We start from the raw sequence: 108,520 nt of genomic DNA, 5'->3' as shown, positions 1-108,520 counted from the left end.
GGCATCAAGCATGTCATAAAAGGTGGCTTTATGAATGCCTGTGTAGCGTTTAAAACCAGCGTCACTTTGTTTGAGTAGCTTATCTATGTTTGGCATGGTTCCTAGACAACGATGAATGTTCTTCTTATTTTAATTCCCTCTGCTACTTTTGCAAGAGGTCTAATGAATACTAGTTTTCTTAGAGTCATTAATAAAAAACCCCGCATCATGACGATACGGGGGTTTTTTGTCTTACGTATAAAGTTTTTAATATAAAGCTTCTAATTTTAAAAGCTTGTATACTCAAGACTAGGTCAACTGAGCAACGTTAATCTTGTCTGCTTCTTCAGTATAGTCTTCCATACGGTCGAAGTTCATGTATTGATAGACTTCATCACCCATGCTATTTAGCATGCCAGCATACTGCTGATACTCATCGTTAGTCGGCAATTTACCAAGTACCGCTGCGACTGCTGCAAGCTCTGCAGAAGCTAGGTATACGTTAGCGCCTTGACCTAGACGGTTCGGGAAGTTACGAGTTGAGGTCGATACCGCAGTAGATTTCGGTGCGATACGTGCTTGGTTACCCATACATAGTGAACAACCTGGCATTTCAGTACGAGCGCCGGCTTGTGCATAAATGTTGTAGTAACCTTCTTCCATCAACTGACGTGCATCCATCTTAGTAGGTGGTGCAATCCATAGACGAGTCTTCAAGCTACCTGCTGGTACGTCTTGTAGCAATTTACCAGCGGCACGGAAATGACCGATGTTGGTCATACACGAACCAATGAATACTTCATCAATCGTATCACCAGCCACGTCTGCTAGCGTTTTTGCATCATCTGGATCGTTCGGGCAGCAAAGGATCGGCTCTTTGATTTCGCTCATATCGATAGTGATGTCGATCGCGTATTCAGCATCGTCGTCAGCACGCATGAGGCTTGGGTTAGCCAACCACTCTTGCATTTGCTCAACACGGCGGCTGATCGTACGTGCATCGCCATAGCCTTCTGAGATCATCCACTTAAGCAGCGTGATGTTTGAGTTTAGGTACTCAGTCACTGACGCTTCAGACAAAGTGATGGTACAACCAGCAGCACTACGCTCAGCTGAGGCATCAGACAATTCAAACGCTTGCTCAGCGGTCAAATCTTCTAGGCCTTCGATTTCAAGAATACGGCCGTTAAACTCGTTGATTTTACCTTTCTTATCAACCGTCAAGTAACCCTCTTTGATTGCTTGGTAAGGGATAGCATGTACTAGGTCACGTAGAGTGATACCAGCTTGACGCTCACCAACAAAACGAACACGGACAGATTCAGGCATATCAAGTGGCATTACACCAGTTGCCGCTGCGAAAGCAACTAGACCAGAACCCGCTGGGAACGAGATACCCATCGGGAAACGAGTATGCGAGTCACCACCAGTACCAACGGTATCTGGAAGTAGCATACGGTTCAACCATGAGTGAATGATACCATCACCTGGACGTAAGCTTACGCCGCCACGGTTCATGATAAAGTCAGGTAGTGTGTGCTGAGTCTCAACGTCAACTGGCTTTGGATAAGCGGCAGTATGACAGAATGACTGCATCACTAGGTCTGCTTGGAAGCCCAAACATGCTAAGTCTTTTAGCTCATCACGCGTCATCGGGCCAGTGGTATCCTGAGAGCCAACCGTAGTCATCTTAGGCTCACAGTACATACCTGGACGTACGCCTGTCAGGCCACACGCTTTACCAACCATTTTCTGGGCAAGCGTAAAGCCTTTACCAGTATCAGCTGGCTCTTCTGGCTTAGCAAAGATGTCTGAATGACCAAGACCCATATATTCACGAGCACGGTTAGTCAAACCACGACCAACGATTAATGGAATACGGCCGCCAGCACGAACTTCATCAAGCAATGTTGGTGAGTTTAGTGAGAACGTTGATAGTACTTCATCAGAGTCATGCTTAGTGATTTTGCCTTCGTACGGATAGATGTCAAATACATCACCCATGTTTAGGTTATCGACTGCAACTTTTTCGATTGGCAATGCGCCAGAATCTTCCATCGTGTTGAAGAAAATAGGAGCGATATTGTTACCAAGTACTAAACCGCCGCCACGTTTGTTTGGCACGTTAGGGATATCTTCACCCATCAACCACAATACTGAGTTGGTTGCAGACTTACGGCTAGAACCAGTACCAACAACATCACCAACATAGGCTAGCGGATGGCCTTTTTCTTTCAGTGCTTCGATTTGTTTCATTGGGCCAACAACGCCCTCTTCGTCAGCATTGATGCCGTCGCGAGAGTTTTTGTGCATGGCTAGTGAATGCAATGGAATATCAGGACGGCTCCATGCGTCTTGCGCAGGTGACAAGTCATCCGTATTGGTTTCGCCAGTTACTTTGAACGTCGTGTAAGTGGTTTTCTTTGGTACTTCAGCACGGTTCAAGAACCATTCTGCGTCAGCCCAAGACTGAATCACTTCTTTCGCAATAGTATTGCCAGCTTCTGCTTTTTCAGTCACGTCATTGAACGCGTCAAATACTAGCAAAGTTTTCTTTAGTGCTTCAGCAGCGTCTTGTGCAACTTCGCTATCATCTAGTGCAGCAACTAGTGGCTGAACGTTGTAGCCACCTTGCATAGTACCTAGAATTTCAACGGCTTTTTGCTTGCTGATAAGTGGTGATGATGTTTCACCCTTTAAGATAGCAGCCAAAAATGCCGCTTTAACGTATGCTGCTTGGTCAACACCAGCAGGGATACGGTTTTCTAATAGGTTCATCAAGAACGCATCTTCGCCTGCAGGCGGGTTCTTTAACAGTTCAACCAACTCTACTACTTGTTTTTCATTTAGTGGTAGGGGTACAGTTCCTAGCTCAGCACGTTCTTCGACATGTTTACGATAAGCTTCTAACACAATAGTCGTCCTCGTCAGTTGGGGTGTAGCACATTACGTGGGTAGTCAGCATGACTGCCTGCGTCTATATACTATATGAAATAATTATCCGTGCAATCATAGCTTAAAACGCTCTAAATGTTAATGGCTCAGCTCTGAAAAGGCGCATAGTAAGGCCATATTGAACATTTATTATAAAAATAGTGCCATCAATAATATGATTGTAGCGCTCATTATAACTGGCATTTGCCTGATTACGCTTATCAATCAGCGCTTGCTTTATGACTGAGCAGACACCATATGACTGATATACAATTTTGTAAGAAACAACTTCGATAAAATCTCGCTTAAAAAAATGTAGCAATATCGATATATTAGCAGCCGATTTATTAACAGTCGATTTGGTAAAAACATTAAGGACGACGATATGACTGATAGCAATACGGACAACAATCCTAACTATGACAATGGTCTCAAGGTACGCACTGAGGTCATGGGTGAGCAGCATGTCAAACGCTCGCTTGATGCTGCCACAGGATTTACCCAACCGCTGCAAGACTGGATTATTGAACACGCTTGGGGCAGCACTTGGCAAGATGACTCAGTATTACCACGCAAGTATCGCTCATTAATCACTATTGCCTTTTTAATTGCCCAAAAAAGCCCAAACGAGTTGAAAGGTCATATACGCGGTGCCATTAACAACGGGGCCAGTGTCGCTGAGATTAGAGAAGTGCTCATGCATAGCTTGCCGTACTGCGGTGCACCTGCCACGCAAGAAGCGTTTCGCGCCGCTATAGATATACTGAATGAGTTGGAGATCGATATAGATATTTAAAACTATGGTCGTCCGAGCAATCATAGTAATCTTAACAATATTGTTTAAAAATTGACGACCAAATTTCTGCTATAATATCTGCACTCATAAAACATTCTGATAATTCCATAAACCCTTATAATATAAAGGGTTAAGAGATAACTCCATTATGACAACTGCCGTACAAACACATGTACCTGCTGCTAAGGCCAAACCAAAAAAAGCCATCCAAGGCGAAAAGCTGCGTGGCTATGACAAAGTTGCCCGTATCCCAATTAAAGTGATCCCGACTGTCGAGGCAAAGAAAAAGCCTGATTGGATTCGGGTAAAAATGTCCTCGCCTGCTGAAGTCGCTCGTATCAAAGCAACCTTACGTGAGCAAAAGCTTTATACCGTTTGTGAAGAAGCGGCCTGCCCTAACCTGCCACAGTGCTTCGCTGATGGTACAGCCACCTTTATGATTATGGGTGATATCTGTACGCGTCGCTGCCCATTCTGTGATGTCGGTCATGGTCGCCCTAATGAGCTAGACAAAGATGAGCCGCGTCATACCGCTGAGACGATTCAAGGTTTACAGCTTAAATATGCCGTAATCACCTCTGTCGATCGCGATGACCTAAAAGACGGCGGTGCGGGACATTTTGTGGAAGTGCTAAACGAGTCAAGAGCACTTAGCCCAAACTGCTTGATTGAAATCCTAGTACCAGATTTCCGTGGCCGTATGGATATTGCATTGGATTTATTGACAGAGACTGCACCAGATGTGTTTAACCACAATATCGAAACGGTGCCACGTCTATACAAAGCTTTCCGTCCGGGTTCTGATTATCAGCATTCGCTAGATTTGCTTAAGATTTATAAAGAGCGTCGTCCTGATATCGCCACCAAGTGCGGCTTTATGGTTGGTCTTGGTGAGACAGAAGAAGAGATCTATGCGCTACTTGATGATCTAAAAGCGCATGACGTGGATATGATCACGATTGGTCAGTATCTACAGCCTAGTAAAAACCACGCCCCTGTTGATCGTTATGTCCATCCAGATGAGTTCCAACGCTATATGGACTACGGCAAAAAAATCGGCTTCTTTAGCATTTGGGCAGGCCCAATGGTACGCTCAAGCTACTTTGCAGATCGTCAGTACTACGGCGAAGACTGCCCAGCACCTATCCGTAGCAAAAAAGCGCTAGAAGCTGAAGGCAAACTTGGCTGCTAATTTAGCAATCAAGTGAGATGAAAGTAATTGTGAACAGCAGTCGCTAAAACATTTCTTAAGAATATTAAAAAGGGTGAATAACAAATTTGTTATTCACCCTTTTTTTGAGCTTTGTTAGATTTAAGAATGATTAAACCTAACGCTTTACACGGTTAAAGTTGGCGTCGGCTTTCCAGCTGTTTTTATATTGAATGCAGCAATACCAAGGACGATCACACCACCTGCGATACCAGTCGTAATCTCAGGATAAATCAGCAATAAAGCACCAATAGCTAAGATGATACGAGTCACCGTATTCATACCACCTCTGAAGTACCCTTCAAGTGCTGAGCTCAGCGCAATAACACCAGTTACCGAAGTCACTACTACTGTAATGATATCTACAATAGGTGGCAGCGGGAAATCTTTTGCCGTGACTGCCAGCCCCGTTGGATCTATCATCAGCATCGTTGGGTTATAGATAAACATAAACGGCACGATGAATCCCGCGAGAGCAAGCTTGAGGGACAAGAACCCTGTTTTCATCGGATCACCACCGGATATACCTGCACCCGCAAAGGCTGCGAGACATACAGGCGGTGTAATATTGGCAAAGATACCAAAATAGAAAACAAACATGTGCGCTGACAAGATTGGAATATCAAAACCGGCCAATGCTGGTGCAGCCATCGTCGCCGTAATGATATAGGCAGGAATAGAGGGTAGTCCCATGCCCAAAACCATTGATGCCAACATCGTTAAGATAAGCGTGAAGAATAATGATCCTGCGCCTAGCGTAACGATAGAGGATGTCATTACCGTACCAAAACTGGTCAGACTCACAACCCCAATGATAATACCAACGACCGCACAAGCCGCCATAACCGCTAATGACTGGCGCGCACCATCTTCTAATGCACCCAAAATATCAGAAAAACTCATGCGCGTTTCGGCACGTAGCATACTGATCACAACGGTAAAGCCAATGGTATAAGCTGCTGCATATCCCACAGGTACGTTTCTGATTAATAAGAAAATCAAGAAGACAATCGGCAATAGCATGTGACCGCGGGCTTTTAGTACTTCTTTTACCGCTGGTAAATTTTCTTTAGCAATACCTTTTAGATCGCGACGTCCAGCGCGGAAATGCACCTGGGCAATGACGCCTAAATAGTACAAGATCGCTGGCAATAATGCTGCTAAGGCAATCGTGCTATACGGCAAGCCTGTTGTCTCAGCCATAATAAAGGCACTGGCACCCATAATCGGAGGCAAGATCTGTCCACCAACCGAAGCACTGGCCTCAACTGCACCCGCGAAATCTTTGTGATAGCCGACTTTTTTCATCAACGGAATGGTAAAGGCACCTGTACTAACCACATTGGATAAAGCTGAGCCGTTGATACTGCCCATAAAGCCACTAGAAATAACCGCTACTTTTGCAGGCCCGCCCTTCTTATGACCAGCGATAGCCAATGCCAAATCATTAAATAACTGCCCCATTCCCGAGCGTGCTAAGAATGCACCGAACAGAATGAATAAGAAAATGAACGTTACCGACGCACCAATCGCAACAGAGTATAGACCCTCTGTTTTTAAGAACAATTGACCAAAGATATCACCCATATCATAGGGGCGAGTCAAAAGCCTATCAGGCATAAAGTCTAGATGACTGACAAATGGATAGGCCAAAAATATGCCTGCCAAGATTGGCAAAATCCACCCAGTGATACGGCGGCTGCCTTCTAACACGCAGACTACCGTAATCAAAGAAAATATCACATCGACTTGGTTGGCCATACCGCCACGCGAGGTGACAATATCTTGATACTCATAGATGAGATAGCCCATACCGGATAGAGACAGCGCAAACCAAATCCAGTCATACCATGCCACTCGCTTGCGACTGCTTTTTTTGCTAGCTGGAAAAATCAGGAATATCAATGCAAAACCAACACCTACATGCACAGAGCGCTGTAAAAGTGCTGGCATTGGATTAAAAGTGATATATAAATGAAACAGTGAATAGAGTATACAAATGCCAGCGATAAAATATTTCACTGGTCCTTGGGTGATATGACGCGTGATTGACTCTCGGTCATATTTTTCCAATACCGCTTTGTTGATCGCATCTGCCTCAGCATTTTTATCAACATCAGCGTCTGGCATGGTAGTTACGCTACCGTGATCCGTCACTTGGGAGTTCATGACACAAGTCCTTTTTAAATCTATCAATTAAATCATACGTCTTAGGCATGATCACCACTTCAGAATAGTCCGGCACCATCTGGTGAATCAAAACACGATGACCACCATAATCCATTTCACCTTTGGTCAGTCTAGATACGACCCAATTAAGGCGAGGCAGTTTTTCGTTAATTTGATAACCCAGATAGCCAGGCTTTTGTATAGGAGCGAGCATTTCGGTGGAGGGTGTCCCCGCACCGAACGCTTCAAAATAGGTCGTGGTCAATAACAGCTCCGCACCTTCTGTACTGCTGCCGTCTATGCGTTGATACTGCTCTTCCCACCACTGTTTTTCTACAGAATGTATCCAACGTAGCTGGAAGTCAGGCTCAGTAAAGTAACAAACCTTATCATCAGCACCGTCTACGCCTGCGACTCGCACTTCAACGACAGACTGAAGCGTAGAGCCTAACCATAGCGTAAAAAAAACCAGCGCTGCAATGAATGCCGCGCCAGTTGATAACCATAATGAATTACTTAGCTGCTTGTTCGTCATAGTACTTTTTAGCTCCAGGATGGATTGGGGCTACCATGCCATCACGAGCGGTTTCTAGACTGATATCATTGGCCGCTTGGTGAGCTGTTTTTAGACCATCTAAATTATCAAACAATGCTTTGGTCAGTTTATAACCATCCGCTTCAGATAGATCAGAGCTAACCAATAATGCATTCATGATTGCAGCAGTTGGTACGGCTGTTTCGTTGCCATAAGTGCCAGCAGGAATCTCAAAGGTTTTGAAGTAAGGCTTGGTCGCGATGATTTCTTTTAGCTTGTCTTGGTTGATAGTGACAATCTGTAAATCTAAGCCTTGCTCTAACTCCATCAAAGATGAGTTTGGTAGGCCACTACTAAAGAATGCCGCTTCGATCTTACCTGCTTTCATACCATCAGCAGCTTCAGCAAAGCCTAGATAATCAACGGTGACATCATCATAGGTGATACCAAACCCTTCAAGTAAAGTACGAGCATTGACTTCTGTACCAGAACCTTGATCGCCTACAGCAATACGCTTGCCTCGTAAATCTTCAATGTTTTTGATGCCAGATTTTTTTGAGGTTACGATTTGCACCACATTAGGGTACAAAACAGCAATCTGTTGAATGTTAGTGATTGGCTGCTCAAAATTGTTTTTACCTTCGACAGCATCCGTCACCACGTCACTTAGTGCCAAGACCATGTCGACCTTGCCTTGGGTCAATAGATTGACGTTTTCGACTGATGCACCAGTGGTTTGCGTTTTTGAGTTTACGCCAAAAGTTTTGACATAGACTTCAGACAATGAAGTACCAATGATATTGTAAGGGCCAGACGCACCGCCAGTAGCGATGGTCAAAAACTTAGTATCAAGCTTATCTGCTGCAGTATCTGTTGCCGCGCTATCTGCAGATGCAGTATCGCTGCCCTCTGAGCTTGGAGATGAGCATGCAGTCAAACCTAACGCAGCACTCAACATAGCTGACAAAAGTAATGGGGATTTTAAAGAATTAAGCATTGAATTCATCCTTGAAGTGGTCGATTTTGTACGTTTAACAATATCCGTATTTATACATAAATACGTTACAGACGAGTAATAATATAGTAATTCTGTCAATAAATAAACCTTAGCTTACTTTCTCTTTTTCTTTCAATACCTTATATTTAAAGCTATCAGAGAAAATATAGGGCATTCATTAATTAAGCTAACATATACTTATGTTTTGCTACGCGAAACAAAGTTCCATTTAATAAATATTAAAACAAAAATTGTCGCTATTGTAAACCTTTATCGATATCTAGCAAATATCGCCATATCGCATTATTTCTTAGGAATTTTTAGATATAGCAAATTAATGAGAATTCTCTATTTATAACTATCTCGATTTATAACTATAAGGGCAAAAGTTCTGCTATATTTTATCTGAGCTATTTTATGGTTCAGGATATTACATGGCACTAGTCTGTGTCTCTCTTTTATTAATCTACTCGGATAGTCCTTATGACAATACCTCACACGGAAGTACTGGCAACGTTATCTGCTGATATTGCTATCATCGGTGGTAGCGGTCTCTACCAAATGTCATCACTGACCAACAAACGCAGTGTGACAATACAGACGCCTTATGGCAGTCCATCTGATGATATTGTCTTAGGTGAGCTTGAGGGGGTGACAGTCGCATTTCTAACACGGCATGGTCAGGGCCACAGGCTAACCCCGTCCGAAGTGCCCTATCGTGCCAATATCTATGCGCTAAAAACGCTTGGGGTACGTTATATCGTCTCTGTATCAGCAGTTGGCTCTCTACGAGAATCGCTTAAGCCACTAGATATGGTCGTGCCTGATCAAATGATCGATATGACCAAGCAGCGAGTGAGTACTTTCTTTGGTGAGGGTGCCGTCGCTCATGTATCGATGGCAGACCCGCTTTGTCCTGCCCTAGCAGAACTCTTGACGCGCGCTTATGACCAAGCAGATATTGCAGAAGGTACCAGTCATTTTAAAGCAACTTATGTCTGCATCGAAGGCCCTCAATTCTCAACTCGGGCAGAGTCAGAATGGTATCGTCAGATGCAGGCAGATATTATCGGTATGACCAATATGCCAGAAGCCAAATTGGCTCGTGAAGCCAGTATTGCTTATGCCACGTTAGCTCTGGTGACAGACTTCGACTGCTGGCATCCGACGGAAGAAGCCGTCAGTGCCGATTATGCTATACAGAACCTAATGAAAAATGCGGACAATGCTCAAGAAGTAATTAAAGAAGCCGTCGCTTTGATTGCTGCCGAACTACCTGAGTCAATCGCTCACAATGCCCTTGCACAAGCATTAGTCACACCTATAGATGCGATGGACGAACATACCAAGATCAGACTGGCCGCCTTGCTAACGTAATCTTGATACTTATTTTCCATCTTAAACTGACTACTGCTAATCGGTCTAATTTTAATCGTGCTGTTTCCCATTGAATCAAAAAAGGCCATTATCTGAAATAATGGCCTTTCTTATAATTTAGCATGTATATCTGAAATTTATGCTAAATACATTACTTTAATGTTAGCAACAACCACCTGCACCAGATGCCAGCATCATAGGTTGATTAAATGGTAGTAGCTCACCGCATCCTGCAAAAATACCGTAATGGCGACTGTCATCGCCGATAAACTCAAAGTGGGGTGCAAAGCGAGACTCTTTCAGCATGCGAAACGTATTGCCACATACTGGGAATACCCGACCAGCTTCGATAGCATGATGTTTATCTAAATCAAACCGATGCGGTGACTGCTCGATGGTTCCTTTATATATCACCGCTTGTCCGTGATCTTCGCAAGCATCCTCAAGCGAGTCGATTTTAAATAAGCGATAAGTCGCAGAGAAAAACTGAATATCACCAATTTTAGCTGATAAAGCAGGATCTGTAATCTCAAGTGGACGATCTTCAACCAAACGTATGTCTAAGAAACCTGCATCTCGTGACAAACGGTTAAAATCCTTCCAATACAACGCGCCGCTCAAGCACTCTCCATATAAGACTGGGTCGTCAATTAAGTGTTGCGGGATACGGCGATCGGCATAGACATCAGAAAAATAAAACTCTCCACCAGGTTTCAGCAAACGCTGCACACTGGCCATAACCGCAGCTTTATCTGGTGATAAATTGATAACGCAGTTTGAGACGATAATATCGAAGCTATTAGCCTCAAGGTCTAGTTCATCTAGTTTCTCGATATAGCCGTGCAAAAATGTCACATTATCATAGCCAAACTTATCGACATGATAGGCTTGATGCTGTTTGGCAACGGCTAGCTGCTCATCGGTCATATCAACACCAACTACGTGGCCGCTCTCGCCAACTAATTGTGCTAGTGCATAGACATCTCGGCCTGAACCACTGCCCAAGTCTAAAATTCGGCAGCCTTCGAGCAGTGCTGGGCATACCAGACCGCAGCCATAATAGCGATTCAATACTTCATCGTGAATATTTGCGAGTAATGGCTTGAGCCACTCAGGCATATTGCTGATATCACAACAAGCCGAAGTCTTTAAATCATCGGTATTCTGTAACTCTTTGCCATAGTAATTTTGCACAACGTCATGCATAACAATATCCTTATTGAATGTGCCATCCAGTTAAAAATCTTAGTAAATCATCTTAAAATATACAACTACGTTAGTGAGTTTATTAACCTAGTTGTCAATTGTCCGTTATCAGCTATCAGCCGTTATCGACCTAAATATTGACGTGAGAATCTAGCCAGCTTGATGGCAAATGCTTTAGATCTGTAGGCTCATCGATATCGTGCAAAGGGTCAAATAGTGCCAGTGTCCAACCTAATGCCACCATGCGCTGCTTGGTGACAGCGGCTACACTAACCGTACTCCAAACAATGTCCGAAAACAGGCTGTCATCAACTTGTCTAAACCCTAACAGCACATAACCACCATCAGTCGCTGGAATCATAACCGCATCGTGCTGGTTTAGCTGCTGTACCGCTTTCTGAATACGTTCTGTCGTAAGACTAGGGCAATCCGTACCAATTAACACAACCTTATCAAAACGTTGCAATGCTTGCTGACTGGCTATCAACATACGCAAACCCAAATCTCCGTCGGCCTGCGTAGACCAACGCAGTGGGTTGGGCAAATTAAGCGCCTGCCAGCATGGATCTGTTGGTGCTGGACTCACACATAACTCAACGGGAAAACCAGTATCAATAGCCTGAGTAATACTGTGCAATAATAGTTGCCTTGCCATACGTGCAGCGCCATCTATACCCAGTGCTGGCTGCAAGCGGGTTTTTGCCTTATTGCGCGCTGGATATTTTGCAAACAGAATGATACAGGTATCTTGCTGTTTTGCAGATGAATCAGCTGTCATTATAACGGTCTCTCAATTAGTCAAATGCACCAGTATGAACTCTTTCTTATCTTGTCTACCATGTTGATAAATCAAACAACTTCACTAATTATAATAACGTTGCTTTAAGACGCTAGGCGATACGCCGCGCCAATAATCAAAGCGCAACTGCCACATTAGAAAAATTGTCCGCCATGTACCATGCTGCTGCCAACGCCGCGCTGAGGTCGTGACTTTGCTTTTTAAACAAGCTGGTCGAGCAAGCTTCTTTAGCCGCTTACACAACTCGATATCTTCCATCAGTGGTTGATCAGGATAGCCACCAATCTGCTCAAACACAGACTTTTTGATAAATATTGCTTGATCGCCAGTGGCTATACTGACTAGACGTGAGCGCTGGTTTATCATTAACCCGACAATTTTCAACAATGAATTATGACTGTCTAAGCGCACATCAAAACGTCCCCAATCGTACTGAGCTATTGCCTGCTGAATGTTATCTATCGCGCAAGCTGGCAGCTCGGTATCAGCGTGTAAAAATAGTAGTACATCACCTGTTGCTAACATAGCGCCCGCATTCATTTGCTGAGCACGTCCTACCCTAGATTCGATAACATGCCAATCAATGATTGATTGAGCAATCTCTGTACTTTTGAGCACATTGTTGGCGATAGTAACCGAGCCATCTACTGAACCACCATCGACCAATATCACTTGCTGCGGTGCCGGATCGAGACGGACAATATGAGCCATAAGCTCAGGCAAGTTATCCGCTTCATTTAATAAAGGAACAATAATTGATAGGTTCAATGGGTATACCGTCACATGAATCAGCGAGTAACATTAAAAGCTGGCTTATTTTTTATTCAAATTCCAGTTGTAATCGGTATAGCTTATTTTTATCTTGCCTTGTTTGAGATCCGCTGTCTGAGCTTTACTCAATCCTAATGACGAGCTGTAACGACCTAGAAACCCTGCCAAATCTTTTGTGCCACGCCAATTGGTTACAAAGTCTTCTTTATACCATTTAAAAATTGGTGACACTCTTAGCGTATCGCCTTTGAGACTATTGCGGCTACTGTCTGCTAAAAACTTAGACGTTGCCTGCTCTAATTGACTGTCTAAACGCTTGCCGGTAAAGGCATCATCTTGCAATGCAGGGCAACCAATACTGGCACAATTGACCGCAAAATGAATTCTCGGATCGTTGTAACGTTTAGAACCACGAATCAAGTTGTGCTCGATATCATCAAGTGAGCGCGTCTTACCGAGTAGCGAAACAAACTCTTGCTTCCATGGTGACCCAAACAGTCCGCCAATATCTTTGATAGATTTGACGTTTGGATATTTCGTCAATACCAAATCAACCGTACCAGCGTTATAAACGTTGATTAAAAATGCCAACTGCTCGTTTTTACTCCAACGATTGAACTCTGATTGAGACACTTTGCTCGTCGCTTCCAGATAGCTTGTCAGCTTACTTTGATCTGCTTTCATGCCAGCATAATTGACCACTGAAGCTTTGCCACCGTTGGTCATGGTCACATGCTTATTTAATAAGCTATCCCAGCTCTGATGGTTGAAGTCAGCATGAGCAGCCACACTTGCTAATAAAATAGTCGTGGCAATCACTGGTTGGGCGAAAAACATCTTCGCTGAAAAGTTAGATACTGACATAAGGCTTACTCCGTTTACACTGATTGTTTTTTATCTAAATTTTTATGTATGCTAAAAGCACCTATGTTTAAAGTACTTAGGCTTAAAGCATCTATGTTTAAAGTGCTTATATTGAAAGTGCTTACATTAGAATAGCTAAGGCGTGTCTACTAGCACTGGCTCTACTGGCTCTTCTTCTAACGCGCCGCCACAACTACTGCCCTGTCCTGCTGTACAGCCATAGCAGTGGTCAGCAATGGCAATGTCATCACCAGACGGGTTTTGCGTTAACAAATCACTTAGGTGTCGCCGTGACTTGTTTGGGACAGGTATCTCTAACTGCTGATTGAAATCACAGTCAAACAGCTCACCCAACCAGTTGACACTAATGGTCGAACGGCACATAACCTCGGCTAAATTGGCAGCCATATAATTAGCTTTGAGCAAATCCATATACGGATGGAACTGGTCTTTTGCCAATAGCACAGCACCAAAACGCTGAATCGGCATATTTGTTAGGGCAAACAGATGATTAAATTCGATATCAAAGTGCGCTTTTAACTCACGCTTATAATCTGCTTCAAGCTGTTGTTGATTGGGCGGTAGCGTCGCGCCTTGCGGATTGAAAACCAAGTTTAATGTCAAATCTGAATCAGGCTTGCCGTACCCCAAGCTGTTGAGCTTCTGCAATCCTAATATACTGTCGTCAAACGCGCCTTTACCGCGCTGCTTATCTACATTTTCTAGGGAATAGCAAGGCAAAGAAGCCACCACTTCCACTTGATTGTCTGCTAAAAACTGCGCCATATCCTCATAACCCTCTTCCATCAGAATGGTCAGATTACAGCGGTCTATTACTTTGACACCTAATGCCCGAGCGGCATTGACCAAATACTTAAAATCCTCATGCATTTCAGGCGCACCGCCCGTCAAATCAAGCGTATCGATGTTTTGTGCTTGTAATACCTTCGGTATCAGCTCAACCAACTCACGTGACATCATTTCAGTACGATAAGGGCTTGCAGCCACATGACAGTGCACGCAGGACATATTACATAAGTAGCCCATATTGACTTGCAGTATCGTCAATTGACGTCGTTTTATCGCTGGAAAATCAGTATGCTCAAGTAACTCGATAGTTGATTTCATGGTGGTCTAAAATCCTGTTAGCAGTACAACTAAAAAAGGATAGCAACGTGACATTAAAGATTAGAAAACACAGATAGCGCATTGCTTTTACTGTTTATTTATAAGATTTACAACGTAAAACCTGATTGCTCACTTTACGGTTTATCTAATCAATCATACCTGATTATCAATAAGCATTGACAACTAATCATATGGATTTTATGGTTTATTCTAAATGAGCATTAACCTTCGTTAGTTCTTATCAGCTTCGTCAATTCTTATTAACTTCGATAAAACGCTTATCGATATACTTCTTGAGATGCCATACCCAGCGGCCTTGTAGGTTTACATTACCCCAACTACCAATGGCGTATTTATCACCGCAAGACAGCAGATATAGCGTGCGCGACTTTGGCTGATAGCTCTTCATTACGTTGTTACCCAGATAGGCCAATAAGTTATCAGCTTCGACAGCACCGCCATGTACGGAGTGAACCCCTGAGTGCGCCACGTATTTATCGATTCGTGTCGCCACATCACCAACCGCAAACACATTAGGATGAGAGACGCTCTGTTGCTTATCGTTTACCGCGACAAACCCATCACCTTCTATATCCAAATCCGTAGAAGCTGTCCATGCCGACCCTATGACGCCAGTCGCAGCGATGACAGCATTTATGGGCAATGATTTATGCGTAGTCAATAATTTACCATCACGATAATCGGTCGCTCGTTCTCGAATTATCGTAATGTCATGACGATGTAACTGCTTAATAACCCGCTGTCGAAAGCCCGAATTAAACCCTGACAAAAGGTTCTCACCACATACTAATGTCACTTGATGATTACGATTGATATTCCTTAGCGCGACTTTGGCTGCCATCACCAATTCTATTGCCGCAGCACCTGCCCCGATAATAGCCAATTGATACTTTTCAGACTGCTGAGCGGCCTTTATAATCTGCTGCCATTGTGTGATGAATGTTGATAACGGTCGTATGGCAATCACGTCAGTATCATTATTGGTAGCGCCAGTATTGTTATCGTTACTGTCGCTTCTGTGCTCGTTGTAGCTATTGTGGTCAGGTTGCCAACGCATGTCTGTATCTGCGCCCGTATTTAGAGACAAGACATCATAGTCAAAATCCGTTTGTTCATCGCCAGTCGTAACCACCTTGTTTGACGCTGCGTTTACTTTTACAAGCGACTGCTGAATGAATCTCACACCTGCTCGCACACAAAGCGATTTGATATCGATACTGATATCATGCAATTGATAATGCCCTGCCATCCAACCTGGTAACATGCCAGAATAGATGGTTTGCGGTTGCTCACTAATTAAGTGAATGTCCGCCTCTATAGTATCGGTGTCCTTTAAACGCGCTGCGCTAAGTCGGCGCAACATACCAATATGGGCATGACCTGCGCCTGCCAATAGTAGTGTCTTTTTCGGTAAAAATTTTGTCATAGATGATTTTATCAAAGCGGTTGGCGGTTAGTTGCTGTTAGTATTTGATCGAATGTTGATTAATATAAATGACTTTAAAAACTCATTTAAAAGTATCATATAAATAAGACCAGTCTGTTGCGGGCAAACAGTAAGAGCGTAAATGACTTATGTGACTCATGTGACTTATACATATTCAACCATAGTCACTGCATCAACCGTTATTAGTAGAATGATATTTTGTATAACTGAATTAAAATCATAAAATAAGGTGAAATTATTTATCATCGCCCAGTACAATAGGACAGTATAAGAGCCGCAGGATAAATTGCGCTACTTGACTCATTATTTGAGAAATATCGTCAAAACCGTTAATGAAAATTATAAGTAATCAAGGAACATTACATGAGTACCAATATCGATACCAGTAACGATCACATTTTGTCTTCTGACAATATTCACTACTTGCACCATGACTTTTTTGAACCAAGTAGCAAAGACGTCGAGATTAGCGCAACTTTACTGATTGTGCATGGCATGGCAGAGCACAGCGGTCGCTATAGCGATTTTGCACAGTTTTTGGCAGACAATGGTATCGCTGTGGCGACTTACGATCATTTGGGTCATGGACAGACTATCAAGACTGAGGCCGATCTTGGGTTTTTCGGTGAAGAGCATCCAGTACAGTCACTTTTAAAAGACGTGATTGTCATGGCCGATAGCTTAAAAGACCGTCATCCAGACGTTCCGCATTTTGTGATGGGTCACTCGATGGGCTCATTTATCGTGCGCAACGTACTTAAGCATCATGCGCATAATTTCACAGGCGCCATCCTAATGGGTTCCGCAGACACTAACCCACTGGCTAAGGTTTTATTACCTATCAACAAGCTACTGGCCAGAGTCGCCCCAAGACAACCGAATACAGTTTTTGCCAAGGTGATGAATAAAGTCCTGAACAGCCAACTATCTGATCGCAATTCGTCCTCACAGTTTGCGTGGCTCAGTGAAAATACTGCAAACATTGAAGCCTATGAAGCCGATCCTAAGACTGGTTTTGACTTTACCAATAATGGCTTTATGACATTGTTTACGCTCATGGATACTGGATTAAATAAAAATTGGGCTACCACTATCGCCAAAAACTTCCCGATGCTGTTTATTAGCGGTGAAGATGATCCGATTGGTGAAATGGGTCGCGGTATACGTAGGGTTGTCACACGTTTGGACAAGCGTCATTTCAGTCATGTCGATATTCAGCTGTATCCTAATATGCGCCATGAAGTGCTGCACGAAAAGGATAAGCAGACCGTTTATCAAGATATTTTAGAGTGGATAGAGACCAACACGACAGACGATTAAATCATGATAAATGAGTTGTTTTGAGAGGATACCTGAAAACAACTCATTCAATATTGTCACAATAAGACCCTCAACGTGTTTGCTAAAAGTGGTCAAATTAGCGACAATACGGCAAGCAAGTTTTTGGACCAAGCCATACCTTGAATTTTCTTTAGGCTGGGTCATATAAGTCTTTAACCATAACATTAAGATCACCCTCCCTTTCATTCATTTTAGGAACCTTTATGTCATTACAACAAACCATCGAGCAAGCATTTGAAAACCGCAACGAATACAGCCCAGCTAATATGCCACAAGACGTGCGCGATGCTATCAATCAAGTACTTGAGCAACTAGATAACGGCAGCCTGCGCGTAGCAGAAAAGAAAGATGGCGAATGGGTTGTCAATCAGTGGGCCAAAAAAGCCGTACTATTGTCTTTCCGTCTAAACGACAACTACGTCCAAGCCGCTGGCGAACACGTACAGTTCTATGACAAAGTACCGACTAAATTTGCTAACTGGACTGAAGCACAGTTTAAAGAAGCAGGCGTACGCGTTGTACCACCAGCTGTTGCTCGTAGAGGTTCATTCATCGCAGCAGGCGCAGTATTGATGCCGTCATACGTCAACATCGGTGCCTATGTCGATCAAGGCGCAATGGTTGATACATGGGCGACTGTTGGTTCATGTGCTCAAATCGGTAAAAACGTGCATTTATCAGGCGGCGTTGGCATCGGCGGTGTATTAGAGCCATTGCAAGCAAACCCTACTATCATTGAAGACAACTGCTTCATCGGTGCGCGCTCTGAAATCGTTGAAGGCGTTATCGTTGAAGAAGGCGCTGTCATCTCTATGGGTGTCTACATCGGTCAATCGACGCGCATCTATGATCGCGAGACTGGCGAGATTCATCGTGGCCGTGTACCAGCAGGTTCTGTTGTTGTACCAGGTAGCTTACCGTCAGAAGATGGCACTCACAGCTTGTACGCTGCTATCATTGTGAAAAAAGTTGACGCGCAAACTCGTGCAAAAACATCAGTAAACGAGCTATTACGCCTAGCCTAAATACTTAGTACGTACCATTATTTGGTACATAATATTGTTTTATATGAAGATGCTGGAGGATGACTCCAGCATCTTTTTTGCAGCTTAATATAACGCGTTACGTTATAATCCTCTTTTAGTTTGTCTTTATACAAACACAAAATCATTCGTACCATCCCCTGCCTTTTTATTACGATTGATAAGCGCTTCATCGTCTTATCGACCTTTAACTGTATTTGAAATATTATGAGTGAATCATCATTACGCACCGCCGCTATCCCTGTCACTGACCCTGAAGCAGGATTACGTCTGACTGAGATTTTTTATTCCTTACAAGGTGAGGCAATCACTTCAGGCTTGCCGACGATATTTGTACGTCTAACAGGCTGTCCGCTGCGATGCGTCTATTGTGATACTGAATATGCTTTTACTGGCGGCGAACGTCAATCATTAGAAACCATCATAGAAACCATCAAAGGTTATCCGTGCAAGCGCATCTGTCTGACTGGTGGTGAACCATTAGCACAGCCAAATGCCATTGAGTTGATGAAACGTTTGCTGAGCGATGGGTATGAGATATCCCTTGAGACCGCAGGCGCACTCACGGTAGAAAACGTGCCAGCAGCAGTCAGTAAGGTGATGGATCTCAAAACGCCAAGCTCAGGCGAAGTCGATAAAAATCTATGGTCAAACCTCGACTATCTCACTCAGCACGATCAAATCAAGTTTGTCATTATGAATCGTACAGATTACGACTGGGCAAAAGCTAAATTGACCGAGTATAAACTAAACGAACTGGTCGGCACGGTGTGGTTCTCTCCAATGTTTAACGTCGCAGATGATGTCGATGAACAGCTTAGCCCTGAAGTACCTGTATTGGCGCGCGAGCTAGCAGAGTGGATGTTGGCTGATGCCTTGCCAGTTCGCTTTCAGCTGCAATTGCATAAGATCATCTGGGCAGATGCCAAAGGCAAGTAACTATCAGCAAGTAACAAACAAAAAGTGTGAACACGTTGAGTGCCATGGATAAGGTAGCGGTATGATCAAACTCATTTTACTGGGCTTGCTAGCAGGTGCATTTTTTAGCTCGACATTTATCTTAAATGAGCTTATGAGTAGCGCAGGTGGACATTGGTTTTGGTCAGCGAGTCTACGCTATGTCTTTATGCTGTTGATTATTACTGCCATTATTGCGATGCAACATGGCTTTGGTCGTATTAAAGCGCTAATAATGATTTTTCTACAGCATTGGAGCTTTTGGTGCATTACTGGCAGTATTGGGTTTGGACTGTTTTACACCGGTATTTGCTATGCCGCAGATCATGTTGCGGGATGGGTAGTAGCGGCTACCTTTATGTTTACCGTCGTCACCAGTCTGCTTGTGCTATTGGCATTTGGTCAACGTTTTGACAAAAAATTCATCGTATATGCTGTCATTGTCTTTATCGGTGTGGCGCTCGTCAATATCAGTGAAGGTCTGCATGCTGCTTCTATAACTGACACCGTCCCCATGTCTGACATGCTGCTCTACGGTGCGCTACCTGCTCTTATCGCCGCTTTTAGTTACCCAATTGGTAACCAGCTGGTTTGGCAGGCTTCTCACAATGCCCGCAAGCGCAATACTGAACTACAGAAGGCCGCAGAGTTGAACGCTCAACGAGCTAGCATCAGTATTGGTATTGATATCAGTGAGCAGAGTGAACCGCTCATATCCGAAGCTTATGATTTGCCAGCTACGACATATGATGCTACCGACCTCGATAGCGTACTTCAAAGTAACAACACTGCGGCAACCTCATCCCTACAAAATCTAATTGCTCGTATTCCTTCTATCGAAACCACGCTACTGCAAAATGCTTTTAACAAGGTGTGGCTAATGACTCTCGGGTGTTTGCCATTTTGGCTGTTTTTGGGCATTATAGTGCGCCCTGACCAGCCCCACCCCTCACAAATAATCAATACGTTGCTCGTTGCTCTATTGGCAGGCGTGGCAGCGACCACTATATTTTTGTATGCGCGCGAGCAAGCTGTTACTTCAAGCGAGGTTGCAGGCGTCGACTCAACCCAAGCCAGTGAGGTTATCTTTGCTTTGATTGGGGGTATAGTGTTATTAGATAACGCCATCCCTTCGGCGATGGGACTGGTCGGTATAGGGCTGATTATTGTAGGGCTGATATTATTTGCAAAAGACGGCTAAATGGCACTATAACACTACATCCATTTCGTCACAGTCATGCATTGAATAACCGCCTAAAAAACACCTATCACTTTGATGATCTCGATTTGGCAATATAACCATGGGTAATGCTTTGATTTTTCCTGATATTCTATTATATTTATTGGACATGGTTGGCATTGTTGCCTGCGCGATTGCAGGGACTTTGCTTGCGCAGCATAAAGGCTTCGATATCGCTGGGTGTATTCTGGTAGCGATGGTCAATGCCATCGGCGGTGGTACTTTACGTGATATGGCTCTCGACCGTCATCCTCTATTTTGGATGACTGATCTTAATTACGTGATCGTTATCACGGTAACCTCTCTTATTTTACAAATCTTCTTTCATCTTTATCATAAGATTGATAATGCGTTAAAGCTCTTTGATGCCATTGGTTTGGCCGCTTTTAGTGTCATTGGTTTTAAGGTGGCCTTAACCCTAGATATGTCTCCCCTCATTGCTATTATGATGGGCGTCTGGACTGCCATCATTGGTGGTTTGCTACGTGATATCATTTGTAATGAGATTCCGCTGGTACTACAGCGTGAGATTTATATTACTGCCAGTATCGCAGGGTCTGTGACCTATTTATGCTTACAGTATTTTGGGGTGGGCACCAGTCTCAACGAATTTATTATGCTGTTTGTCATCTTCGCGGTACGTATGCTCGCGCTCAGATTCGACTGGCATCTGCCTTCTATTCGGCTCGTAAACTGATTAATTGAGCAAGACTCTGCTGAGATAGCCTTTGTTTGACTGACAATAATTGAAAATAGTGAGAACTGCCCATGTTGGCTATCGTATTGGACCCTACCGTACTGATCACTACTTTTGACCCGCGCTCTTTGATATATTTCTTCGATATGATTGGCATCATCGCCTGTAGCGTCTCCGGAACGATACTTGCCAAGCACAAAAACTTTGACGTCTTCGGCTGTCTGCTCGTGTCTATTGTCACTGCTATCGGTGGCGGTACGGTACGTGATGTCATTCTGGATCGCCATCCGTTATTTTGGATGGTAGATATGAGCTATCTGACCCTCATTACGATTTCATCGCTAGCGATGCAGATATTTTTTCATCCAAACTCCAGACGAGTGGATAAATTCCTCAAACTATCTGACACCATTGGCTTGTCAGCATTTACGCTGATCGGTATCAAAGTCGCTGATAGTATGGGTGCCAATGTACCTGTAGCGCTATTGTTAGGTGTGATTACCATCGTAGTTGGTGGCATCATTCGCGATATGATTTGCAATGAGATTCCATTGGTACTACAGCAAGAGATTTATATTACGGCAGCGTTGACGGGTGGGGTGCTGTACTTTGCTCTAAAGAACTTAGGCGTGACAGATTGGGTAGCTGACATCTCTACGATGAGTACGATTTTTACTTTGCGTATGCTGGCTATTCGTTACGATTGGCAGTTTCCCACACTAGAGTGGAAATACTGATACTAGGGCGTGTCTTCATTTCAAAAATACCAACGCACCCATATTTGAGCGCGTCTAGTATTATCGGTTTGACATTGTCGCTTTAACCTTGCTCTACCACAGCCAAATCTTTAACCATCAGCTGTAAGCTTTGTTTGCCATTCCATTCATTGATGTCTAGCTGAAACAACAAATGGACTTGCTTAGCACGGTAATCCCACGCGTCATTATCGAAGTTAAAGCAAATGGCCTCTATCGGATATTGAACGTCTGGATAGCGCAGCGATAACTTAAGATGTTTGTCTTTTAAAATCTTAAAGCTCAATACCTCAAACACACCATCAAATGTCGGCGGTGCAAATCCATGACCCCAGATACTGGCATCGGCTAAATGCTCGGCAAACCATAAGCTAAAGTCACTCGCTTGCAAAGGTCCATCGGTGAATTTTTGCTCTGCAAATACCTCATCATCCATCTGAGCCATCACTTCATTAAAAGCTGTGACAAAGGCCTCAAAGTTGCGGCGCTTGAGGGTCAGGCCTGCTGCCATCGCGTGTCCGCCGAAATGACTGATTAAGTCTGGATGACGCTCAGCAACTTGTTCAATCGCATCACGAATATGTACGCCAGCGATAGATCTGGCCGAGCCTTTAATGGCACTATCTTCATCTATTTGTTCAGTGTCTGCTGGTGCAAAAACGATACTGGGTAAATAATGGCTTTCTTTTAAGCGACCAGCGACAATGCCAATGACTCCTTGATGCCAGTCGTCTTGGTATAGAATAATACTACGCGCGCCAGTATTGCTAGCCTTAGCAGTAGAGACAGCTTGAGTAATTGTGTCATCGTTACTAGTATTATCATTATCCTTGATATCGCCACTCACACTCTCGTCGCTATCATCTTTATTAGCCAATGCTTGTACGATACTATCAGCTTGCGCACGCATCTCGCCCTCTACATGACGACGCGTACGGTTCAGCTGTTCAAGCTCTTGTGCCAAACGTTGTGCGGTGCTCCAGTCTTCAGTTAATAAGCACTCGATACCGATGCGCATATTGTCCATGCGCCCAGCTGCATTGATACGTGGGCCTAATACAAAACCAAAATCCTGCGCATGAAGCTGCTTGGGATCACGGCCCGCTTGCTCAAGCAATGCCAATATCCCCATACAGCAGCGGCCTTGACGAATAGCTGATAATCCATGATGTACCAAGATACGGTTGTTTTTATCCAGTACCCCAACGTCTGCAATCGTCCCAAGTGCGACCAAATCTAAATATTGGCTCACCTGTACCGTAGACTTGCCAGCTTCGCGGCGTAGCTTTGCTAATCGTCCGAGCACATAAAACGCGACTCCAACTCCGACCAATGCCTTACTAGCAAAGTCACAACCTAGCTGATTGGGATTGACTACCGCTTCGGCAGGTGGCGTCTCTTTGGTCGTGAGATGATGGTCAGTGATAATCACTGTGATGCCATCAGCTTGGGCACGCGCTACACCCTCATGACTTGAGATACCATTATCAACCGTCACTATCACGTCTGGCTGAAAAGTCTCAATACCTAACTCGACAATCTCTGGCGTCAGGCCATAACCGTACTTAAAACGATCTGGTACTAGGAAATCAACGACCGCACCCATCTTTGTGAGCGCGCGCATCATTAAGGCTGTACTGGTGGCACCATCACAGTCAAAGTCACCAACGATCAGGATGCGCTGACGCTCATCAATGGCTACATCTAATAATCGCACGGCTTCTGTGACACCGTGCAGGGCCTCAGCAGGCAATAGACCTGATAGGCTAGTCTCCAGCTCATCAGGCGCAGTGATACCTCGCCCTGCATACAGACGGGCAAGCGTGAATGATTGAGCGGCAAATAGTTGCAGCGCGGTGGGCAACTCGTCGATGCGAGTGCTGGTATAACGGGGGGTTAAATTTAGCATGAGCGTATTCTACTGGCTTTAGTAGAAGCTCACAATGACAATTTATACTACCTCTGTATATCATTGGGCATTGTGCAACCTGATGAATAATGTCCATACATTAGTGATAATTGATACCGCCATTTTTATAGCTCATATGAATCCTCTTCGTTTAATCACTTACAAAAAAGGTGCATAGTATGAGTAATTTCATTCATTTTGCTACAAAGCAATGATTGTAAGCCACGCATAAATCCATAAAATAGTAAGCAACTGAAGAATTTGTTGTTTATTGAACTTTTTATCATTTATATTTTAATTATTTATAAGGACACTTTATGAAAACCACGCCACTTGCTGAAAAACTTCCAAATACGATCGACCCTAACCTAGACCTTGAGAAGGTTAAAAAAGAATGTCAGGGAATGGTAAAAAGACGCGCTAGAGTTTCTGCTGGTGTAGCGGTTGTGCCAGTACCATTTTTTGATGTGGCAGTTGACGCGGGGATGTTGACGCAGTTGATTCCAGAGATTAGTGAGCGTTTTGGTCTCATTGAAGACCGTCAATCAGCCATTAACTTGGAATCTCGCGAAGTGCATTGGAGCGCAGTAAAAGATCGTACTGTAGATTTCGCTGGACTCATGGCAACACGCGGTATCGTTAAGAAAACCATTCAAGGTTTCGGTGGTCGTATCGCTGCCAAACAAGTGACTAAGTTTATCCCACTTGGCGGTCAATTGGTTGCTGCGACTATGGGCTATACGATTTTTAAGAAAATCGCTAATGACCATATCAACGAATGCTATAAATTGGCGAAAGATATTCAGCAAAAAGAACACGGCAAAAACGTATAAATAAGCCGAATAGCTTAGTCTATATCAAGCCAGTTAAGTGATTACTTAGCTGGCTTTTTTGTGGTTAATACATATAGGTTATAGAGTTCTAAAATAAAATGCGCCTGTGGTTAATGATGTCATTGCTAGGTTTTACTGATAAAATACAGCTTTATTTATGACAGACACCTTAAAGGACTAACTTATGAAAAAAATCTTGGCTTCAACGATGATGCTAGCGACTTTTGCCTTGGCGGGATGTACCTCAACAGGTACTACAAACAACGGTACAGGTACAGCAATCGGTACCGCAAACGAGATCGGCATGAATGTTTTTAGAGCTGCGATCGACAACCAATGCCGTAGCCAAATTGAAAAACAAAACGCATGGCGTGTTGCAAGCGTCGCCATGACAGAAGCACAGCAAGAATCTGTTAAAACCAATGTTTGTGGCTGTGTGAGTGAGCAAGCGCCACAGCAAGTGACGATTGTTGAGCTGGGCAATGCCGCGATTGACTCTCAGTACCGTACTCAGTTAGTCGCACAAGTCGTCGCCAAATCTCTACAGAGCTGCTATACAAGCTTTGTTCAATAGAACAATTAAGTTATTTATTAGAATAAAAAATAATAAAGAGGGTGCGTTATACATAATGCACCCTTTTTATTGCTAATAGATTAGTTCAATTAATTAGCCTAAAATTTATTTGTGTCAGATGCTTGAGACGTTATAGATGCGGTAAAAGGTAATGATTGGCTACGACGGAAATACTTCGAGGTGCTATCAATAATTTTATCTACTTCCTTAATTAAATCATTAATCACATCATCATAAATACCATGATATAGCTCTTTTTCAAATGCTGTAAATGGGTGTTTGCGCGACGCTGAACCCACCTCAGTGACACCGTCTTTACTATAAAAAATATCTACGCGACCATCACTATTCAACACACAATTTAATAGTCCACCTTCAATTTCCATCTCTACGCGTTCTGGCATAAAAATATAGTCATCTACATTGATAAGCTTTTTTTCTACTTCTCGTTTAAAAAATGATTTGATATCGAACATAGGTACATCCCTAACTTTATAATTATAAATACGTGAGCATGCCGAGCACTGTGACTGTTACCCAGTATTCATCTGCGTGATTAACGGGTCATGCTTTACTCAGTTATCCTATAAGATAGCGTTAGATTATTTAAGGTGCGATATGTAAAACTGCGTTTGATGTTGGTAAAAATGTGCGATTGATTCTGGCTTCAATACAGTTCCAACAACCGAAATAAACACAACAAAAAAAAGAAGCGACCAATAAGCAACTTTCTTTTTATACTATTGAACTACATCAACTAATTTAGCTAGACCCAGCCCTTTTCACGAAATGATTTGAGTACTTTTACAAATACTGCCATCTCATCAGGTCTGCCAAGTGTTAAGCGATTAAAGCCACTGATTGGCGCAAACTCACGCCCGACAGCTATACCATGCTCACGCATTCTGTCGATATAGGTTTGCACGTCACCTTTTATCTCATGAAATATAAAGCTTGCCTGCGATGACAAATAGCGTAAACCAAGTTCATCTAATGTTTGCTCAACCAGCTGACGCGATTGATTGGCCGTACGTAAGCTCAATGCTAGAAACGCTTCATCATCGAGAGTCGCTAACGCAGCTACCGCACCTGCCAAGTTGGTATTATCAATCGAGATGAATGTTTCTAATCTAGCTATCATTTGCGGGCTAGCAACTGCATAGCCAACACGCATGCCAGCGAGTGCACATAGTTTTGAGAAAGTACGCACCACAACGATATTTTCTGAGTACTCCTCTCGTATCCATGCAACACCACTCTCAAAACTTGGATCAGTCACATACTCTGAATAAGCTTCATCTAATAAAAAGTAATGGTTACTTGGTGCATGCCCTACCCATTCTTTGAGCTTTACTGTGTCAGTAATAGTCGACGTTGGGTTGTTTGGATTGCACAGATAAAACAAGCTAATACCGTCAAAGTCATCAGCCACTTTTTGCATACTTTGCAAGTCAAAAGCGTAATTTTCAGTGGTCAGCGGCACTTTTACCACAGGCACATCAATGGATGTCGCATATAACTCAGCATAGGCAAAGGTTGGATGCGGCACGATAACTTGGAATTTTTTGCCTGCTACTAATGCTTGATTTTGTAGCATTTGGACGACAGTACGAATATTTTCACTAGAGCCACTGCCCAGTGAAATTTGACTCTCTGTCACATCGTTTGTCTCAGCGACTTTGGTAATCAGAGCCGCACGTTGGTCATCGGGATAACGAAAGCCGATGTCTAGAGAGTCGATAACCGCTTGTTTGGCAGCATCTGACATGCCGAGTGAGTTTTCGTTAGAGTTTAATTCTATTAAGTTATTGGTAAGCACAGTGAATAATACGCCTAGATTATGTCCATTCCAAAAATTTAGTCTGTGTTGACGATGTAATCTATGAGAACAACAAGTTTAGCCCAAATAGAACATTACACGTGCTCGGCTTGTTAGCATGTGACTTAAATTTTTGAAATATTATATGGATGGTGAGGTTTATGCGGATATGGTAAGTGGCAATGCGCAGTATTACAAGTATTCTGCACGTTCCGATATTGAATAAACCACAAAAAAGTGAGGTACTCAAAAAGCACCTCACCTTCACTATTGTTTAGCCTCTTTTTAGTCCTAATATTTAACCCAAGTTATCAGATTAAATGTGCTTTTAACTCAAGCACTTTATCACGCGTTTTTGCTGCTTCTTCAAACTTCAAATCACGCGACATTTGCTGCATTTGCTTCTCTAATCGTTTGATTTCTTTGGCAAGCAGATCAGGACTACGCAAGATATTGATATCGACATCAGGCAAGTTACTCTTAACTGGGATAGCTTGATTGTCGTTGGCATCCAAGCTTTCACCGGTATCAATCTTGTCCGTGATACTACGACGAGCACCTTTTGGCGTAATGTTATGCTCAAGGTTAAAGGCAATCTGCTTATCACGGCGACGATCCGTCTCATCTATCGCCTTCTGCATACTTGGCGTAATGCGATCAGCATAGAGAATGGCTTTACCATTCAAGTGACGCGCGGCACGACCAATGGTCTGAATAAGCGAACGCTCTGAACGCAAAAATCCTTCTTTATCGGCATCAAATATCGCTACCAATGATACCTCTGGCATATCCAAGCCTTCACGTAATAAGTTGATACCGACCAGCACATCATGCACGCCAGTACGGAGCTCATGGATAATCTGCATACGCTCAACAGTATCGATGTCCGAATGTAGATAGGCGACCTTTACATCGTACTCTTTAAGGTAACTGGTCAGATCTTCCGACATACGCTTAGTCAATGTGGTAATCAGTACACGCTCGTCCTTTTCACGGCGTTTGGTAATCTCTGATAACACATCATCGACTTGCGTCAAGACTGGACGTATCTCAATCTCAGGATCAATCAGACCAGTCGGACGAACGACCTGCTCAACGACTTGCTCGCTGTGTTCAAGCTCATACAATGCTGGCGTGGCACTGACATAGATGGTTTTGGGCTTGATACGTTCCCACTCTTCAAACTTCATCGGGCGGTTATTCATCGCACTTGGCAATCTAAAACCATAATTGACCAAGTTTTCTTTGCGTGATCTATCGCCTTTATACATTGCGCCAATCTGCGAAACCGTCACATGCGACTCATCAAGGAATAATAATGCGTCTTCTGGAATATAATCAAACAACGTCGGCGGCGCTTCTCCTGATGGACGGCCAGAGAGATGCTGTGAGTAGTTTTCGATACCGTTACAGTAACCAAGCTGCTGGATCATCTCCAAGTCATACTGAGTACGCTCTTTGAGACGTTGTGCTTCAATCAGTTTGTTGTTGTCACGGAAGTACTCTAAACGCGGCTCTAACTCAGCACGAATAGTATGGCTAGCAGCTTCTAACTTATTGCGCGGCGTCACATAGTGCGACTTTGGATAAATGGTAATACGTGGCACGCTGCGCACCGTCTTACCCGTTAAAGGATCAAACCACGTAATCTTCTCAACCTCGTTATCGAATAAATGCACACGTACGGCTAGCTGCTCAGACTCAGCAGGATAGATATCTAACAGCTCTCCACGCAAGCGATACGTACCACGGCTAAAATCTAGCTCGTTACGCGTGTATTGCATCTCAACCAAACGCTTGATGGTTGCCGTACGATCGATGTTATCGCCCACAACGACATGCAATAGCATTTTTAGATAACTTTCTGGATCACCCAAACCATAGATACAAGATACCGAAGCGACGATAATCGCATCGCGACGCTCTAACAAGGCACGCGTGGCTGACAGGCGCATCTGATCAATATGATCGTTAATAGCGCTGTCTTTTTCGATAAAGGTATCACTAGCTGCGACATAAGCTTCTGGCTGATAGTAATCATAATAGCTGACAAAGTATTCGACCGCATTATTGGGGAAAAACGATTTAAACTCGCCATATAGCTGAGCCGCTAACGTTTTATTGTGCGCCATAATAATGGTCGGACGCTGAGTTTCAGCGATGACCTTTGCCATGGTATAGGTCTTACCAGAACCAGTCACACCTAGTAGCAACTGCTCGTCCATGTCCGAATTGATGCCGTTGACTAGCTTTTTGATGGCTTGCGGCTGGTCGCCTGCTGGCTCAAAGTCAGTAACCATCTCAAAGGCACGACTTGATATTTGCGTCCCTGACGCATTAACACCACTAATTTCAGCTTCGCCTTGGAGCTGAGTGGCCAATTGATTTAACTGACGCGATGAGCGTGGTTCAGGCATTCGCATAATGGCTTTCTTCTTCTTAAGGTTTATAACAATATGGGGTCTGATCAGCGGTTTTTAAAGGAAAATAAGAAGTCTTATCCTATAGTCGAAACGCTCTCTCGCTGCCCAAAAAGTGAGTATATAAATGTACGGTTTATCAAGAGTTAGTGTTTAATATTAGCGGATAAAACTTACATCGTTATAAAAAACGCACACAGTATTCGATAAATTTACAAAGCTTTTCACGGTTAACAAACTCGTTACACGACCACCTAACAAAGCCTAACACTCAAGGGTTCCAACACTGAATTAAGCTGCTATTATCGTTCTTGAATTAACAAGTTGATGACTTTTAAGTACTAATGATCAGTACTAGTGAATAGATAGCTTTATAGCAATTCTTATTATTAGTTTTAATTTGATTGTCATCGAATAGAAGACCAATAAAAATACATTGAACTTTCATTCAATATAATAATTTTAAATAAATGACGGAGTAAAATATGAGAGAACGTTACGCAAGTGGTATTTCAGACGAAACTGCGAAAAAAATGATTGATTTATTAAACGCTAACCTAGCAAACGTTATCGATTTAACATTAGATGGCAAACAGTGCCATTGGAATCTACAAGGTACTGGCTTCATCGGTGTGCATCAGTTATTGGATGAAACATCAGAGCGTATCCTTGAAGTATCAGATACCATCGCAGAGCGTATTGTAATCCTAGGTGGTCAACCAAACGGTTTGGCAAGTCGCGTAGTAAAAGAGTCTATCCTAGATGACTACCCAACCGACATCACTGAAGTAGATCAGCATGTACGTGAGTTAACTAGCCGCTACAAGAAAGTCGCAGAGACATTGCGTGAAGCGATTGCTACCGCTGGCGACGCAGGTGATGAAGATACTGCTGACCTATTTACAGAGGCAAGTCGTATCATCGATAAAGATGCATGGTTCATCGGCGCAAACGCACCAAAGAAATAGTACTGTTTAAGCTGAAAGTTTCTTAAATATTAGAACTATAAAAAAAGCCGTCATAATTGACGGCTTTTTTGTGTCTTGAGTTTTGGTAGTTTAAAAAGAATATTTAAAAGCATTCAATAGGATTTCTCTACCACATACTTAATCTACTAAGCTTTTAAATTAAATACTCTCTAAACTTAGTAGCTCAGCGTTAGGTTCTGACAGCGTCAAGATAGCCTCTTGAAATACCGGATTACCTCTAAATAGGTTTTCAATCTCTTCAAATTTCTGAGCGATATGCTCTTCTTTTTGATTCCCTGCTATATCTACTGCTGCCACCATAAATATCTTTTTTGGTCCAACCCACTCTAGATGCAGGTAGGACACACTGTCGATATCTGGATGATTCAGCAGCTCGCTTAAAACGTATTCGTGCATCCGGTCAGTGACTCTATGCCCGACTAAGAAATCTCGGTTACGACTGATCAAGAATATCGCGACGACGCCCAATAGTAGACCGACAATGATAGACCCTAACGCATCCCAATATGGTTCGCCCGTATAAGCGTGCATACCCATAGCAGCAGCGGCAATCACCAAACCGATGACTGCTGCTAAATCTTCAAAGAATACGCCGCGCAACGTTGGGTTGGACGTATCTACGACATAGCCAAGTGCACTGATATCGAGCGCTTCACCATGCTTTTTACTTTGTCTGTATGCCTGAATCAATGAGATCCCTTCGAGCACAAACGCTACTGCCAATACGATAAAGCCAATCGTATAGTTAGCCTCAGACTCAGTAGCGTTCCATTCCTTAATACCGGTATAGATAGAGACAATCGAACCTGCCGTAAATACACCGAAAGCCGCAATCATCGACCAAACGTAAGACTCTTTGCCATAGCCTAACGGATGGCTTTTATCAGCAGGTTTGATAGATTTTTTTTCTGCGACGATGAGCAAAGTACCATTACCAGCATCTGCCCATGAGTGAGCTGCCTCTGCAATCATGGAGGCTGAGCCTGTCATAAAGGCGGCAACGGTTTTTGCGATTGCAATAACTAGATTGGCCCCGACTGCAATTAACACAGTGATCAGTGAGCCTGAATGCTCATCATTGGTTTCAGGGCTTTGATTAAGGGTATGTTTTAATTCAGGGTCATTTGGAATTTTAGGATTGCCCGCCCCACGCGCGCGAGGTGTTTGCGCCTTAGGAGAGGCTGGTAAATGACGCTGGGGATTAGCAATAGATGGCTTTAGACTCATGCTAGACTCACTGAAATAACGTATTGATAGTAGAATTTTTGCCGTAGATAAATGGCTTGAAACATACATCAGCTTAAAATAAGCGCTCTACAATCTCAGTGTCTTTTTAGTGAGTCGTTGTATGAATTATTAATTCAATAAAACTGGATAACTTTATACAATTTTAGATAGCTTTGAATAACTTTAGATAGCTTTGAATAACTTGGGCTACTTTTCCACCTCGGCATTTTCTTCGTTCTCGCCAAACTGCTTGTTAATCTCCTCGAAGTCGCAACTAGGACGATGTGAGCTTTCCATACGCAGCTTCTTTCGTTCTTTTGCTGCATCGGCTCGACATTGCTGCATCTTGTTTTTGATATCGAGTGGCGGTGCAGATGTCGGTTTACCGTTGTCATCGATAGCCACCATCGTAAAGTAACAGCTGTTGGTATGACGGACGGTACGACCACGCACATCTTCTGCTTCGACGCGGATACCTACTTCCATTGAGGTATTACCAACATAATTGACACTGGCTGCAAAAGTAACCAACTCGCCCACATATATCGGCTCACGGAACATCACTTGATCGACAGACAGTGTCACCACATAATTACCACTATAGCGACTGGCACAAGCATAAGCGACCTGATCAAGCATCTTGAGCAAATCCCCACCATGCACATTGCCAATGAAATTCGCCATATCAGGCGTCATCAGTACTGACATGTATAGCTCATGGTTTAATGGGGCTTTTTTGGCAGTGGAGCTGGTATTGTATTGCGGCATAATATTCCTTAATGGTTTGACACTTATTTATTATGTCTACCATTTATACAGCAGGTCGCCGTATAGCACAAACAGACCTCTGTCATTAGACAGTCTAAATTGTGTAAATCAGGGCTATTTAAACAGCATTAGGGCGTGTCTTCAATTCAATCGATAGTCATCTAAATGGGTTAAAAATGGCTAAATCTTGCCAAATGGCGTCAAATAGCTGACTAATATCTCGATATTATCTGCGCTATTTTCCTTGTTTGACTGCGATTTATCTCATTTTTATCACCATTTTTAAAATGAGGACACGCCCTAGATAAGCCAAAATAATAAGCTTTAGGCCAACCAATGAAAGCGATACGCAAGCCATGCCACTATCGCACTCACTGAACCGGTCAAAATACCACCCCATACAAAGTCAACCAACGCTGTATCTAGCGTAAAGCCTTTATACAGTGCCAAATTGGTAAAGTCATATGTCCCGTAAGCCATCAAGCCAATCAGCCCGCCGAGTAAGAAGATATGACCAACGGATGCGCCAGCTTTGATTTGCGGATACAGAACCAAAATACAAAGTGCCAATATATAAAACATATAAAACACGCCAGCGGCCATCATGTTTGGCTCATCAGCCAATAGATGCCCTATACGCGACTCATAAAAGGCGCCTTTCATGGTCGTCAGCCATACAGCATCGACACCCAAAAAGATAACCACAGCAGCGAGATAAATAAAAACGTAACCCATGATGTCATCCCTTATAAAATGAATAAAAACGTATAAAAGTTATAATGTCAGTCGTGGTTGAATAAAGTCTAAAAATGCCAGAATACGCGAAGATACAGCACTGTTTTTATAATATACTGCCTGTATGGCTTCACGGTTGTTTGGTCTGACTATCGCCTCAGGCAATACTTCAACCAATCGTCCAGATTCCAAATCTTCACCAATCATAAAATGTGACAATAAAGCGATACCCTGGTGATTTAAACATAGCTGACGTAAGGTCTCGCCGCTACTGCCAGTCATATGAAAATTCAGTTTAACTGGTGTTTTTAGTGGCCAGCTATTTAGTTTTGATGCATCATTAAAGCCAATCAATTTGTGAGTGCTTAAATCATCAACATTCAAATCATTAATATGAGCTACTTCATTATGCTGATATAAATATTCAGGACTGACTACTAGCCGCAGTTGACTTTTACCCAATAGACGCGCATGCAAGTTTGAGTCTTTTAAATCGCCAATTCTGATAGCCAGATCCGTCTTGTGCTCAAGCAAGTCGATGATATTGTCATGCGAGGTCAAATCAAGCGTAATATGCGGATACTGCTGCACAAACTCACCAACCAAAGGCGTCAGCTGATGCAATACAAACGGACTCGCAGCGTCAATTCGTAGATGCCCACTCGGCGCTTGTTTTAACAGCTTAATTGCCTCTTCACCGGTATATAACGTATTTAAACTCTCACGCGCATATCTAATAAAGACATGCCCTTCCTCCGTCAGCTCTAAGCGCCGTGTCGTTCTATTCAATAGCGTGCATTGCAGCGTATCTTCGAGTCTGGACACCGCACGAGATACTTTAGCGACTTGCTGATTCAGCAAGTTGGCAGCGCCAGTAAAGCTGCCCGTGTCTACTACCGTCAAAAATATCTCTATATCTTCTGTTTTAGCATGTCCCATCATCATGATGACCTTTACAAAATTGACAAAGGTATTTTGTCATTTGTACTGTTTTTTGCAAACTATAAATCGGTCAAACTACGCGCATTATTTAATTATTAGGATGTCGTTATGCCACTCGCTTTATGGGCGCTTACTCTAAGCGCATTTGCAATTGGGACAACCGAATTTGTCATTGTTGGATTGGTACCAACTATTGCCGCAGATCTAGGCGTGAGCTTGCCTTCAGCAGGTTTGCTCGTAAGCCTATATGCCGTTGGTGTCGCTATCGGTGCCCCTATCCTTACTGCACTCACTGGTCGCTGGAATCGTAAAATAGTACTGATGAGCCTAATGGGTCTGTTTGTCATCGGCAACTTGCTGGCTTGGCAAGCACCCAGTTATGAAACCTTAATACTTGCCCGTATCTTGACTGGTCTGGCACATGGTGTGTTTTTCTCTATTGGTTCCATGATTGCTACTAGCCTTGTCAGTAAAGAAAAAGAAGCCAGTGCAATTGCCATTATGTTTACCGGACTCACTGTGGCGCTCGTCACTGGCGTCCCCCTTGGTACATGGATTGGACAGCATTTCGGTTGGCGCGCTACGTTTTTGGTCGTCTCAGCACTGGGCTTAATCGCTTTAATTGGTAGCGCGATATTAGTACCAAAAAACCTAAAAAAATCTATCCCTGCAACCTTCAAAGAGCAATTACAAGTCATTGTAAAACCGCAATTACTACTGGTCTATCTAATGACTATTCTCGGCTATGGCGGTACGTTTACGGCATTTACCTACCTAGCACCTATCTTAGAACAGCAAACCAAATTTGCACCTTCAGCCATTGGTCTTATCATGCTCGTATATGGTGTATCCGTTGCGATCGGCAATATCTGGGGCGGAAAACTTGCAGATAAACGCGGCCCTATTAGTGCGCTTAGCATTATATTTAGCGCCTTAAGTGTCATTCTTTTACTGTTCACCTTTACTATGCAATCCAAGATTGCTGCTGTACTCACTATTTTAGTATGGGGTGCTTTCACCTTTGGTAATGTACCAGGCCTACAAATCTACGTAGTCAAACAAGCTGAAAAATATACGCCAAATGCCGTCGATGTTGCCTCTGGATTGAATATTGCTGCATTTAATATCGGTATTGCACTAGGCTCCATCATCGGTGGTAGCGTGGTTGAAAATATGTCATTGCAAGACACGGCTTGGATCGGTGCTGTTATCTCTTTAATGGCATTAGCGGTTACACGCTATTCCGGTCTGCGTGATAAGCGTGCCCTGCAAGCATCGTAGAGCTTTTCAATATACAACCTTTCGATGTAGAGCTTTTCAATACATAGGTCTCAAACTGTTTATGCAGTATGAGACCCTATGAATGTTATGAACAAACCATATCTGTACCACCTAATTTATACTGGTACTGTGTCTGACGTATCTTCTTCACTAAAGGCTGTCTCATTGTTCAAAACCGTTTTATGATTTAAGACGGCAGATGGCAGATCAGAAAAATGCAGCGTATCGATATTATTAGGCTTTACCGCAGTGAGTTGCACCACACCGATCGTGCGCTCCAAGAATCCCCCTTCGCAGTAACAGAAGTAAAACTCCCATAGGCGGATAAAGGCATCGTCATAGCCAAGCGCTTGAATCTCTGCACGCTGCGCCATAAACGCAGCACGCCAATCACGCAGCGTGTACGCATAATCAAAGCCATAATCATGCAATTGTTTGACGACCATATCGGTTTGTTCAGTGAATTGGGTCGTCAGCTCTTGGTTTGAAAGCAGGCAACCACCTGGGAAAATATGCGTTTGGATAAAATCGACCGAATCGATATAATCTTGATAATTTTGATCATTAAAAGTGATGGCCTGCAATACCATAAGACCTGTCGGCTTGAGCAAGCTATTACACTTAGCAAAGAAAGTCGGTAAGTACTCATGGCCCACCGCTTCAATCATCTCGATACTGACTAGCTTGTCATATTGACCTGTCAGCTCGCGGTAATCTTGTTTGAGCAGTGTGATTTTGTCAGACAGCCCTGCTGCCTCGACTCGTCGCTTCGCTTCATCATACTGAGCATCAGAGATAGTCGTGGTGGTCACATGGCAGCCGTAATGCTTGGCTGCAAAGATAGCAAAGCCACCCCACCCTGTACCGATTTCGATCACATTATCATCAGCACTAAGCTGTAAACGTTGACATATAAGCGACAGTTTATGCTGCTGAGCATCGCTAAGCGTCACGTCAGGTGTAGGATAAACTGCTGATGAGTACATCATCGTATCGTCCAAAAACCGTTCATACATGTCATTGCCCAAATCATAATGCGCTAGGATATTGGATTTGGAGCCAGATTTGTCATTGCTACGTAGCTGATGCTTCGCTTTTTCAAATGCTTTACTAATACCAGCAAAACGATTCTCTAGTTTATTGAGCACTGCTAAGTTACGAGCCGCCAAACGAATCAAACCTGTTAGATCATCCGTATCCCACTCACCATCGATATAACTGTCTGCTAGCGCGATAGAGCCACCAAGTAATAGCTGACGATAGACAGCAGGATCATGAATCTGTAGCGTCACATGTAGCGAATGGCGACCAACTGCCGAGCTACTAGCGTCATTAGTAGCTACTTTGCCAAAGCTACTTGTCTTAGGTTCCTGCTCGTCAAATGTTTCAATCAGGGTGAGGCTACCAAACTGAACGTGCTGTAACGCACGAAAGATAAGCTTTCTCGCTAAGTTATTCACACTATTGCTGACTGGCTGTAGTACAGCGCTTTCATTAACCACTTTGCTCACACGAGCAGTTAACTTTTCTAGTTTTGTGACTGGTGCTCGATCGGTCGGTCGTGCTGGCATCGTGTATTTATCCTTGTTTAAATGCTTTATTTTTAGTGGTTCATTTTCAGTAGTACATTGACGAGATTTTTGGATTGTTGATATTTAAAAATTGCTGTAACTATAAGATATCTTTTGCGCTCGATACTGCTAGCTGCTTTCCTTCTGTCTACTTTTCTGATGGCCGCTTTTCTGTTGACTGTCGGCCAACTTTTCATCGTAGTTGATATATGGCACTTTTTTTATCGCATAGAGCTTAAACGCATGCCAATAAATACGGGTTAAGGACGTTATATTCATCAGAGGATTTTTTCGCAAGCTATGACGAACAGCCTCTTCTGTCATCGGTACGCCTGATATCTTTATACCAGTTTTTAGCACTTCACCGCGCTCATCACTGATATTGATAGCAATACGAACTTGTAATCCAGCGTTAGGTTGATCGTCTGTCTTTGTACGTTTTACCGTTACCTGCCAGCGGTACAGCTGATCGATAGGGTTAAAAGGTGATACGTGAAAATCCTTGTCATGACAGAACTCAGTATCCTCTCCTTCTAACAAAAACCCGTAGTAATGACGCTTGTCCCAAGGCGTATTAGACACTTCAGCCAGCAGATGAGTTGGCGTTTGCTGCGCATCAAACCCCAAGTAAAAATTGACTGGGCTAAAATAAATGCCAGCATTACGGCAGACGAGCAATCCCAACATATCGCCTTCAGGTGCGCTTCCAGCATATCTCTCGAATGCTCGGCTTAGACGTTTTTCTAGTGCTTGAATAGATTGTCCGTTACTATCATGTTTTTCATCGTTACTTAGGCTATTAGCACTCTGTAGGTCAGTATGCTGTAGATAGTCATCCGGACAGAATCGTTGTAGCGCCTTTTTCTTTGCTGAAAATAGAGGCAGACCTTTCGCTAGTAGCTTTTTCGGTAATACTTTACGTAATGGTAATTTTTCTAAAAACTTACTCTCGTCAAATGACGCCGTGCTAATTTCAGGAAGTTCTTGCCCTGTCGCCAATGCGCTAATATTAACGCCCCAATAGCGATAAGGGTAAACGAATTTATTCACACTAGGTAGCAGCCGACTGTGCCATGTCGTGCCCTCAAGCAATTGATGCGGTAAAGCAGTGGTATCATAAGAAGACTCATGACTTGGCATAGCATTGGTATCTTGAGCGGACATGGTCATAAATAGTCTCTTGTGTAACGGCGTACTTTTTATATGGCAAATCTTTCAAAACACTTAGAATACATAACAGAATTAATCGTCATATTATTTGGTTTTACGGCGACCGAATAAGCCACGTTTCTTATATTGGCTCGTATCAGTAGTTTCATTCTGCAAACGATCAGCATACTCAACCAGCTCCTGGTTGGTTGTCGCTATGGTGATTTCGCGCTTATTCAACCTACGTAACTTGGTATCCGCTTTTATAGGCAAATCTTTATAACGAAACGGCGTGTGCGCGCTATCAGCGTCAGGTAAATGAGCTGGGTCAACCTCATCTTTTATATCAATATCAAGACCAAGCGCCCGACAGACGCGTAATCCACTGCGTACACCATCTTCATGAAAGCCATTAAACCAATAAGCCCCGCAGAAATGTGTGTGCGAACCGTTACCCGAGATACTCGACCATTTAGTCTGCGCCTCAATCATCGCAAGATCGAACACTGGATGACTGTAATCGATGCTCTTAATTATCTGCTTATCATCGACGCTTTTGTTGTCTACAGCTGGATTTAATGTGACCAAATAATTGTGTTTTTTGGTCAAGCGTTGCAGGATATTCATGTGATAAGTCAGCACTGGCTTTGCAGGTATCTGTGCGTTTCGAGCCGCTTGCTCATCCTTAGCATTACCTGAAGTTGTTTCATCTATTAAGTAATTCCAGCTTGCCCATGCCAGTGGTTTCTTAGGTAAAACACTGGTATCGGTGTGCAGTACAGCCGTGTTTTTGGTAAAGCGGAAATGACCTAATACTTCAGATTCATCGGTGCTGGCATCCTTTAATATCTTTAGCGCAGTATCTGCATGACAAGCAAAAACAACTTCATCGAATACAAGATTTTCGCTACGGTTGTTAGCATTACCTTTATCCTGCACTGTCAAAGCACTCTTCACCGTCAAAATCACTTGCTCACCATCACGAACTACAGACTGTACTGGACTATTGACCCGTATCTTGCCACCCGCTTTGATAAAGCGTGGAATCAGTTTATTGACGTACTGCTTTGAGCCGCCTTTTATCGTAAACCACTGCGGACGATTGACCACATCAAGCAACCCGTGGTTGTCAAAGAACTGTGCAAAAAACACCAAAGGAAATGCTTGCACTTCATCTAGGCTGGTTGACCAAATAGCCGATACCATTGGCAATAGATAGTTATCGGTAAACAGCTGACCGTATTTCTTTTGTGCCAAGTACCCACCGAGCGTTTGCTCTGCAAAGCTACTAACGTCTTGTCCTTGAGAGCGCGCACTATCGTAATCTTGGCGTAGCTGTTTGATATGCTTATTAAACTGCAAGATATCTTTGATAAATTGCCAGAATTTTGGATTAAGTACGTTCTTGCGCTGTGATAATAAAGTATTAAGCGTATGACCATTATATTCAAAATGACGTGCAGTATTTTTGACAGAAAAGCTCATATCCGTTGCCTGAAACGGCACCTGCAACTCATGAAGCAAACGAAAAAAGTTCGGGTATGTGCGCTCATTGAAAACAATGAACCCTGTATCTATCGCACTACTCTCTACATTGCTACTCTTTGCTTTTTTACCGTCTTGTAGTGTCACGTCAATCGTATTTACATGTCCGCCGATATAATCATTGGCTTCAAATACCGTTACATCATGTTGCGTACCTAGATAATGGGCACATGTCAGTCCTGATATACCTGAGCCGATGATAGCAATACGTTTTTGGGTAGTCTGATGGTCAGATTTTGTTGCAGTATTAGTAGCAATCTTTTGGTTATTTGCACGCTTGAAACGAGTAAACGGCATAAAAGCATTCCCTTCTGTATTTTTCTGTCAGTATGATGGCTGAAAGTTCTACTGATAGTAGATTATTTTTTATTAAGTTTTTCACTAACTTGCTGCCAGACCAAATCAGGCAACGTACCTAATGCTTTTAAAGGCATGGTTAGTTTTTTTGGAAATTCAATCACCTCATGCCCACTTTCGATACCGTCGCGTATGGCTTGACTGGCCTGCGCTGGCGTCTGAATAAACGGCATCGGAAAGTCATTCTGTTTGGTCATCGGTGTTTCGACAAAACCAGGTACGACTAAGCTGACTGACACATCATGCGGAGCAAGGCTAATCTGTAGTGTCTTCATTAGATAATGGATAGCAGCTTTTGAGCTACCATAGGCTTCAGCGCGCGCAAAAGGCACATAAGCAGATGCTGAACCGATACCGACCAAGCGACCTTTTGAAGCGATTAGCTTTGGCAGCACTCCTTCGATCGCATGAGACAACGTTCCCATATTGACCGACATGACTTTCATAAAGACACTGCTATCAAAGTTCGGCATATCTAAGTACTCGCACATGCCAGCACCGCAAATCGCTAGATCGACATTGTCGATTTTTTCAAAAGCTTCGATGACCTTTTCTCGATCCATGAGGTCTAAATCAATCGTTTCTGCGCCTAACGCTTTAAGCTCGGCCAACGCTTCGTCGTCACGGCCAACTGCATATACATGATGATCTGCTAGCAGATAGTCTTTTGCCAACTGCTTACCAATGCCTGACGTCGCCCCAGTAATGAGAATATGTAATTTTTCAGTAGAATCTGTCATCGTAAATATCCTTTTTGAGTATTCTTATCTTTTTAAGTATTTTCATAATATGGAATTAGTGCATTTGAACTGATTGCTTAATAAAAAATCAAACCTTTGATAACAGCTATCTATTATCGTTATTCTTGGCAGATATCATTGGTCGCATTTCATTAAGCTATAAGCCATTTTATTTAACAAATCTAAATAATTGTAGTGGTCAGCTATAGGTTTATTGTTGTGTCTTCGCAATCATATGGGCTTAAGTTTAATATAAGCGTGTTGTTTACTACCTTCACAAGGATACTGCTATCACAAACGACGACACAAGGTTCTGTTACTAGCGTCATAAGACAGCTCAATATCAGCATGCTACAATGCAAAAACTAGCAATCGCGTCGTTTGCCGAAGCATCATCTATAATCGAATGAGCGCCGTATCACGGTAAGATGACGCTATCTTTTCTTAAACTATCTGACATCTTGTCCTGATAGCAATGAAAACGTTATATAATTAATATCAGATTTTCACCAACCCCACCCTCATATAAAAAAGGATCTCTCATGAGCGAGTTGCAACTGTCTGACCGCGTCAACAACATCCAACCATCACCTACGCTAGCGATTACCAATAAAGCCAAAGAGCTAAAAGCAGCTGGTAAAGATATTATCGGCTTGGGCGCTGGTGAACCTGATTTTGACACCCCTGAACACATCAAAAAAGCAGCAATCGATGCAATCAATGATGGCTTTACTAAATATACAGCTGTCGATGGTACGCCAGAGCTAAAAACAGCCATCATCGAGAAATTCAAGCGTGACAACGACATCAGCTATGAGCCAAACGAAATCCTAGTATCGGTCGGTGGTAAGCAGTCATTCTTTAACCTTGCTCAGGCATTTATCAATCCTGGCGACGAAGTCATCATCCCAGCACCATACTGGGTCAGCTATCCTGACATGGTTATCATTGCAGAAGGCGTGCCAGTCATCGTAAAATGCCCCGCTGAACAAGACTTCAAAATCACCGCTGAGCAGCTAGAAGACGCTATCACTGAAAAAACCAAACTGTTGGTATTGAACAGCCCATCGAATCCAACGGGTATGATTTATACGTTAGATGAGCTAAAGGCCATCGCTGAAGTATTGAAAAAGCATCCACAAGTTTATGTAGCTTCAGACGATATGTACGAGCACATTCGCTGGACAGGCGATAAGTTCTACAATATCTTAAACGCGGCACCTGAGCTAAAAGATCGCGCAATCATCTTGAACGGCGTGTCTAAAGCGTATGCGATGACAGGCTGGCGTATCGGCTATGCGGGTGGCCCTGCTAAGCTAATCGGCGCTATGAAAAAGGTACAGTCACAGTCTACTTCATGCCCAACATCAATCAGTCAAGTGGCTGCCGAAGTTGCTATCAGTGGTGATCAGAGCGTACTAGAGCCGATGGTAGCCGCCTTTGAGAAACGCTGTGACCTAGTCGTAGATGGTCTAAATGCCATTAAAGGTATTACTTGCTTGCGCCCTGATGGCGCATTCTATGTATACCCAAATATCGTACCGCTAATCAAAGCGGCTGGCCTGTCATCATGTACTGAATTCTCAGCATGGTTATTGGACAAAGTAGGCGTAGCAGTTGTACCTGGCGATGCATTCGGTCTTGGCGGCTATATGCGTATCTCGTACGCTACTGATGAGGCGACGTTAAAAGACGCCCTATCGCGTATCGAAAAAGCAGTGGCTGACTTAGACGTTGCTGAATAAATCGTAAAGAGCAATCAGTCTTACCGCTGTTCATAAAAAAGACGCCCTATACATTCTATAGGGCGTCTTTTTTTACGCGAGTCTTGGGCATAACTAGGAAAAACACGCTATCTCATCATTAAACTGACAATTTTTACTAATTATGCAAAAAAAGGCTTGACGTATTTTTTAACTTTGCTAGAATACGCCCCACTTAGCAAGAACTCGTTAGAGACTTCTAAGGCTCGTTGTAAGCGATTAAACACTTACAGCCTATTCTCCAATAGCTCAGTTGGTAGAGCAACGGACTGTTAATCCGTGTGTCCCTGGTTCGAGCCCAGGTTGGAGAGCCACATTTTAGTAGTAAATTTCTTGAGTCAACTTTGATTCAATTATGGCATTTGCCAAAACCCTCATCAATTTGATGAGGGTTTTTTTATGCGTATCATTTAGGGTCTGTTGAACATTCAAATGTGGTACTGGCAGCGACTATTTTTTAGACAATACGCAGTGAAATTTTTGACGCCTAGTCGTTCTAGGTTAGACAATTTCGCCATGTATTGGCAAAAAATAGCCCTGCCCTCCACTCGAGCACAGCTCTCGTCTTGCAAACGGGCAAAGCAGTGCTTTACTCGATCCGTTCTCAAGGCTGATGCTAAAATCACCTCAAACGTTGTTGCAAGCCTAGTTAAGGTCTCGACACTATCGTCGGTTTACGCCTAGTTTGATTCGATTTTCGCGATCAGCAGTCCTAATATTTGAATGTTCAACAGACCCTAATATTGGTTATCTATTTTGTCGCTTTGATAAGCGCTAATCACTACTTTATCTCATACTTGATTATGACCACGATATTTAAAAATGAATATCATGGTCACGATAGGATATTACTATAGTAAATTGTCTATTGGCTAACTTAGCTTGGCAACAGTGGCAACCAGAATACCAATGCCAACAATGTCACTAACAACACAGGCGGCGTGATCAGTAGACCAATCTTTATGTACTGCCCCCAGCTGATTTTGTAGTCCTTCTCTACCAATACATGTAACCATAGTAAAGTAGCCAGACTACCAATCGGCGTAAACTTAGGTCCCAAATCATTACCGATGACATTAGCATAAATCATTAGCTCTCGTGTCGCTGCAGGTACTTGTGCTTGATCGATCGCAAGCGCGCCGACTAGGGTTGCTGGCATATTATTCATAACAGAAGCGACTATAGCGGACAAGAACCCAGTTCCAACGGTAGCAATGACTGCGCCTTGTTGTCCCAACCAGTTAAGTACCTGCACACCATAGGCAGTAAGTCCTGCATGACCCAGACCACATACCACCAAATACATGCCGATTGAAAATAGTACGATTTGCCAAGGTGCTTTACGTACTACATCGCTCACAGAGACCACCGCACCACGCCCCCCTTGCCATATACGACCAGCGATTGCCATTAGTGCAACAGCAGCGATGCCCGTGACCAGTGAAATAGGTAGCCCCAACGGCTCTGTTGCAAAGTAGGCGACCAGTAGCAAGCCTAATAGTGGAAAAGCAGCTCGGAATACCAATGGATCGGTAATAGCAGACTCTGGTGCGCTGAGTTCGCTAGTCGAGTAAGTTTTTGGAATATGACGTGCGTAGACAACCCACAATACCAGTAGCGTAGCTAATACAGACACGATATTGACCGGTACCATCACCGCCGCATAACGACCAAAGCCTATGTCAAAATAATTGGCACTGACAATGTTGACTAAATTTGAGGTGACCAATGGTAGGCTTGCCGTATCAGCAATAAAGCCCGTCGCTATAATAAATGCCAGAGCTGATGGTGGCGAAAATTTCAGACGCAGCAAGATAGCGATGACGATCGGGGTCAGTAGTAGCGCAGCACCATCATTGGCAAAAAATGCAGAAATAAAGGCGCCGAGCACGACAATCATCGGAAACAATAAGCGCCCTTGCCCATTGCCAAGGCGTGCCACATGTAATGCAGCCCAGCCAAAAAACCCTGCCCTATCTAAGATAAGCGAGATGATAATCAGCGCCACAAAAGTAAAGGTCGCATCCCAGACAATATCCCAGACAATACCCACATCTGATAACTGCACGACGCCAAGCGCTAACGCGACTAACGCACCACCCATGGCGCTCCAACCGATGCCCAATCCTTTAGGTTGCCAGATAACTAAGACTAAAGTGACCACAAAAATAGCAAATGCAAGCATTGTACAACCTTACTTAAGCTGATTTTATTCAGCCGATTTAATATAGGGAATTAGATCGATTAGGGGGTTAGATCGATTTTTGATTGACGCGGCTCGATAGTTCTTCAGCACTCTCGACGCGTTCTGAATAGCGATCAGTGAGATAATCTGAACGTCCACGTGTGAGCCAAGTAAACTTCACTAGCTCCTCACAGACATCGACAAGACGCAGATATAACGGAGACATATCCATGCGATTGTCGTCGTTAAACTCCAAAAATGCTTTGGGTATCGAAGATTGATTGGGGATAGTAATCATCCGCATCCAGCGCCCGAGAATACGCATTTGATTAACTGTATTAAAGCTCTGACTACCGCCGCTGACTTGCATCAGTGCTAGGGTTTTACCTTGAGTTGGACGCACGCCACCTAGTGACAGCGGTATCCAGTCGATTTGCGCTTTCATGATACTGGTAATACTGCCGTGACGCTCTGGACTCACCCACAGCATGCCTTCTGACCACTGCGCCAGCTCCCGCAATTCTTGTACTTTGGGATGGTCTGAGTCTACATCGTCAGGCAACGGCAAGCCGGATGGATCAAACATTTTTACTTCACAATCATACCAACGTAGCAATCGGCTAGACTCTTCAGCGGCCAATCTAGAAAACGAGCGCGCACGGACAGAACCGTATAGCACTAGTATTTTTGGCGGATGACGTGAGTCATTTGGCGCAACCAAAGAATCAATATCGATAGGCTGAAGATTATCTATATCAATATTGGGCAAATCGTCTAAGCTAAATTCTGGCGAAACAGTAGGATCAACGGCTAATGTTTGGTCAACCTCAGTGTTTGTCATGAGTAACAACCTCGCCGTCTTCTTTTGTGAAACTACTTACTGGATTGGCTAGCAATTCAAACACGCGCTCTGACGGGCGGCATAGAGCAGCGCCTTTATCAGTCACTACGATAGGACGGTTGATTAAAATAGGATGCGCAATCATAGCATCGATAATTTGATCGTCAGACAACTCAGGATTATGCAGACCAAGCTTATCATTGATAGCTTCTTTGCTTCTTAATAGCTCTCTAGGCGAAATCTGCATTTGTGCCAATAGCTCAACTAAGCGGTCGCGCGTTGGTGTATTTTTCAGATATTCCACCACTTCTGGCTCTTCACCTGACGCTTTAATAATGGCAAGCGTGTTACGAGATGTACCGCATTTAGGATTATGAAAAATTAATGGCTTCATAGTTTTTACACCTATTTTATGTATTTATTGAATTGATAATTGGTTTAATCATTACTTTGCTCAGCAGACTCATTTACTCTGCAGCCACTCAAACTATCCATGAGTGACGCACATAATTCTGGATGTCCCGCACAGCAATCTTGCAACAGAAACTGGATGACGTTATCCATATGTGATAGCGAAGCACGATAGATAATCTGTCGGCTATGACGCTGTGAGACCACCCACCCTGCTCGTGCCAACACCGATAAGTGGGTTGACATTGTGTTATGAGGAACAGAGAGCTGACGGGCTATTTCGCCCGCAGGTAGGCCTTCAGGCTCATGGCTGACTAGCAGCTTAAAAGCCTTTAAACGAGTATCTTGAGAGAGCGCAGCAAAGCTTGCGATAGCATTAGTTATTTCCATATGTCCAATAATACAGACATATTAAAATAATTCAATGTTTTACAGATATTTTTAATCCAAGAATCTAAAAAAGATATATCTGTGTAATTAACCTATATATATCAACAAGTAAAAGCAATTAACTAAATAGTGGAAATAATGATCACTTCACCTTTTCAACCTAAAATTCTCTACGTTTGGCCTTATGTAAATAACAAGTTTAATATATGTTATTGTATATTGATGATACTTAGAAGTTCATGCTAGATTGAATGCAAGTTTATGCAAGAGTAAAACTAGATTTGGCTGGTAGCTCTCGCTCTGTACTGCCAATAAACCTGATTAAAATAACTATTATGATTAAAACAACAATAAGGAAATGACCATGCTACTAGAGAAAATTAAGACACCTGGACTTTCGCACTTATCTTACTTGGTAGGCTCTGGTGGTCAAGCAGCGGTAATTGACCCACGTCGTGACTGCGCGATATATGTAGAAAAAGCGCGTGCAGCAGGACTTGAGATTACTCATATTTTTGAGACACATCGTAATGAGGATTTGGTTTCTGGAGCACCTGTCTTGGCCGCAATGACAGGAGCAACAGTTTTGCATGGACCCAATCCAGAACAACCTGTTGTCTACGCTGAGACCGCACGTAATGGTGATTGCTTTTCAATTGGCCAATTAGAAATCCGTGTCCTAGAAACGCCTGGTCATACCGATGATCATCTGGCTTATGCGCTGTTTGACACGGCGTACCCAGACAAGGCGGTTGGAGTCTTCACTGGGGATGCGCTTTTTGTAGGTGATGTCGGTCGTACTGACTTCTATCCTGAGCGTCGTAGAGAAGTTGCAGGTCTACTTTATGACTCATTACAAGACATTTTAGCGCTTGGGGATCAGGCGATTATTTATCCAGCTCATGGTGCTGGCTCCGTCTGTGGTTCAGGTATGGCGGAGCGAGAGTTTTCTACCGTCGGTCACGAAAGAATGAACAATCCACGCTTACAGATTACCGATCGTGAGGCATTTATTGACTTCAAGACTAGCGAAAACCATTATCAGCCGCCCTACTTCAGATTGATGGAGCATCTCAATATGGAAGGTGGTGAAGCGCCTCCAGTCGTTATGCGTCCGCGTAACCTTTCACTTAAACAGCTAAAGGATTGCAATGCTGATCATCTCATAGATATTCGTGAACCAATGGCATATGCGTCAGGACACCTGCCCGGTTCTATGAGCTTACCTGTCAATATGCTACCTGCGTTTGCTGGATGGTTCATTGAGGAAGGACAAAGCTTGGCACTCATTGCCTCTGATGAAGAGCAACTGGCGACTGCGATGGAGCATCTGGTACGTATTGCTTTTGATAATGTTATAGGTGGCTATGTGGGTGTCGTCCCTGCCGCTGCTAAAGGGGAGCAGATGCAGCAAACCCCTATGATCGATACAACCGAGGTAGAAAATCGCCTTAATAATGCTCAGAACTGGACATTGCTTGATGTACGCGATATTGATGAGAGGAATACCAATGCGATTGAAGGCTCACAGCATATCTATGTCGGTCATTTAAACGAGCGTTGGCGTGAGCTTGATCCAAGTCGGCACTATACATTGATGTGTGCCAGTGGTGCTCGAGCAACAATAGCAGCAGGATGGCTCGCTAGTCGAGGTTTTGAGCACATTGATATCTATCTAGGGTCAATGGGCGCATGGCAAGCAACGCATGAGTAACCCTTTATCCATAGCTAAAATCTACAACGCGTCATAGATTCTGGATAATGCGTTTTAAGCAAAGGCATTTTAAAGTGCTGTAACTAAAATAAATATGACGACCTACTTTTACTCAGTATAAGACTGATATAAAAGAAGGGTCGTCGTTTTAGCTGACTTTTAAGCGATATGACTTAAGTAAATATCAGTCATAGTACTAGACTCTAATTCTAGATTCCGACTCTTACTGTATTTCCTCACCTGACTTATCACTCATAAAACATAGATGCATGAAAAACAGACACAAAAAAACCTCAAACAATCTAATGTTTGAGGCGAAACTTGCTTAAACTCGAGAGTTTAAATTCGTTTTAAATATGGCGCAGCGGACGGGACTCGAACCCGCGACCCCCGGCGTGACAGGCCGGTATTCTAACCAACTGAACTACCGCTGCTTAGGTCTCTTAGCTTGTTTAGCCACTTGCTAAGAAGTGGTGGGTGATGACGGATTCGAACCGCCGACATTCTGCGTGTAAGGCAGACGCTCTACCAACTGAGCTAATCACCCTTCGAACAATTGCTAGGCAATTTATTCAACATCAACTGAGCTCTTAAGTTTGTCACTAAGCTCCGTTGCTGTGGGAGTGTATTATATAGATTTACTGTTGGGTGTCAAACAGTATTTACCACTTTTTTAAATATTTTTTCGATTTTTATTAGAATATCTAGCAAGCATTTGTTTTTATTGATTTTATATTTTCATATAAAATCAATGTTTTTTAGATTTAATGCTTATTTATTGGCTAGTGCTTGCTCGATGTCATTTTTGATGGCTTCTGGCTTGGTCGTTGGTGCATAGCGGTCAATCACCTGACCTTTACTATCGACTAGGAACTTGGTGAAATTCCACTTGATACCATCTGTCAGCACACCACCTTTTTGTTCCTTAAGCCATTCATAGATAGGATGAGCATCTGCGCCATTGACATCAGTCTTTGCCATCATCGGAAAGCTGACACCATAATTCTTTTGGCAAAACGCCCCAATCTCATCGTTGCTACCTGGGTCTTGGCTACCAAATTGATTACAAGGAAAACCGATGACCACCAGTCCTTGATCTTTATACTGTTGATATATCGACTCTAAGCCTTCGAACTGCGGCGTAAATCCACATTTACTTGCGGTATTAACGATTAATAATACTTTATCTTGGTAATCTGAAAACGCTTGCGAGCTACCATCCATGCGCTCAGCCATAAAATCATAAATTGTGCTCATTATTTATCCTTAAATTGAGGTTTTTATTGTTTTGGGTGTTTATGCGCTACTTCTTTTTCTATCATACACCTAATAAAACTATTGAAAGGGAAGCACCTTGTACTTCCCTTTCACATTTCTAATACTACTGAGACTACTTACTTCTCAGACTTATCTAAATCGATAGATACTGAGTTGATGCAATAGCGCATGCCTGTTGTCTCGGTAGGACCATCAGGGAATACATGACCTAAATGTGCGCCGCAGTTGCTACAAGTGACTTCGGTACGAGTCATGCCTAGCGAGTTATCGACGTGCTCTTCAATCGCGCTGTTATCGATACCTTGATCAAAACTTGGCCAGCCACAGCTCGCATCAAATTTATTGCTTGAGTCAAATAAGCTTGCACCGCAGCCCTTACAGCGGTAAACGCCATCATCGGTTGCATCATTGTATACACCTGTAAATGGACGCTCAGTGCCCTTCTCACGCATAATATGATACTCATCAGCGGTTAAACGCTCTTTCCAGTCAGCTTCAGTCAACTGGCTGATTTCTTCTTTGCTTAGTTGATTGTCTTGCATAATTTATCCTTATTCGAGTATTTATTATCTAATCTCGGTAACTATTTTATCGCCATATGATTATGAGAACGACGTGCTCTATCTGTTGGTTATCAGCACACTATTCAAGGCATATATAAGAAAAGCACTCTTTATATTGGGAGATAGACAGCATGATTGAAGAGATTGACTGAGTTAAATATACCAAATTAATTTTAGATAATGATGGGTAAAGATGTAATTTTGATACCTATACATTTTATAGTCTACTTAAGAGATTTAGAGCCATACAAATATAAGCCAAGTATTAATTGCAAGATATACTTGCAAACACTGATAGAACTGATTGTAAAATCATTTGCAAATTAACTATCAATGCAATAATATCTTGCATTAGTGCTTAACTAAAATGTTTAATATATCTCTACTCTGAATAATTACTGATTAACAAAGGCTCATATAACAATGTCTGACGACAATGGCAAAGGTACGCAAGCGGAACGACTGGTACAGTTGCGCCGTGACAAAGGATTTACTGCTGAGCAGCTAGCACAAGCCATGACAGCCGCTGGTGCAAAGGTGAGTCGTGGCGCTATCTCAAACTGGGAGCGCGGTACCAACGGTATTGTCTCATCCAAGCTGCCTACGCTCGCACGTATTTTGGGCTGTAGTGAAGGCTATCTGTTACGCGGCGACCTCAACAATGAAGCTATTGATGCAGACGAATCGACATCATCTATAGAGCGCAGTAAACATCAAGAGCTAGATACGAGTTCACACGCCCAGTCAGGTATTAAGACAACTGATGCTCAGTCCACGCTAACTTCTACTGCTGGTAAAGACTCAAAAACCAATTCGACAACCAATCCGAAAAACGGTCACGCTATGAACACCATAAAAAAATCTGATAAATTACAAAACGTTTGCTATGACATTCGTGGTCCTCTATTGCAGACTGCCAATAAAATGGAGGCAGAAGGCAAACGGATATTAAAACTAAACGTGGGTAATCCTGCGCCTTTTGGTTTAGAAGCCCCGCATGAGATTTTACGCGATGTCGCTATGAACCTATCTGAGGCGACTGGTTATTCAGACTCGCAGGGGATTTTCTCAGCGCGTAAAGCCATTTTGCAATATTACCAGTCTAAAGGATTGTTATCGGCCGTTGACGTACGTGATGTGTATTTGGGCAATGGGGTTTCTGAGCTTATTGTTATGACCATGCAGGCGTTGATGAATGACGGTGATGAAGTCTTGATTCCGATGCCAGACTATCCGCTTTGGACTGCTGCTGCTAATCTCGCTGGCGGTACTGCTGTGCACTATCGCTGCAATGAAGAAGACAACTGGCACCCTGATATTGAAGACATTAAGTCGAAAATCACGAGCAAAACAAAGGGTATCGTGGTTATTAACCCAAATAATCCGACAGGTTCACTTTATAGTGATGAGTTATTAAAGCAAATTATCGAAGTTGCTAAAGAGCATGATTTAATCATCATGGCTGATGAGATTTACGACCGTATTCTCTATGATGATAATGTCCATACCCCAATGAGCACCTTAACTGACGACGTGCTGGTGCTCTCTTACAATGGCTTGTCAAAGTCACATCGTATCGCAGGATTTCGCTCAGGTTGGATGATGGTATCGGGCCGCAAACAGCCCGCAGCTGACTTTATTGAAGGCTTAGATATGCTCGCATCTATGCGTCTTTGTTCTAACGTGCAAGGACAGTATGCTATTCAAACAGCGATGGGTGGGCATCAGAGCATGCAAGACCTGACTTCTGAAAAGGGTCGCCTATATAAGCAACGTGAAATGGCAGTCTCACGTCTTAATGCTATCAAAGGTATTTCTTGTACCATGCCTCAAGGCGCGTTTTACTGTTTTCCAAAAATGGATCCAGAGGTTTACCCTATCACCGATGATATGGATTTTATGATGGACTTGCTCGTTGAAGAAAACGTATTGATGGTTCAAGGTACTGGGTTTAACTGGGATAGACCCGACCATTTCCGTCTGGTGTTCTTGCCTAACTTGCTTGACCTAGAAAATGCGATGGATAGATTGGACAGATTTTTTGCCAAAAAACGTAAGCAGTTTGGTACCGAGTAAATCGTTATACATCATTAAAAAAACGCTTATCGGCATGATGCTGATAAGCGTTTTTTATTGCGTTGAACTTAGTTATTAAAACTCAATTATGACAATTCACTGATAAAAACAGCGCATTAAAAAATGTTGCTCAATACGAGATAACTGATGGCAGACATAGTAGCCGCTGCAGGCAGCGTCACAATCCAAGCCAAACCAATTGGTTTCATAAGCTTCCAGTTAGTATCTCTGTTGACGATACCGATACCTAATACCGCGCCTACTAGCGTGTGAGTACTTGATACAGGCAGACCCATCGTCGATGCGCCCATTACAACAGCAGCAGCAGCTAGCTCAGCTGAGAATCCTGAAGCTGGATGCATTTTCGCTAGATTGGTACCAACAGTTTGAATAACTTCTTTACCAATGAACCAAAGACCAACGATTAGTGCCACACCAAAGGTCAGCATGACAGCAGGTGGCACAGCAGCTTCAGTAGCGATACTATTAGTACGAATCACATCCATAATGGCGGCGAAAGGGCCAACCGCGTTGGCGATATCGTTTGAACCATGACTAAAGGCAAAAGCTGACGCGGTAAAGACCTGCATCCAACTAAACATAATGAACGTCGCTTTGGTCAAATCTTCTTTATGCTTACCACGGATACTCTTGGTATAGATATAGGTCGCTAACCATACTAGCGCCGCTATCATACCCATAATCAAGAAGCCCTGCAGTGTGGTCAGGCCGCTATTAACATTTTTCAGACCTTTAAAGACGACTAGAGAAGTCATCACCGCACCACCTGCGGCAGCAATGATAGGTACCCATTGCTTAAGTGCTTTTAGAGTATCAAGGCTACTACGCTCATTTTCAATATCATAAAGCTTTTTGTAGTAATCAGTTTCTAGGTCTTCAACGATACAATCGTCATCTTTATAGATTTCCTGATCACGTAACATCGCTGACGTATAGGCCAATTGCTCAGACTCTGTCAAACCATCCAAAAACTCTTTATGGTTTTGCTTTAAGACTTTTTTATTGCCTTTTAGCGTCGCAATATAGGCTTCAGTTTTATCATTATATTCAATGATGTTTTTCTTGATTTGTCCATATAACAGATAAGACAACACGCCACCTAGTAGCGGTGACAGTACCCAAGAAATAGCGATGGTTCCAACCGTTCCCCAGTCTACCGTTGATAGCGCCATGTCCGTACCACCTAACGTGATACCTAAAACGATGGAGCTACCAATCACACCGCCAATAATGGAGTGCGTGGTCGAAACAGGCAGACCTTTTTTGGTTGCAAATAACAGCCAAAATGCTGCTGCAACCAATGCGGAGAGCATGACATAAATGAACTGATTGGGCGTCACTGATAGACCATCTAGATCGACGATGCCGCTTCGAATCGTATCAGTCACCTCCCCACCTGCAAGGACTGCACCCGATACTTCAAATATCGCGGCAATACCCAATGCTTGCGGGATAGTCAACGTCCCTGCACCCACCGAAGTACCAAAGGAGTTGGCGACATCGTTACCACCGATATTGAATGCCATAAAGACACCAAAAGCGGTCGCCACGATGAATAGCGTCGTTTGCTGACGCATGGTGTAATCTAAACCCCACCACAAGAAGTAGGAAGTCATCGCAATCAGTAAAATGGCAAAAAATAGATTGATTCTCATAGAGCCAACTGGCTTGACTGACTCTGTAGAACTGCTGCTAATACCCATACGTTAGTACGTCCTGCGTAAGCTGATTAAAATTATATGAGGTTGATAATATTGCGCTGCTACTCACAGTGCTTATTGCAGCATCTAATGAAGTAGCATATATAAAATATACAACATGCGATTAGAAGGTCTTAAACTGACTAGAGCGAAAGTAAATAATATATCCTTCAACATGTCACAAAGCCGCAAGTGATATTGCCAAATCGTCTGATTACAGCATCTTGCGGCTTATATATTTCTTAGCGATATTTGTGGTACTACTAACAGCTATTGTAACAATTTTTGTCGTAATTATTAAGTTATCTATGCTAAATAACTAAAACACGTTGATTGCTAAATTAAAACTATTATTTAGCAGAAGCTGTTTTGCGCTCTATTATATTAAATATGAGCACATAATGCATAATGATATTGCGAGATTTGTAACTGCGAGTGTATACAGACAAGACCACACTCTGTAAAAGACAGGATGGCTCGAATATGTTTTGAGCCATCCTACTTAGGAAATACTTGAAAAATACAGCTATATAAACCTATAAGAGTCATTAAACTTCAGGCATTTATAACAACTACTTGCTTTCAGTAAATGCAGACAACTGCTCAATAGCATGATCTAACACATCTAAACGCGCTTGACGTTTTTCATTGGTCGCAATGACACACCATGGCGCTGTCGTTGTATCTGTGCGTGCCAGCATATCTGCTGCAGATTGCACGTAGTCTGACCATTTATTACGGTTACGCCAGTCATCATCCGTTAGTTTAAATTGCTTATGCGGTGTTTCTTGACGATCTTCAAACCGTTTAAGCTGCTCTTTTTTATCAATCGCTAACCAATACTTGATAACCAACGTTCCTGCTGCTGCCAAATCTGCCTCGAAACGATTGATTTCATCATATGCTCGTTGCCATTCATTAGGAGACGCAAATCTTTCGATGCGCTCGACCAACACGCGCCCATACCAAGTACGATCAAAAATGGCGATACGGCTAATACGATTGGTTTGCTCGTCAGGCAATCTTGTCCAGAAACGCCACAAGTAAGGATGCTGAGTCTCATACAACATCGGTGCGCCAATATTATAGATTTGATACTCGCGGGGATCTAGCGGTGCGACCAACCTTTTGATTGCGCCGCCCTTGCCAGCAGCGTCCATCCCTTCAAAGGCAAACACAACATGCCGACCTTGGCGTGCACGTAGCAACTCAGCTAGTTTTGCTTGCTTCTCTGCCAATGCCTCACGATAGTCGGACTTACTGATTTTCTTATCTTTAATAGATGTCAGTTGCTTAGGTATCGGTACAGGCTCAAACTGTTTTTGCTTAGTATCTGAGTTAAGTTCCAGTTTTTCGGACTGAGAATGGTTTTCTGACGTTTCCTTGTCATTGTCGTTATTATTGTCATTGTCATTGCTATCTGTCTGACTACTCACCAGCGCTGTTTGCATAGCATGTAGCACCAAATGACAAAAGTTATCAGCGGCCTCTAACTTATCATCACCATCAATGATGACCCAATCATCCTGTTGACGCAGCAAGGTCGCAGCTACCTCATTAAACTTTTCGATGACTTGCTTATTGTTCCAGTCAATTTGATACAAAAACTGCGGATCTGCTTCATCATCCTTTAAGCGACTGTGCAACGTTTCGATATCAACATGAAACCAGCATTTTAATAATTTGGTTTGATTGGCAATGAGATCGTTTTCAAATGCTTTTAGTATATCTAACTGCTGCTGTAGATAGTCTTGCCACTGAGCGATAGGAAGCGAATTTTTATCTTTTTGATCTTTATCATTTGGTAATGCTTCAAGGTTCTCAGTATCTGATGTCGCTAGTCGCATGACGTTGTATAATAAGTCAGCATACCAGTTGCCGAAATACACCATGACGTCACCATGGCGCGGCATGGCGCTAGTATGCGCTTGCCAAATAGGTTGATAGCTCAATGGCGAATGACCAATGGTTGCCTCAACTTTAAGCAGCCTTGGATCCACCCATTGTCGCAACTGTTTAACGGCTGTACCTTTACCCGCTTGCTCCATTCCATTAACTAGCACCAATAGACCTGTTGGCTTATTGAGGGTCGGCGGCGTTTGCTGGCGAGTAGCTTTTAAAGCATACTGAGCTGTTACCAATGCCAATCTAAGCGAATCCTCATCCAGTGAAAACTGACTCAAAGGATTGGGCTTTAGACGCTGCTCCACAACTTGATCACTAAATTGTGTACTTACCGCTTGTGGTGCTTTTGGTTCAGTAGTATCATTTTTTTTAGACATGATTACACTCGCTATTATTGTTATTGGGCTGCTTTACCGTTGAGTGATTTATGAGATAGCTCTCGATAAGATAACTCTCAATATTTCTATCTCATCAATCATTTTTATCTCATTTAATCATAGCACTGCACCAATCGAGTAAATAATATTGCTGTGTAACAGATTGGTATTTGTATTCTTAATTATTTTCTTTTAAGGTGAACACAATTTTAGGTATAGGATAAAACAGTTGTTGAAAACCTTATAACCCTAAACCACTATATTTAAAACAACCATACTTAAATTTGATCACCCTATTTACTTCTACAGGATTTACAGCCATGACCGCTTTAGCTGATTTACAACAGCATTTGACACGTTTTTGGGCGATGCCTCATCACCAAAATGATATATTGAAAGCCAAGCTCAACGAAGTACAAACATGGCAACAAGTACGTATCCGTCACACCCATCGTGCACTATTTGAACAACCCAAAAACCAGCTAATGGCAGATTATTTTTTAACGAAGCTATATGGTGGTGATGAGTTCGAGATACTAGCAAAACAACTAGCACGTATCCTTCCAAAAGCCAAAAAGCTAGAACGCCTTGCCAAAGAGTCTGCATTAGAGGCTGGTAGCATGGGGATTCAAGCAGCAATTTTGGCCATTGAGCTAGATCTACATTTGGCTGAATGGCTACTCGATCAAAATTTACCAGTGGACGCAGACAATATGCTAGCTGCCTACCATGCGGTTAATGAGGAAGCTGAACGCCGAGTACAGATTGCCAACCTAAAAGACGTTTGTTACCGCACTGATAAACACTTAAATACCTTTATGCTCAAAAAAGCCTTTGCATTGGCAAAAGGTGCTGCTTATCGCAGCAATTACCAGCCACTTTATGATTTCATCGACGCAGGCTTCAAAGCTATGAAACCTTTAAGTAGCGTAAGCAGTTTTATTGAACCATTTTGTGAACGTGAACTGCTAATTGTTGATGAAGTACATAATGGCGGTAAGCCAGTAGGGTTTGGTGTATCATAGAATTAATACGCTAAATAGCTAATTAATTCTTGGCATATCTCAGGCTGTACATAGCCTAATAAAAACAAACCTTAGGATAATGTAATGACCGACACTTCAAGTAATAACAACGCTCATTTGCAAGACAAACTGGTAAAAGACAGTATTGCTCATAATCAACAGATTAGCGCGCAGATATTACGCAACCAAACAACCAATGTCGTGCCGAGCAAGAATAATAGCGTTGCTAGTGACGACAATAGCGACTTTATTAAAGTTCAAGATTTACCAACTGGGATGCCGCAAGGCCAACAAACTACTATGCCAAATAACGATCAAACGACTCGCACAAACCCTTCAGAGCAAACCATAAAACAAACCCTGTTCAATCAGCGTGATGATATTAATAATCCGCATACGCCTGAAACAGACGGCAACGAGCAGACGCATTTTGGTTATAAAACCGTCAATAAAGCAGAAAAACAAGCACGTGTGGCTGACGTATTCACTTCTGTTGCCAAGAAATACGACATCATGAATGACTTGATGTCATTTGGTATTCATCGTCTGTGGAAGCGCTATGCGATTAGCCTATCAGGCGTGCGTGCTGGTCAGCATGTCCTTGATATCGCGGGTGGTACAGGCGATTTGGCCAAAGTATTTAGCCGTGAAGTCGGTAGAAATGGCCACGTGGTACTATCTGATATTAATGCTGCGATGCTAGAAGTGGGCCGTGAGCGCCTAATCAATGCTGGTTGTAATAACGTTGACTTTGTATTAGCAAACGCTGAAACGTTGGCCCCTTTTGATGACGAAAGCTTTGATTTGGTCACCATTAGCTTTGGTTTGCGTAATGTCACAGACAAAGATGCCGCGCTAAAGTCTATGTATCGCGTCCTAAAGCCAGGCGGTCGTCTATTGATTTTAGAATTCTCCAAGCCAGTATTTGAGCCACTATCTAAAGCCTATGATTTGTATTCATTTACCGCACTGCCAGTGATGGGTAAGCTGATTGCAAACGATTCTGAAAGTTACCAATATTTGGCCGAATCGATTCGTATGCATCCTGATCAACAGACACTTAAGCAGATGATGCAACAAGCTGGGTTTGAGAACTGTGATTATCATAACTTGACTGCTGGTATCGTGGCTGTCCATCGCGGCTTTAAAGCGTAACGCTAAAGCACGATAAACAAGACCATTACGTTTAACAAACCATATTGAACCTAACACAGACATACCATGCGCTGATGCAGCTAATGCAAAGGCGCTCACTTAACGATGCGAGAGCCTTATGCTGACTGTCCTTCTATTAGCTGGTGCCGAAAAGCTAATTAACATTGCCATTGCTAGTGATGAGATTACCAAAGCAGGTTTAGCGCCGCTTGCAGGTAAGGTGTTACGTCTTAATATGGGACTGCCTGAGATTCATTTAGACATCCTGTTCACTCATGAGCGTTTGCGCTTTGAGCCAGTCACGACGGAGAGCGTGTTTGAGCCAAGTGGCCAGATGAATGAGCGCCAAAAAGCTAGCATGGAGCGCGCACGTTTTGGTCATAGTCGTCCAGATTGTACCATTACTGTAGATAATGCTGCTCAATTGCTCAATCTGATGCGCGGCGCGGAAGGCAACTTGCCAATCGCTGGCGATTACAAGGTGCTAATGCAGCTCAAACAACTGGTTGCAGGGTTTGATCCTGACCTAGCTGGACAGCTTGAACCATTTATCGGTAAACCAATGGCTAGCCAGTTACACCTTCTTATCTCTCAGCTCAAAGGTAGCTGGCGTCATAGTGCCAAACGTGCTTTTAATGACGTCAGTGATTGGGCCAATGAAGTAGCTGGCAATAGCACACCTGACCCTATTGAGGTCGCTGAAGTAAATGACCTGAAACAGCAATTGTTAAAATTACGTGCTGACGTCGAACGAGAAGAAGCCAAACTTGCTGCTATCAAAGAAGAGCAAGCGCAGTTTCTCAATAACTCGTTTCATCAATAGCCGATTGCATCAATCATAAATGAACGCTATTACCGATGGCAATATTTGTGATTAAGCACAGCGCTTACCCCATTTTCGTCTTTGTTTAGAGTACCTAATCCCATGCTATTATCGCACCGCGCTCGTCTACTTCAGCTTTGGCGTATCGCCGCAATGTATCGCCTTGATACCCATTTTTCTATCGAAGAAGCACCGCAGCTGCAACCTTTGGCGCGATTAATTCGCATGCATCCAGCAGCATGGGGCAAAAAGCACCAACCAAATGCGATTAAATATGCGCTTGAGGACATGGGTACGCTGTTTTTGAAACTTGGCCAGTTACTCTCAACACGTCGCGACTTGGTACCGCCTGAGATTATCGCTCAATTGATTCAGTTGCAGGACAAAGTTAAGCCTTTTGACGCTGATATTGCTGTCGCTCAAATTCAGCACCCTAAACATGGTCTTGGCCAGTCTATTGAAACCTTGTTTGCTCGGTTCGATATCAAACCGTTAGCGGCCGCTTCTATCGCCCAAGTTCATACGGCTGCCCTACATGATGGGCGTGAAGTCGTGGTAAAAGTGGTTCGCCCCGATATTCGCACTGTGATTGTTTCTGACTTTGAGCTACTGCGAGAATTGGCAAGCTGGGCATCTGCACGAATTGAAGCGGCACGTGCCATTCATATCATCGATATTGTCGAAGACTATCGGCAAGTCATGCTCAATGAGCTAGATTTGACGCTTGAGGCTGATAATACTACTCAGATGCGCAACAACTTCTTGGGTTCAGCACTGATGTATGTGCCTGAAGTTTACGACGCTGCCAAAAACGTGATGGTCATGGAGCGTATCCAAGGTGTCCCTATCTCACAAGTTGAGATGTTTGAACAGTTAGGTTACGACCGTGCAGCGCTTGCAGAAAAAGGCCTAACGATATTTTTCACCCAAGTCTTCCGTGATAACTTTTTTCATGCTGATATGCATCCAGGCAATGTGTTCGTAGAGACACCACCTGTGCAAACCTTACATGCAGGTATGGCAGCAGTTGATTTAGGTCATGAACCACGTTATATCGGGCTTGATTGCGCCATCATGGGCACTTTATCAAAAGATGATCAGCTCATCGTGGCGCGGATGTTACTTGCCGTAATGAACAATAACTTCACCGCCGTAGTTGATATTGTTAGCCGTGCAGGTTGGATACCACCAAACGCTGATAAGCATGCCCTGATGCGTGATATGAAACGTACCGTCGGCCCTATGCTACAAAAATCAATCGATGATATCGACTTCGCTGGCGTACTGATGCAGATTTTGGACATTGCGCGTAGACATCATATGAGTATCCCGCCGCAGCTGATGCTTTTGCTAAAAACCTTGGTCCATGTGGAAGGACTCGGTCGTGATTTATATCCTGATCTAGACATTTGGTCACTTGCCAAGCCAATTCTAAGCAGTTGGATCAAAGAGCAGTTAGATCCTATGCGTAATCTACAGCAACTGCGTCAACAACTGCCTGAAATGCTCCTGTCTACCACCGATATTCCTAAACTATTAGACCAAGGGCTACAAAGCCTTGCCTCACAAGGCTCTCGACAAGACAGTCAGCTACGTGAAATACAGCAGATTCGTGCTGACATGTTAAATGACCGTCGCCGCGATTGGTTGGCACTTGCAGGGTTTGCTATTTTTATCGCTATCGCTACGCAAGTTATCGGTTGGCTATCACCTATATTTTATATACTGGCTGTTCTGGTAGTTGTTTGGCGAATTTTAGCTTAGAAATCAGATTTACTTTTAATCAATCAGTTTAGAAAAATTTTCATAATTTTAGATTTAAACAAAAAAATGCGCCTACTTTCAATCAAAAGCAGGCGCATTTTTTGTACTGAGTATTGAATACTATAACATCTGATCGATTGCCATCTGTGTCAGTACGCGGCCACGAGCAGTACGCAGCACATAACCTTGTTGAATCAGATACGGCTCAATCACATCTTCAAGCGTACCACGGTCTTCAGCCATCGCTGCTGCTACTGCTTCAACACCCGCAGGACCACCGTCAAAGCGCTCATGCAATATTTCGATATAGCGTCTGTCTAGATGATCAAGACCACGTCTATCCACTGCCAGCATATCTAGCGCGCTACCTGCAATCGCGCCATTAATACTACCATCGCCTCTTACCTCGGCATAGTCACGCACGCGGCGTAATAGGCGGTTAGCAATCCTTGGTGTACCACGTGCACGGCGCGCAATCTCTACAGCGCCATCTTCACTCATTGGTACACGCATTAGACGTGCTGCGCGACTAACAATCGTCGTTAGATCAGCGATATTATAAAATTCGAGTCGCTGTACAATCCCAAAACGGTCACGTAGCGGTGAGGTTAGCAGTCCTGCTCTCGTCGTTGCTGCTACCAAAGTAAACGGCGGCAAATCAAGCTTGATAGAACGCGCAGCAGGCCCTTCACCAATCATAATATCTAATTGGAAATCTTCCATCGCTGGATAAAGTATCTCTTCAATGACCGAGCTTAGACGGTGAATTTCATCAATAAACAGTACGTCACCCGCTTCTAGATTGGTCAGCATGGCTGCCAAATCTCCTGGGCGCTCAAGCACAGGCCCTGAAGTAGAACGCAAATTACCACCCATCTCACGAGCGATAATATTGGCGAGGGTCGTCTTGCCTAGACCCGGTGGACCAAATATAAGTGTGTGATCTAGCGCTTCGTCACGGCCACGAGCAGCACCGATGAACACTTCCATCTGCTCACGTACCACCGGCTGACCAATATACTCAGCCAACAACGCTGGTCGGATATTGGCATCAGGAGCATCACTTGCGCCTTCTAGCGGATTAATTAAGCGATCTTGCGTCATAGAATTTATCATTATGTTAAAAAATTAGTTAACAAATAGCATAACCAAACGCTGCGCATAAGTCATGTAAAACCTTATTAAGCGAACACTAAAACGAAAATAAGCGACATTTAATGTCGCTTATTAATTTAATACATTATGTGGTTGTCATCGATAGACGGCTAATTAATATGAATTAAAAGCCAGATAGCTGCTGTAAAGTAGCTTTCAATAAGCCTTGAGTATCAGCAAAAGTATCTCCTTTACTCTTAGCAGCTTTAATCGCTAGCTGAGCTTCTTTTTCTTTGTAGCCCAAGCTAATCAATGCGCCTTCCACTTCAGCGATGATACTGCCTTCATGAGAAATCGTAGTTTCCTGTGGTGTCAATTCAAACGCACCACTATCAACGTCGATATTCTTTAACTTGTCTTTTAGCTCAATTAATAAGCGTTGCGCCGTCTTTTTACCGATGCCAGGGATACGAGTCAATGCCGTTTCCGACTCTTGCTCGACGTGCATCTTTAGCTCAGCTGCTGACATTGCAGACAGCATCGCCAAGGCCATTTTTGCCCCAACCCCGTTAATTTTAATTAACTGGCGAAAGATATCGCGTTCTTTTCGATCGATAAAGCCGTATAGCAATTGGGCATCTTCGCGAACATGGAAATGTGTCCAAATGCTGGCTTGTTCATTCAGCTGTAACTGACAAAACGAAGGCAATGGCAATTCGATATCATAACCCACCCCAGAGGTCGTCATGATACAAGCCGTCGGTGCCATCAAGTACTGCACCTGTCCAGTAATCAATCCAATCATTACTTATGACCTCTTATGTGAGATATTATAAAATCAGCTGCTACTTCGTGATTAACAACTACGTTCTACCACACAATCTTATTGGTAAAAGTTCACCATACCTTCAAGACTGGTTGGGCGAATTTTATGTGCTTGACCTGCAGAGCCGAACGCTTCAAAACGATTGGTACAGATATCTGACATCGCTACCATAGACGCTTTGAAATATTTGCGTGGATCAAATTCACTTGGATTTTTTGCAAGGAATTCGCGGATAGCACCAGTTGATGCCAGACGTAAATCCGTATCGATGTTTACTTTGCGCACACCATGCTTGATCGCTTCAACGATTTGCTCAACTGGCACGCCATAAGTTTCGCCGATATCACCGCCATTTTCATTAATAACTTTTAGCCATTCTTGTGGCACTGATGAAGAACCATGCATGACCAAATGCGTATTAGGAATACGGGCATGAATCTCTTTTACGCGTTCAATAGACAAAATATCGCCTGTCGGTGGACGTGTGAACTTATAGGCACCATGACTAGTACCGATAGCAATCGCTAACGCATCGACATTGGTATCTTTTACAAACTGGTCAGCTTCATCAGCACTGGTCAAAAGCTGCTCATGATCCAATACGCCTTCAGCGCCAGAGCCATCTTCTTCGCCAGCCATACCAGTTTCAAGACTACCTAGGCAACCGATTTCGCCCTCTACAGAGACGCCGCAAGCATGAGCCATCTTAACAACTTCGCGCGTGACGCTAGCATTGTAATCGTAATCCATTGGCGTTTTGCCATCTTCACCAAGTGAGCCGTCCATCATCACTGATGAAAAACCTAATTGGATTGAGCGTTGGCAGATAGCTGGCGACATACCGTGATCTTGATGCATTACTACTGGAATATGTGGCCATTCTTCGATCGCAGCGATAATCAAATGACGCAAAAATGCTGACCCAGCATAGTTACGTGCGCCTGCACTGGCTTGAACAATAACAGGTGAATCACAAGCATCCGCAGCCATCATGATTGCACGCATTTGCTCTAAGTTATTGACGTTAAAGGCAGGAACACCATAGCTGTGTTCAGCGGCATGATCTAGAAGTTGACGTAAGGATATTAGGGCCATAAGATGCTCTCTGATTAGATTTTGAATAGTATTTAAAAAAAACAGCTTGATAACAATCATTCCACTGTATATTCGATCAGACTGACAGTATATAGGCTAGTAAAGGTCTGAATGATATTGGATATGATTACCACGCGGTGATTATAGCAAAAATTGTTCTGTCTTCGTAGCGGTTGACCGACTATTTGTCAGTCTATACCGTCTCTTGATATCAGTTTAATTTTTATAAACTGTAACTTTATAAACTACTATAATGACATACAACGCAAAAAGCCTTGGCAATCACCAAGGCTTTTTTAGTATTTTGAGGCTTATAAAGCAATGACTATTCTTAAAGGTTACATATCAATCGATAGCTTCCCAGTAAATCAGTCATTATAGTGCTTAGTCATCGCGTAGCTTAGTACTGTTGCTCTGCATCAACTGCAACATCATTTGCGCCATCAGCGACAGCGTTAGCGCCATCAGCAACAGCTTCAGCAGTATTTTCAACCGCTGTGTTAGTGCTTTCAGCAATAGCATCGCCAGTGTTTTCTAGAGCGTCTGTCGCAGCTGCACCAGCAGTGTCAGCGCCTTCGGCAACTTCAGTACCAGCGTCTTGAGCAGCAGCTTCAGCTTCAGCAGCAGCAGCATCAGCGTTTGCAGCAGCATCATCGCCAGCAGATTCAACAGCAGCTTCTGTGTTTTCTTCTGTTTGTTGGCTACATGCAGTGATTGCAAAGGTACCAGCAAGTACGCTAGCAAGTAATAAATGACGTTTTAACATAATAAACCTCTCGTAAATAATGCATGTCAAAATACATGGTCGCGCTATTTTATAGAGTGCGAATCAGACATGCAATAATAATTTTCAGTATATAAATAAATAATTACTGCTTAATAATAATCGATGGCTATTGCGCTTACTTATATCAATAAAAACAAGTAAATCAACAGCCAAAATATTATTTTTACAGACTACCTTAGTTATTTAGAGTTAGTTGTACGTCTAATGTTACTAAGCTACAGAGTATCGTTAATTAGTTAGGCATCTATTTGCAGTGCAGCAACTGCTGGAAGTACTTTACCTTCAACAAACTCTAAAAACGCACCGCCACCCGTTGACATATAACTCACGCCTTCAGCAACTTGATATTTATCGATAGCTGCTAATGTATCACCGCCGCCCGCGATAGAGAAACCATCACTGTCTTTTACAGCAGTAGCTAATATCTGTGTGCCTTGCCCGAAAGCATCGACCTCAAATACACCCACTGGGCCATTCCACAAAATGGTTTTTGCATTAATAATGGCATCGGCAAGCTGTTTTGCGCTTTCTGGTGCGATGTCCAATATCATGTCATTGTCACCGATCGCATCAACTGATTTGATCGTTGCGGTAGCTTTTTGCAATGAGCCAGTAAAGTCAGCGAAATCGATGTCATTTTTATCAGCGACTACGACGTACTCAGGCAGCAAAATTTCGGTTTTGGTCATAATGTCACGTGCAGTATCGAGCAAGTCTGCTTCGTACAATGAGGCGCCAACACTGTGTCCTTGTGCTGCTAAGAAAGTATTGGCAATACCCCCACCAACGATAATTTGCGTGCAAACTTCAGCCAAGCTGTGTAGCACTTCTAATTTGGTAGATACTTTTGATCCACCAACGATGGCAAGCATTGGCTGTGCTGGTGTTTCAAGTGCTAGGCTCAAAGCATCAAGCTCAGCGGCTAACAATGGCCCTGCACAAACGGTTTTGTCTGCTTGACGCATCGCTTGCGTAACGCCTTCTGTTGATGCCTGTGCACGGTGCGCTGTACCAAAAGCATCCATCACAAACACATCGCACAAATCAGCGTACTTTTTCGCCAGCGTGGCATCGTTTTTCTTTTCACCGTCATTGAAGCGTACATTTTCTAATAGAACTACTTCGCCGCATTTTACATTGGCACCTTGGGTAAGGTAATCACTATTAAGACGTACAGGTGTCGATAGTTGCGAGCTTAATTTGTCCGTCAAATAGTCAGCAACTGGTGCTAATGAATATACAGCTTCAGGACTGCCTTCTGTTGGGCGGCCTAAATGTGAGCAAACAATTACCGCAGCGCCTTTTTCGAGCGCCATCTTGATGGTAGGAAGACTGGCTTGCAAGCGCGCATCGCTCGTGACCTTACCGTCTTTAATAGGCACATTTAAATCTTCTCGAATCAAAACCACTTTATCCGTTAAGTTCAACTCACTCATACGCAAAAAATTCATTACCTGCTCCTATGCATCAATATATCTGTTAATTTGCGATTACTGTCGTTATTGATATGACTATTATGGTCCGCTCTATATAAATCAGATTCAGTGCTAAGCTCGATCAATCTACTATTTAGTAGCACTCTTACTCGCCTGCTTTATAACTACGCTATTTTATATCTAAGCTATATAGTCACTATCAGCTTTATTGCTTTTTAATGTCTTTTTAACGCTTGGCTCTGACACTTATCAGATCACTCTGATGAGTCGATCAAGTAAGCAGAATTCAGCGGCGGTGTATTCTACCAGTTTTCTAGCGCAGTCTCACAAGCAACCTGTCACAAATTTCAGCACGTTTAAAATATTTAGTCTAAATTCTCAGAGCATTATTCGATTGCAACAATTGCAGTTGCTAGCTTTGAGCATAGTCAATAAACCGTAACATTTCGTGGTGGTACTCAGCAGTCAAGCTCTTTATGATAGAAACATTGACAATAAAAATAATCCATTAGGAGAAAACAATGAGTATCAACTTAGACACTGCTAAACAAAACCTATTAAAATTAAAAGACGAATACGAATCTCGCATTAATAAAATTGAAGATCATATTCAGAATCCACAAGATGATCTCAATGAGCACTGGGAAGATCAGGCCATATCCTATCGTCAAAATGATATGCGTAAAAACTTAATGAGTGAGGCGCGTCAAAGCTTAATCTATGTCGAAAATGCATTGAGTCGGATTGAAAATGGTACTTATGGCGAGTGTGAAGTCTGCGGCGAGCCAATCGAAGAGCAACGCTTAGAAGCGCTGCCCTATGCTACCTTATGTATGGAACACGCTGAGTAGCGCTGTCATATTAATACTCTATTCTAAGACTATTGCTACTCTAAAACCTCTCTAAGAAGAGTTCTTCAAGTAGGTATTTTCCATTTAGAAAATGCCTGCTGCCATTCATGACAGCGCTGAGCTATATCTGCTACTGGTAGATCCATGATATCCCCGACTACTGCCACAAGCGCAATGGGCAAATTTACCAGCTCTGAGACATTTTCTGCGGTTAGCCCGCCTATTACACAGATTGGTATGCCTTGCTGACACCCTTCCTCAAGCTGCTGACGTGAAATAATATTAGCATTTGGCTTAGTTGTAGAAGTAAATACTGCACCCATCGCAGCATAACTTGCACCGTCATTTTTTGCTTCTTTAATCAGCGCTACATCACCATGGCAGGTACGACCGATGATTTGATGCGGTGATAGAGACTGTAGAGCATCACCGATACTGCCGTCTGTTTGACCAAGGTGTACCCCAACGCCAAGCCTTTCGGCTAACTTCACGTCATCATTAATAACAACTGGCACGTTGTACGTTTTAGCTAACTCGACGATTTTTTGCGCTTCATCAAAAAGCTTCAAAGCTCCATCAGGTAGACTAAGAACTTGCTTACGACGAATTTGTAATAGCGCAATCAATCCTGTCGATAAGGCTGCCTGTAGCTTTTGATATAACAGCTCAAACTCATCGTCGTTCGTCAATAGATATAGCTTAGGTGTAGGAGAAGAGAATGGTGAATGACCCATAGCGTGTATCCTTAATTCTTAAATTCAACACAATAAAAAAGCTGTTATATGATATAACAGCTTTTTTATATATTTAGAACAGATAGCTTATACTGTACGACGTGTAGCCAAACTATTTAAGATATTTTTAGCATCGCCCCAACGTGTTGCTGAGCTGTTTGCTCCTAAGATAACAATAATTGCAGGACGATTATTGACCCGAGTTTCCATCACAACACAACGTCCGGCTTCATTGATAAAGCCTGTCTTAGAGATACCGATTGGATAGCTGCCGTCACGGACCAACGTGCTAGTATTACTGGCTTTATAGGTGCGGTTACCGCTTGAGTAGTTTGAGACGAAAAAGTCATAGCTCTTAGTGGTAGAAAAACGACGAATCACATCATAGTTACCAGCAGCACGTACCATCTTGACCAAATCTTTTGACGAAGCTACGTTGCGCTTATCTAGTCCAGTTGGATCACCAAAAAACGCCGTATTCATGCCCAAATCTTGCGCTTTACGATTCATTGCACGCATAAAAGCATCATAGCCACCTGGGTAGTTACGCGCTAGACTCTTCGCCGCTGGGTTTTCAGACTTCATCAACGCCATCAATAGCATCTCAGCACGGTTTAAACGATCACCTGATTTCAAACGCGAGCTTGCACGCTTAGGACCAACAAAATCTTCTGGATCAAGCGTAATTTCTTCACGCATATCAAGACCAGCATCCAACACCACCATAGCCGTCATAACCTTGGTGATACTGGCCATTGGGCGCGCGATATCAGCATCTTTTTCGTAAATAGATTCGCCAGTTTCAGCGTCGATCACCGCAACACTACGTGAATCCGTACTAATCGGAATCATATCGCTGCTACCAAATGCCCCACGATAAGTTGTGTTATAGCGGGCACTATTGGTGTTATTACTACTAGCAAAACTATTAGTATTCGTAATATTGGTAGTGCCGTAGCCATTATCAACTTTCTTAATAGCAGAGCCGTTGGACTTGTACATTATGTTACGAGCTTCAGACAAACTATCAGCGCCGCCCCAACTCAGGCGTGCACTAGAGGCAGTGTCAGTGCTACCATTAATTGTAAGTGCGGCTTGTGCAACACTGCCCAAACTCAATGAAATCATAGCAGCGATCAATTGCTGTTTGGTTAATGGTAGTTGCTTCATTATGCCTCCTGCTGTCGCTATTACGCCAGTTACATATTGTCTGACGCCAAAAACGTACGTAGCGTTTATAGATGTGTTTGTAAGTACTCACATAGAGCTTTTGTATTTTTAGTGTATCATGGTTTACATTTAAGTTTAATCTATCAAACTGATTTAGTAGTTTTTTTTGGCTTCATTCAAACTTTGCTACAACCAATTTATATTATAGAAACATCAATTCACACTGCAGCAATATAATTTAACTTCGAATGTTATGATTACTCGTATTTTGTTATATTGATCAGCGGTATTTTGAATATACAAAGATAATAATAATGGTTGAAATATATTCGACTTTTATACTATTTGAACCTAATAAAGCGTTCATTCTGACAATCAATAAAGAGTATGGTTATGATTAAAGTATTAGTGGTAGATGATCATGATTTGGTACGGATGGGCATTAGCCGTATGTTGTCAGACAGCCCCGATATTGAAGTGGTAGGTGAAGCAGACAGCGGTGATATGGCTATCAAACAAGCCAAACAATTACATCCTGATGTGATTTTGCTAGACGTCAACATGCCGAATATTGGCGGGCTTGAAGCAACCAAACGTCTGATACAACTTGATATGGGTATCAAGATTTTGGCGGTCAGTAGTATGTCTGCACAGCCCTATCCCTCAATGCTGATCAAAGCAGGTGTCAATGGTTACATTACCAAAGGCACGCCGCTTGATGAAATGATACGTGCGGTCAAAAAGATTTATCAAGGAGGTCGTTACTTCAGTCAGGATGTGGCTGAACAGTTAGCAGATGTTTTATTGTCTGATAATGCAAACTCACCTTTTGACTTATTAAGTGACAGAGAAAAACAAGTGGCCATGATGGTTGTTAATTGTCAAAGCCCTCAGCAAATAGCTGATCAATTGTTTGTTAGCGTCAAGACCATTAATACGTATCGCTACCGTATCTATGAAAAGGTTGGGGTTGATAGTGATGTTAAATTAACTCATTTGGCCATTCGTCATGGTCTGATCCAACCATAAACCATTTTAGCGTTTATTCTATTACGGCCAGTTTATGAACCCTGCTACCAATCTTAGCTCTGCCATTACTCGTTATGTTCATCATGACGATACGCTTCCTCTGCCGCAGTTGCGTAAGTTGGGGCTGATCTATAGCAGCTATCGCTTCGTTGTTAGCCTGTTCTCTATGCTCATGCTATACATTAGTGCTCGTACAGGTGATGGCACTTCTTTACCGAGTTTTTTACAACAAACGACTCTAAGCTTCTATGTACTGTTAAGTTTGATACTGCTTGGATTATTTTATGTCGTTACAAAACATATGCGCCGCCAACTGGCATTCGGACTGGCCTTAGACGTTATTATATTAAGTCTACTGCTCTACACGACAGGCAACCCTGATTTGCAGTTAACCATGCTATACATGGTGGTCGTCGCGGCTAGCTTTATGCTACTACATGGCTCACAAGCGTTGGTTATTACTTTACTTGCCATCATTCTCGTTATTTATCAGCAGTTTTTTTACGCTATTGCTAACAGCATGAGTCTAGCCAATCTAGGTGATGCGCTACTGATGTCGGCGAGCTTTTTAGCAGTGGGCGGTTTGAGTTGGTCTATCTCTCAACGATTGGTACAGCTTGAGAAAGTCGCGGCAAACCATGCTAAGGAAGTCGAGCGACTAAACGTGATTAATCAAGAGGTCATCACACAGATGGTGAATGGTGTTATCGTTATCGATAAGCAACATATTGTCTTAGCAAACCTTGCCGCACATCAATTGCTGAGCCTTTCTCTTGTCACGCCTGTCACAGCACAGAATACCCTTGACGATACAAAAGAGACTCATAACAAAGCACTTCTCTCCAATTTTGAGCAGCAACTCAATAAGCAGCATACACAGTTATTTAATGCCTGCTTGTCGGTAGCATCTGGGCAGTCACGCGCTTTTACCTACGATGTTCCGGCTGTGGCAAATGCCTCAATATTTGGCAAATTACGCGTACAGATTATTCCACTAAAAGACGATAGCAAACTTGTCATATTAGAAGATTTACGCCGTGAGCAAGCCAGTGCTCAACAGTTGAAACTGGCTTCTTTAGGGCAATTAACTGCCAGTATTGCCCACGAAATCAGAAACCCATTAGCAGCGATATCGCAAGCCAGCCAGCTATTAATAGAAGATGTTGCAGAACAAATGGAAGATGACAGTGCATTAACAAGTGAATCGAATGCTGCCATGACCGGCAACCATGAGCTTTATGAAATGATATTTTCACAGACAAAACGTGTAAACCGTATCATCGAAGATATTTTAAAGCTGTCTCGTCAGCAGACGGCTACCCAGCAGGTGCTCGAGTTAGCTGAATGGATGCCATCGTTTTTGGAGAATTACTTTCAAGGACACGACATTTTTCTACGAATAAAAACCAAACCCATCATATCATTTGATACTCATCAGTTAGAGCAGATATTGATCAACTTAATCAACAATGGTCTGCGTTATAGCAGCTATGCTCATCCTCATGCTTATGTAGAAATCGACATTTACTGCGCAGACAACGATGTTATAATCGATATACTAGATAATGGTAATGGTGTTAGTGCTGGAAATTTAGAACTTTTGTTCGATCCGTTTTTTACAACAGATAAAGCTGGTACAGGACTGGGGCTCTATTTATCACAAGCATTTTGTGAAGCCAATCAAGCGCGTTTACTCTACATTCCTGAACATGAGAAAACATGCTTTCGATTAATTGTACCTTCTATTAAATCTGATAATAAATTTCAAACTATCGAAGAAAATCTTACCTAAATTTACCCTTTGAACGCTATTACGCCCATTTAGACCCAGCTATTGATTTTATAGCCATAAAATACGATGAGATGATGTATGACAACAACCGCGCTAGTCGTCGATGATGAAGTAGATTTATGTCGATTGATGCAAATTACCCTGACTAAAATGGGTATCAAAAGTGATGTGGCTTATACATTGTCGCAAGCAAGAACATTTTGGCAAGACAATGACTACGATTTCTGTCTGACGGATTTAAAACTGCCAGATGGCTCGGGACTTGAGCTGGTAAAAGAAATTAGCAATAGCTCTAATATTCCAATAGCGGTGATTACGGCTCATGGCAGCATGGATTTAGCTATTGAGGCATTAAAGCTTGGTGCCTTTGATTTTGTCAATAAACCGCTAGAACTACCACGTTTGCGCCAACTGGTAGAGAATGCCATAAAAGTTATTCATCAAGATAACGAAGTACAGGCCGCACCGGAATGCTCTCCTGAACAGAAAATGCTAGATAGTAGATTGATTGGTAATTCTGCTGTCATGCATCCCCTCAAAAATACCATTTTAAAGCTAGCACGCTCACAGGCACCTGTGTTTTTATCGGGCGCTTCTGGCACAGGTAAAGAAGTGGTCGCCAGATTGATCCACGATTTAAGTCCACGGCGTGATGGCAGCTTTGTACCAGTGAACTGCGGTGCGATACCATCGGAGTTAATGGAGTCGGAGTTTTTTGGTCATAAAAAAGGCAGCTTTACAGGGGCTGTCGCTGATAAACAAGGGTTATTCCAGCAAGCCAATGGCGGCACGTTATTTTTAGATGAAGTAGCAGATTTACCTCTAGCCATGCAGGTTAAATTGTTACGTGCCATTCAAGAAAAAACAGTAAGGGCAATTGGTGATACAAAAGAAGTTCCAGTAGACATCCGCATTTTGTCTGCCACTCACAAAGACCTGAGCCAATTGGTACAAGATGGTGCATTTCGACAAGACTTATATTATCGCATCAATGTCATTGAGCTAAAGCTTCCAACACTTAATGCACGCCGTGATGATATCCCTGTGTTGGCAGACCACTTTTTGGCGATGATTTCTAATGATTGGCAATTAGAGTCGCCGCCGTCATTGACAATGGAAGCTTGCGAACGCTTACAACGCCACGATTTTGCGGGTAATGTCCGTGAACTACGCAACTTATTGGAGCGTGCAGTTACGTTAGCTGAAACCTCATACATTGACGTTAGTCATTTAGGTCTTCCTGACATTGAACCTGAGCTTGTAAATACACAAGAGCAAAATCATAGTTCAGCTATCGATAGCTCTGAGCCACCTGCTCGTAACGTAGAAAATCAAATAGACGTTCAATCTACAGCCCAATCAACAAAGGACGGTGAGCAAGCCATTCAATCTAGCAATATGGCAACGCCGGTTGAACAAAGGGTGACCAATTTACACCCTTATCGTACTAACAACAACCACTACCCTTCAATGGTACAGCATTCGTCAACTAGTAATGACAGTTCGTCAACCAACGTAGCAAGTACTCATGACAAAGAGTCGCTCCTTGACTCCAACGTCCAACAAGGAACCTCTAAAGACATATCAGGTTTATCAGAATTGTTCGACGGTCAACTACCGCCTCAAGGGTTAGAGCATTATTTGCAGGAACAGGAAAAGCAGCTGATTATCACAGCACTCAAACAAACTGGCTGGAACAAAACCCAAGCAGCTGAATTATTAGGAACCACCTTTCGCTCTTTACGCTACCGTATGAAAAAGCTCGAAATTTCTGAAGATGCGTTCGACTAATTTCCTTTAAACGTCATCTTCAAATATTTTTGAGCGTTGAATGGTATGTACTGTTAATCAACTGCTACGAAAGTCTATTCTTTCGTAGCGTTTTTTCTAACAAAGCGAATGCCAGAATCAAGTGCGCGCGCCTTTACTAATTCTAAAGCTTTCTGCTCCCACGTGTTCTCGCTGCCAGATAAGGTCACATCAGGTTCTACGCCGATCTCGTCTATTTGTTTGCCTGCTACCGTCATATAATTGGCCACAGTCAATTTGACGGCTTGCTCATCGTTTAATGGGATGACCGATTGTACTGAGCCCTTGCCATAGCTAACTTCACCGATAATAGTAGCGCGTTTTTGTGCTTGTAAACTACTGGCAAGCACCTCTGCTGCTGATGCTGAATAGCGGTTTTGTAATACCACTAAAGGCAAAGGTTTAAGTATCGCATCACCTTGGGTCGATAGTACCCGTGATTTATTTTGACGTGCTTGCACCTGCACTACATCGGTATCATCCATAAATAAACTGGCCACGCTCACTGCTGATGTCAGTACGCCACCTGGATTATCACGCATATCTAGTAAAATGCCTGATATCGGAGCGTTTAGGTTGATTAAACCTTCTAGTAGTTTCTCACGGCTATTGTTTTGAAACGCCGGTAATTTAACAATGGCAATGCCATCAACCAGTTTGGTCTCGATAATCTGCGGATGACTATTATTACGCTGCAACGTCGTTGTGTGCTTACGGCGACCAGCTTTGGAAGTAATGATATCTACCTGCGTACCAGCAATACCCGTCAAAAGCTGCTCAACGTCATTGACCTGTCGCCCTTCGTCTAGCTTAAACTCATCAACTTGATGCAAATAATCACCAACTGCGATGCCTTTTTTGTCTGCAGGTGAATCATCGATAACCTCTGTCACGACCCAATACCCCGCCTCTGGCTGGTAATTAACTTTAATACCAATATCACCAACGTCACCCTCAGTAAAGGCACGTAGATTCTCATAGGCTTCTGCATCTAAAAACTCAGCATGGCTGTCAAGTTTGGTCAGCATACCGCTCATCGCATTGCTAAATAACTCTTCGTCATTGACCGCATCGACGTATTGACGACGTACTAAATCCACTACAGCCACAAATGTCTTTAGCGTCTCAGGAGAGATAGCATTTAGCGATACTTGTGCAACTTCTGCTGGAATCTCCGTATCAATATCATCGGCATCATCCGTTAGCGCGCTGTCATCTGGCACACTATCTATCGAGTCATCTGGCTCATCGGCGACATCTAACATATCAGCAATGTTAGATAAATTATCAGCGTCGTTTTCATCCGCTATCTCATCTGCATTTAAACTGATGAGCTGTAGGCCATTTGTAGGATTATCATTATTTGTAGAAGCTCCCACTGCTGCTTGTGCATTTACGCTAATCGCACAACCAAGCACACCTATTAAAATTGCAGGCTGCAAAACCGCAGACGCGACTGACGCCTTCCCTACTGATTTACTTAACCCTTTGGATAAAAAAGAACGTGCAAAAGAAATAGGCTGCATAAAAGAACTCATTTGAATAGTAGAGAATACGAATTTAGCGTTATATAGTGACTTATAAGATAGCACCAAACGCATATTTCGAACTAGCATAGTATTGCAAGTAAATTAAGTAAAATGTATCACAAAAAAAGGAAAGGATAATAGGTTATCCTTTCCTTTTTGATATCTTCTGGTACAGCTGTCAAATCAGTATAAACCACAGTCATTCAAGTACTGTGGTTTAACTCGACTGGCTTAGACTGCTGGAACCAATAAGCTCTCACCTGTCATTTCGGCAGGGGCGTCAATGTTCATCAATGATAAAATAGTCGGTGCCACATCACTAAGTTTACCACCACGGCGTACTTGCAACTTTTGCTCACCTACATAAATTAATGGCACATGCTCTGTCGTATGCTGTGTATGTACTTGACCACTTTCGTAGTCTTGCATCTGCTCGCAGTTACCATGATCGGCTGTGATAAGCATATCACCACCAGCAGCTCGGACTGCTGACTCGATACGGCCAACGCATACATCTAAAGCCTCTACCGCTTTTACTGCTGCATCAAAGATACCTGTGTGCCCAACCATATCACCATTGGCATAATTGACCACCAATACATCATACTTACCAGACTCAATCGCTTCTACTAATTTATCAGTGACTTCAGGCGCACTCATCTCAGGCTGTAGATCATAAGTTGCAACGTCTGGAGATGGCACTAAAATGCGGGTCTCACCCTGATACTCTTCTTCTCGGCCGCCACTAAAGAAAAACGTCACATGCGCATATTTTTCAGTTTCAGCAATACGTAGTTGAGTTTTTCCTTGATCCTGCAAGTACTCTCCCAATGTATTGGCCAAAGACGTTGGGTAGTAAGCAATGCTGGTTTTTGGATTATCAGCTAGGACATCTGAATACTTAGTTAGCATCACAAACGCCGCCAGTTTTGGCTGTTTTTGGCGCGCAAATCCAGAAAACTCATGATCTGGCAAGACAAACGCTTGGGCAAGCTCACGAGCACGGTCAGCACGGAAATTCATAAAAATAAGTGCGTCGTTATCATTAACAGTATATGGCACTTCATCACGTCCAATTACGGTCGTTGGACTGACAAACTCATCGGTCTCACGCGCTTTATAAGCAGCTTGGACAGCGCCATCTGCCCGTGTCGATAGACGATCAGCTTTGCCTTCAGTAATCAGCTCATAGGCTTTTTGCACGCGATCCCAACGATTGTCGCGATCCATTGCATAGTAGCGTCCGATGATACTTGCAATCTGTACGCGGCCACCTTCGTAGTGAGCATTCAATTTATCAATATAGTCGCGCAGACGATTGATGTACTTATCAGCAGATTTAGGCGGGGTATCACGGCCATCTAAGAAACAATGAATAAAGACATTCTTGGCACCATGCACCAATGCTGAATGACACATGCCTTCGATATGGTCTTGATGTGAGTGGACGCCGCCATCAGAGAGCAAGCCCATAATATGGACGTTACCGCCACGCTCATTAGCCGCTTTTACGGCATTGACCAATGCTTCATTTTTATAGAATTCACGATTGGCAAGTTCACTTGAGATACGTGTTGAGTCCTGATAAAGAACACGCCCTGCGCCTAAGTTCATGTGACCGACTTCTGAATTACCAAACTGACCATCTGGCAAACCAACATCTTCCCCTGAAGCTGAAATAAGCCCATGAGGATATTGCTGATAAATCTTGTCTAAATTTGGCATATTGGCAGCAGCGATGGCGTTATCTTTATCTTCTTCACGATGACCAAAGCCGTCCAATATCATCAAGACATGCGGTATTTTTTTATTCTGTGCACCGTCTTGGTTATTGCTAAGCTGTGTTTTATTATTATCAATAGAGTCTGATGCTTGTTGGGTACTGGTCATATATTACCGCTCCTCGAGTGAATGAACGCCTATAATGCTGTGTAAGGGAATATAAAGCCCTCTATATTAACACACATCTTGAAATAGCTGAAAAACTGAGCATTTTTCGTGAGTTTATGAATAATTTTATAGGGTTATCTTATGACGTTTTTTCTAGATAAGACAATATAAGTGCGGCCAACCAACCAAGCTACGTATCAATCTGTAATTCAGACTTGCAATCACTCTTTTCATTGGTTAAGATAAAACTATTCTGAAGTGTTGGCTAGTAGATGTTTATTCCCTGAGCCGATAATGCTTTACCAGGATGTGGTACCTATTGTCTCATTGTGTATGCCTGCACCGCTTGCGGTGTATCAGGAAACCTGCAGAGATGATGACGCATCCGCCCTGAACTTCACGGTTCATGGGTCACCATCTTACAGCGGCACTTCGGTTGTTTCATTCGGTTAGTAAATATATTTCTTATAATTTATTTACTACCACTAAAAAGCCCCTTTCGTCATCGACGAGAGGGGCTTTTTTTATGCTTACGATTTAACTGAATGGTTATTCGTCATTAGCAGACTTGGTAATTTTCTTGACATCTTTAGGGATGTTTTTGGCAGTACCATCAACCGTAGTATGCTGTTTAAACACGTCACCAAATGGGTTTTGCTGCTGTTGACCAAACGGATTCTGGCCATTCATGCCACCTGCGCCACCGAACGGGTTTTGACCGCCCATACCACCAGCACCGCCAAATGGATTTTGACCACCGCCCATTTGACCACCCATCTGCTTCGCCATCATTTCCATCATTTTTTGCTGATTATTCATGACATAATTATTGGCCAAGTCTTTTAGCTTTTTCTGCACAGGTGGCAATACCACCAACAGCGCCATCAAATCACTAAGTACCCCAGGAATAAGCAATAAAATACCTGCAGCTGCCATTGCGATACTCTTAATCATCGTGGTCTCTGGCGGACGCATCGCAGGGTTCATCATGCCACCAGCTTTCATTTGCTGTGCCATTGGATTAAGAGCAGCCATACCTTTGCGCATCAAGGAGATACCAATAACCGCGGCGATAATAAACCACATAAACACCCACCAGCCGCTCATAAATTGAGCAAGCAAATACCACAGTAGCATCTCGATAATAAACCAAACGATGGCTATACCAACTATCTGACCCATAAAGTGTCGTCCTATAAAATAAAAACCAATAAATTGAGCGCCATGAAAATTAAAATGGCTAACATATGATGTATATGGGGATTGGTTGCTATACTATCAAACTTAAGGCGAATTTTTAAGCCATATAGTCGGTACAACATAATTTGGACACAAGGAAGGTGGAAGATACTACTACGAATAGTGGGCTAAGCGAGTCCGTATCCAATCTATATTGTATTGAATATAAAATGACAGGTAAGCAAGACGGAATATTATGGCAATTATTATAGGCATTGACCCAGGGTCACGCATGACCGGTTATGGGATAGTACAGCAGACAGGTGACAAGCTGACCTATATCGATGCAGGGACGATTCGTACAGATACCAAAGAGATGCCTGAACGCCTCAAGCGTATCTTTAATGGACTAACCCGTATCACACAGCATCATTTAAAATACGCAGACGAGCCTATCTATACGGCGATTGAGCAAGTATTTATGGCTGAAAACCCTGATTCTGCACTTAAGCTTGGGCAAGCACGAGGTGCAGCGATTGCAGCGATGGTTGCACTAGATTTAGAAGTATCAGAATATACGGCTCGGCAAATCAAACAAGCCGTCTGTGGCTATGGAGCAGCGGCCAAAGAACAAGTGCAAGAGATGGTGTGCCGGATATTAGCGTTAGAAGTCGTACCGCAACAAGATGCTGCCGATGGTCTTGCCTGCGCCATCTGTCATGCTCACTCAAGCCATTCAATGAACAAACTGATATTGAATAGCGCCATGCGTGGCCGCGGTGCTTCTAAAAAGAAAGGCCGTTGGCGTTTGACCGAAGAAGATTTAGGTAACTTACGTTAAAGATCAGCTTTAAAATAGCGAGGTGTTAAAGAAAACAATCGTCAAAATAGATAAACAGCAAATTAGACACCCCATAAAAAACACGCGCTATTAGACGCGTGTTTTCTATAACTATGAGCATTTCAAAGCTCAAACTACAGTAAGCTACTCTACAATTGCACTTTCAATGACAGCATCGAGTACATATGCATACTTTTCATTATCATTATCATTTTCTGTTGTCTCATCTGACTCTATTAATTCGTTAGTCTCTAATCGGTAGCGCTGCAATCGTAATACTTCTTCGTGCATACCGTCATGCTGGTATCCATCTATTTCTCCCGCAAATACTCTCCACTTCCCTTCACGAACTTTGACACCTTGGTCGTTGTAAGTGACGGGCCTAACTTGGAGACACTGCTTTTCACCATTCATATCACAATTGACTTCTTTGGCATTCACTGCCCAAAATACCGTCTCGCCCTTACTATTGTATTTCGCTTGTGCAGTAAGCCTACCATTCCATACCAAAGTGACATTATCGTTGGTAAACTGAGTCAATACTGGGCTGTCACTTTGCTCTATTTTTAACTCACTATTCCCTAGCATTAATGTATTTAATGTGTTTTCTGCCATATCAAGATCGCTACAAGACATTTTGGTGCTCATTCCTTCCTCGATACTCAATGTATGTCCTTGCAGCTGATAAGCAGCGCTTATTGTATTACAACCGACACTATAGATAAGTGTTTCTGGATTAAATACCAGAGTCCCCTGACCATCGATATCTGTAAGCTCACTTATAGGCTGCTCATTGGCATCCGTTGCCCTAACCAAGCTCCAACGATGACGAGACAAAGTATTCATCAGCTTTTCTTCGGGAGTAAATGTCGTCGAGCCAGATTCAGTAGTTGCTGAGTTGGTATCCGAGGCCCTATCCTCAATCGCTAGTGAGTCTACTTTTTCACCAGTATTGGAGATACCTGATCCTTCATTGTCGTGAGCCGTGTTTTCTTTTTGACAAGCGCTCAGCATCAAGCTCACCGCCACTATACTGGGCAATAAAAACGTTGTCAGTGCTGATTTTTTGGCTCTACCTACCATATTACGAACCTCTTAGTAAGCGTATATCAATTTTCTCGATTACTTATTTCTATATACTTGCTGGTCTTGCATCTTTTGAAGAAACATTTAATTAACTGTTCTGGAATATCGTTATTATAATCACGTTAAATTAACCACTATAGACCGAGCATTATTAGCTTATGTAATAAAATGTTGATTTTTATTATGTTTGAAATTCTTTTATTACTCTGCTATCTAATGTCGTTAATTTCATGGACAAAAAAAGGATAGCTAATACATATTAGCTATCCCCGATATTATCTTTAATGAGCAAGCATCTAAAAACAATAGAACTTGCGATGTATCTCTTTATCTAATCATTGATTTCCGCAGGCTTAGCTTTAGCCATATTTTTAATACTAAAGCGTTCATTCATCTTTTGATAAAAACGGGCTAGGTTTTCGCCTTGTTCATTAGGATTAATTTTCAATACTTTACCAAAATCTAAGCTTAGATATAGCACGATATCCGCAAAACTTAATTGCTCACCCACCAGATATTCACGACCTTCTAGGATTGTCTCAAAATACCCCATGGCTTTGACAGCACGGGCAATTGATGGCGCAACAAATTCTGGCACTTGTTCAACACGCTGGGCTTTAGACGGATGACTGTGCTGAAACGCTAGCATTAAATTATACATCACCTCAAACTCAGCAATACGGCGCATCGAGCACACTTGGGCACGCTGTATCACGTCATTGCCCATAACAGAACGCTCACCATAAACACGATCCAGATATTCACAAACTGCCTGCGAATCATTCAGTACTGTACCATCATCTAAGGTCAAAACAGGTACGGTCTGCATCGGATTCATTTGCGTAAATGCTTCTGACATTTGCTCATTTGCCGCAAAATCAATATCGATCACATCGACATCATCCATGTCATCAACATCGATACCTTTTGAAGCCAATAAGATAAGCGCTTTACGTGGATTAGGCGCTGTACGGGTAATATATAGTTTTTTCATAGTAAACTCCTTGTAAGAATGATTGGACAGCGATTTGGCGCTGATACGCCTTATTATGATGGTGGCACTAATGAGCACCTATCTATTGATACTCCATACCATAGTTATAGCCTACTCTGACCGTCATGGCAAAGGCTTATTATTCATGAGGTAAAAATAGCAAAAGCCCCATAACCTTGAGTCATGGGGCTTTATTTAATCACATTTATACATCAGTCTAATTATTTATTTGGTGCAGGTGTGGTGCGTAGATACGGTTTAATCTCTTTGTGACCTTTTGGATATTTTGCAGCGATATCTTCGTTTTTCACACTTGGTGGAATGATCACGTCGTCGCCATCTTTCCAGTCTACAGGTGTTGCAATGTTATACTCATCCGACAACTGTAGTGCGTCGATTACGCGGATAATTTCATCAAAGTTACGGCCACAACTGGCTGGATAAGTCAGTGTTAAGCGTACTTTTTTCTTAGGATCAATAATAAACACACTTCTGACCGTCGCTGTATTGTCAGCATTTGGATGAATCATGTCATAAAGATCTGCAACCTTGCGCTCAGGGTCTGCAATGATAGGGAAATTGACAGCAGTACCTTGGGTTTCTTCAATGTCACTTACCCAACATTTATGATCTTCTAAACCATCAACCGATAGCGCGATTGGTTTAACATTGCGCTTCTGGAACTCACCGCCTAGTGCTGCTGTACGTCCAAGTTCAGTGGTACATACTGGGGTAAAGTCTGATGGATGTGAGAAAAAAACCACCCAATGATCGCCTGCCCACTCGTGAAAATTGATGTCACCTTCTGTGGTCGCAGCGTCAAAGTTTGGTGCGGTATCGCCTAAACGTAAATGTGCCATGCTTTATTCCTTAGCTATGTGAATGAACGCTTATATCGACACGTCGGCCTCGCGTTCTATTATTGTCATCGACGTGCTCAGCTATCAAATATAACATAAAGCACATCCGTAAAAACTGACTTTATCTTAACAAACTGGTTATGAATGTCTTGTGACGGATTGTAATGCGGTTATTCCGTTTAATTCTAAGATGACGGACAAATCTTTTAATGCGTTTTTATGAACAAGTAGCTTTGAGAAATAATCAAACCACCATACCTGCACCCCATAAGCAAAACTCGCCAAATTTACCCTTTTTACTGGTACCACCAGCTGCGCGTCCAGCATCGGTCAATACTAGCTCACCATCTTGCGATTGTAGGTAACCCGCTGCAAGTAACTTTTCATTCAACTCTTGAGTTTTAAAGCCCAACTCTTTAGCAAGCTTGGCGGTGGTCAGTTTAGAGTAATTAGGTGTGGTTTCTGTCGTAGCATTGACAGTTGCGTTAGTAGTCGCGCTTATTATTTTGGGACTAGGCTCAGACTTACTTTCAGTTTCGGTCACTTTTTCAAGAGACATTCTCACTTCATCACTGATACGAATAATGCGCTGCGCTTCCTCATAAGTATCGGCATAAAGTTTGGCATCATCATTACGATAAATCAGTACACCCATCTCATTGTTATTAACTTGGCTAAATTCATAAAGATTTAAACTGGTAATAATGCATTCATTTTCATTTAGGTAGCATTTCGCATGTAAGTTTTTGCAAAAGCTAGTACGAATAAAGGTCAGATTTTTGAGCCAGTTTATTTCTTCAGGATGTAAGTCATTCTTACCATAAACAATGCGAATGTCGATCTTGAGACGGTTGCGGTCTTCCAATAATTCTTTGATACGTTCATTAAGCTTCAAATATGGGCTAATAATAATCAACCTGTCAGAAGCGTTTTTAATCAACTCTTCTAAATGATACGTTGTACCACTGCTGTTTAGAAACTTTGCCATTCTTATTTCCTCAAATCTTACTATGCTTAACTTTGTAAATGCGCACAAAAAAGCCCATCCCTAGCGTACTAGAAATAGGCTAACTTGCAAACTACTATTGTTCAGTATTATTTCAAAATATTCATTTGGATAAGGATACTTTTAAACACTAAGCCAACATAAATTAAGCTGGCTTATAACTATCACGTAAGCTAACGATTTGGTTAAATACTGGCTTATCAGTGCTGTGATCTTCGCTGTCAGAGATGAAGTAACCTTCACGCTCGAACTGGAAACGCGTGCCAGCATCTGCATTGACCAAAGATGGTTCAACCACTGCATTTAGCTCAGTGAGCGAGTTCGGGTTTAGCGCTTGATGAACATCAGCGACGCCACTTGGGTCCTCAGCACTGAATAGCTGCTCATACATGCGGACTGTCGCTGGCACACCTTGACTGGCTGATACCCAATGAATCACACCTTTGACTTTGCGGCCTTCAGGGTTGTTGCCCAAAGTAGCAGGGTCGATCGTCGCTTTTAGCTCAACGACATTACCATTTTCATCAGTGATATGCTCAGTGACGGCTAACACATAGGTGTTACGCAGACGAATCTCTGGCTTTTCTGGAGAGAGACGTTTGTAGCCTGCTGGCGGTTCAATTTCATAATCACCTTGGTCAATGTATAGCGTCTCGGTAAATGGAATCTCACGCTCACCCATATCGACGTTAGGATGATTAGGCTGAGTCAACCAAAGTGTCTGCGTCGTATCGTCAAAACGTGCATTAACGCTATCGGCTTTTTGTGACTCCCAGCTGCTGACCGCTTCGCTAAAGTTAGTGATGGTCACTTTTAATGGCTTTAGGACTGCCATACCGCGACCAGTAGTCGTCTCTAACGATTGACGAACACTAAACTCTAGTAAACGGAAATCAACCACACTATCCGCTTTGGTCACACCCACACGCTCACAAAAATCACGCAAGCCCTCTGGCGTATAACCACGGCGGCGCATACCAGCGACGGTCGGCATACGGGGATCGTCCCAACCGCTTACGATACCTTCATCTACCAGTTGCTTTAGCTTACGCTTACTGGTCAATGTATGATCAACGTTTAAGCGGCTAAACTCGTACTGATGCGGCGGTACGTCAAAGCCGATTTTTTCGATGACCCAATCATAAAATGGACGATGATCTTCAAACTCAAGCGTACATAATGAATGGGTAATTCCTTCTAACGCATCTGAGAGTGGATGAGCAAAGTCATACATCGGATAGATGCACCATTTATCACCAGTCTGATGATGCGCTTGATGCATCACGCGATAGATAACAGGATCACGTAGGTTCATATTTGGGCTAGCCATATCAATCTTGGCGCGCAAAATAGCCTTTCCTTCAGCGTATTTACCGTCTTTCATATCGTTGAAAAGCGCTAGGTTTTCTTCAACACTGGCATCACGATATGGTGAAGGCGTTCCCGCTTCATTGAATGAACCACGGTTTTCTTTGATTTGCTCAGGAGTTTGCAAATCAACATAAGCGTCACCTTGCTCAATCAACTGAATTGCCCATGCATGTAGCTGATCGAAATAACCTGAGGCATGATGTGCCTCGCCTGCCCACTCAAAACCTAACCACTGCACATCGTTCTTAATATTGTCGATGTAATCTTGCTTTTCAGCGGTTGGGTTGGTGTCATCAAAACGTAGGTTGCACACACCGCCGAACTCTTTGGCCACACCAAAGTTTAAGCAGATAGATTTTACGTGGCCTAAATGTAGGTAGCCATTTGGCTCAGGCGGAAAGCGCGTTACAATTTGCTGGTATTTTTGCGCATTGACATCGTCACGAATGATATTACGAATAAAATCGTTTTTTGCTTCATCTTTTTGTGCATTGTTGCTTGAGTGATCACTCATCGGGCATTGCTCCTAACGCAAATTGTCAGTTCATGGTGCGTGCCATCACGCATCACGAAACGTTTAAACTAAAGTGTTAAAATAAAACGAGAATATTAAAATAAAGCGAGAATATTAAAACTTAGATAGTGCGACCGCATTATCAAAATTTGCCAAAAATGGGTAAAGTTGCGTTATTCTATCAGGTTTCGCAAACGCATTAACAGCCTGATACATGACACGGGATAAAAAAGCCGTTAGACTACCCGTAACTTTTTAACCACCACTCACAATAGTGCTATTTAAGGCGCTGCAATCAAAAAGGAATATCCCATGGTAGACATGCCACCAGTAGTAGAACTTGAAACTAATATGGGTGCGATCGTTATCGAACTCAACGAAGAAAAAGCGCCAAAAACCGTAGAAAACTTTTTAAACTACGTAAAATCTGGTCAGTATGACGGTACAATTTTCCATCGCATCATTGATGGTTTTATGATTCAAGGCGGCGGAATGGACGCTGAGATGAATGAAAAACCAACCAATGCGCCTATCGAAAACGAAGCGGACAACGGCCTGAAAAATGATAAAGGTACTATCGCGATGGCGCGTACCCAAGATCCGCATTCAGCGACTAGCCAGTTCTTCATCAACGTAAAAGACAACGACTTCCTAAACCACTCTGGCAAAAACATGCAAGGTTGGGGTTACACCGTATTTGGTAAAGTAACAAGCGGTATGGACGTTATCGAAAAAATGCGCAGCGTACCAACTGGTCGTTTCGGTATGCATGCTGATGTGCCAAAAGAGCCAGTTGTTATCAACTCAGCAACCATCATTACTCAGTAATAGTCATTCAATAGCAGCTATTCAGTAATAGTTACTTAACGATAGCTGTGAATGAGCGAGCATTTTCTAGTAGAGTTTATTGAGTCATGCTTGCCATACGATAAGTCACGAGGACCAAGATAAATGCAAAGTTTTGATCACTTAATCACGACCCGCCCTCATCAAGTGCGGCAAGTATTGATTAGCGATTTGCATTTATCGCCTCAGGAGCCTGCCTTAGTGCAGGCTTTTTTGGCGCTGCTTGATGACTGCCTTGCCCTGCCAGCGCTCAAACACCTCTTTATATTGGGTGATTGGTTTGAGGTGTGGCTAGGTGATGATACGTATTTATCTCTATTAAAAGAAAAAAGGTCAGAGGATGAACAAATAACGCATTGGCTAACTCCGTTGATTGCAAAGCTAAAACAGCTACGTATCAATGGCTGTGAGATATTGGTCATGCATGGCAATCGTGACTTCTTGTTGGGTCAGCCGTTTTGTAATTTGTTCGGTGGTGAGCTTATCAACGAGCCATATACTTTGCCTGTTGGTCAGCAGAATTACCGCTTAGAACACGGTGACGCACTCTGTACTGATGATAAAAAATATCAGTTCTTTCGCAAAATTATGCGTAACCGTTTAATTCAGTGGTATCTGCTCAATAAGTCATTAGAAAAACGCTTGGCAATTGCAGACAACATACGTAAAAGAAGCCAACAGAATAATGCGAACAAAGCTGCGCATATCATGGACGTGAATGATAAAGCCGTACGTCAAGCCATTACTAGTAGCGATGCATTGTTGCACGGACATACTCATCGACCAGACATTCATCAGGCGACGGCTGATAAAAAGCGCTACGTGCTTGGCGACTGGCGATTGTTAGATAAAGACACCCGCCAGCCGAAAGTCAGTGCGGTGATTGGTGCAGTGACAGATAACGAGCATTCAAATGACAGCTTTAGTAGTAATGATGCTGGGTTTGAATTGTTTGAGTTTACAATGCTTGTTTGACTTGATCGTTGAATCTATCTAAAAAACAAAAGGGTCTGTTAAAATATCAACAGACCCTTTTGTTTTTTTACTACAATTCTTTTACTACACTTTTAAATAGCTTATCGCTTGCTAGCTATTTAAGGTATTAGCTTAAAGAAATGCTGACGGTAATGCTTTAGCTCACGGATAGAGTCACGAATATCATCTAGGGCTAAATGACTGCCACCTTTTTCGAAGTTCTTTAAGATATCAGGACGCCAGCGGAAACAAAGCTCTTTAATTGATGACACGTCAAGATTGCGATAATGGAAGAATCGCTCAAGCTCTGGCATTTGGCGCGCCATAAATCGACGATCTTGGCAGATAGAGTTACCGCACATTGGTGACTTACCACTATCAACCCATTTATTCAGGAACTTGATGGTCTCCGCTTCGGCTTCTGCCAATGTCACCGTACTACGACGTACACGATCGACTAATCCTGATTGACCATGCTGCTTGGTATTCCAGTCATCCATTTTATTTAAGACTTGATCCGATACTTTGATAGCAAACACAGGCCCTTCAGCAAGTACATTCAAATCTTCGTCAGTGACGACAGTAGCAATCTCGATAATCTCATCGTTTAAGGTATCAAGTCCGGTCATTTCTAAATCAATCCACACCAGCCCTTTTTTGCCTTGATTTTTGATTTTAATCTTGTTGGGATGGTCACCGGTAGTCATACAATATCCTATGGTCATTAAATTTTGGGACAGTTTTAAACATAATTTACAAAACGTATTGCGGTTGAATACTCATATTCAGGCAGGTTTGTCATGCACTGATTGATTCAAAAAATCTAGCAAGCAGCCAAAATATTACAAAACCACTGTCTGCCGCAGACGCTTTAGGCTGTATGTTAGCAAATTTTCACGCTACACTTAGCAATATTTTTATAATAGGTCAAAAACCCATGGCATTAATCCGGCAACGCAAACTGACTAAACAACAGATTCGTCGCATCGACAAGCAGCAACTGTCCAATCAAGATAGTATTGATGACAGTTTGATGGATGGCGTGGTCATGGCGCATTACGGTAAGCAACTAGAAGTACAAGTCACTAGCCTGCCTGCTGTTATACCTGAGCAGCCAGAGATTGCGCCTGATGATCCTGAGCCGTTTTGGCAAACGCTTGAATTGAATGATATCTGGCGCTGTCATGTGCGTACCAATCTACCGATGCTAGCTGCTGGCGATCAAGTGCGCTGGAATGCTGACTCTAATACTGGCTTTGGCCGTATCGAATCGGTCAAACCGCGTACATCGCTGGTTTCTCGTCCTGACCGCTACCATAAGCTCAAACCTGTTGCCGCGAATGTCGATATTTTGGCGATTGTTTTTGCACCATTACCTGCCGCCGCGCCAACGTTGATCGATCGCTATCTTGTGGTATGCCATCATGCAGGTGTCAAACCACTGTTGGTACTCAACAAAGCCGATTTATTGGCAGCAGAAAACGGCGTGGATACCAATGAGCTATTGGCACAATATGCCGCGCTTGGCTATGAAAGTGTTCTAACTTCGGTCGATTGCCCTGAAAATATCGCTGAAAGCGATGAGCAAGAAGGCCTTGATGAACTAAAACGCTATATAGATAAAAAGCTGGTCATCTTCGCGGGTCAATCTGGCGTCGGCAAAAGCAGTTTAATCAATGCCCTTCTGCCTGACTCTGGACAGAGCGTCAATATCATTTCGCAAAACTCTAAGCTCGGTCAGCACACCACGACGACCAGTCGACTGCTGCCATTCAATCCAGAAGATCTCACTCAAGGCGGTATCGTCGATACACCAGGAATTCGTGAGTATGGTATTTGGCACCTTACCCCTGATGATATTATTTCAGGCTTCGTCGAGCTGGCACCATTGGCCGGTGATTGCCAATTCCGTGACTGTCGTCACACCCATAACAGCAAAGGCTGCGCACTATGGCAAGCCGTAGCTGATGGTGAGGTATTACAGCGCCGCGTTGAAAACCTCGTTACGCTACGAGAAGAGGCAGATACTAAGCCTTATTAGTATTTGGCTTGTTACTGTTCGCTTTAATTAAACGCGGTCTTGTGAGTGGATACTTTTATTAGGCTGAGAAGATCCATAGATAGGTACAATAACCGCTCAATTACTGCCTGTGTCATCGCCCGTTTACTATAGATGGCCTTATCGGTATAATAGCGCCTTGTTCACTATCATTGGGCTGTCTTCTCAGCTTAATAGAACACTTATTTTTTTGGAGGTATGGTTTGGATCGTGCGCTGGAATTTGTGGGCAACCACCCGTTTTTATTTGGTATATTAGCCGTACTTGCTATACTGTTTTTTACGATTGAAAACAAACGTAGCGGTAGAAAAATATCGCCTAACACGCTTGGCATGATGGTCAATTCTCAAAACGCGCAACTTATCGATATTCGCGCTAAGAAGAAGTTTGAATCAGGCTATATTCAAGGCAGCCGTAACATACCGTTCACTGACCTCAAAGACCGCTTAGAAGAGATTCGCGCGATTGAGCAGCCAGTGATTATCATCTGCGACATGGGCGTCCAAGCAGGCGCTGCGATTCAGATGATTGGTAAAGATAGTGTCTATCGCTTAGAGGGCGGTATTGGTGGCTGGCAAGGCGCTGGCATGCCATTGGTTGGTGTAAAAGACGCCAAAGCAAAGGCTAAAGGTAAAACAAAACCAAGTCTAAGCAAGTAATAGACTTGTATAGGCGCTTAAGTGAAGCATTTGTACACATCGCTTAGCTGATGTTTATTCGACCTGACTAATGTTATCAGCGCTACCAACGCTATCAAGAAGACACCTTTTTATTGGGTGTCTTTTTTTGTGGTTTATTTTTTATGACCTATTTATCATGTTTTACAGCACTAAAATACGTTTTGAGCCAAAACGGCTTGAATTTGTTATGCCCATCCCCACTTTAGTAATGAGCATCACCGAATGCATTTGTACTTTACTCATTGATAACAGACTATACCAACGCTTAGACTATGATAATTTATCATGCTCTTTATAATACGTTTGTTATCCCATAAATTTATAAATAAGGATTTACCATGGCTGTATCTGTGAAAGTTTACACTACCCCTATCTGCCCATACTGCTCAAACGCCAAACAACTACTAAAAACCAAAGGCGTTGATTATGAAGAAATCGGCATGCACGATATGAGCAGCGAAGAGCGCCAAGCGTTGATGAAAAAAACCAATAACTACCGCACTGTGCCGCAAATCTTCGTTGGCGAAACTTTCGTCGGTGGTTTTGATGAGCTCAACCAAATGAACCAGCAAGGCAAACTTGACGAGTTATTGGCTGGTTAATCTGCTACCTTTCTTTACTGTTTGTCTTTATTTATGTAAGGATAGACAGTGTCAGGTTTTAATAGAGCAGTAAGAAGTAATGATAAAAAATATCGAGACAATACCAAAAAATAGTCTCGATTTATATTACAATGAACTTTTATTAAAATGACGATTTGCCCAATCATTTGATTTAATTTTAGAGGATTTACCATGGCTGAAGAACAAGCACAACCACAATTGGCACTAGAACGCATCTACGTAAAAGACATGTCACTTGAAGTCCCAGGCGCTAGCGTATTCACTAAAGAGTGGAATCCAGAGCTTGATATCAATTTGTCTAGCAACGCTGAAAAACTAGATGACGATCATTATCAAATCATCCTAACTGTGAGCGTTACTGCCAAAAATGCGGAAGAAGCCGCATTTATCGCTGAAGTGCATCAAGCAGGTATCTTCTTACTAAAAGACATTCCAGAAGATCAAATCGGTCAAATCCTAGGCGCATACTGCCCTAATGTGTTGTTCCCATATGCTCGTGAAGTCATCAGTGACATCGTGACACGTGGTAGCTTCCCACAATTGCTACTAGCACCTGTGAACTTTGATCAAGCGTATGCACAAAGCCAGCAGCAAGCACAAGTTGATGCTCAAGGTAATGCATAAGCATTAATTAAAATATATGAGCTCTACGAGTCGTATATTTGATAAAAGGCCGTTTACTTATAATGAGTAAGCGGTTTTTTTGTGGGTATGTTTTATGAGGCATAAAATTATCAGCCATAAAAAAACCCTGCTATTAAACAGGGTCTTCAATGACTACATCGACTGGCTAAATCAATTAGCTAACCTCGATAGTTAGCCTTTTAGTGCAGACAAAATTTGCTGCTTAACGTCATCGATACCTTGCGTACCATCAAACTTGTCATAGTTAGGCGCATCACCGCCTTCTTTAGCTTTGTCTTGGTAAAAACCAACCAATGCTGATGTTTGCTCATGATAAGTAGATAGACGGTCACGAATAGTCGCTTCTTGGTCATCTTCACGCTGGATGAGCGCTTCACCAGTGACGTCATCGATGCCTTCAACCTTTGGTGGATTGTGATCGACATGATAAACACGACCTGAACCTGGATGCTGACGACGGCCAGACAAACGGCTCACGATTTCGTCATCAGGTACGCTGATTTCGATAACATGGTCGATAGCAACATCAGCGTCTGCAAGTGCTTGCGCTTGAGGAATAGTGCGCGGGAAACCATCTAGGATACAACCATTCACGCAATCAGGCTTAGCGATACGCTCTTTCACTAGGTTGATAATGAGGTCATCAGAAACCAAACCACCAGCATTCATGATATCTTTGGCTTTTTTGCCAAGCTCGCTACCTTCTTTAATTGCTGCACGTAGCATGTCGCCAGTTGAGATCTGTGGAATATCATATTCTTTAGAAATAAACTGGGCTTGGGTACCTTTACCGGCGCCTGGTGGTCCTAGTAAAATAATACGCATCATTACACGACTCTCCTTAATAGATAGGATTTTGGGATTAATAAAACTCTGGGATTAGTTGTTTGCAAAGCTACCTTACCTTGTGGCCCTGCAAAGCTCAAGTATTTTCATTATTGATGTGACAAGTTGGCATGACTTATCTGTTCATACATGGTCACTTCAAGATAAAAAATAGCAGCATTGACTGCGTTTGAAACGCCCATTTATATATCTGGGTTCATTTCATATCTCTTTTAAATTAGAGCAATCATAGCACTGCTGCTCGCGTACGTACTGAGCAACAGCGTCTGTATAATAAATACCATTAGCGTCCAGTATTTATATTACTACTATGGCTATGGCACTTGCTGATTGATTTCCACGTTGACCTGATTTTGTTCTGCGCTGATAACCACGGGATTGCCCGAAAGGTCGCCTGACTCTGCAGTAGCATTGCCACTATGACTGATACGAGCGATGACCGCTAGCTGTACTTTATCAGAACGAGCCGATCTTAGGGTACGCTCTGGCATCATAGCATCAAGATCACTTAGACTAATAATCGCTTCGCCTTGTTTGATATTACTAATCGGTAGACGCTTAGCCGCAAATGGTGGACCACCTTTCACATCACGTATTGCTACGAATAGCGTATCGTCAGCTTTTACCAATGGTAACAGACTAGCATTTATTTTGACCGTTACTTCGACGCCTTCAGAGGCTTGCTGCTGCTGCATCACTACGTTAGCGCTAAGCTCATCTAGACTTGATAGCGCTTGCGTATGATCACCTGGTTTGGCCGCAATACTGTCACGCAGACGTTTAATCCAGCCTTGCGCTTGATCGAAGTTACTAGCACGTGCTTCACCCATCGCCATAAGCATTTGTGCGCCCTCATGCTCTGGGTTTTTGGCCAGTATGTTTTCTAACACTCGGCGGCTATTGGCATCTAACTGACCCTTATTAGCAAAGAAACTAATCTGCGCATAAGTGGTCGCAATTTCTTCGTTATCAGGTGATAGACGATAAGCGCGCGACAAAGCCTCTAATGCCGAATCAGTCGCCTCTAATGACAAGAACAGCTCTGATAAACGCATCCAGCGATTGTAGTCACTGGCATGACGATAGACGTTAGTCTGCATGGCACTAATCAGCTGATTGCCATCTTCAATTGCCCAAGCAGGTGGCTGATCGATTCTACCTGTTAATAAATCGTCCGCCACTTGACCGACTTTGTCCTCAGCAGCCCACAGCTCAAAGACAGGTGTGCGATCACCGACCATCAGATATGCCATAGCAGTCAATACAGGCACCCAAACCATAATAATCAATCGGCTCTTGATACCTGGCGTGACCATCGGTGACACTTCACGCTGAGCATCCAAAAGCTGACGTTCAAGCTCAAGCTTCTGGTTTTGATAGTGATGGTCATCAATGATACCACTGTCTTTATCTGTTTTCAGCTCTGCTAGTCGCTCACGAAACACAGCAACGTTGATATCCAGCAGTTGATTGTCCACGGGCTTACTATGCGAACGCGGTGCTCTTAACCACGGCTTAATGGTGATAACACCCAACAACAGAGCGACAAGTAAACTTAGCGCAATAAATAAGCCAACAGTAGAAAATATGGTCATTTTTTGCCCCCAAGGCTTGTAGTGTCGTCTTTGTCATCGTTATTGGCTCGTGACAATAAGCGATCAAGTTCTGCTTTTTCAGCGGCAGACAACGCTTTGACGTGGTTGTCTACTGCCACACCACTCTCGCCGCTGGCGACAAGCTGACGGCGTTTACTTTGCCAAAACCAACCGACCAATAAAACGATCAATAATAACGGTGGGAAAAACCATAAAATCCATGTTGAAGGACGTACTGGCGGCTTATAACTGATAAAGTCGCCATAACGCTCTTGCATATAGGCTCGAATCTCGCCGTCGCTACGACCATCCTTTATCAAATCATAGGTTTTTTGCTTTAGGTCTTGGGCAATTGGCGCATCAGACCCTGCCAAGTTCTGGTTTTGACATTTCGGGCAGCGCAGCTCTTCAATGAGACCGCGATACTGGGCTTCTTGTTGCACAGAATCAAAATCATAGACATCAATGGCAGCAACGCTTGCCATGCTGAATAGACAAGCAATTAACAAGCTTGCTAACTTTATGGTCACATTTCTTATTTGGTAGGCTATCATTTGCACGCCTCCGCAACTTGGTTCGGATCTGGACTGACACCATTATTACTAGCGTCATTGAGTACCATCAAGCAAGGTGTAATACGACTTTGCCAATTGCTCTCATTGATCTCACCGATGATATGCTGACGAATAATCCCATCACCATCGACGATAAAAGTCTCAGGCGCACCAGTCAGACCTAAGTCAAGAGCGAACTGCCCTGACAAGTCCTGAATAGACATAGAGAACGGGTCGCCACCGCGATTCAAATACCCTAACGCATCACCAATATCATCTTTGTAGTTTACGCCCACCAAGTTAACACCGCGCTCTTCTAGCTTCATCAAAAAAGGATGCTCAATGATACAAGTTGGACACCAAGAGCCCCAAATATTCATGAGAAATGGCTTATCTGGCAAGTTGTCATTGGTCATGATACGGCTGGTATCTGATAATAATGGCAGCTCAAAGGCAGGTACTGGACGCTCAAGCGCCGTATTGGTTACGATATCAGTCGGTTTGCCCAAACGCATATAGAGCATAGCGACCAAACCAATAAAGATAACCAGCGGAATCAAAAACCCAATTTTTAGTTTTTTCTTAGTTTTTACTTTATTGCTGCTTGGCGCTTTAATCCCGTTGACAGCCTCTTGCTGAGCTTTTTTATCAGGTTCATTATTTGAGGTAGTCATATTAACGCTCCCCTATCTTTGTAGCTGACGTATCCAAATCTGCAACCGTCGCAAAGCCTGATTTTTTGGCCGCGATTTGCGCAGGTGTTTTGGTTTTTTTGATACGGTAACGATTGTCTAGCATACTGAGCAATGCACCGAACGCCATGATAAGCGCACCCAACCATATCCAGCGGATAAGTGGTTTGACATAGATACGGAAAGCCCATTCATTGCTATCTTCAGCAATTGGCTCACCAAGTGCTACGTACACATCACGCATCAAATTGGCATCAATCGCAGCTTCTGTCATCGGCATCATACTGATAATATAGTTACGCTTCTCAGGATATAACGTGGTCACTTCTTGACCGTCTTTACTGACTGTTACTTCTGCTTGCGTAGCGTCAAAGTTACTGCCTTTGACTTCACTAAAACCTTTTACCGTAAAGTCATAGCCTTGTACATTGACACTGTCATTAGGCCCTAATGCCACATCACGCTCGATGCTCAACGTAGTGGTAAATGCCACACCGATAACTGCAATGATGACACCAATATGAGCGGTTTGCTGACCCCAATAACTCAGACGCAACTGACGTAAACCGTTTAAACGACTTGGTGCATTTTTAGTCTTGTCTTTGAAATCGACAACCATCCATAACAACACCCAAAAGCTCACGGCCAATGTGACACCGATATTTAGCATCGCTGATGGACTGGTGAAATAGGTGATAATGGCGGCCAATACCAAACTGCTCACCGCGATAACCATACCAGCACCCAATAGTGGGCGGCTGTCTTGTTTCCAGCGGATATTAGAGCCCATACCCATCGCGACCAGTAGCAGCCATGTCAACGGCACAAATAGAGCGTTAAAGTATGGAGGGCCAACAGATACCTGACCTAAGTTAAAGGCATCAGCAATAATAGGATATAGCGTACCAAGTAGTACCACTAAGGTTGAAATTAGAATAATAACGTTGTTAATCACTAAAAATGATTCACGTGAGATAAGTCGATACTGACTCTCGACCGTCAAACGCCAACCACGTACAGCAAACATCAACAGACCACCACCGACGATAATACCGAGGATGACTAGAATCACTAGACCACGCGTTGGATCAGCGGCAAATGAATGCACTGACGTAATGACCCCTGAACGTACTAAGAACGTACCAAGCAAGCTAAGCGCAAAAGCAAAGATTGCAAGCATGATTGTCCATGCTTTAAATACACCGCGTTTTTCGGTAACAGCAAGTGAATGCAGTAGCGCCGTCCCTGCCAACCACGGCATCAATGAAGCGTTCTCTACTGGATCCCAGAACCACCAACCGCCCCAGCCAAGCTCATAATAAGCCCACCATGAGCCAAGCGCGATACCGACTGTTAAGAAACCCCAAGCAGCCAATGCCCATGGACGCGACCAACGTGTCCATACCGCATCCAAACGCCCTTCCCACAGTGCTGCCATACAAAACGCAAATGGCACAACCATACCCACGTAACCCATATAAAGCATCGGTGGGTGAATAATCAGACCAAAATCTTGCAATACAGGGTTTAGATCCGCGCCATCAACAGGTAAATTGGGTAATGTGCGATCAAACGGTGATGAGGTAAAGATAAGCATCGCTAGCATCATCATCTGCACGCCTGCCAATATAACAAGCACTCGCGCACGCATAGACAACGGCAACCCACGACTGAAGTAAGAGACCAACGCACACCAAGTGGCCATGATGGTCATCCAAAGCAGCAGCGAGCCTTCATGCCCGCCCCATGTCGCCGACAGCTTGTAGTACCAAGGCAGCAATGTATTGGAATGCTGAGTGACATAGACGAGACTAAAGTCGTTGTAATAAAAGCCTGCCATCAGCGCAGCAAATGAGGTAATCATTGCCGCAAATTGCGCCCATGCTAGACTTGGCGCCAAACGCTGCCAAGCGACGTGGTCACGCATGACGCCAACGGTTGGTAGTACCACCTGCAAAATCGCCAATATAAAAGCGGCCAGCAAGGCAAAATAACCCAATTCTGTGATTAACATATGGTCTAACCTTGTTTACCTTGGATACAATTAAGGGTTCACCGATGGCATTGCTAGCCACTGGCAAACGCTAATAGTCCTTTATGCGGTCATAGTTTACGGTTAAAAACTGAGGTTTCAATTGCTGTAGAAGCACATAAAACCCGCTACTATCATTGTGACGTACCAATATGAATGATTGATACAAAATGCTTATCTGTTGTTAACTTTACATTTTTTAGTTATTCAAAGCTTATTCAATACAGCCGTTCATAACTAATTAAAAATAATTATTAGTGCATTATTGCATTGAGGGGAAAAATACTAACACTAAATGCAACCAACCTGCTAGAAAACCAGTCAAACCACCCAAAACAATCAACGTCATCTCATCCTCTCGGAAAGCTGGACGTAACAGATTTTGAAACTCATTTGGCGTGAGCGCACGTATTCTATCGCGAAACAGACCGAATATCTTACTGGCTCGGCTTTCATTTAGCTCAGGATCTCGCAGTGGTACCATTGTTGCGACAATAGACTTGTCGATAATGGTATTTTTGAGTTGTCCATAATCACGGCGACCCAATCCCACACGTAATGTCGTACTAATCACTGGTGACTCTAGCACCGTATATAGATGCGATTTCATCAAATCACGGGTTTGCGCTGAGCGATCGCCATACATCATTTCATTCATGATGTTTTCTAAAGTGACCAAATCCTTTACCACAATTTCAGCAAAAACCTCAGAAACTTCCTCTTGGCGCTTCATAAAGCCGCCTTGCAAACGATACTTTGCGATATGCGGTATGACGGGTTTGATAAATGGAAAGCGACTCTGCACCGTAAACAACTTCAAATAAGGTATAAAGTGCGGCTCTACTGGATTAAATACCATCCAAATGGCAATCCAATTGGTGAGAAAACCCCAAATTGCGGCAAAGAACGGTACGGTCCAATGCTGCGGCACCACCAAAAATATAAACATCTGGATAATACCAAATACCAGACCAATCAAAGCACTAATGTGCCAGATAAAGTCTATCTCTTTTTGACCAACCTTGAGAAACATATTGACCATCAAGCGACGATCGTTTTCCATCGTGTTGACAATCATTTTGCGCATATCGACCAAGTCTTCGACATGATAAGTCAAATCTGTCACAAGCGACTGCATAATACTGGGTAGCTCTTTATGGGCTTGCGCATAGACACGGCGCTTTAGGGCGTAAGGCAGATTGCCCCACAATGCTGGCGAGTGATCCAGCATAATCTCATCAATCAACGGCTCAAGGTTTTTGTCCACCGTATCAGTGACAAATATCGCCATTTGCTCAGGCTCCATCGCCTTAAAAAACTCATCAAGCGACCCGAGTTTTGAGAGCGTCTGGTCAACGATAACCCCTGATATCTTGCCCGCTTTGCGCGGAACGATACCTTGCCAACCGATACCTGGTAACCCAAAAAATGGGAAGTTTGGAATACGAATACCCCAGAACTTAACCGGATAAAACAGCATCTTGAGCGCCATCCACACGTGTACCCAAGTGACGAATGCCGTCACTGGTGGAATGGTCAGCATGGCAAAAAACTCTGGGTGTTCAGCTATCGTCTGCCATAATGAATTTACGTCCATGACTTATCTAGTCCCTGACAGGTTGATTGTCGTTGCTAATATTGTCGCTACTGATAACGAGACTTTAGCAAAATGAGAACGTTTCAAAAGACGCTCCGCCCATAATAACTACTATAAAATAAATCGCCTGATTTTAGCATACTTGCCATTTATTAGCACATATAGACCAGCGGCAAGTTGTGACTAAAGATGACATGGTTCATATCGTCTGTTAACCAATAAAAACCTAAATATAAGCAAGTGCTTGGTCAGTAGATAATCAAGACAAAATATATGACTGAGTACTGCGTCTGCTCATTTGTTCTGTTATAATTTGTAGTGCAATAACAAAGACTACCTGCGTATAAATGACTGCATAACGTTTTCACCCCATACCCTTCTATGTGATTGAAACCATTTGCATTATCTTTTAGACTCACCGCACTTTGGTTAACCAACCTGCCCTCTTATTTTTCTTTTATTGACTCACTGACCGTTTGGGCTCTGATCTTCTATGAATAAACCGATAACTCCCAATACCGAACAGGTCAACAGCACCTTTACCAATCGTATTATCATCTTTGGGATTATAATATTGATTGGTTTGGGCGGTTTGATAACACGTTATGGGTATTTGCAAGTCTACGCTCATGATCAGTACACAACGCAAGCCGATAACAACCGTATCAAACTGATATCTGCGCCGCCTAGTCGTGGGTATATCTATGATCGTAACGGGGTAATACTGGCAGACAATCAGCCTGTATTTACAGCGATGCTCAGCCCTGATGAGGTCGAAAATCCTGAGCGCACGTTGCATCTGCTTGCGCCGATTTTTGATTTAACCGATACAGATATTACTGATATCTTGGCGCGTCTAAGTAAAAATAAAAACGACCCTGTGACGATTAAAATCGATTTAACAGAAGCACAGTTGGCTCAGTTTAGTGAGCGTAAGCCGTTTTTCCGCGGCGTCTCTATCCAAAGCAAGCTTACACGCTCTTATCCTTATGATGAGCTGTTTGCCCATGTCATCGGCTATGTCGGACGTATCAATGACAAAGAGTCAAAGCGTATCGATAAAGACCGTTACGCTGGTACTGACCTAATTGGTAAGATTGGTATCGAAGATTACTATGAAGATATTTTGCTTGGGCAACCGGGTTATCAATCGGTAGAAACAGACGCACATGGTAATATCTTACGCCAGCTGGATACCAAGCCGCCGATAGCGGGTAACGATATTACGTTGAGCTTGGATTATGGTTTGCAAACCATCGCCCAGCAGCAACTTGATGGACGCCGTGGTGCAATCGTCGCGATAGACCCAAAAAACGGTGATGTCTTGGCATTTGTTAGTAATCCAAGCTACGACCCTAACCCTTTTATATCGGGTATTTCTTTCAAAGACTACGACGATCTGCGTGAAGATTTGGATCAACCACTGTATAACCGTGCGCTACAAGGTACCTACCCACCTGGCTCTACTATCAAGCCATTTGAGGGTTTGGGCGGTATTCATTATGGTCTACGCGATTGGAATAGCACCATCTATGACCCTGGTTATTTTAGCTTGCCTGGAGACACGCATCGATTCCGCGATTGGAAACGTGGCGGTCATGGCACGGTAGATCTAAAAAAATCCATCGCGATGTCGGTCGATACTTATTATTATAAGTTGGCTTATGAGATGGGCATTCAACGTCTGCACGATTGGATGGTACGCTTTGGTTTTGGTGAAGATACTGGTATTGATTTACCTAATGAAAAATCAGGCATCATGCCATCACCAAAATGGAAAAAAGACACTTACGATAAAGACTGGCTACCGGGCGAAACCATCTCGGTTAGTATTGGACAAGGATATTTCTTGGCAACACCGCTACAGATTGCCAACGCTACAGCCATGACAGCCAGTAAAGGTCAGCACATTACTCCGCATTTATTAAAGAGCAGTGACGGTGCTGCGGACGTCAAAATCATCACTAAGCCAGATGGCAAAATCGACTACAACGGTAAGCCGTCCGACTGGTTGCGTATGCATGATGCAATGGAAAGCGTGGTAGAAAATGGTACAGGACGCGGTATCTATACCCCGCGCTATCGTATCGCTGGTAAAACAGGTACTGCACAGGTGAAATCTATCGCGCAGGGCAAACGATATGACAAGTCAGCGATTGATAAGCGCCACTGGGATCATGCTTGGTTTAATGGTTTTGCCCCAGTAGAAGACCCGCAGATTGCCCTTGCGGTATTGGTTGAAAATGGCGGCGGTGGTAGTGCTGTTGCAGCGCCTATTGGCCGTGCTCTATTTGACTACTGGGTATTACAACGTAAGACAGATCCTGTGCTGCCACCTTCTGCTGATGAGCTAAAAGTTATTAAACGCCAAAAGGCTTTTGAAAAAGCGATGCGTGATGCCATTCGTGATAAAGAAGCAAAAGCATTAGAAGAGAAAGAAGCCGCGGAAGCTGAAGCGACAGCAGCGACGTCTGAGTAACTAGACGTTTAAGTAGTTAATAGTATAAAAAGTAAAACCTAGCAAAGAATTGGTAAGCGAGACACGATAATGAAAAAAACCTCAAATGGACGCGCACCAAAGAATAACCGTAAGGCGAAAAGTGCGGCAGCGGGTGATGTGCGCATTATCGGTGGTCAGTTTAAGCGCCGTATTGTAAGTTTTATCGATGCAGATGGCCTGCGCCCGACCCCAGATCGCTTGCGGGAGACTTTATTTAACTGGCTACTCGCTGACATTCATGATGCTCATGTACTTGATAGCTGTGCTGGCAGTGGCGTACTGGGGTTTGAAGCGCTATCTCGCGGCGCTGCCCACACGACATTTATCGAAATCAATCCAGCACAAAGTAACATGCTACGTCAGAGCGCTGAGCAATTACGCCTTGAGGCTGCTGCTTATCAAATCATCACTGGCACTGCTGAGCAAATATTACGTCAAGAGCAGCTGACTGCGCGCCCTTTTGACATCGTATTTATCGATCCACCTTATGCTCAGGATTTATGGCAGCCTATTTTGACTGCGCTTATTACCAATACCTTAATCAATACTGAAACATTAATTTATTTAGAAGCTGATAAAGATTTGTCAGCACAGCTTAAGCAGTTGGAAGCGTCGCTAAATGAGAATTTGGACTCTCAATCAAGCGTTACTCAGCAACCAATCGCTTTTGAATGTCTCAAACATACCAAAGTTGGACAAGTTGTCGCTGGACTTTATCGTCTATCATCGTCATAATTGTCAGGTTAATAAATACCATTAACAAACTTTACAAATGTTTAAAACCGCTAAAAAACTGGCCAACGCTGCAGTTTAATGTATATAAGGCGAAAATAAACCCCCAATGCAGCTTGCAAGCGTAGGCGCTACTGCTTATAATGTGCAGTCTGTTTTTTGAGAGCCCCGTTCCCAGCTAAACTCTCAACGAATTCTAATTTTAAGGTTTTATCATGAAAACACTTAGTGCAAAACCAGCTGAAGTGACCCATGACTGGTATGTCGTAGATGCTGACGGCAAAACCCTTGGTCGCTTAGCCACTCAAATCGCAACTCGCTTACGTGGCAAGCACAAGCCTTCTTTTACTCCGCACGTTGATACTGGTGACTTTATTGTTGTCATCAATGCTGACAAAATCACGGTAACGGGTAAAAAAGCACAAGACAAAAAGTACTATCGTCACAGTGGCTACCCAGGTGGTATTAAAGAAACCAACTTCAATAAGTTGCTTGCACATAAGCCTGAAGATGTTCTACACAAAGCAGTTAAGGGTATGCTTCCAAAGGGCCCTCTTGGCTATGCGATGATCAAGAAGCTGAAACTTTATGCGGGTACTGATCATCCACATACTGCACAGCAACCTAAAGAACTAGACATCTAAGGATATACTTATGGAACGCAATTACGGAACTGGTCGCCGCAAGACGTCTACTGCTCGTGTATTTTTATCAAAAGGTACTGGTAGTATCGTTGTTAACGGTAAGCCACTTGATGAATACTTCAGCCGTGAAACTTCACGCATGGTTGTACGTCAGCCATTAGAACTACTAGACTCTGCTAACGCATATGACTTATATGTAACTGTTGCAGGCGGTGGTATTAGTGGTCAAGCTGGCGCAATCCGCCACGGCATCACACGTGCATTAATCGAAGCTGACGAAACTTTGAAACCTGCCCTAAAAGCAGCTGGTTTTGTTACTCGTGATTCACGTCAAGTTGAACGTAAGAAACTGGGTCTACGTAAAGCACGTAAACGTCCACAGTTCTCAAAACGTTAATCAAAACTCTCTCTTATCTTTTTGCTGCTGTTGTCTTTTTCTCAGAGCTTCAGTGGCAAAGTTAAATAAGAGTCTGGTTTTGCAAAACCTTATAAGCTGGTCACAGCTTATAAGGTTTTTTTATGCCTACTGATAGCGTGTTGGTTATCTGACTGACTTCATCAAACCAGCTTTATTTTATGGTGATAATCAACATGAGCACCTTGTTTCGACACTACAAAGTAGAGCGTCTGTAGAAATTCTAACTTGCAAAGCATTACACGCTACCCCATCATATCAGTAACTTTTTATTATTTGCCATGATGCCTCAAACCGTGCTGCAGAAGGATATTATGAAAGCGCCAGAACAATTTGACCCTAGCAAACCATCTGCCAATAGCAGCGTGTCGCCTAGCATGAAACAGTCGGCTAAGTCGCCTGCGATACCGGCTGGCACACCGACAATTACTCAAAATCATAAGCGTACAGCGCAAGCAGATAACAAGCCATTTCAGTGGCAGTTCTTATTACCCAAGAATTGGGGCATCTGGTTATTATTCTTAATAATACTACCGATGATATATCTGCCATTACGCTGGCAATTTTGGCTAGGTCGTAAGCTCGGTATATTGATTTATAAAATTGCTGGCTCACGTAGACGCGATACATTAATCAACCTGAAGTTGGCGTTCCCAGAGAAGCCTGAAGCTGAACGTGAATTAATGGCCAAGCAAGTATTTGTCAATCAAGGCATTGGTGTGTTTGAAACGTTATGCGCTTGGTTCAGGCCCAATATATTTACTAGAACTGTATCCATCTCAGGGTTACAGCATATTGTTAATGCGCAAAATGAGCAGCGACCAGTTATCCTGCTAGGTGCACATTATACGATGCTAGATTTGGGTGGCTTATTATGTGCGCAGTTTTTCCCAGTAGATTGTATGTATCGTACACAGAATAACCCTCTATTAGACTGGTTTATTTATAATGGTCGTACCAATATATTTGGTAAGCAAATCTCTAGTCGTGATATGCGTAGCCTAGTTACCTCTATCAAAGCAGGACACGTCATCTGGTACTCTCCTGACCAAGACTATGGTCTCAAGCAAGGGGTCATGGCGCCATTCTTCGGTGTGCCTGCCGCAACCATTACTGCATCGCGTCGCATGGCGAAATTGGGTAGCAAAGCACAGCCACCAGCTGTTATGGCACTGCATACTTATCGGCAGACACCTGACAATTTGCCGCATGGTAAACGCCCTCATTATCATTTGACGATTACGCCAGAATTAGACAACTATCCAAGTAAAGATGAAGTCGCTGATGCCACTCGGGTCAATGAAGTTTTAGAAGGACTCATTCGTATTGATCCCACCCAGTGGATGTGGTTCCATCGTCGTTTTAAACATGGGCCAAACGGTCGTACTGATATCTATAAGTAAGCCTTTATTCCCAAAAATACTGGTGAAGTTTGCTATACTTTGCGGCTAATATTTTGCATTTTAGCTATGCACTGATAATAATTTGATAAACAAAATAACGGATTTTCCATGAGCAATAACAGTACTCCTGACAATCAAACTTCTGATACTTCAACCGAAGCCAAGCGCATCCTGACTGGTATCAAGCCAACTGGTATTCCGCATTTAGGTAACTATGTTGGTGCGATTCGTCCAGCGATTGAGTCTATTCAAAATAGTGATCATGAAGCGTTTTTCTTTTTGGCAGACTACCATGGCATTATCGGTTGTTATGACCCTGCTATCATTCATGAATCGACGAGAGCCATTGCAGCCACGTGGATTGCTTGTGGTCTAGACCCAGAGCGTGTGACATTCTACCGTCAGTCAGACGTACCTGAAATTCCAGAGCTTGCTTGGATTTTGAACTGCTCATGTGCCAAAGGTTTGATGAACCGCGCCCACGCCTATAAAGCAGCCGTTGATATCAATACAGAAAAAGCCGATGTCGATCCTGATCAAGGTGTCACCATGGGGTTGTTTGGTTATCCAGTGCTAATGGCGGCTGATATCTTGATGTTTAATGCGACCCATGTACCTGTTGGTCGTGACCAAGTACAGCATATCGAGATGGCGCGTGATATCGCAGGTACTTTTAATCATCGTTATAAGTCGCTTTTCACGCTACCGTCCGCAGTCGTTGATAACGATATACCGCTGCTTACTGGGCTTGATGGCCGCAAGATGAGTAAGAGCTATAGCAATACGATTCCCCTATTCGGTGAGCCAAATCCACAGGTCAGTCCTGAAAAACAAATGCATAAAGCCATCATGAAAATTGTGACTAACTCACAGCTACCTGATGATCCAAAAGATCCTGATGACTCAGCTATCTTTGAGATTTATAAAGCATTTGCGACCCCTGAAGAGATTGCTGATATGCGTGCGCGTTATGCCGCTGGTATTGGCTGGGGTGACGCTAAGCAAGCTCTGTTTGATAAGATTAATGACGAAATCGCGCCATTCCGTGCACGTTATGAAGATCTGATGGCCAATCCAAAAGAGCTAGAAGAAATCTTGCAGATGGGTGCGGATAAAGCCCGTCGCCATAGTCGTAAGCAACTAGACAAAGCTCGCCGTGCTATCGGTATCCGTCCGCTTGCTAAGCTTAAATAATCGTTGCTGGAATAGTCGTTTTACTGGCGCAATTTATTATCAAAGCGGGTGCTAAACGTGCAAACTGAACCAAACACCAAGCAGGCGGCTTTGTCTAAAGCCGCCTTATCTGCTATGGCTGATTCAATCTCTGAGCCTATGGACAATCAGAATGAGCCTGATGAATCAGTCAACCATGATATGTCGCTACGTATCTATCAAACGCCTGTGCAGCATTTGCCAGAAGATCTATATGTACCACCGCAAGCCTTTGCTATTTGGTTAGAGCAATTCGCTGGTCCATTGGATTTTCTATTGTATTTGGTCAAAAAGAACAACGTCGATTTGACCCAGATGCCCATTCTGCCCATCACTGAGCAATATTTAGCTTATATCGGTGAATTGGATACCGAGCACTTTGAATTAGCGGGTGATTATCTGCTAATGGCATCAACGCTCATCGCTATCAAAACCGAACTACTATTACCCGCCCCTGACACCCCAACCGATGAGCGTGACCCAAAAGCAGAACTGATCGAACGCCTCGAAGAATACGCGCAAATCAAAGTGGTCAGTCAGCGCTTAGACAATCTAGTACGTCTAGAGCGCGATGTGTTTTTGGCAATGGTTAGTATGCCTGGTCAAGATGTTATGAATGCGGAACTGCCAAGCTACTCACCTAACTTGCTGATTGATAGCTTATTTAAAATGCAACTACAGCCTGACTATCAAATGCATACAATCAAAGTTGATGCAGTACCCCTTGCCGATCGTATTGCCAGTATTAGCAGGCAATTAAGTACAGATGGGGCGCGCTCCTTTTATGAACTACTAGATAAAGCACAAGGTAAAATAGGCGTGGTCGTAAGTTTCGTCGCCGTACTTGAGCTTATAAAGCGACAGTTGGTTGGTGTTGTCCATACTGAGGTAGATAGCGATATCGTCAACTCTGCTCTCAATGACGAACCGTCTGATATGGATAGTGAGCCTACCGCACTTACGTTACAGTGGCTTGCCTAGCAGGCTCTAAGACTGTCTCCTAGCCCATTCTCTATCAAAATCACAATATTGAAATAAGAGCATACTTTAGATGGTAGATATTGAAGACCCAAAGCAACATGACGAAACCCAAGAATCAACAGCTATGACTACATCACCATCAGCTGAAGCGCAGCATGATTCTTTGGAAGAGATGAGTAAACGTATCGAAGTGCTGTTGCATGCGTCAGAGGCACCGCTGACAGCTCACTCGTTAAAAAAACATTTGTCATTATCTACTAAAGAATTAAAGCAAACTTTGGAAGTACTCCAACAACGCTTAGATACAGGTGTGCTTAGGCTACATGAGACCGCCAGCGGTTATCGTTTACAGATATCTGATGACTATAGCAGTCTAATTCAGCGTATTTTTCCGCAGCGTCAGGAACGTTTGAGCCAAGCTTTACTTGAAACCCTAAGTGTCATTGCTTATAAACAACCTGTGACACGCAGTGATATCGAGCATGTGCGCGGAGTAACATTATCGAGCAATATACTGCGCCAGTTGTTTGATAAAGGCTGGATTGTGGAGAAAGGCTTTAAAGATACTTTAGGCCGTCCTGCATTGCTTCATACTACTGCGCAGTTTTTAGATGCCTTTGGATTAAGCCATTTAGATGAATTACCACCTATGCCAGATATGGAAACCATACGAGCCATGTCTTAAATTTTCTGCTGAACAAACTATAGTTACTCACATAAAAAAGGACAGACCTCATAGGATCTGTCCTTTTTATTATGTTGCTAATTTTGAACTGATAATCAAAACCTAGCAATATATCTGTTAATTACTGATTAATCACATCAACACCCTTTGGCGGTGTAAATTTAAACTGACTGCTACCAATACTTGGATTCATTTTGATACCGCTAAACTTGATAGAAGTTGTTTGACCCAAGGTGTCATTCAATACCATCATGACAGGTTTGCCACCACTAAAGCTTATTGAAAGACTTTTGAAACTTGCGCTGTCTGACTTCGGATAGAGCACATAGTAGTTTTTGTTGTCATATGGCTGAGTGATTTTGAAGTTTTGATCAATCTTGCTTGGATCACCTGACAGTAGCAAAGCTGGCGTATTACCTACTTGGCTGTCGACATTCTGCTTAGTCGCTTGCTCTAAATCCTTGTCATAAACCCACATAGAGTTACCATTAGCAACGATCAACTGCTCTGATGGTGACTTGGTTTCCCAACGGAAGTTATTTGGACGTTGTACACTCATAGAGCCTTTAAACGTACCACTACTCGCGCCTTTAGTCGTTTGACTAAAATTGGCTGTCATACTCTTGGTATTGGTCAGCAATTTGTTCAGACGTTTAGCAGCTGTTAGATTATCAGCAGGAGCTGCTGTAGCCGTTTGAGTCAATGCCATCATTGGCGCTGAGATACCTAGCGATGTCATTAATACACCTGCTAAAGCACCACTCATCATTTTTTGTTGGGTTGATTTTTTCGTAGATAAGTTCACCATAAATCCTCTCTAAAAAAGCATAATCGCTTTAAAGTTGTCGCTAAAATAAAATGTTCTATTGAAATTTTTGTTTTCTATAAATACTGATTTTACCAAGCTAAAGCTGGTAACCATCAGCAATGGCAACAGTGTGCCAGTTTTTTTATTACGCGCCTAGTCATGATTTGCAATCTTTACTACGGCTGCCATACACGCTTGTAACCAATGCAGTTACACGGTAAAAGTTTGCATTTAGCATCATTAATTGGCAAAACTGTGTTAATGAATACAGCTAAACTTTTAAACAGGTAAGTCAATAGTTTAAAAAAGCAAGAAATATGTCTACTACGACCGAATACTCATACTAATTTTGGTAAGCAATTTAATTATTATGACTAATGCTTTCCTTAAAAGACGACGTGCTTCCTGCCTTCCATCATTAATAATGCATAAATTAATAAATAAAAATTCGCTAGGAATCCTACAAAAATAGCCATGATGATGAAAGTTTCAGTTCCCTCTAAATAACTTCTCATTACTTTAGAGTTACCCGCTGAAGTAAAACCAAAAAACCAAACCCAGCCTAAGTTGATAGCGATAAGTAGCGATGCAGTTATAAAGATAGATCTTTTGGGATTTTCTCCCACTTCATGATTCAACTTATCTGAATTTCTTGCAGCTAATTTGAATTCTCTGACAACCTCAAATGACAATCCTTTTAAAAAATAAGCAGCTGTTATAGCAATAAAAATCATTATGAAGTACAAGACTGTAAGGTCATTCAACAGTCTTATTCTACCCGAGGCTAGCTCCATGGATTGAGCGAAGGGTGTTATTCCCGCAAAATCCGAGAAATAATTTCCAAACATTAACGGCGTAAAAAACACGAGCGCGAATCCATAAAGATAGATGTATTTAAAAGGTGATAAGTCGAGACCATCCCAGATTCTGTGTAACTGCCATTTAGATTAAATGCTTACTAATACGGTCATCAAACATAATCATAA

The 108,520-nt window shown here is 43.0% G+C and carries 93 protein-coding genes, 3 tRNA genes and 1 other RNA gene; 41 read left to right on the top strand and 56 right to left on the bottom strand.

All coding sequences use genetic code 11. From position 1 onward, the window contains the following. Positions 1-288 precede the first annotated feature (288 nt). Positions 289-2,892, bottom strand: a complete 2,604-nt coding sequence (gene acnB / locus I3249_RS08060; RefSeq protein WP_057760857.1) for a bifunctional aconitate hydratase 2/2-methylisocitrate dehydratase — start codon at positions 2,890-2,892, stop codon at positions 289-291. A gap of 406 nt (positions 2,893-3,298) precedes the next feature. Here acnB and I3249_RS08055 point away from each other — a divergent pair, with 406 nt between their 5' ends. Beyond that, a complete protein-coding gene (locus tag I3249_RS08055; RefSeq protein ID WP_057760859.1) occupies positions 3,299-3,709 on the top strand; it encodes a carboxymuconolactone decarboxylase family protein in 411 nt (136 codons plus the stop codon). A gap of 148 nt (positions 3,710-3,857) precedes the next feature. Then, on the top strand, positions 3,858-4,901 hold the full coding sequence (lipA, locus tag I3249_RS08050; RefSeq protein WP_057760861.1) for a lipoyl synthase: 1,044 nt from the start codon (positions 3,858-3,860) through the stop codon (positions 4,899-4,901). Between the two features lie 144 nt (positions 4,902-5,045). On the opposite strand, the gene I3249_RS08045 is transcribed toward lipA, so the two are convergent. From I3249_RS08045 to I3249_RS08035, 3 genes are read right to left on the bottom strand one after another with little or no spacing between them, the layout of a single operon-like run. Then, positions 5,046-7,088 (bottom strand): TRAP transporter permease, encoded by a 2,043-nt coding sequence (locus tag I3249_RS08045; RefSeq protein ID WP_238069438.1) that lies wholly within the window; start codon positions 7,086-7,088, stop codon positions 5,046-5,048. Beyond that, entirely contained in the window at positions 7,060-7,623 is a 564-nt protein-coding gene (locus tag I3249_RS08040; protein ID WP_238069437.1) for a DUF1850 domain-containing protein, read from the bottom strand. Before I3249_RS08040 ends, I3249_RS08045 begins: the two co-directional genes overlap by 29 nt. Continuing rightward, on the bottom strand, positions 7,601-8,620 hold the full coding sequence (locus tag I3249_RS08035; protein WP_057760864.1) for a TAXI family TRAP transporter solute-binding subunit: 1,020 nt from the start codon (positions 8,618-8,620) through the stop codon (positions 7,601-7,603). Before I3249_RS08035 ends, I3249_RS08040 begins: the two co-directional genes overlap by 23 nt. Positions 8,621-9,103: 483 nt before the next feature. Here I3249_RS08035 and mtnP point away from each other — a divergent pair, with 483 nt between their 5' ends. Then, complete coding sequence (gene mtnP, locus I3249_RS08030; protein ID WP_238069436.1) at positions 9,104-9,997, top strand: S-methyl-5'-thioadenosine phosphorylase; 894 nt, start codon at positions 9,104-9,106, stop codon at positions 9,995-9,997. Between the two features lie 162 nt (positions 9,998-10,159). Here the strand turns inward: mtnP and I3249_RS08025 are convergent, their stop codons facing one another. The 6 genes from I3249_RS08025 to I3249_RS08000 form a co-directional block, all read right to left on the bottom strand. Continuing rightward, complete coding sequence (locus I3249_RS08025; protein ID WP_238069435.1) at positions 10,160-11,203, bottom strand: methyltransferase domain-containing protein; 1,044 nt, start codon at positions 11,201-11,203, stop codon at positions 10,160-10,162. Positions 11,204-11,333: 130 nt separating this feature from the next. Continuing rightward, positions 11,334-11,981 (bottom strand): TIGR04282 family arsenosugar biosynthesis glycosyltransferase, encoded by a 648-nt coding sequence (locus tag I3249_RS08020; RefSeq protein WP_238069434.1) that lies wholly within the window; start codon positions 11,979-11,981, stop codon positions 11,334-11,336. Between the two features lie 84 nt (positions 11,982-12,065). Beyond that, positions 12,066-12,770, bottom strand: coding sequence for a TIGR04283 family arsenosugar biosynthesis glycosyltransferase (locus I3249_RS08015; RefSeq protein ID WP_238069433.1), 705 nt, complete (start codon positions 12,768-12,770; stop codon positions 12,066-12,068). A gap of 45 nt (positions 12,771-12,815) precedes the next feature. Then, on the bottom strand, positions 12,816-13,637 hold the full coding sequence (locus I3249_RS08010) for a DUF547 domain-containing protein (protein WP_238069432.1): 822 nt from the start codon (positions 13,635-13,637) through the stop codon (positions 12,816-12,818). A 135-nt stretch (positions 13,638-13,772) separates the two neighbouring features. After that, on the bottom strand, positions 13,773-14,765 hold the full coding sequence (gene arsS / locus I3249_RS08005; protein WP_238069430.1) for an arsenosugar biosynthesis radical SAM (seleno)protein ArsS: 993 nt from the start codon (positions 14,763-14,765) through the stop codon (positions 13,773-13,775). A 250-nt stretch (positions 14,766-15,015) separates the two neighbouring features. Further along, complete coding sequence (locus I3249_RS08000; protein WP_238069428.1) at positions 15,016-16,212, bottom strand: FAD-dependent oxidoreductase; 1,197 nt, start codon at positions 16,210-16,212, stop codon at positions 15,016-15,018. A 384-nt stretch (positions 16,213-16,596) separates the two neighbouring features. Here I3249_RS08000 and I3249_RS07995 point away from each other — a divergent pair, with 384 nt between their 5' ends. The 6 genes from I3249_RS07995 (at position 16,597) to I3249_RS07970 (ending at position 22,248) form a co-directional block, all read left to right on the top strand. After that, a complete protein-coding gene (locus I3249_RS07995; RefSeq protein ID WP_238069427.1) occupies positions 16,597-17,553 on the top strand; it encodes an alpha/beta fold hydrolase in 957 nt (318 codons plus the stop codon). 224 nt (positions 17,554-17,777) lie between these two features. After that, the gene (dapD, locus tag I3249_RS07990; protein ID WP_057760881.1) at positions 17,778-18,599 is read left to right on the top strand and encodes a 2,3,4,5-tetrahydropyridine-2,6-dicarboxylate N-succinyltransferase; all 822 of its coding nucleotides are present in this window, start codon (positions 17,778-17,780) and stop codon (positions 18,597-18,599) included. A 225-nt stretch (positions 18,600-18,824) separates the two neighbouring features. Beyond that, positions 18,825-19,556, top strand: coding sequence for a 7-carboxy-7-deazaguanine synthase QueE (queE, locus tag I3249_RS07985; RefSeq protein WP_057760883.1), 732 nt, complete (start codon positions 18,825-18,827; stop codon positions 19,554-19,556). A 61-nt stretch (positions 19,557-19,617) separates the two neighbouring features. Beyond that, positions 19,618-20,775: a multidrug resistance efflux transporter family protein gene (locus tag I3249_RS07980; RefSeq protein ID WP_238069426.1), complete on the top strand. Its 1,158-nt coding sequence runs from the start codon at positions 19,618-19,620 to the stop codon at positions 20,773-20,775. A gap of 100 nt (positions 20,776-20,875) precedes the next feature. After that, entirely contained in the window at positions 20,876-21,511 is a 636-nt protein-coding gene (locus I3249_RS07975; RefSeq protein WP_238069425.1) for a trimeric intracellular cation channel family protein, read from the top strand. Positions 21,512-21,582: 71 nt separating this feature from the next. Further along, positions 21,583-22,248: a trimeric intracellular cation channel family protein gene (locus I3249_RS07970; RefSeq protein WP_057760888.1), complete on the top strand. Its 666-nt coding sequence runs from the start codon at positions 21,583-21,585 to the stop codon at positions 22,246-22,248. Positions 22,249-22,330: 82 nt separating this feature from the next. Here the strand turns inward: I3249_RS07970 and recJ are convergent, their stop codons facing one another. Then, positions 22,331-24,175, bottom strand: coding sequence for a single-stranded-DNA-specific exonuclease RecJ (gene recJ, locus I3249_RS07965; protein WP_238069424.1), 1,845 nt, complete (start codon positions 24,173-24,175; stop codon positions 22,331-22,333). Between the two features lie 317 nt (positions 24,176-24,492). Here recJ and I3249_RS07960 point away from each other — a divergent pair, with 317 nt between their 5' ends. Both I3249_RS07960 and I3249_RS07955 read left to right on the top strand, forming a co-directional pair. Then, positions 24,493-25,008 carry a hypothetical protein gene (locus tag I3249_RS07960; RefSeq protein WP_101206415.1) on the top strand — a complete coding sequence of 172 codons (516 nt, stop codon included), beginning with the start codon at positions 24,493-24,495 and terminating at the stop codon, positions 25,006-25,008. A gap of 184 nt (positions 25,009-25,192) precedes the next feature. After that, a complete protein-coding gene (locus tag I3249_RS07955) occupies positions 25,193-25,582 on the top strand; it encodes a hypothetical protein (protein ID WP_101206414.1) in 390 nt (129 codons plus the stop codon). Between the two features lie 98 nt (positions 25,583-25,680). Here the strand turns inward: I3249_RS07955 and I3249_RS07950 are convergent, their stop codons facing one another. The 3 genes from I3249_RS07950 to uvrB form a co-directional block, all read right to left on the bottom strand. Beyond that, positions 25,681-26,058: a hypothetical protein gene (locus I3249_RS07950; protein WP_101206413.1), complete on the bottom strand. Its 378-nt coding sequence runs from the start codon at positions 26,056-26,058 to the stop codon at positions 25,681-25,683. Positions 26,059-26,348: 290 nt separating this feature from the next. After that, complete coding sequence (locus I3249_RS07945; RefSeq protein WP_238069423.1) at positions 26,349-27,401, bottom strand: histidinol-phosphate transaminase; 1,053 nt, start codon at positions 27,399-27,401, stop codon at positions 26,349-26,351. 311 nt (positions 27,402-27,712) lie between these two features. After that, positions 27,713-29,824, bottom strand: coding sequence for an excinuclease ABC subunit UvrB (gene uvrB, locus I3249_RS07940; protein ID WP_238069422.1), 2,112 nt, complete (start codon positions 29,822-29,824; stop codon positions 27,713-27,715). 482 nt (positions 29,825-30,306) lie between these two features. Between uvrB and dps the strand changes: the two genes are divergently transcribed. After that, positions 30,307-30,789, top strand: coding sequence for a DNA starvation/stationary phase protection protein Dps (gene dps, locus I3249_RS07935; RefSeq protein WP_238069421.1), 483 nt, complete (start codon positions 30,307-30,309; stop codon positions 30,787-30,789). A 159-nt stretch (positions 30,790-30,948) separates the two neighbouring features. On the opposite strand, the gene I3249_RS07930 is transcribed toward dps, so the two are convergent. The 4 genes from I3249_RS07930 to I3249_RS07915 all read right to left on the bottom strand — a co-directional run bounded on the left by I3249_RS07930 (position 30,949) and on the right by I3249_RS07915 (position 34,482). Beyond that, entirely contained in the window at positions 30,949-32,037 is a 1,089-nt protein-coding gene (locus I3249_RS07930; protein ID WP_238069420.1) for a cation diffusion facilitator family transporter, read from the bottom strand. A gap of 207 nt (positions 32,038-32,244) precedes the next feature. Further along, positions 32,245-32,805, bottom strand: a complete 561-nt coding sequence (locus tag I3249_RS07925) for an acyl-CoA thioesterase (RefSeq protein WP_057760906.1) — start codon at positions 32,803-32,805, stop codon at positions 32,245-32,247. 324 nt (positions 32,806-33,129) lie between these two features. Next, positions 33,130-33,540: a DUF2177 family protein gene (locus I3249_RS07920; protein WP_201569847.1), complete on the bottom strand. Its 411-nt coding sequence runs from the start codon at positions 33,538-33,540 to the stop codon at positions 33,130-33,132. A 39-nt stretch (positions 33,541-33,579) separates the two neighbouring features. After that, positions 33,580-34,482 (bottom strand): LysR family transcriptional regulator, encoded by a 903-nt coding sequence (locus tag I3249_RS07915; protein ID WP_238069419.1) that lies wholly within the window; start codon positions 34,480-34,482, stop codon positions 33,580-33,582. A gap of 108 nt (positions 34,483-34,590) precedes the next feature. Here I3249_RS07915 and I3249_RS07910 point away from each other — a divergent pair, with 108 nt between their 5' ends. After that, positions 34,591-35,763, top strand: coding sequence for an MFS transporter (locus I3249_RS07910; protein WP_238069417.1), 1,173 nt, complete (start codon positions 34,591-34,593; stop codon positions 35,761-35,763). 116 nt (positions 35,764-35,879) lie between these two features. On the opposite strand, the gene I3249_RS07905 is transcribed toward I3249_RS07910, so the two are convergent. The 4 genes from I3249_RS07905 to I3249_RS07890 form a co-directional block, all read right to left on the bottom strand. Then, a complete protein-coding gene (locus I3249_RS07905) occupies positions 35,880-37,334 on the bottom strand; it encodes a cyclopropane-fatty-acyl-phospholipid synthase family protein (protein ID WP_238069416.1) in 1,455 nt (484 codons plus the stop codon). 129 nt (positions 37,335-37,463) lie between these two features. Then, on the bottom strand, positions 37,464-38,504 hold the full coding sequence (locus I3249_RS07900) for a DUF1365 family protein (protein ID WP_238069415.1): 1,041 nt from the start codon (positions 38,502-38,504) through the stop codon (positions 37,464-37,466). Between the two features lie 84 nt (positions 38,505-38,588). Continuing rightward, on the bottom strand, positions 38,589-40,325 hold the full coding sequence (locus tag I3249_RS07895) for an FAD-dependent oxidoreductase (protein WP_238069414.1): 1,737 nt from the start codon (positions 40,323-40,325) through the stop codon (positions 38,589-38,591). A 62-nt stretch (positions 40,326-40,387) separates the two neighbouring features. Further along, positions 40,388-41,125: an SDR family NAD(P)-dependent oxidoreductase gene (locus I3249_RS07890; protein ID WP_238069413.1), complete on the bottom strand. Its 738-nt coding sequence runs from the start codon at positions 41,123-41,125 to the stop codon at positions 40,388-40,390. 542 nt (positions 41,126-41,667) lie between these two features. On the opposite strand from I3249_RS07890, the gene I3249_RS07885 reads away from it, so the two are divergent. Continuing rightward, positions 41,668-42,870, top strand: coding sequence for a pyridoxal phosphate-dependent aminotransferase (locus I3249_RS07885; RefSeq protein WP_238069412.1), 1,203 nt, complete (start codon positions 41,668-41,670; stop codon positions 42,868-42,870). Between the two features lie 256 nt (positions 42,871-43,126). Continuing rightward, a tRNA-Asn gene (locus I3249_RS07880) sits at positions 43,127-43,202 on the top strand. 563 nt (positions 43,203-43,765) lie between these two features. On the opposite strand, the gene I3249_RS07875 is transcribed toward I3249_RS07880, so the two are convergent. The 4 genes from I3249_RS07875 to I3249_RS07860 form a co-directional block, all read right to left on the bottom strand. Further along, positions 43,766-45,073 (bottom strand): arsenic transporter, encoded by a 1,308-nt coding sequence (locus tag I3249_RS07875; protein WP_238069411.1) that lies wholly within the window; start codon positions 45,071-45,073, stop codon positions 43,766-43,768. 67 nt (positions 45,074-45,140) lie between these two features. Next, the gene (gene arsH / locus I3249_RS07870) at positions 45,141-45,914 is read right to left on the bottom strand and encodes an arsenical resistance protein ArsH (RefSeq protein WP_238069410.1); all 774 of its coding nucleotides are present in this window, start codon (positions 45,912-45,914) and stop codon (positions 45,141-45,143) included. After that, on the bottom strand, positions 45,901-46,308 hold the full coding sequence (arsC, locus tag I3249_RS07865; RefSeq protein ID WP_238069409.1) for an arsenate reductase (glutaredoxin): 408 nt from the start codon (positions 46,306-46,308) through the stop codon (positions 45,901-45,903). The genes arsH and arsC overlap by 14 nt, the downstream gene beginning before the upstream one ends. Before the next feature lie 44 nt (positions 46,309-46,352). After that, on the bottom strand, positions 46,353-46,715 hold the full coding sequence (locus tag I3249_RS07860) for a winged helix-turn-helix domain-containing protein (RefSeq protein ID WP_102092913.1): 363 nt from the start codon (positions 46,713-46,715) through the stop codon (positions 46,353-46,355). A 364-nt stretch (positions 46,716-47,079) separates the two neighbouring features. Between I3249_RS07860 and I3249_RS07855 the strand changes: the two genes are divergently transcribed. Beyond that, entirely contained in the window at positions 47,080-48,429 is a 1,350-nt protein-coding gene (locus I3249_RS07855; RefSeq protein WP_238069408.1) for an MBL fold metallo-hydrolase, read from the top strand. Positions 48,430-48,786: 357 nt separating this feature from the next. Here I3249_RS07855 and I3249_RS07850 read toward each other — a convergent pair. From I3249_RS07850 to msrB, 4 genes are all read right to left on the bottom strand, one after another. Next, positions 48,787-48,863: transfer RNA gene (locus I3249_RS07850), tRNA-Asp, on the bottom strand. 37 nt (positions 48,864-48,900) lie between these two features. Then, positions 48,901-48,976, bottom strand: a tRNA-Val gene (locus tag I3249_RS07845). Positions 48,977-49,200: 224 nt separating this feature from the next. Next, complete coding sequence (locus I3249_RS07840; RefSeq protein ID WP_238069406.1) at positions 49,201-49,686, bottom strand: glutathione peroxidase; 486 nt, start codon at positions 49,684-49,686, stop codon at positions 49,201-49,203. A 137-nt stretch (positions 49,687-49,823) separates the two neighbouring features. Then, on the bottom strand, positions 49,824-50,249 hold the full coding sequence (gene msrB / locus I3249_RS07835) for a peptide-methionine (R)-S-oxide reductase MsrB (RefSeq protein WP_057760931.1): 426 nt from the start codon (positions 50,247-50,249) through the stop codon (positions 49,824-49,826). A gap of 444 nt (positions 50,250-50,693) precedes the next feature. Here msrB and I3249_RS07825 point away from each other — a divergent pair, with 444 nt between their 5' ends. Further along, on the top strand, positions 50,694-52,346 hold the full coding sequence (locus I3249_RS07825) for an aminotransferase class I/II-fold pyridoxal phosphate-dependent enzyme (protein WP_275949241.1): 1,653 nt from the start codon (positions 50,694-50,696) through the stop codon (positions 52,344-52,346). Positions 52,347-52,462: 116 nt separating this feature from the next. Here I3249_RS07825 and I3249_RS07820 read toward each other — a convergent pair whose 3' ends face one another. Both I3249_RS07820 and I3249_RS07815 read right to left on the bottom strand, forming a co-directional pair. After that, positions 52,463-54,070 (bottom strand): inorganic phosphate transporter, encoded by a 1,608-nt coding sequence (locus I3249_RS07820; RefSeq protein WP_101206393.1) that lies wholly within the window; start codon positions 54,068-54,070, stop codon positions 52,463-52,465. A gap of 569 nt (positions 54,071-54,639) precedes the next feature. Then, positions 54,640-56,349: an ATPase gene (locus I3249_RS07815; RefSeq protein ID WP_238069405.1), complete on the bottom strand. Its 1,710-nt coding sequence runs from the start codon at positions 56,347-56,349 to the stop codon at positions 54,640-54,642. A gap of 320 nt (positions 56,350-56,669) precedes the next feature. On the opposite strand from I3249_RS07815, the gene I3249_RS07810 reads away from it, so the two are divergent. The 4 genes from I3249_RS07810 to I3249_RS07795 all read left to right on the top strand — a co-directional run bounded on the left by I3249_RS07810 (position 56,670) and on the right by I3249_RS07795 (position 61,116). Beyond that, positions 56,670-57,374, top strand: coding sequence for a hypothetical protein (locus I3249_RS07810; protein ID WP_238069404.1), 705 nt, complete (start codon positions 56,670-56,672; stop codon positions 57,372-57,374). 84 nt (positions 57,375-57,458) lie between these two features. Further along, a complete protein-coding gene (ubiE, locus tag I3249_RS07805; protein WP_238069403.1) occupies positions 57,459-58,529 on the top strand; it encodes a bifunctional demethylmenaquinone methyltransferase/2-methoxy-6-polyprenyl-1,4-benzoquinol methylase UbiE in 1,071 nt (356 codons plus the stop codon). Positions 58,530-58,647: 118 nt separating this feature from the next. Further along, a complete protein-coding gene (locus tag I3249_RS07800; RefSeq protein ID WP_238069402.1) occupies positions 58,648-59,352 on the top strand; it encodes a hypothetical protein in 705 nt (234 codons plus the stop codon). A gap of 102 nt (positions 59,353-59,454) precedes the next feature. Continuing rightward, positions 59,455-61,116 carry an AarF/UbiB family protein gene (locus tag I3249_RS07795; protein ID WP_238069401.1) on the top strand — a complete coding sequence of 554 codons (1,662 nt, stop codon included), beginning with the start codon at positions 59,455-59,457 and terminating at the stop codon, positions 61,114-61,116. Between the two features lie 120 nt (positions 61,117-61,236). Here I3249_RS07795 and ruvB read toward each other — a convergent pair whose 3' ends face one another. From ruvB to I3249_RS07770, 5 genes are all read right to left on the bottom strand, one after another. Continuing rightward, positions 61,237-62,220 carry a Holliday junction branch migration DNA helicase RuvB gene (gene ruvB / locus I3249_RS07790; protein ID WP_057760949.1) on the bottom strand — a complete coding sequence of 328 codons (984 nt, stop codon included), beginning with the start codon at positions 62,218-62,220 and terminating at the stop codon, positions 61,237-61,239. 175 nt (positions 62,221-62,395) lie between these two features. Next, entirely contained in the window at positions 62,396-63,016 is a 621-nt protein-coding gene (ruvA, locus tag I3249_RS07785; protein ID WP_238069400.1) for a Holliday junction branch migration protein RuvA, read from the bottom strand. 78 nt (positions 63,017-63,094) lie between these two features. Beyond that, positions 63,095-64,132 carry a class II fructose-bisphosphate aldolase gene (fba, locus tag I3249_RS07780; protein WP_238069399.1) on the bottom strand — a complete coding sequence of 346 codons (1,038 nt, stop codon included), beginning with the start codon at positions 64,130-64,132 and terminating at the stop codon, positions 63,095-63,097. 400 nt (positions 64,133-64,532) lie between these two features. Beyond that, complete coding sequence (locus I3249_RS07775) at positions 64,533-64,898, bottom strand: hypothetical protein (protein WP_238069398.1); 366 nt, start codon at positions 64,896-64,898, stop codon at positions 64,533-64,535. 257 nt (positions 64,899-65,155) lie between these two features. Further along, positions 65,156-66,370: a phosphoglycerate kinase gene (locus I3249_RS07770; protein WP_238069396.1), complete on the bottom strand. Its 1,215-nt coding sequence runs from the start codon at positions 66,368-66,370 to the stop codon at positions 65,156-65,158. A 506-nt stretch (positions 66,371-66,876) separates the two neighbouring features. On the opposite strand from I3249_RS07770, the gene I3249_RS07765 reads away from it, so the two are divergent. Further along, complete coding sequence (locus tag I3249_RS07765) at positions 66,877-67,206, top strand: TraR/DksA C4-type zinc finger protein (protein ID WP_238069394.1); 330 nt, start codon at positions 66,877-66,879, stop codon at positions 67,204-67,206. 65 nt (positions 67,207-67,271) lie between these two features. On the opposite strand, the gene I3249_RS07760 is transcribed toward I3249_RS07765, so the two are convergent. After that, positions 67,272-67,940: a thiamine phosphate synthase gene (locus I3249_RS07760; protein WP_238069393.1), complete on the bottom strand. Its 669-nt coding sequence runs from the start codon at positions 67,938-67,940 to the stop codon at positions 67,272-67,274. Between the two features lie 87 nt (positions 67,941-68,027). Further along, the gene (locus I3249_RS07755) at positions 68,028-69,110 is read right to left on the bottom strand and encodes a serine hydrolase (protein WP_057760963.1); all 1,083 of its coding nucleotides are present in this window, start codon (positions 69,108-69,110) and stop codon (positions 68,028-68,030) included. Positions 69,111-69,503: 393 nt separating this feature from the next. Here I3249_RS07755 and I3249_RS07750 point away from each other — a divergent pair, with 393 nt between their 5' ends. From I3249_RS07750 to I3249_RS07740, 3 genes are all read left to right on the top strand, one after another. Further along, positions 69,504-70,139, top strand: coding sequence for a response regulator (locus I3249_RS07750; protein WP_101206382.1), 636 nt, complete (start codon positions 69,504-69,506; stop codon positions 70,137-70,139). Between the two features lie 34 nt (positions 70,140-70,173). Next, positions 70,174-71,931, top strand: a complete 1,758-nt coding sequence (locus tag I3249_RS07745) for an ATP-binding protein (protein WP_238069391.1) — start codon at positions 70,174-70,176, stop codon at positions 71,929-71,931. Positions 71,932-72,009: 78 nt separating this feature from the next. Beyond that, on the top strand, positions 72,010-73,722 hold the full coding sequence (locus I3249_RS07740) for a sigma-54 dependent transcriptional regulator (protein ID WP_238069389.1): 1,713 nt from the start codon (positions 72,010-72,012) through the stop codon (positions 73,720-73,722). 74 nt (positions 73,723-73,796) lie between these two features. On the opposite strand, the gene I3249_RS07735 is transcribed toward I3249_RS07740, so the two are convergent. Both I3249_RS07735 and gpmI read right to left on the bottom strand, forming a co-directional pair. Next, entirely contained in the window at positions 73,797-75,266 is a 1,470-nt protein-coding gene (locus I3249_RS07735; protein ID WP_238069387.1) for a S41 family peptidase, read from the bottom strand. A 234-nt stretch (positions 75,267-75,500) separates the two neighbouring features. Next, positions 75,501-77,159 carry a 2,3-bisphosphoglycerate-independent phosphoglycerate mutase gene (gene gpmI / locus I3249_RS07730; RefSeq protein ID WP_238069386.1) on the bottom strand — a complete coding sequence of 553 codons (1,659 nt, stop codon included), beginning with the start codon at positions 77,157-77,159 and terminating at the stop codon, positions 75,501-75,503. Positions 77,160-77,406: 247 nt separating this feature from the next. Between gpmI and ssrS the strand changes: the two genes are divergently transcribed. Further along, positions 77,407-77,602, top strand: a non-coding RNA gene (gene ssrS / locus I3249_RS07725) — 6S RNA. A gap of 106 nt (positions 77,603-77,708) precedes the next feature. On the opposite strand, the gene I3249_RS07720 is transcribed toward ssrS, so the two are convergent. Further along, on the bottom strand, positions 77,709-78,341 hold the full coding sequence (locus I3249_RS07720) for an FxsA family protein (protein WP_057760971.1): 633 nt from the start codon (positions 78,339-78,341) through the stop codon (positions 77,709-77,711). 253 nt (positions 78,342-78,594) lie between these two features. Between I3249_RS07720 and ruvC the strand changes: the two genes are divergently transcribed. Beyond that, positions 78,595-79,179: a crossover junction endodeoxyribonuclease RuvC gene (gene ruvC / locus I3249_RS07715; protein ID WP_057760973.1), complete on the top strand. Its 585-nt coding sequence runs from the start codon at positions 78,595-78,597 to the stop codon at positions 79,177-79,179. A 144-nt stretch (positions 79,180-79,323) separates the two neighbouring features. Here the strand turns inward: ruvC and I3249_RS07710 are convergent, their stop codons facing one another. The 5 genes from I3249_RS07710 to I3249_RS07690 all read right to left on the bottom strand — a co-directional run bounded on the left by I3249_RS07710 (position 79,324) and on the right by I3249_RS07690 (position 85,010). Then, positions 79,324-80,262 carry an META domain-containing protein gene (locus tag I3249_RS07710; RefSeq protein ID WP_238069384.1) on the bottom strand — a complete coding sequence of 313 codons (939 nt, stop codon included), beginning with the start codon at positions 80,260-80,262 and terminating at the stop codon, positions 79,324-79,326. A gap of 334 nt (positions 80,263-80,596) precedes the next feature. Beyond that, positions 80,597-81,259 carry a glutathione S-transferase family protein gene (locus tag I3249_RS07705; RefSeq protein ID WP_238069383.1) on the bottom strand — a complete coding sequence of 221 codons (663 nt, stop codon included), beginning with the start codon at positions 81,257-81,259 and terminating at the stop codon, positions 80,597-80,599. A 221-nt stretch (positions 81,260-81,480) separates the two neighbouring features. Next, positions 81,481-82,119 (bottom strand): peroxiredoxin, encoded by a 639-nt coding sequence (locus I3249_RS07700; protein ID WP_179798381.1) that lies wholly within the window; start codon positions 82,117-82,119, stop codon positions 81,481-81,483. Between the two features lie 244 nt (positions 82,120-82,363). Next, complete coding sequence (locus tag I3249_RS07695) at positions 82,364-83,107, bottom strand: phospholipase D family protein (RefSeq protein WP_238069381.1); 744 nt, start codon at positions 83,105-83,107, stop codon at positions 82,364-82,366. 163 nt (positions 83,108-83,270) lie between these two features. Further along, the gene (locus tag I3249_RS07690; protein WP_238069379.1) at positions 83,271-85,010 is read right to left on the bottom strand and encodes a glutamine--tRNA ligase/YqeY domain fusion protein; all 1,740 of its coding nucleotides are present in this window, start codon (positions 85,008-85,010) and stop codon (positions 83,271-83,273) included. Between the two features lie 312 nt (positions 85,011-85,322). On the opposite strand from I3249_RS07690, the gene I3249_RS07685 reads away from it, so the two are divergent. Next, positions 85,323-85,838, top strand: coding sequence for a peptidylprolyl isomerase (locus I3249_RS07685; protein ID WP_057760980.1), 516 nt, complete (start codon positions 85,323-85,325; stop codon positions 85,836-85,838). A gap of 123 nt (positions 85,839-85,961) precedes the next feature. Continuing rightward, on the top strand, positions 85,962-86,831 hold the full coding sequence (locus I3249_RS07680) for a UDP-2,3-diacylglucosamine diphosphatase (RefSeq protein ID WP_238069378.1): 870 nt from the start codon (positions 85,962-85,964) through the stop codon (positions 86,829-86,831). A gap of 119 nt (positions 86,832-86,950) precedes the next feature. Here the strand turns inward: I3249_RS07680 and orn are convergent, their stop codons facing one another. Then, positions 86,951-87,538 carry an oligoribonuclease gene (gene orn, locus I3249_RS07675; protein WP_057760984.1) on the bottom strand — a complete coding sequence of 196 codons (588 nt, stop codon included), beginning with the start codon at positions 87,536-87,538 and terminating at the stop codon, positions 86,951-86,953. A 230-nt stretch (positions 87,539-87,768) separates the two neighbouring features. Between orn and rsgA the strand changes: the two genes are divergently transcribed. From rsgA to secB, 4 genes are all read left to right on the top strand, one after another. After that, positions 87,769-88,872: a ribosome small subunit-dependent GTPase A gene (gene rsgA / locus I3249_RS07670; RefSeq protein WP_238069377.1), complete on the top strand. Its 1,104-nt coding sequence runs from the start codon at positions 87,769-87,771 to the stop codon at positions 88,870-88,872. A 221-nt stretch (positions 88,873-89,093) separates the two neighbouring features. Next, the gene (locus I3249_RS07665; protein WP_057760987.1) at positions 89,094-89,549 is read left to right on the top strand and encodes a rhodanese-like domain-containing protein; all 456 of its coding nucleotides are present in this window, start codon (positions 89,094-89,096) and stop codon (positions 89,547-89,549) included. Positions 89,550-89,908: 359 nt separating this feature from the next. Then, complete coding sequence (gene grxC, locus I3249_RS07660) at positions 89,909-90,172, top strand: glutaredoxin 3 (protein ID WP_238069376.1); 264 nt, start codon at positions 89,909-89,911, stop codon at positions 90,170-90,172. A 192-nt stretch (positions 90,173-90,364) separates the two neighbouring features. Then, a complete protein-coding gene (gene secB, locus I3249_RS07655) occupies positions 90,365-90,817 on the top strand; it encodes a protein-export chaperone SecB (RefSeq protein ID WP_057760989.1) in 453 nt (150 codons plus the stop codon). A 192-nt stretch (positions 90,818-91,009) separates the two neighbouring features. Here secB and adk read toward each other — a convergent pair whose 3' ends face one another. The 6 genes from adk to I3249_RS07625 all read right to left on the bottom strand — a co-directional run bounded on the left by adk (position 91,010) and on the right by I3249_RS07625 (position 98,154). After that, a complete protein-coding gene (adk, locus tag I3249_RS07650) occupies positions 91,010-91,663 on the bottom strand; it encodes an adenylate kinase (RefSeq protein ID WP_179798483.1) in 654 nt (217 codons plus the stop codon). Positions 91,664-91,998: 335 nt separating this feature from the next. After that, positions 91,999-93,279 carry a c-type cytochrome biogenesis protein CcmI gene (gene ccmI, locus I3249_RS07645; RefSeq protein WP_238069375.1) on the bottom strand — a complete coding sequence of 427 codons (1,281 nt, stop codon included), beginning with the start codon at positions 93,277-93,279 and terminating at the stop codon, positions 91,999-92,001. After that, positions 93,276-93,833, bottom strand: coding sequence for a cytochrome c-type biogenesis protein (locus tag I3249_RS07640; protein ID WP_238069374.1), 558 nt, complete (start codon positions 93,831-93,833; stop codon positions 93,276-93,278). Before I3249_RS07640 ends, ccmI begins: the two co-directional genes overlap by 4 nt. Continuing rightward, positions 93,830-94,507, bottom strand: a complete 678-nt coding sequence (locus I3249_RS07635; RefSeq protein WP_238069373.1) for a DsbE family thiol:disulfide interchange protein — start codon at positions 94,505-94,507, stop codon at positions 93,830-93,832. The genes I3249_RS07640 and I3249_RS07635 overlap by 4 nt, the downstream gene beginning before the upstream one ends. A gap of 1 nt (position 94,508) precedes the next feature. Further along, the gene (locus I3249_RS07630) at positions 94,509-96,539 is read right to left on the bottom strand and encodes a heme lyase CcmF/NrfE family subunit (protein WP_238069372.1); all 2,031 of its coding nucleotides are present in this window, start codon (positions 96,537-96,539) and stop codon (positions 94,509-94,511) included. Positions 96,540-96,819: 280 nt separating this feature from the next. Then, on the bottom strand, positions 96,820-98,154 hold the full coding sequence (locus I3249_RS07625; RefSeq protein ID WP_101206367.1) for a hypothetical protein: 1,335 nt from the start codon (positions 98,152-98,154) through the stop codon (positions 96,820-96,822). 493 nt (positions 98,155-98,647) lie between these two features. Here I3249_RS07625 and mrdA point away from each other — a divergent pair, with 493 nt between their 5' ends. The 8 genes from mrdA (at position 98,648) to scpB (ending at position 106,726) form a co-directional block, all read left to right on the top strand. After that, on the top strand, positions 98,648-100,633 hold the full coding sequence (gene mrdA / locus I3249_RS07620) for a penicillin-binding protein 2 (protein ID WP_238069371.1): 1,986 nt from the start codon (positions 98,648-98,650) through the stop codon (positions 100,631-100,633). Between the two features lie 69 nt (positions 100,634-100,702). Next, positions 100,703-101,389, top strand: coding sequence for a 16S rRNA (guanine(966)-N(2))-methyltransferase RsmD (rsmD, locus tag I3249_RS07615; protein ID WP_238069370.1), 687 nt, complete (start codon positions 100,703-100,705; stop codon positions 101,387-101,389). A gap of 212 nt (positions 101,390-101,601) precedes the next feature. Beyond that, complete coding sequence (gene rplM, locus I3249_RS07610; RefSeq protein ID WP_057761004.1) at positions 101,602-102,030, top strand: 50S ribosomal protein L13; 429 nt, start codon at positions 101,602-101,604, stop codon at positions 102,028-102,030. Positions 102,031-102,040: 10 nt separating this feature from the next. Continuing rightward, positions 102,041-102,427: a 30S ribosomal protein S9 gene (gene rpsI / locus I3249_RS07605; protein ID WP_021813618.1), complete on the top strand. Its 387-nt coding sequence runs from the start codon at positions 102,041-102,043 to the stop codon at positions 102,425-102,427. A gap of 332 nt (positions 102,428-102,759) precedes the next feature. After that, positions 102,760-103,848, top strand: a complete 1,089-nt coding sequence (locus I3249_RS07600) for a lipid A biosynthesis acyltransferase (protein ID WP_238069368.1) — start codon at positions 102,760-102,762, stop codon at positions 103,846-103,848. 108 nt (positions 103,849-103,956) lie between these two features. Further along, the gene (locus I3249_RS07595) at positions 103,957-105,042 is read left to right on the top strand and encodes a tryptophan--tRNA ligase (RefSeq protein WP_238069366.1); all 1,086 of its coding nucleotides are present in this window, start codon (positions 103,957-103,959) and stop codon (positions 105,040-105,042) included. 138 nt (positions 105,043-105,180) lie between these two features. Next, positions 105,181-106,041 (top strand): segregation/condensation protein A, encoded by an 861-nt coding sequence (locus I3249_RS07590; RefSeq protein ID WP_238069439.1) that lies wholly within the window; start codon positions 105,181-105,183, stop codon positions 106,039-106,041. 124 nt (positions 106,042-106,165) lie between these two features. Next, positions 106,166-106,726: an SMC-Scp complex subunit ScpB gene (scpB, locus tag I3249_RS07585; protein ID WP_201571332.1), complete on the top strand. Its 561-nt coding sequence runs from the start codon at positions 106,166-106,168 to the stop codon at positions 106,724-106,726. A 121-nt stretch (positions 106,727-106,847) separates the two neighbouring features. On the opposite strand, the gene lolA is transcribed toward scpB, so the two are convergent. Both lolA and I3249_RS07575 read right to left on the bottom strand, forming a co-directional pair. After that, positions 106,848-107,534: an outer membrane lipoprotein chaperone LolA gene (gene lolA / locus I3249_RS07580; RefSeq protein WP_238069364.1), complete on the bottom strand. Its 687-nt coding sequence runs from the start codon at positions 107,532-107,534 to the stop codon at positions 106,848-106,850. 386 nt (positions 107,535-107,920) lie between these two features. After that, entirely contained in the window at positions 107,921-108,400 is a 480-nt protein-coding gene (locus tag I3249_RS07575; RefSeq protein WP_238069362.1) for a hypothetical protein, read from the bottom strand. Positions 108,401-108,520: the final 120 nt, after the last annotated feature.

The organism is Psychrobacter sp. Ps1, from assembly GCF_022129425.1.
GTDB lineage: Bacteria > Pseudomonadota > Gammaproteobacteria > Pseudomonadales > Moraxellaceae > Psychrobacter.
The sequence above is the reverse complement of the archived record's forward strand: the minus strand, read 5'-3'. Positions and strand labels throughout refer to the sequence as shown.

Coding starts and splice junctions, on each gene's coding strand:
- I3249_RS08055 (WP_057760859.1), top strand. CDS start 3,299: ATGACTGATAGCAATACGGACAACAATCCTAACTATGACAATGGTCTC.
- lipA (WP_057760861.1), top strand. CDS start 3,858: ATGACAACTGCCGTACAAACACATGTACCTGCTGCTAAGGCCAAACCA.
- I3249_RS08045 (WP_238069438.1), bottom strand. CDS start 7,088: ATGAACTCCCAAGTGACGGATCACGGTAGCGTAACTACCATGCCAGAC.
- I3249_RS08040 (WP_238069437.1), bottom strand. CDS start 7,623: ATGACGAACAAGCAGCTAAGTAATTCATTATGGTTATCAACTGGCGCG.
- I3249_RS08035 (WP_057760864.1), bottom strand. CDS start 8,620: ATGCTTAATTCTTTAAAATCCCCATTACTTTTGTCAGCTATGTTGAGT.
- mtnP (WP_238069436.1), top strand. CDS start 9,104: ATGACAATACCTCACACGGAAGTACTGGCAACGTTATCTGCTGATATT.
- I3249_RS08025 (WP_238069435.1), bottom strand. CDS start 11,203: ATGCATGACGTTGTGCAAAATTACTATGGCAAAGAGTTACAGAATACC.
- I3249_RS08020 (WP_238069434.1), bottom strand. CDS start 11,981: ATGACAGCTGATTCATCTGCAAAACAGCAAGATACCTGTATCATTCTG.
- I3249_RS08010 (WP_238069432.1), bottom strand. CDS start 13,637: ATGTCAGTATCTAACTTTTCAGCGAAGATGTTTTTCGCCCAACCAGTG.
- arsS (WP_238069430.1), bottom strand. CDS start 14,765: ATGAAATCAACTATCGAGTTACTTGAGCATACTGATTTTCCAGCGATA.
- I3249_RS08000 (WP_238069428.1), bottom strand. CDS start 16,212: ATGACAAAATTTTTACCGAAAAAGACACTACTATTGGCAGGCGCAGGT.
- I3249_RS07995 (WP_238069427.1), top strand. CDS start 16,597: ATGAGTACCAATATCGATACCAGTAACGATCACATTTTGTCTTCTGAC.
- dapD (WP_057760881.1), top strand. CDS start 17,778: ATGTCATTACAACAAACCATCGAGCAAGCATTTGAAAACCGCAACGAA.
- queE (WP_057760883.1), top strand. CDS start 18,825: ATGAGTGAATCATCATTACGCACCGCCGCTATCCCTGTCACTGACCCT.
- I3249_RS07980 (WP_238069426.1), top strand. CDS start 19,618: ATGATCAAACTCATTTTACTGGGCTTGCTAGCAGGTGCATTTTTTAGC.
- I3249_RS07975 (WP_238069425.1), top strand. CDS start 20,876: ATGGGTAATGCTTTGATTTTTCCTGATATTCTATTATATTTATTGGAC.
- I3249_RS07970 (WP_057760888.1), top strand. CDS start 21,583: ATGTTGGCTATCGTATTGGACCCTACCGTACTGATCACTACTTTTGAC.
- recJ (WP_238069424.1), bottom strand. CDS start 24,175: ATGCTAAATTTAACCCCCCGTTATACCAGCACTCGCATCGACGAGTTG.
- I3249_RS07960 (WP_101206415.1), top strand. CDS start 24,493: ATGAAAACCACGCCACTTGCTGAAAAACTTCCAAATACGATCGACCCT.
- I3249_RS07955 (WP_101206414.1), top strand. CDS start 25,193: ATGAAAAAAATCTTGGCTTCAACGATGATGCTAGCGACTTTTGCCTTG.
- I3249_RS07950 (WP_101206413.1), bottom strand. CDS start 26,058: ATGTTCGATATCAAATCATTTTTTAAACGAGAAGTAGAAAAAAAGCTT.
- uvrB (WP_238069422.1), bottom strand. CDS start 29,824: ATGCGAATGCCTGAACCACGCTCATCGCGTCAGTTAAATCAATTGGCC.
- dps (WP_238069421.1), top strand. CDS start 30,307: ATGAGAGAACGTTACGCAAGTGGTATTTCAGACGAAACTGCGAAAAAA.
- I3249_RS07930 (WP_238069420.1), bottom strand. CDS start 32,037: ATGAGTCTAAAGCCATCTATTGCTAATCCCCAGCGTCATTTACCAGCC.
- I3249_RS07925 (WP_057760906.1), bottom strand. CDS start 32,805: ATGCCGCAATACAATACCAGCTCCACTGCCAAAAAAGCCCCATTAAAC.
- I3249_RS07920 (WP_201569847.1), bottom strand. CDS start 33,540: ATGGGTTACGTTTTTATTTATCTCGCTGCTGTGGTTATCTTTTTGGGT.
- I3249_RS07915 (WP_238069419.1), bottom strand. CDS start 34,482: ATGATGGGACATGCTAAAACAGAAGATATAGAGATATTTTTGACGGTA.
- I3249_RS07910 (WP_238069417.1), top strand. CDS start 34,591: ATGCCACTCGCTTTATGGGCGCTTACTCTAAGCGCATTTGCAATTGGG.
- I3249_RS07905 (WP_238069416.1), bottom strand. CDS start 37,334: ATGCCAGCACGACCGACCGATCGAGCACCAGTCACAAAACTAGAAAAG.
- I3249_RS07900 (WP_238069415.1), bottom strand. CDS start 38,504: ATGACCATGTCCGCTCAAGATACCAATGCTATGCCAAGTCATGAGTCT.
- I3249_RS07895 (WP_238069414.1), bottom strand. CDS start 40,325: ATGCCGTTTACTCGTTTCAAGCGTGCAAATAACCAAAAGATTGCTACT.
- I3249_RS07890 (WP_238069413.1), bottom strand. CDS start 41,125: ATGACAGATTCTACTGAAAAATTACATATTCTCATTACTGGGGCGACG.
- I3249_RS07885 (WP_238069412.1), top strand. CDS start 41,668: ATGAGCGAGTTGCAACTGTCTGACCGCGTCAACAACATCCAACCATCA.
- I3249_RS07875 (WP_238069411.1), bottom strand. CDS start 45,073: ATGCTTGCATTTGCTATTTTTGTGGTCACTTTAGTCTTAGTTATCTGG.
- arsH (WP_238069410.1), bottom strand. CDS start 45,914: ATGACAAACACTGAGGTTGACCAAACATTAGCCGTTGATCCTACTGTT.
- arsC (WP_238069409.1), bottom strand. CDS start 46,308: ATGAAGCCATTAATTTTTCATAATCCTAAATGCGGTACATCTCGTAAC.
- I3249_RS07860 (WP_102092913.1), bottom strand. CDS start 46,715: ATGGAAATAACTAATGCTATCGCAAGCTTTGCTGCGCTCTCTCAAGAT.
- I3249_RS07855 (WP_238069408.1), top strand. CDS start 47,080: ATGCTACTAGAGAAAATTAAGACACCTGGACTTTCGCACTTATCTTAC.
- I3249_RS07840 (WP_238069406.1), bottom strand. CDS start 49,686: ATGAGCACAATTTATGATTTTATGGCTGAGCGCATGGATGGTAGCTCG.
- msrB (WP_057760931.1), bottom strand. CDS start 50,249: ATGCAAGACAATCAACTAAGCAAAGAAGAAATCAGCCAGTTGACTGAA.
- I3249_RS07825 (WP_275949241.1), top strand. CDS start 50,694: ATGTCTGACGACAATGGCAAAGGTACGCAAGCGGAACGACTGGTACAG.
- I3249_RS07820 (WP_101206393.1), bottom strand. CDS start 54,070: ATGGGTATTAGCAGCAGTTCTACAGAGTCAGTCAAGCCAGTTGGCTCT.
- I3249_RS07815 (WP_238069405.1), bottom strand. CDS start 56,349: ATGTCTAAAAAAAATGATACTACTGAACCAAAAGCACCACAAGCGGTA.
- I3249_RS07810 (WP_238069404.1), top strand. CDS start 56,670: ATGACCGCTTTAGCTGATTTACAACAGCATTTGACACGTTTTTGGGCG.
- ubiE (WP_238069403.1), top strand. CDS start 57,459: ATGACCGACACTTCAAGTAATAACAACGCTCATTTGCAAGACAAACTG.
- I3249_RS07800 (WP_238069402.1), top strand. CDS start 58,648: ATGCTGACTGTCCTTCTATTAGCTGGTGCCGAAAAGCTAATTAACATT.
- I3249_RS07795 (WP_238069401.1), top strand. CDS start 59,455: ATGCTATTATCGCACCGCGCTCGTCTACTTCAGCTTTGGCGTATCGCC.
- ruvB (WP_057760949.1), bottom strand. CDS start 62,220: ATGACGCAAGATCGCTTAATTAATCCGCTAGAAGGCGCAAGTGATGCT.
- ruvA (WP_238069400.1), bottom strand. CDS start 63,016: ATGATTGGATTGATTACTGGACAGGTGCAGTACTTGATGGCACCGACG.
- fba (WP_238069399.1), bottom strand. CDS start 64,132: ATGGCCCTAATATCCTTACGTCAACTTCTAGATCATGCCGCTGAACAC.
- I3249_RS07775 (WP_238069398.1), bottom strand. CDS start 64,898: ATGTTAAAACGTCATTTATTACTTGCTAGCGTACTTGCTGGTACCTTT.
- I3249_RS07770 (WP_238069396.1), bottom strand. CDS start 66,370: ATGAATTTTTTGCGTATGAGTGAGTTGAACTTAACGGATAAAGTGGTT.
- I3249_RS07765 (WP_238069394.1), top strand. CDS start 66,877: ATGAGTATCAACTTAGACACTGCTAAACAAAACCTATTAAAATTAAAA.
- I3249_RS07760 (WP_238069393.1), bottom strand. CDS start 67,940: ATGGGTCATTCACCATTCTCTTCTCCTACACCTAAGCTATATCTATTG.
- I3249_RS07755 (WP_057760963.1), bottom strand. CDS start 69,110: ATGAAGCAACTACCATTAACCAAACAGCAATTGATCGCTGCTATGATT.
- I3249_RS07750 (WP_101206382.1), top strand. CDS start 69,504: ATGATTAAAGTATTAGTGGTAGATGATCATGATTTGGTACGGATGGGC.
- I3249_RS07745 (WP_238069391.1), top strand. CDS start 70,174: ATGAACCCTGCTACCAATCTTAGCTCTGCCATTACTCGTTATGTTCAT.
- I3249_RS07740 (WP_238069389.1), top strand. CDS start 72,010: ATGACAACAACCGCGCTAGTCGTCGATGATGAAGTAGATTTATGTCGA.
- I3249_RS07735 (WP_238069387.1), bottom strand. CDS start 75,266: ATGCAGCCTATTTCTTTTGCACGTTCTTTTTTATCCAAAGGGTTAAGT.
- gpmI (WP_238069386.1), bottom strand. CDS start 77,159: ATGACCAGTACCCAACAAGCATCAGACTCTATTGATAATAATAAAACA.
- I3249_RS07720 (WP_057760971.1), bottom strand. CDS start 78,341: ATGGGTCAGATAGTTGGTATAGCCATCGTTTGGTTTATTATCGAGATG.
- ruvC (WP_057760973.1), top strand. CDS start 78,595: ATGGCAATTATTATAGGCATTGACCCAGGGTCACGCATGACCGGTTAT.
- I3249_RS07710 (WP_238069384.1), bottom strand. CDS start 80,262: ATGGTAGGTAGAGCCAAAAAATCAGCACTGACAACGTTTTTATTGCCC.
- I3249_RS07705 (WP_238069383.1), bottom strand. CDS start 81,259: ATGAAAAAACTATATATTACCCGTACAGCGCCTAATCCACGTAAAGCG.
- I3249_RS07700 (WP_179798381.1), bottom strand. CDS start 82,119: ATGGCACATTTACGTTTAGGCGATACCGCACCAAACTTTGACGCTGCG.
- I3249_RS07695 (WP_238069381.1), bottom strand. CDS start 83,107: ATGGCAAAGTTTCTAAACAGCAGTGGTACAACGTATCATTTAGAAGAG.
- I3249_RS07690 (WP_238069379.1), bottom strand. CDS start 85,010: ATGAGTGATCACTCAAGCAACAATGCACAAAAAGATGAAGCAAAAAAC.
- I3249_RS07685 (WP_057760980.1), top strand. CDS start 85,323: ATGGTAGACATGCCACCAGTAGTAGAACTTGAAACTAATATGGGTGCG.
- I3249_RS07680 (WP_238069378.1), top strand. CDS start 85,962: ATGCAAAGTTTTGATCACTTAATCACGACCCGCCCTCATCAAGTGCGG.
- orn (WP_057760984.1), bottom strand. CDS start 87,538: ATGACTACCGGTGACCATCCCAACAAGATTAAAATCAAAAATCAAGGC.
- rsgA (WP_238069377.1), top strand. CDS start 87,769: ATGGCATTAATCCGGCAACGCAAACTGACTAAACAACAGATTCGTCGC.
- grxC (WP_238069376.1), top strand. CDS start 89,909: ATGGCTGTATCTGTGAAAGTTTACACTACCCCTATCTGCCCATACTGC.
- secB (WP_057760989.1), top strand. CDS start 90,365: ATGGCTGAAGAACAAGCACAACCACAATTGGCACTAGAACGCATCTAC.
- adk (WP_179798483.1), bottom strand. CDS start 91,663: ATGCGTATTATTTTACTAGGACCACCAGGCGCCGGTAAAGGTACCCAA.
- ccmI (WP_238069375.1), bottom strand. CDS start 93,279: ATGACCATATTTTCTACTGTTGGCTTATTTATTGCGCTAAGTTTACTT.
- I3249_RS07640 (WP_238069374.1), bottom strand. CDS start 93,833: ATGATAGCCTACCAAATAAGAAATGTGACCATAAAGTTAGCAAGCTTG.
- I3249_RS07635 (WP_238069373.1), bottom strand. CDS start 94,507: ATGACTACCTCAAATAATGAACCTGATAAAAAAGCTCAGCAAGAGGCT.
- I3249_RS07630 (WP_238069372.1), bottom strand. CDS start 96,539: ATGTTAATCACAGAATTGGGTTATTTTGCCTTGCTGGCCGCTTTTATA.
- I3249_RS07625 (WP_101206367.1), bottom strand. CDS start 98,154: ATGGACGTAAATTCATTATGGCAGACGATAGCTGAACACCCAGAGTTT.
- mrdA (WP_238069371.1), top strand. CDS start 98,648: ATGAATAAACCGATAACTCCCAATACCGAACAGGTCAACAGCACCTTT.
- rsmD (WP_238069370.1), top strand. CDS start 100,703: ATGAAAAAAACCTCAAATGGACGCGCACCAAAGAATAACCGTAAGGCG.
- rplM (WP_057761004.1), top strand. CDS start 101,602: ATGAAAACACTTAGTGCAAAACCAGCTGAAGTGACCCATGACTGGTAT.
- rpsI (WP_021813618.1), top strand. CDS start 102,041: ATGGAACGCAATTACGGAACTGGTCGCCGCAAGACGTCTACTGCTCGT.
- I3249_RS07600 (WP_238069368.1), top strand. CDS start 102,760: ATGAAAGCGCCAGAACAATTTGACCCTAGCAAACCATCTGCCAATAGC.
- I3249_RS07595 (WP_238069366.1), top strand. CDS start 103,957: ATGAGCAATAACAGTACTCCTGACAATCAAACTTCTGATACTTCAACC.
- I3249_RS07590 (WP_238069439.1), top strand. CDS start 105,181: ATGGACAATCAGAATGAGCCTGATGAATCAGTCAACCATGATATGTCG.
- scpB (WP_201571332.1), top strand. CDS start 106,166: ATGACTACATCACCATCAGCTGAAGCGCAGCATGATTCTTTGGAAGAG.
- lolA (WP_238069364.1), bottom strand. CDS start 107,534: ATGGTGAACTTATCTACGAAAAAATCAACCCAACAAAAAATGATGAGT.